Origin of the sequence: Pantoea sp. Ap-967, assembly GCF_011752565.1 — a bacterium.
Lineage (GTDB): Bacteria > Pseudomonadota > Gammaproteobacteria > Pseudomonadales > Pseudomonadaceae > Aquipseudomonas.
The window spans coordinates 171,612-285,134 of the sequence record NZ_VWXK01000002.1; the positions used below are offsets into that span (position 1 = coordinate 171,612).

The 113,523-nt window shown below is 61.0% G+C and carries 109 protein-coding genes and 4 pseudogenes (2 of these 113 running past the window's edge); 58 read left to right on the forward strand and 55 right to left on the reverse strand.

Features of this window, described 5'->3' with window-relative positions; translation table 11 throughout:
* Together F3J45_RS03215 and F3J45_RS03220 are read left to right on the forward strand one after the other, a co-directional pair.
* Positions 1-197 carry the 3' portion of a thiamine pyrophosphate-requiring protein gene (locus F3J45_RS03215; RefSeq protein WP_167057262.1) on the forward strand. It extends 1,591 nt beyond the left edge of the window, so only the last 197 of its 1,788 coding nucleotides appear in the window; the start codon falls outside the window, past its left edge; its stop codon occupies positions 195-197.
* Between the two features lie 125 nt (positions 198-322).
* Positions 323-679: a hypothetical protein gene (locus tag F3J45_RS03220; protein ID WP_205300372.1), complete on the forward strand. Its 357-nt coding sequence runs from the start codon at positions 323-325 to the stop codon at positions 677-679.
* 93 nt (positions 680-772) lie between these two features.
* On the opposite strand, the gene F3J45_RS03225 is transcribed toward F3J45_RS03220, so the two are convergent.
* Genes F3J45_RS03225 through F3J45_RS03240 form a run of 5 tightly spaced genes read right to left on the reverse strand, consistent with a single transcriptional unit; the run spans position 773 to position 4,368 of the window.
* Positions 773-1,879, reverse strand: coding sequence for a carboxylate-amine ligase (locus F3J45_RS03225; RefSeq protein WP_205300373.1), 1,107 nt, complete (start codon positions 1,877-1,879; stop codon positions 773-775).
* Between the two features lie 10 nt (positions 1,880-1,889).
* Positions 1,890-2,843: a class I SAM-dependent methyltransferase gene (locus F3J45_RS03230; protein WP_167057265.1), complete on the reverse strand. Its 954-nt coding sequence runs from the start codon at positions 2,841-2,843 to the stop codon at positions 1,890-1,892.
* Positions 2,843-3,001 (reverse strand): hypothetical protein, encoded by a 159-nt coding sequence (locus F3J45_RS29805; RefSeq protein ID WP_205300374.1) that lies wholly within the window; start codon positions 2,999-3,001, stop codon positions 2,843-2,845. Before F3J45_RS29805 ends, F3J45_RS03230 begins: the two co-directional genes overlap by 1 nt.
* A 12-nt stretch (positions 3,002-3,013) precedes the next feature.
* Positions 3,014-4,186 carry an iron-containing redox enzyme family protein gene (locus tag F3J45_RS03235; RefSeq protein WP_205300375.1) on the reverse strand — a complete coding sequence of 391 codons (1,173 nt, stop codon included), beginning with the start codon at positions 4,184-4,186 and terminating at the stop codon, positions 3,014-3,016.
* On the reverse strand, positions 4,183-4,368 hold the full coding sequence (locus tag F3J45_RS03240) for a hypothetical protein (protein ID WP_167057268.1): 186 nt from the start codon (positions 4,366-4,368) through the stop codon (positions 4,183-4,185). The genes F3J45_RS03235 and F3J45_RS03240 overlap by 4 nt, the downstream gene beginning before the upstream one ends.
* Before the next feature lie 208 nt (positions 4,369-4,576).
* On the opposite strand from F3J45_RS03240, the gene F3J45_RS03245 reads away from it, so the two are divergent.
* From F3J45_RS03245 to F3J45_RS03280, 8 genes are all read left to right on the forward strand, one after another.
* Positions 4,577-5,077, forward strand: coding sequence for a DUF4142 domain-containing protein (locus F3J45_RS03245; RefSeq protein ID WP_167057272.1), 501 nt, complete (start codon positions 4,577-4,579; stop codon positions 5,075-5,077).
* Between the two features lie 23 nt (positions 5,078-5,100).
* Complete coding sequence (locus F3J45_RS03250; protein ID WP_167057275.1) at positions 5,101-5,352, forward strand: hypothetical protein; 252 nt, start codon at positions 5,101-5,103, stop codon at positions 5,350-5,352.
* A gap of 96 nt (positions 5,353-5,448) precedes the next feature.
* Entirely contained in the window at positions 5,449-5,829 is a 381-nt protein-coding gene (locus tag F3J45_RS03255) for a termination factor Rho (RefSeq protein WP_167057279.1), read from the forward strand.
* A gap of 115 nt (positions 5,830-5,944) precedes the next feature.
* Positions 5,945-6,862: a DUF72 domain-containing protein gene (locus tag F3J45_RS03260; protein WP_167057282.1), complete on the forward strand. Its 918-nt coding sequence runs from the start codon at positions 5,945-5,947 to the stop codon at positions 6,860-6,862.
* Positions 6,863-6,891: 29 nt separating this feature from the next.
* Positions 6,892-7,632 (forward strand): endonuclease/exonuclease/phosphatase family protein, encoded by a 741-nt coding sequence (locus F3J45_RS03265; protein WP_370526236.1) that lies wholly within the window; start codon positions 6,892-6,894, stop codon positions 7,630-7,632.
* Positions 7,629-8,831: a cardiolipin synthase ClsB gene (gene clsB, locus F3J45_RS03270; RefSeq protein ID WP_167057287.1), complete on the forward strand. Its 1,203-nt coding sequence runs from the start codon at positions 7,629-7,631 to the stop codon at positions 8,829-8,831. The genes F3J45_RS03265 and clsB overlap by 4 nt, the downstream gene beginning before the upstream one ends.
* The gene (locus F3J45_RS03275) at positions 8,831-9,763 is read left to right on the forward strand and encodes a lysylphosphatidylglycerol synthase domain-containing protein (protein WP_167057290.1); all 933 of its coding nucleotides are present in this window, start codon (positions 8,831-8,833) and stop codon (positions 9,761-9,763) included. The genes clsB and F3J45_RS03275 overlap by 1 nt, the downstream gene beginning before the upstream one ends.
* 439 nt (positions 9,764-10,202) lie before the next feature.
* Positions 10,203-10,619: a low affinity iron permease family protein gene (locus F3J45_RS03280; protein WP_167057292.1), complete on the forward strand. Its 417-nt coding sequence runs from the start codon at positions 10,203-10,205 to the stop codon at positions 10,617-10,619.
* A gap of 148 nt (positions 10,620-10,767) precedes the next feature.
* Here F3J45_RS03280 and F3J45_RS03285 read toward each other — a convergent pair whose 3' ends face one another.
* Together F3J45_RS03285 and F3J45_RS03290 are read right to left on the reverse strand one after the other, a co-directional pair.
* Complete coding sequence (locus F3J45_RS03285; protein ID WP_167057295.1) at positions 10,768-10,926, reverse strand: hypothetical protein; 159 nt, start codon at positions 10,924-10,926, stop codon at positions 10,768-10,770.
* Positions 10,927-10,963: 37 nt separating this feature from the next.
* Positions 10,964-11,257: a DUF6555 family protein gene (locus F3J45_RS03290; protein WP_167057296.1), complete on the reverse strand. Its 294-nt coding sequence runs from the start codon at positions 11,255-11,257 to the stop codon at positions 10,964-10,966.
* A 199-nt stretch (positions 11,258-11,456) separates the two neighbouring features.
* Between F3J45_RS03290 and F3J45_RS03295 the strand changes: the two genes are divergently transcribed.
* Positions 11,457-11,903, forward strand: a complete 447-nt coding sequence (locus F3J45_RS03295; RefSeq protein WP_167057299.1) for a hypothetical protein — start codon at positions 11,457-11,459, stop codon at positions 11,901-11,903.
* A gap of 87 nt (positions 11,904-11,990) precedes the next feature.
* Positions 11,991-12,530: a type 1 glutamine amidotransferase domain-containing protein gene (locus F3J45_RS03300; protein WP_167057301.1), complete on the forward strand. Its 540-nt coding sequence runs from the start codon at positions 11,991-11,993 to the stop codon at positions 12,528-12,530.
* A 62-nt stretch (positions 12,531-12,592) separates the two neighbouring features.
* On the opposite strand, the gene F3J45_RS03305 is transcribed toward F3J45_RS03300, so the two are convergent.
* Positions 12,593-13,180: a hypothetical protein gene (locus tag F3J45_RS03305; RefSeq protein WP_205300376.1), complete on the reverse strand. Its 588-nt coding sequence runs from the start codon at positions 13,178-13,180 to the stop codon at positions 12,593-12,595.
* 133 nt (positions 13,181-13,313) lie between these two features.
* On the opposite strand from F3J45_RS03305, the gene F3J45_RS03310 reads away from it, so the two are divergent.
* On the forward strand, positions 13,314-14,171 hold the full coding sequence (locus tag F3J45_RS03310; RefSeq protein WP_167057304.1) for an SDR family oxidoreductase: 858 nt from the start codon (positions 13,314-13,316) through the stop codon (positions 14,169-14,171).
* A gap of 55 nt (positions 14,172-14,226) precedes the next feature.
* On the opposite strand, the gene F3J45_RS03315 is transcribed toward F3J45_RS03310, so the two are convergent.
* Entirely contained in the window at positions 14,227-14,391 is a 165-nt protein-coding gene (locus F3J45_RS03315; RefSeq protein WP_167057307.1) for a hypothetical protein, read from the reverse strand.
* A gap of 102 nt (positions 14,392-14,493) precedes the next feature.
* Positions 14,494-14,769 carry a hypothetical protein gene (locus F3J45_RS03320; protein WP_167057311.1) on the reverse strand — a complete coding sequence of 92 codons (276 nt, stop codon included), beginning with the start codon at positions 14,767-14,769 and terminating at the stop codon, positions 14,494-14,496.
* Positions 14,770-14,993: 224 nt separating this feature from the next.
* Between F3J45_RS03320 and F3J45_RS03325 the strand changes: the two genes are divergently transcribed.
* A complete protein-coding gene (locus F3J45_RS03325; protein ID WP_167057314.1) occupies positions 14,994-15,458 on the forward strand; it encodes a hemerythrin domain-containing protein in 465 nt (154 codons plus the stop codon).
* 40 nt (positions 15,459-15,498) lie between these two features.
* On the opposite strand, the gene F3J45_RS03330 is transcribed toward F3J45_RS03325, so the two are convergent.
* Positions 15,499-16,608 carry a Gfo/Idh/MocA family protein gene (locus F3J45_RS03330; protein WP_167057317.1) on the reverse strand — a complete coding sequence of 370 codons (1,110 nt, stop codon included), beginning with the start codon at positions 16,606-16,608 and terminating at the stop codon, positions 15,499-15,501.
* Between the two features lie 172 nt (positions 16,609-16,780).
* On the opposite strand from F3J45_RS03330, the gene F3J45_RS29985 reads away from it, so the two are divergent.
* The 3 genes from F3J45_RS29985 to F3J45_RS03345 all read left to right on the forward strand — a co-directional run bounded on the left by F3J45_RS29985 (position 16,781) and on the right by F3J45_RS03345 (position 18,706).
* Complete coding sequence (locus tag F3J45_RS29985) at positions 16,781-17,131, forward strand: hypothetical protein (protein WP_240164517.1); 351 nt, start codon at positions 16,781-16,783, stop codon at positions 17,129-17,131.
* A gap of 21 nt (positions 17,132-17,152) precedes the next feature.
* Positions 17,153-17,509, forward strand: coding sequence for a hypothetical protein (locus tag F3J45_RS03340; RefSeq protein ID WP_167057320.1), 357 nt, complete (start codon positions 17,153-17,155; stop codon positions 17,507-17,509).
* 591 nt (positions 17,510-18,100) lie between these two features.
* Positions 18,101-18,706, forward strand: coding sequence for a transcriptional regulator (locus F3J45_RS03345; RefSeq protein WP_167057325.1), 606 nt, complete (start codon positions 18,101-18,103; stop codon positions 18,704-18,706).
* 73 nt (positions 18,707-18,779) lie between these two features.
* On the opposite strand, the gene F3J45_RS03350 is transcribed toward F3J45_RS03345, so the two are convergent.
* On the reverse strand, positions 18,780-19,664 hold the full coding sequence (locus F3J45_RS03350) for a DMT family transporter (RefSeq protein ID WP_167057328.1): 885 nt from the start codon (positions 19,662-19,664) through the stop codon (positions 18,780-18,782).
* Between the two features lie 254 nt (positions 19,665-19,918).
* On the opposite strand from F3J45_RS03350, the gene F3J45_RS03355 reads away from it, so the two are divergent.
* The 12 genes from F3J45_RS03355 to F3J45_RS03410 all read left to right on the forward strand — a co-directional run bounded on the left by F3J45_RS03355 (position 19,919) and on the right by F3J45_RS03410 (position 32,071).
* On the forward strand, positions 19,919-21,040 hold the full coding sequence (locus tag F3J45_RS03355; RefSeq protein ID WP_205300377.1) for a succinylglutamate desuccinylase/aspartoacylase family protein: 1,122 nt from the start codon (positions 19,919-19,921) through the stop codon (positions 21,038-21,040).
* A gap of 19 nt (positions 21,041-21,059) precedes the next feature.
* Positions 21,060-22,037, forward strand: a complete 978-nt coding sequence (locus tag F3J45_RS03360; protein WP_167057331.1) for a threonine/serine dehydratase — start codon at positions 21,060-21,062, stop codon at positions 22,035-22,037.
* Positions 22,034-22,981, forward strand: coding sequence for an ornithine cyclodeaminase family protein (locus F3J45_RS03365; protein WP_167057334.1), 948 nt, complete (start codon positions 22,034-22,036; stop codon positions 22,979-22,981). Before F3J45_RS03360 ends, F3J45_RS03365 begins: the two co-directional genes overlap by 4 nt.
* A gap of 70 nt (positions 22,982-23,051) precedes the next feature.
* Positions 23,052-23,837, forward strand: a complete 786-nt coding sequence (locus F3J45_RS03370; protein ID WP_167057337.1) for an ABC transporter substrate-binding protein — start codon at positions 23,052-23,054, stop codon at positions 23,835-23,837.
* 60 nt (positions 23,838-23,897) lie between these two features.
* A complete protein-coding gene (locus tag F3J45_RS03375; protein WP_167057340.1) occupies positions 23,898-24,215 on the forward strand; it encodes a hypothetical protein in 318 nt (105 codons plus the stop codon).
* Positions 24,216-24,447: 232 nt separating this feature from the next.
* Positions 24,448-25,860, forward strand: a complete 1,413-nt coding sequence (locus F3J45_RS03380) for a cytosine permease (RefSeq protein WP_167057343.1) — start codon at positions 24,448-24,450, stop codon at positions 25,858-25,860.
* Between the two features lie 308 nt (positions 25,861-26,168).
* Positions 26,169-27,125, forward strand: a complete 957-nt coding sequence (gene speB / locus F3J45_RS03385) for an agmatinase (protein ID WP_167057346.1) — start codon at positions 26,169-26,171, stop codon at positions 27,123-27,125.
* A 17-nt stretch (positions 27,126-27,142) separates the two neighbouring features.
* Complete coding sequence (locus F3J45_RS03390) at positions 27,143-28,579, forward strand: APC family permease (protein ID WP_167057349.1); 1,437 nt, start codon at positions 27,143-27,145, stop codon at positions 28,577-28,579.
* Positions 28,563-29,393 carry a polysaccharide deacetylase gene (locus F3J45_RS03395; protein WP_167057352.1) on the forward strand — a complete coding sequence of 277 codons (831 nt, stop codon included), beginning with the start codon at positions 28,563-28,565 and terminating at the stop codon, positions 29,391-29,393. The genes F3J45_RS03390 and F3J45_RS03395 overlap by 17 nt, the downstream gene beginning before the upstream one ends.
* Positions 29,394-29,404: 11 nt before the next feature.
* A complete protein-coding gene (locus F3J45_RS03400; protein ID WP_167057355.1) occupies positions 29,405-30,328 on the forward strand; it encodes an NAD(P)-dependent oxidoreductase in 924 nt (307 codons plus the stop codon).
* Between the two features lie 14 nt (positions 30,329-30,342).
* Positions 30,343-31,068 (forward strand): SDR family NAD(P)-dependent oxidoreductase, encoded by a 726-nt coding sequence (locus F3J45_RS03405; protein WP_167057358.1) that lies wholly within the window; start codon positions 30,343-30,345, stop codon positions 31,066-31,068.
* 67 nt (positions 31,069-31,135) lie between these two features.
* The gene (locus F3J45_RS03410) at positions 31,136-32,071 is read left to right on the forward strand and encodes a LysR family transcriptional regulator (protein ID WP_167057361.1); all 936 of its coding nucleotides are present in this window, start codon (positions 31,136-31,138) and stop codon (positions 32,069-32,071) included.
* 60 nt (positions 32,072-32,131) lie between these two features.
* On the opposite strand, the gene F3J45_RS03415 is transcribed toward F3J45_RS03410, so the two are convergent.
* Positions 32,132-32,887 carry a class II aldolase/adducin family protein gene (locus F3J45_RS03415; RefSeq protein ID WP_167057364.1) on the reverse strand — a complete coding sequence of 252 codons (756 nt, stop codon included), beginning with the start codon at positions 32,885-32,887 and terminating at the stop codon, positions 32,132-32,134.
* 155 nt (positions 32,888-33,042) lie between these two features.
* On the opposite strand from F3J45_RS03415, the gene F3J45_RS03420 reads away from it, so the two are divergent.
* Positions 33,043-34,014: a LysR substrate-binding domain-containing protein gene (locus F3J45_RS03420; protein WP_205300378.1), complete on the forward strand. Its 972-nt coding sequence runs from the start codon at positions 33,043-33,045 to the stop codon at positions 34,012-34,014.
* 417 nt (positions 34,015-34,431) lie between these two features.
* Here F3J45_RS03420 and F3J45_RS03425 read toward each other — a convergent pair whose 3' ends face one another.
* A complete protein-coding gene (locus F3J45_RS03425) occupies positions 34,432-34,896 on the reverse strand; it encodes an Lrp/AsnC family transcriptional regulator (RefSeq protein WP_205299882.1) in 465 nt (154 codons plus the stop codon).
* A 118-nt stretch (positions 34,897-35,014) separates the two neighbouring features.
* On the opposite strand from F3J45_RS03425, the gene F3J45_RS03430 reads away from it, so the two are divergent.
* Positions 35,015-35,734 carry an AzlC family ABC transporter permease gene (locus F3J45_RS03430; protein ID WP_167057367.1) on the forward strand — a complete coding sequence of 240 codons (720 nt, stop codon included), beginning with the start codon at positions 35,015-35,017 and terminating at the stop codon, positions 35,732-35,734.
* Positions 35,731-36,033, forward strand: a complete 303-nt coding sequence (locus F3J45_RS03435; RefSeq protein ID WP_167057370.1) for an AzlD family protein — start codon at positions 35,731-35,733, stop codon at positions 36,031-36,033. Before F3J45_RS03430 ends, F3J45_RS03435 begins: the two co-directional genes overlap by 4 nt.
* Positions 36,034-36,461: 428 nt before the next feature.
* Here F3J45_RS03435 and F3J45_RS03445 read toward each other — a convergent pair whose 3' ends face one another.
* Positions 36,462-38,381, reverse strand: a complete 1,920-nt coding sequence (locus tag F3J45_RS03445; RefSeq protein WP_167057373.1) for a TonB-dependent receptor — start codon at positions 38,379-38,381, stop codon at positions 36,462-36,464.
* A 405-nt stretch (positions 38,382-38,786) separates the two neighbouring features.
* Here F3J45_RS03445 and F3J45_RS03450 point away from each other — a divergent pair.
* Positions 38,787-39,041, forward strand: a pseudogene (locus tag F3J45_RS03450) (hypothetical protein); the annotation flags it as partial.
* Between the two features lie 122 nt (positions 39,042-39,163).
* Here the strand turns inward: F3J45_RS03450 and ykgO are convergent.
* The 4 genes from ykgO to hisI form a co-directional block, all read right to left on the reverse strand.
* Positions 39,164-39,304: a type B 50S ribosomal protein L36 gene (ykgO, locus tag F3J45_RS03455; protein WP_167057379.1), complete on the reverse strand. Its 141-nt coding sequence runs from the start codon at positions 39,302-39,304 to the stop codon at positions 39,164-39,166.
* Between the two features lie 114 nt (positions 39,305-39,418).
* Entirely contained in the window at positions 39,419-39,904 is a 486-nt protein-coding gene (gene dksA, locus F3J45_RS03460) for an RNA polymerase-binding protein DksA (protein ID WP_240164519.1), read from the reverse strand.
* On the reverse strand, positions 39,855-41,201 hold the full coding sequence (locus F3J45_RS03465; protein ID WP_167057385.1) for a dihydroorotase: 1,347 nt from the start codon (positions 41,199-41,201) through the stop codon (positions 39,855-39,857). The genes dksA and F3J45_RS03465 overlap by 50 nt, the downstream gene beginning before the upstream one ends.
* The gene (hisI, locus tag F3J45_RS03470; RefSeq protein ID WP_167057388.1) at positions 41,198-41,611 is read right to left on the reverse strand and encodes a phosphoribosyl-AMP cyclohydrolase; all 414 of its coding nucleotides are present in this window, start codon (positions 41,609-41,611) and stop codon (positions 41,198-41,200) included. The genes F3J45_RS03465 and hisI overlap by 4 nt, the downstream gene beginning before the upstream one ends.
* Before the next feature lie 66 nt (positions 41,612-41,677).
* On the opposite strand from hisI, the gene F3J45_RS03475 reads away from it, so the two are divergent.
* The 11 genes and pseudogenes from F3J45_RS03475 to F3J45_RS03525 all read left to right on the forward strand — a co-directional run bounded on the left by F3J45_RS03475 (position 41,678) and on the right by F3J45_RS03525 (position 55,535).
* Positions 41,678-42,115, forward strand: coding sequence for a nuclear transport factor 2 family protein (locus F3J45_RS03475; protein WP_167057391.1), 438 nt, complete (start codon positions 41,678-41,680; stop codon positions 42,113-42,115).
* 13 nt (positions 42,116-42,128) lie between these two features.
* Positions 42,129-43,136, forward strand: a complete 1,008-nt coding sequence (gene hemB, locus F3J45_RS03480) for a porphobilinogen synthase (RefSeq protein WP_167057394.1) — start codon at positions 42,129-42,131, stop codon at positions 43,134-43,136.
* Between the two features lie 220 nt (positions 43,137-43,356).
* Positions 43,357-43,794: a Fur family transcriptional regulator gene (locus F3J45_RS03485; protein ID WP_167057397.1), complete on the forward strand. Its 438-nt coding sequence runs from the start codon at positions 43,357-43,359 to the stop codon at positions 43,792-43,794.
* The gene (gene zigA / locus F3J45_RS03490) at positions 43,791-45,008 is read left to right on the forward strand and encodes a zinc metallochaperone GTPase ZigA (RefSeq protein ID WP_167057400.1); all 1,218 of its coding nucleotides are present in this window, start codon (positions 43,791-43,793) and stop codon (positions 45,006-45,008) included. The genes F3J45_RS03485 and zigA overlap by 4 nt, the downstream gene beginning before the upstream one ends.
* Positions 45,009-45,061: 53 nt before the next feature.
* On the forward strand, positions 45,062-45,268 hold the full coding sequence (locus F3J45_RS03495) for a hypothetical protein (RefSeq protein ID WP_167057403.1): 207 nt from the start codon (positions 45,062-45,064) through the stop codon (positions 45,266-45,268).
* Positions 45,269-45,322: 54 nt separating this feature from the next.
* Positions 45,323-46,771, forward strand: coding sequence for a cysteine--tRNA ligase (gene cysS / locus F3J45_RS03500; RefSeq protein WP_167057407.1), 1,449 nt, complete (start codon positions 45,323-45,325; stop codon positions 46,769-46,771).
* Positions 46,765-47,355: a 6-carboxytetrahydropterin synthase gene (locus F3J45_RS03505; protein ID WP_167057410.1), complete on the forward strand. Its 591-nt coding sequence runs from the start codon at positions 46,765-46,767 to the stop codon at positions 47,353-47,355. Before cysS ends, F3J45_RS03505 begins: the two co-directional genes overlap by 7 nt.
* Positions 47,356-47,435: 80 nt before the next feature.
* Positions 47,436-49,352, forward strand: a pseudogene (thrS, locus tag F3J45_RS03510) (threonine--tRNA ligase); the annotation flags it as partial.
* A gap of 407 nt (positions 49,353-49,759) precedes the next feature.
* Positions 49,760-53,284 carry a hypothetical protein gene (locus F3J45_RS03515; RefSeq protein WP_167057416.1) on the forward strand — a complete coding sequence of 1,175 codons (3,525 nt, stop codon included), beginning with the start codon at positions 49,760-49,762 and terminating at the stop codon, positions 53,282-53,284.
* Between the two features lie 18 nt (positions 53,285-53,302).
* The gene (locus F3J45_RS03520) at positions 53,303-54,466 is read left to right on the forward strand and encodes a hypothetical protein (RefSeq protein WP_167057419.1); all 1,164 of its coding nucleotides are present in this window, start codon (positions 53,303-53,305) and stop codon (positions 54,464-54,466) included.
* Positions 54,467-54,488: 22 nt separating this feature from the next.
* The gene (locus F3J45_RS03525; RefSeq protein WP_167057422.1) at positions 54,489-55,535 is read left to right on the forward strand and encodes a hypothetical protein; all 1,047 of its coding nucleotides are present in this window, start codon (positions 54,489-54,491) and stop codon (positions 55,533-55,535) included.
* Positions 55,536-55,626: 91 nt separating this feature from the next.
* Here the strand turns inward: F3J45_RS03525 and F3J45_RS03530 are convergent, their stop codons facing one another.
* The 12 genes from F3J45_RS03530 to F3J45_RS03585 all read right to left on the reverse strand — a co-directional run bounded on the left by F3J45_RS03530 (position 55,627) and on the right by F3J45_RS03585 (position 69,402).
* Positions 55,627-56,952 carry a carbohydrate porin gene (locus F3J45_RS03530; RefSeq protein ID WP_167057425.1) on the reverse strand — a complete coding sequence of 442 codons (1,326 nt, stop codon included), beginning with the start codon at positions 56,950-56,952 and terminating at the stop codon, positions 55,627-55,629.
* 124 nt (positions 56,953-57,076) lie between these two features.
* Positions 57,077-58,396: a cytochrome c gene (locus tag F3J45_RS03535; RefSeq protein ID WP_167057428.1), complete on the reverse strand. Its 1,320-nt coding sequence runs from the start codon at positions 58,394-58,396 to the stop codon at positions 57,077-57,079.
* A gap of 8 nt (positions 58,397-58,404) precedes the next feature.
* A complete protein-coding gene (locus F3J45_RS03540) occupies positions 58,405-60,171 on the reverse strand; it encodes a GMC family oxidoreductase (protein WP_167057431.1) in 1,767 nt (588 codons plus the stop codon).
* Between the two features lie 17 nt (positions 60,172-60,188).
* The gene (locus F3J45_RS03545; protein ID WP_167057434.1) at positions 60,189-60,911 is read right to left on the reverse strand and encodes a gluconate 2-dehydrogenase subunit 3 family protein; all 723 of its coding nucleotides are present in this window, start codon (positions 60,909-60,911) and stop codon (positions 60,189-60,191) included.
* A 243-nt stretch (positions 60,912-61,154) separates the two neighbouring features.
* Positions 61,155-62,183: a LacI family DNA-binding transcriptional regulator gene (locus tag F3J45_RS03550; protein WP_167057437.1), complete on the reverse strand. Its 1,029-nt coding sequence runs from the start codon at positions 62,181-62,183 to the stop codon at positions 61,155-61,157.
* Positions 62,184-62,239: 56 nt separating this feature from the next.
* Positions 62,240-63,160, reverse strand: coding sequence for a DoxX family protein (locus F3J45_RS03555; RefSeq protein WP_167057439.1), 921 nt, complete (start codon positions 63,158-63,160; stop codon positions 62,240-62,242).
* Between the two features lie 12 nt (positions 63,161-63,172).
* Complete coding sequence (locus F3J45_RS03560; RefSeq protein ID WP_167057442.1) at positions 63,173-63,685, reverse strand: heme-binding protein; 513 nt, start codon at positions 63,683-63,685, stop codon at positions 63,173-63,175.
* Between the two features lie 64 nt (positions 63,686-63,749).
* Entirely contained in the window at positions 63,750-64,235 is a 486-nt protein-coding gene (locus F3J45_RS03565) for a heme-binding protein (RefSeq protein ID WP_205300379.1), read from the reverse strand.
* Positions 64,236-64,364: 129 nt separating this feature from the next.
* Complete coding sequence (locus tag F3J45_RS03570) at positions 64,365-65,552, reverse strand: L-dopachrome tautomerase-related protein (RefSeq protein ID WP_167057445.1); 1,188 nt, start codon at positions 65,550-65,552, stop codon at positions 64,365-64,367.
* 26 nt (positions 65,553-65,578) lie between these two features.
* Positions 65,579-66,967: an MFS transporter gene (locus F3J45_RS03575; protein WP_167057448.1), complete on the reverse strand. Its 1,389-nt coding sequence runs from the start codon at positions 66,965-66,967 to the stop codon at positions 65,579-65,581.
* 61 nt (positions 66,968-67,028) lie between these two features.
* Positions 67,029-68,231 carry a mandelate racemase/muconate lactonizing enzyme family protein gene (locus tag F3J45_RS03580; protein WP_167057451.1) on the reverse strand — a complete coding sequence of 401 codons (1,203 nt, stop codon included), beginning with the start codon at positions 68,229-68,231 and terminating at the stop codon, positions 67,029-67,031.
* 127 nt (positions 68,232-68,358) lie between these two features.
* Positions 68,359-69,402, reverse strand: coding sequence for a LacI family DNA-binding transcriptional regulator (locus tag F3J45_RS03585; protein ID WP_167057454.1), 1,044 nt, complete (start codon positions 69,400-69,402; stop codon positions 68,359-68,361).
* 206 nt (positions 69,403-69,608) lie between these two features.
* Here F3J45_RS03585 and F3J45_RS03590 point away from each other — a divergent pair, with 206 nt between their 5' ends.
* The 3 genes from F3J45_RS03590 to F3J45_RS03600 all read left to right on the forward strand — a co-directional run bounded on the left by F3J45_RS03590 (position 69,609) and on the right by F3J45_RS03600 (position 73,494).
* The gene (locus F3J45_RS03590) at positions 69,609-70,313 is read left to right on the forward strand and encodes a gluconate 2-dehydrogenase subunit 3 family protein (protein ID WP_167057457.1); all 705 of its coding nucleotides are present in this window, start codon (positions 69,609-69,611) and stop codon (positions 70,311-70,313) included.
* A gap of 86 nt (positions 70,314-70,399) precedes the next feature.
* The gene (locus tag F3J45_RS03595; RefSeq protein WP_167057460.1) at positions 70,400-72,175 is read left to right on the forward strand and encodes a GMC family oxidoreductase; all 1,776 of its coding nucleotides are present in this window, start codon (positions 70,400-70,402) and stop codon (positions 72,173-72,175) included.
* A gap of 11 nt (positions 72,176-72,186) precedes the next feature.
* Positions 72,187-73,494 (forward strand): cytochrome c, encoded by a 1,308-nt coding sequence (locus F3J45_RS03600; protein WP_167057463.1) that lies wholly within the window; start codon positions 72,187-72,189, stop codon positions 73,492-73,494.
* Positions 73,495-73,578: 84 nt separating this feature from the next.
* Here the strand turns inward: F3J45_RS03600 and F3J45_RS03605 are convergent, their stop codons facing one another.
* The 4 genes and pseudogenes from F3J45_RS03605 to F3J45_RS03620 all read right to left on the reverse strand — a co-directional run bounded on the left by F3J45_RS03605 (position 73,579) and on the right by F3J45_RS03620 (position 79,151).
* Entirely contained in the window at positions 73,579-74,823 is a 1,245-nt protein-coding gene (locus tag F3J45_RS03605; RefSeq protein ID WP_167057467.1) for an OprD family porin, read from the reverse strand.
* A 143-nt stretch (positions 74,824-74,966) separates the two neighbouring features.
* The gene (locus F3J45_RS03610; RefSeq protein WP_167057470.1) at positions 74,967-76,499 is read right to left on the reverse strand and encodes a UxaA family hydrolase; all 1,533 of its coding nucleotides are present in this window, start codon (positions 76,497-76,499) and stop codon (positions 74,967-74,969) included.
* 64 nt (positions 76,500-76,563) lie between these two features.
* Positions 76,564-77,691: pseudogene (locus F3J45_RS03615) on the reverse strand (mandelate racemase/muconate lactonizing enzyme family protein); the annotation flags it as partial.
* A gap of 86 nt (positions 77,692-77,777) precedes the next feature.
* The gene (locus F3J45_RS03620; protein WP_167057476.1) at positions 77,778-79,151 is read right to left on the reverse strand and encodes an MFS transporter; all 1,374 of its coding nucleotides are present in this window, start codon (positions 79,149-79,151) and stop codon (positions 77,778-77,780) included.
* A gap of 283 nt (positions 79,152-79,434) precedes the next feature.
* Between F3J45_RS03620 and F3J45_RS03625 the strand changes: the two genes are divergently transcribed.
* The gene (locus F3J45_RS03625; protein WP_167057479.1) at positions 79,435-80,463 is read left to right on the forward strand and encodes a LacI family DNA-binding transcriptional regulator; all 1,029 of its coding nucleotides are present in this window, start codon (positions 79,435-79,437) and stop codon (positions 80,461-80,463) included.
* A gap of 12 nt (positions 80,464-80,475) precedes the next feature.
* Here F3J45_RS03625 and F3J45_RS03630 read toward each other — a convergent pair whose 3' ends face one another.
* The 10 genes from F3J45_RS03630 to F3J45_RS03675 all read right to left on the reverse strand — a co-directional run bounded on the left by F3J45_RS03630 (position 80,476) and on the right by F3J45_RS03675 (position 89,405).
* Positions 80,476-80,730: a hypothetical protein gene (locus F3J45_RS03630; RefSeq protein WP_167057482.1), complete on the reverse strand. Its 255-nt coding sequence runs from the start codon at positions 80,728-80,730 to the stop codon at positions 80,476-80,478.
* Between the two features lie 15 nt (positions 80,731-80,745).
* Entirely contained in the window at positions 80,746-82,026 is a 1,281-nt protein-coding gene (locus tag F3J45_RS03635; protein WP_167057485.1) for an OprD family porin, read from the reverse strand.
* Between the two features lie 39 nt (positions 82,027-82,065).
* Positions 82,066-82,935, reverse strand: a complete 870-nt coding sequence (locus F3J45_RS03640) for an aldose 1-epimerase (RefSeq protein ID WP_167057488.1) — start codon at positions 82,933-82,935, stop codon at positions 82,066-82,068.
* 81 nt (positions 82,936-83,016) lie between these two features.
* Positions 83,017-84,105: a mandelate racemase/muconate lactonizing enzyme family protein gene (locus tag F3J45_RS03645; protein ID WP_167057491.1), complete on the reverse strand. Its 1,089-nt coding sequence runs from the start codon at positions 84,103-84,105 to the stop codon at positions 83,017-83,019.
* Complete coding sequence (locus F3J45_RS03650) at positions 84,102-84,911, reverse strand: NAD(P)-dependent oxidoreductase (protein WP_167057494.1); 810 nt, start codon at positions 84,909-84,911, stop codon at positions 84,102-84,104. Before F3J45_RS03650 ends, F3J45_RS03645 begins: the two co-directional genes overlap by 4 nt.
* Before the next feature lie 34 nt (positions 84,912-84,945).
* Positions 84,946-86,196 carry an MFS transporter gene (locus F3J45_RS03655; RefSeq protein WP_205300380.1) on the reverse strand — a complete coding sequence of 417 codons (1,251 nt, stop codon included), beginning with the start codon at positions 86,194-86,196 and terminating at the stop codon, positions 84,946-84,948.
* 125 nt (positions 86,197-86,321) lie between these two features.
* Positions 86,322-86,615: a Dabb family protein gene (locus F3J45_RS03660; protein ID WP_167057497.1), complete on the reverse strand. Its 294-nt coding sequence runs from the start codon at positions 86,613-86,615 to the stop codon at positions 86,322-86,324.
* A 13-nt stretch (positions 86,616-86,628) separates the two neighbouring features.
* Positions 86,629-88,035, reverse strand: a complete 1,407-nt coding sequence (locus tag F3J45_RS03665) for an aldehyde dehydrogenase (NADP(+)) (RefSeq protein ID WP_167057500.1) — start codon at positions 88,033-88,035, stop codon at positions 86,629-86,631.
* Between the two features lie 110 nt (positions 88,036-88,145).
* On the reverse strand, positions 88,146-88,592 hold the full coding sequence (locus F3J45_RS03670; RefSeq protein ID WP_027608974.1) for a nuclear transport factor 2 family protein: 447 nt from the start codon (positions 88,590-88,592) through the stop codon (positions 88,146-88,148).
* Positions 88,593-88,595: 3 nt separating this feature from the next.
* Positions 88,596-89,405: a ribonuclease activity regulator RraA gene (locus tag F3J45_RS03675; protein ID WP_167057502.1), complete on the reverse strand. Its 810-nt coding sequence runs from the start codon at positions 89,403-89,405 to the stop codon at positions 88,596-88,598.
* A gap of 174 nt (positions 89,406-89,579) precedes the next feature.
* Between F3J45_RS03675 and F3J45_RS03680 the strand changes: the two genes are divergently transcribed.
* Positions 89,580-91,145, forward strand: a complete 1,566-nt coding sequence (locus tag F3J45_RS03680; protein ID WP_167057505.1) for an IclR family transcriptional regulator C-terminal domain-containing protein — start codon at positions 89,580-89,582, stop codon at positions 91,143-91,145.
* A gap of 195 nt (positions 91,146-91,340) precedes the next feature.
* Here F3J45_RS03680 and F3J45_RS03685 read toward each other — a convergent pair whose 3' ends face one another.
* The 3 genes and pseudogenes from F3J45_RS03685 to F3J45_RS03695 all read right to left on the reverse strand — a co-directional run bounded on the left by F3J45_RS03685 (position 91,341) and on the right by F3J45_RS03695 (position 94,645).
* Positions 91,341-92,024, reverse strand: a complete 684-nt coding sequence (locus F3J45_RS03685) for a helix-turn-helix domain-containing protein (protein ID WP_205300381.1) — start codon at positions 92,022-92,024, stop codon at positions 91,341-91,343.
* A 295-nt stretch (positions 92,025-92,319) separates the two neighbouring features.
* Positions 92,320-93,006 (reverse strand): annotated as a pseudogene (locus tag F3J45_RS03690) (aldehyde dehydrogenase family protein); the annotation flags it as partial.
* Positions 93,002-94,645 carry an acetolactate synthase large subunit gene (locus tag F3J45_RS03695; RefSeq protein ID WP_167057511.1) on the reverse strand — a complete coding sequence of 548 codons (1,644 nt, stop codon included), beginning with the start codon at positions 94,643-94,645 and terminating at the stop codon, positions 93,002-93,004. The gene F3J45_RS03695 and the pseudogene F3J45_RS03690, both read right to left, overlap by 5 nt.
* A gap of 202 nt (positions 94,646-94,847) precedes the next feature.
* Here F3J45_RS03695 and F3J45_RS03700 point away from each other — a divergent pair, with 202 nt between their 5' ends.
* The 4 genes from F3J45_RS03700 to F3J45_RS03715 all read left to right on the forward strand — a co-directional run bounded on the left by F3J45_RS03700 (position 94,848) and on the right by F3J45_RS03715 (position 100,408).
* Complete coding sequence (locus tag F3J45_RS03700) at positions 94,848-96,467, forward strand: methyl-accepting chemotaxis protein (RefSeq protein WP_370526220.1); 1,620 nt, start codon at positions 94,848-94,850, stop codon at positions 96,465-96,467.
* A 145-nt stretch (positions 96,468-96,612) separates the two neighbouring features.
* Positions 96,613-97,350 carry a gluconate 2-dehydrogenase subunit 3 family protein gene (locus F3J45_RS03705; RefSeq protein WP_167057517.1) on the forward strand — a complete coding sequence of 246 codons (738 nt, stop codon included), beginning with the start codon at positions 96,613-96,615 and terminating at the stop codon, positions 97,348-97,350.
* A gap of 67 nt (positions 97,351-97,417) precedes the next feature.
* On the forward strand, positions 97,418-99,133 hold the full coding sequence (locus F3J45_RS03710; protein WP_205300395.1) for a GMC family oxidoreductase: 1,716 nt from the start codon (positions 97,418-97,420) through the stop codon (positions 99,131-99,133).
* Between the two features lie 3 nt (positions 99,134-99,136).
* Positions 99,137-100,408: a cytochrome c gene (locus F3J45_RS03715; protein ID WP_167057852.1), complete on the forward strand. Its 1,272-nt coding sequence runs from the start codon at positions 99,137-99,139 to the stop codon at positions 100,406-100,408.
* Positions 100,409-100,555: 147 nt separating this feature from the next.
* Here F3J45_RS03715 and F3J45_RS03720 read toward each other — a convergent pair whose 3' ends face one another.
* From F3J45_RS03720 to F3J45_RS03740, 5 genes are all read right to left on the reverse strand, one after another.
* A complete protein-coding gene (locus F3J45_RS03720) occupies positions 100,556-101,599 on the reverse strand; it encodes an amidohydrolase (protein WP_167057523.1) in 1,044 nt (347 codons plus the stop codon).
* Between the two features lie 20 nt (positions 101,600-101,619).
* On the reverse strand, positions 101,620-102,882 hold the full coding sequence (locus tag F3J45_RS03725; protein WP_167057526.1) for an OprD family porin: 1,263 nt from the start codon (positions 102,880-102,882) through the stop codon (positions 101,620-101,622).
* Between the two features lie 119 nt (positions 102,883-103,001).
* On the reverse strand, positions 103,002-103,874 hold the full coding sequence (locus F3J45_RS03730; protein WP_167057529.1) for an ABC transporter permease: 873 nt from the start codon (positions 103,872-103,874) through the stop codon (positions 103,002-103,004).
* Positions 103,867-104,682 carry an ABC transporter ATP-binding protein gene (locus tag F3J45_RS03735; protein ID WP_167057532.1) on the reverse strand — a complete coding sequence of 272 codons (816 nt, stop codon included), beginning with the start codon at positions 104,680-104,682 and terminating at the stop codon, positions 103,867-103,869. The genes F3J45_RS03730 and F3J45_RS03735 overlap by 8 nt, the downstream gene beginning before the upstream one ends.
* Positions 104,682-105,713 (reverse strand): ABC transporter substrate-binding protein, encoded by a 1,032-nt coding sequence (locus tag F3J45_RS03740; protein ID WP_167057535.1) that lies wholly within the window; start codon positions 105,711-105,713, stop codon positions 104,682-104,684. Before F3J45_RS03740 ends, F3J45_RS03735 begins: the two co-directional genes overlap by 1 nt.
* Before the next feature lie 204 nt (positions 105,714-105,917).
* Between F3J45_RS03740 and F3J45_RS03745 the strand changes: the two genes are divergently transcribed.
* Entirely contained in the window at positions 105,918-106,838 is a 921-nt protein-coding gene (locus F3J45_RS03745) for an SMP-30/gluconolactonase/LRE family protein (protein WP_167057538.1), read from the forward strand.
* A 45-nt stretch (positions 106,839-106,883) separates the two neighbouring features.
* Positions 106,884-108,218: an MFS transporter gene (locus F3J45_RS03750; protein ID WP_167057541.1), complete on the forward strand. Its 1,335-nt coding sequence runs from the start codon at positions 106,884-106,886 to the stop codon at positions 108,216-108,218.
* A 4-nt stretch (positions 108,219-108,222) separates the two neighbouring features.
* Here F3J45_RS03750 and F3J45_RS03755 read toward each other — a convergent pair whose 3' ends face one another.
* Both F3J45_RS03755 and F3J45_RS03760 read right to left on the reverse strand, forming a co-directional pair.
* The gene (locus F3J45_RS03755; protein WP_205300382.1) at positions 108,223-109,449 is read right to left on the reverse strand and encodes an MFS transporter; all 1,227 of its coding nucleotides are present in this window, start codon (positions 109,447-109,449) and stop codon (positions 108,223-108,225) included.
* Positions 109,450-109,536: 87 nt separating this feature from the next.
* Positions 109,537-110,214 (reverse strand): RraA family protein, encoded by a 678-nt coding sequence (locus F3J45_RS03760; protein ID WP_167057544.1) that lies wholly within the window; start codon positions 110,212-110,214, stop codon positions 109,537-109,539.
* 226 nt (positions 110,215-110,440) lie between these two features.
* On the opposite strand from F3J45_RS03760, the gene F3J45_RS03765 reads away from it, so the two are divergent.
* From F3J45_RS03765 to F3J45_RS03775, 3 genes are all read left to right on the forward strand, one after another.
* On the forward strand, positions 110,441-111,418 hold the full coding sequence (locus tag F3J45_RS03765) for a hydroxyacid dehydrogenase (RefSeq protein ID WP_167057547.1): 978 nt from the start codon (positions 110,441-110,443) through the stop codon (positions 111,416-111,418).
* Positions 111,419-111,498: 80 nt separating this feature from the next.
* Positions 111,499-112,827 carry an MFS transporter gene (locus F3J45_RS03770; RefSeq protein ID WP_167057550.1) on the forward strand — a complete coding sequence of 443 codons (1,329 nt, stop codon included), beginning with the start codon at positions 111,499-111,501 and terminating at the stop codon, positions 112,825-112,827.
* Between the two features lie 83 nt (positions 112,828-112,910).
* Positions 112,911-113,523: the 5' portion of an amidohydrolase family protein gene (locus tag F3J45_RS03775; protein ID WP_167057553.1), read on the forward strand. It continues 305 nt past the right edge of the window; 613 of the gene's 918 nt are visible here — the first part of the coding sequence; it begins with the start codon at positions 112,911-112,913; its stop codon lies off the right edge, out of view.

The following is a 113,523-nucleotide window of genomic DNA, read 5'->3' on the forward strand; positions in this document are numbered from 1 at the left end:
AGGCCTTGGCCGCCGATCGGCCGGTGCTGATCGAGTTCAAGACCGATCCCGATGTGCCGCCGCTACCGCCGCATATCAAGCTGGAACAGGCGAAAAAGTTCGCCAGCACCTTGCTTAAAGGTGACCCCGACCAGGCTGGGATGATCGTGCAGACGGCCAAGCAGGTACTCAGTGCAGTATTGCCTGGCAAGAAGTGATACGCCATGTAGATGAGCCAGGCCTATGTGAGAGTTGCACACACCGCTGGTCCGGGTCATCGCGTAATGATTGATCGCGCATGAGACTCGGCGTGTCCAATCATAAGAGACACGTTGAGGTGGCTATGCGTATTCGAGGCAAGAAATATCGTGAATGGGCGGGCGTCCCGATCAGCAGCAATACCCATGAAGAAGTGTTTTCAGATGGGATCTTGCTGGAGGTGCAAGCTCGATTGTCAAGAACCGGCGCAACGCAGTTGTTCATCGGGATCTATGCGTCTTCCGGTAAAGCGATTCGCGAAGAAACCTATGGGAGTCGTCCGGGCGAAACCATCATGCGCGCCTTAGCCTGGGGCGTGGAGCGCGCACGGCGAATTGCATCTGATCGATCCAAATACCCCACGCCGGGGGCCAACTCATCGACGCAAAGCGTGCCTGAAATGAAGACCGCGGATCCGCCCTCCTTGCCTGACACAGCCTGACTAAATCTTGCCATTGGTCCTGGACGTTGAGTAGCCCCTGGAACTGTCGGAATAGAGCCGCAGAATCATTGTGGGTATGAACGAGGACCGGTGTTACTGCATTTGGTCGTCCATTCCGTGCTTCACAACGGTGCGAAGGGCCTCGCGGTCATTCAAGCCTTGTTCGCGAGCCAATGCATAGGCCGCGCGCTGGCGATCGGCACTGGTGCCCTCGCACAGAATACGCCGGGCCTGAGCGAAGGAGCGCTCGGCATCGACAGTCTCGGCGGGGCATTTCGTCTCCAACTGCGCCAGCCAGCCCTCAGCGCTTACTGGCTGTTGTCCCTCAACGCCGATGAAGGTGGCCAGGCGGCCCTGGCGCAGGGCGCGCCAATAGTTCTCCTGAGTCACCCAGCGCATTTCGCGGCATGCGGGGCAAGCATAGCCTCCCAGCGCGCGCTCGACGAGATGGCGAAACAGACCCGCGATAGCCAAGGCATCCTCGAGTCGAGGACAGCCATCGCAGATGCGCAATTCGATCGTTGGAAACCGTCGTGATGGCCTGATGGCCCACCAAAAGTCACCGTCTTCAGCCAGACTTTCGGTGCGCTGCAGCAGCGCCCGATAACGCTCGTAGGCGCTCCAGTCCGGCAACGGTTCAGGCAGCCCCATGTGCGGCCACTCACCGCAGAGCGCCCGCCGATAACTCATGTAGCCCGTGTCCTGACCACCCCAGTAGGGAGACGAGGTGCTGAGCGACAACAGCAAGGGCAGCCAATACAGCACACGGTTGATCAACTGCATGCGGTCCAAGCCGGCAGGTATACCGACATGCACGTGCAGGCCATTGACCAGGCTGCGCCGGGCCACAAGCTGATAGTCGTCGAACAACTGCCGATAGTGCGGGGCACTGCGCGGACGCTGACGCAGCCATTGAGCGCTGGGGTGGCTCGCCGCGCCATACAACCCGACGCCCTCGCCGGCCAGCGCCTGGCTCAAACGCTGCCGCTGCTGGGTGAAGAACGCGCGAGCCTGATGCAAGGTCTCGAATACCGGCGAGGCGACCTCGACTTGGCTGCAAAACATCTCCTCGCTGAACCAAGAACCCAACGCAGTGCGGCAACAGCGGTCTACCGCCCGTGACGGCGCGGCCAACACGCGGCCCGTGGCCAGGTCGACCAGAAGGTATTCTTCTTCGATCCCGAACGTGCAAGGGCTCATAATGCAGGCATCAGCTACAGCGGGTGACGGTAAGCGCCACCGCGGCGATGCGCTCGACCTGCTCATAGCCCGGTTCGAGCAACTGCTCGCCAAAAACGTCCGGGTCCAGCTCCCGGTAGAACCAACTGAACGAAGGCCCGGCCAGACGCTGGCGAGCGGCCTCGAGCAGCGCATCCCGTCCATCGACTATCGCCACGCCGGTATACAACAGCAACGTACCTCCCTGCGTCAGGCGCTCACAGGCCTGCTCGACAATGCGCAGCGACAGTTCACCACCCAGCGATCCCCCGCCGTGGCGGTAGGTGCGCTGGCCAGCGTCGAGCATATAGGGAGGGTTGGCGACGATCAGGTCGAATGTTCCGGTGACGCCATCGAGCAGATCGCTGGGCTCAACCGTGACGTTGGCCACACCAGCCAGGGCGGCGTTGACAGCGGTATGGCGCAGCGCCATGGGGTTGATGTCCACCGCGCTGACCTGCGCGTGCTGGACGGCGCAGGCAATCAAAAGCGCACCGACGCCGCTGCCGCAGCCAATATCGATGGCATGCTGCACCGTTTGCGGATTGTGCTGCAGGTGGTCCTGGATCACCTGGGCAAAACGGTAGCTATCCGGGCCGAAAAACACCGCGTCGCGGCTATCGGTGGGCCAGGCAGAATGCACTAGCAACAGATCGTCCAAGCTGGACCAACGTACGTTACTGCGCCACAGCGCGCCCTGCGCCTCCAGCACGCCGGCACTGCGCAGTTGTTCCAGTTCGTCGGCGCTGAGCAGCGACGCGGCGAACGGCCGGTTCCAGCCGAACACATCGCGCAGCGTGTGTGCCTGCCGCGGTTCAGCGCGGGCAGTGACTCGAGCGTGCGTTGCCGGGGTCACGCAGGTGAACCGGTAGCCGTCGGCACGCAGGCGCCGGCCCAGCTGCAGCAAGGCCTCGTCGGCACGAACCTGGTCTTGATCGAGCAGCATCAGTGAAGCCCTCCCTGCAGCAACCCGGTAGCCTGAATGTAGGCGCGCGTGGCGCGCAGGCCCTGAGGCGTCGCGTGCCGATTGCCGGCCATCGCCCCGATCAGCGCGGAAATGTCCGGGGTTTGCGGCGCCACCAATGACTCATCTTGCAGGTGCACGGCGTTTTCCCACTACCCAGGTACCAGTCGGCGCGGGGCCAAGCCTTGCCAGGTTCCGGCGATCCAGTCATGCCAGAGCTGCTTTTCATAGGCATCGAATACGCCGAACATCTCCGCTACCGGGCCATCGATCAGCGACCAGAAACGGCTTCGTCGGGGGTCGGTGTCACGCTTGACCCAACCCTGGGCCTGTAGCGCGTCCAGGAAACCAGGCATCGCACCGGGTTTGGCGAGCCACTGGTTGATGGTGCGTCCCTGCAGCCGACAGCGATCGGCGTGCATGTACTGCCCGTAGACGCGCTTGCGCTCCAACGCGGCAACCAATTCGGCCTGCACATCGAACGAGGCAATCAATGAGGGCGTGTCGATGCCCAGGTCATTGAGCCGGTAGCCTTGCCTTACCCGTTCGTAGAACTCCGGCCCTTGATCCCGGGCTAGACCGGTAAAGCTTTCCAGAGAGCGACGTGCATGGCCGCTGGCGGCATTGTCGATGGTCACATGCAGCTGGAAGTAATGTGCGTCGATGCCGAGTTCGGCCAGCTCTTGCGTTGTGATCAGCAGGTGCAGCGGTGGTTGCTCGTAACCCAGGTTGTAACCGATCACCTCAGGCAGGAAGCGCTCGCAGTGTTGTCCCAGGGCCAGTTGCAGTGCGCCTTGTAAATAACGCGCGGGCGCCAGTGGCGCCAATTGCAGGCAGCCCAGGTGACTCAGCAGGCGCTGGTAGATCAACACATGATTGCAGCGCGGATCGCCGTCACCCAGTTCTTCGAGGAAAGTGCGGATCAGACCATGAAAACGCGGGTCGCGCCAATGCCACAGCGTGCCGTGCAACCACGCGCCGTCGACCGCCTTGGTCGGTGCCACCTGCTGCAGAAACCACAAGGCATGGGCACGGTTGCAAAAGTAGCGACGTGGCGCACCCAGGCTCCGCTGCTGGAGATAAGCCGCATACTCGTTGGCGACCCGATGTGCGTGGGCAGCCATCCAGTGCGGCAACCCGCCAGGGTCGTCCGGCAGACCATCCGCGAGGCTCCGGGCTCGAAGCAGTTGGCCTTCCAGCCAAGCCTCGGCCGTTGGGTCATGGCCTTCGAGCAGCCTCTGATACCGAAGTTTGGGGCCTTCAACTTCATTACCGATCACCGTACTGCTGCCTGTCCTGATCACCATGCCCGATACCTCGCTCATGGATTCTGCGGTCTGGTTTCAGGCGCAGGGCGAATGGCAGGTGGATCAGGTTGCTGCATCTGCAACGAAGGTTTGCTTGGGTCGGCATCCTTCGCCGGATGACCGTTATCTCGATCGAAACAGCCACCGAGCAGCGTCAGGCTTGCCGCCAGCAGCGATATGGCGAACAGATTGTTTTTCATGCGCGGCTCCCATCGATTGCATACGGTCCTGTAGCAAGCGAGTCCCAGAACGCCCCGAGGATTCGTTTTGATTAGCGCCCAGCAGATGAGCGGCGCCTTCGAGCACCGCGCTCCAACCTTGCTCGAAGAAAAACTAAACCTTCTCCTGCTCCTGCGGCTCAACCGACTGCGACATTGAGGTCGCGCCCACTGAAGGAAGGAGTCAGACATGCACCAGCCATTCTTGAAACTCGCAGGCATCACACTATTGATGAGCCTGGCTTCGCTACAGGTACAGGCCGCCTCTTCGGATGACTTTGTCGATGCAGCCACCGAGGCCGGCATCGCCGAGGTGGTCGCAGGCAATCTGGCACAGGAAAAGAGCCAGAGTGCCGACATCAAGAAATTCGCCCAGCAAATGGTGACCGACCATACCAAAGCCAATCAGGAGCTAGGCGACATCGCCCGCAAACTGGACATCAGCGTGCCAGACGAGGCGACACTCACGGACAAGATCAAGAAAATGATCCTCGAATGGCGGGAAGAGTCGTTCGACAAGTCATATGTGAACAACCAGGTGGATGCTCACGAAAAAGCAGTGGAACTGTTCAAGAAGGAAGCAGCGTCATCCGACAAACCTGAATTGAAGGCGTTCGCCAGCGATAAATTGCCGACCCTCGAGCACCATCTGGAGCAGGCCAAAGCGCTGCAGACTAGCCACGGTAAATAACCTGCAGCCGAGTGAGGTGAACGATGAGCAATGACGAATTACGTACTGAAGTCCTGACGCGGTTGCTCCACGCCCATCCCAACGGGCTGGGCAAGGAAGTGCTGGACAATTACCGGGGCGAGAAAGCCGTGGCCGGCATGCTCAAGACACTTCAGGAGCACGGCCTGATTCAAGATGGCAGCGTAGCGGTCGGCTCTGATCATCAGGTGACCATGAGTTACCCGATCAAGCTTTCAGCAGCAGGGGTCGAAGCGGCTCGCCAATTGGAGAGCTGACGCCAGCGGGACCGCATCGCGGTCCCTTTTTCTGCTGCCTGCTGTTGATCATCACGTCTGCCGGGGTTTCAAGCAATTGACTCAGGAGTGAATACCATGCCACGCGGTGACAAAGACAAATATACCGACAAGCAGAAGCGCAAGGCCCTGCACATCGAGCAATCTTACGAGGACAGGGGCGTCGGCAAGGAGGAAGCCGAAGCACGCGCCTGGGCCACCGTTAACAAACAATCCGGAGGCGGTGAAAAGCCGGGAGGTGCAGGCAGCAAGACCGCACCGCAGGCGAAAGAGTCTGCACGTTCGGATTCCGCCAAACGTGCTGCAAAATCTCGCCAGGGGCATTCGCGCACTTCACAGCTGTCGCTGGAATCGCAAACCAAGCAAAGCCTTGTGAAGGAGGCGCGCAGCCAAGGCATCAAGGGGCGTTCAACCATGAACAAAGCCCAATTGGTGGAAGCCCTGCGCAAACAGGATTGACCGAGGCAAAGCTGAGCAGTGCATGCCCCAACCCTGAGCCACTCGTCAATCATGCTGAACCCCTCTTTACAGCTGCCGGTCGCTACTGATGAGTGCATGAACGCAGGGGACAACGGTGAGCGAGATCCGCATTGGAATTTCCGGTTGGCGCTATGGCCCATGGCGCAAGGACTTCTACCCCGAAGGTCTGCGCCAGGACGACGAGCTGGCGTTCGCCTCGCGGGCAGTCAACAGCATCGAAATCAACGGCTCCTTCTACGCGCTGCAAACCCCGGAGCGCTATGGCAAGTGGCGTGATCAGACACCGCGAGGCTTCGTGTTCGCGGTCAAGGCGCCGCGCTATATCACCCATGTGCGCAGGCTCCGCGACGTCGACGAGGCGCTTGCCAACTTCTTCGCATCGGGCCCGTTGCTGCTGGGTGACAAACTGGGCCCCTTCCTGTGGCAGTTCCCTCCAAACCTGAAATTCGACGCGCCGCGCTTCAGCGACTTTCTGGCCAAGCTACCGCGCGACCGCAAAGCCGCCCGCTGCCTTGCGCGCCAAGCCGCCGAACGCCCGCAAGGCAACGGTGGCACTGCCGTGCCGGGTAATGCGCGCCTGCGCCACGCCGTGGAGATCCGCCACCCCAGCTTCCTCTGCGACACCTTCATCAACCTGTTGCGCAAGCACAAGGTTGCCCTGGTGGTCGCCGACAGCGCCGGCAAATGGCCCTGTGTTGAAGAGGTCACGGCCGATTTCGTGTACCTGCGCCTGCATGGCGATGTCGAGCTGTACAGCAGCGGCTACACGGCCAGCGCGCTGCGCCGCTGGCGCTTGCGCATCCAGGCCTGGGCTGCGGGCGGCCAGCCTGAAGATGCTCAACGTGTGGGACACCGCACCCCGGTAAGACGCGCCTCCCGTGACGTGTACTGTTACTTCGACAACGACCAGAAAGTCCATGCCCCTTACGATGCCCGCCGCCTGCTGGACAAGCTAGGTCTTGGCGGCGAGCTGGCTACCGAACCAGGCGTAGAACCGCAGGAGCCGCTATGAACCGGACACTGCCCGCCCCCCACTGCATCATCGACAAGGTCACCGCCGTACATCGCCTGACGGTACTGACCCTGAATGTGCACAAAGGCTTCACCCTGTTCAACCGCCGCTTCATTTTGCCCGAACTGCGCGAGGCGGTACGCTCGACGGGGGCCGACCTGGTATTTCTCCAGGAGGTACACGGCAGTCATCGGCAACATGCCGAGCGCCATCCGACGTGGCCACAGACACCCCAGTACGAGTTTCTCGCCGACAGCATGTGGCCACAGTTCGCCTATGGACGCAATGCAGTCTACCCCCATGGCGACCATGGCAACGCGCTGCTGTCAAAATTCCCCATCCGTGCCCATGACAACCTGGACGTTTCGGTCCATGGCAACGAAGAGCGGGGCCTGCTGCATTGCCAGCTGGAAGTACCTGGCCATGAACAGGTGCACACAGTCTGCGTACACCTGGGCCTGCGCGAAGTGCATCGTCAGCGTCAGGTTGGCCTGCTGCTCGCATTGCTTGACAGCCTGCCGCCGGATGAGCCGGTCATCGTCGCCGGCGACTTCAACGACTGGCGTCTGAAAGCGGATGCGCGGCTGTCGGGCCACTTGGTGGAAGCCTTCGGCAAGCCGTCACGCAGCTTTCCCGCACGCCTGCCGATGCTGCGCCTGGACCGCATCTACCTGCGCAATGCCCATGCTGCCCAGGCACGGGTGTTATCCAGATACCCATGGTCACATCTCTCCGACCATGCCCCGCTGGTGGCGCAGGTGACGCTATGAAGCAGCCTTGGTGCAACGGCAACCGCGTCCAGTTGCTGATAAACGGCGAGCAGTACTATCCCCGCGTCTTCGAGGCCATGGCCCAGGCACGCGAAGAGATCCTTCTGGAAACCTTCATCATCTACGACGACAAGGTCGGCCACTCCTTGCGCCACGCCCTGATCGATGCCGCGCGGCGCGGTGTACGGGTCGAGGTGGCGGTGGACGGCTACGGTACCGCCGACCTGCCTGACGAATTCATCACCTCGATGACCGAGGCTGGCGTACGTTTCCATGCGTTCGATCCGCAACCACGGCTGGTGGGCATGCGCACCAACCTGTTTCGCCGCCTGCACCGCAAGATCGTGGTAATCGACGGGCAACGCGCCTTCATTGGCGGCATCAATTACAGTGCCGACCACCTGGGTGATTTCGGCCCGCAGGCCAAACAAGACTACGCCGTGGAGGTTGTCGGCCCGGTGGTGGCCCAGGTGCATGCTTCTTCGTGCCGCATGCTCGCACCGGTGCTGGGTGCTGCCAGCAACGTCAAGCCGGGCGGCATCGCTTCGGGCCCGGCCAGCGCCGTGCTGGTGGAACGCGACAACCAGCGCCATCGCAACGATATAGAAGCCTGCTACCTGCAGGTTTTTCGCGAAGCAAGGCAACGTATCGTGGTGGCCAACGCCTACTTCTTCCCCGGCTACCGCTTGCTGCGCGAGCTGCGCAACGCCGCCCGGCGCGGGGTCGAGGTGACGCTGGTCCTACAGGGGCAACCGGACATGCGCTGGGTCCGCGCGCTCTCGCGGCTGCTCTACAACTACCTGTTGCGCGACGACGTGCGCATCCATGAGTACTGCCAGCGGCCGCTTCACGGCAAGGTTGCGTTGGTGGATAAAGACTGGTCCACCGTAGGCTCAAGCAACCTCGACCCGCTGAGCCTGTCGTTCAACCTTGAGGCCAACCTGCTGATCCGCGACCCTGCGTTCAACGAACACCTGTACCAGCACTTGAGCGAGCTGAGCCGCGACCACTGCAAGACCGTGACGCTGGAGCGCATGGTGCGTGGTTACTGGTGGCGTGCCCCGCTGATCTTCCTGGGTTTCCACATCACGCGCTATTTCCCGGGGATCGCCGGCTGGTTTCCGGCGCACCGGCAGCGCCTGCAGTCGCTGCAAGCCGACGGCGAGGCTCCGGCCGACTACCACGAGGGCAAGACCTGATGGCCACCTCACACTGGATGACCTGGGGCAAGCCCTTGCTGACCGTGCTGTTCCTGGTGTTGATACCGGTACTGCTGGTCACCCTGGCGCGTAACCTGGACTGGAATGAAGTGCGCCAGTCACTGCTGGCCTACCGGCCCTCAACCCTGGCCTTGGGGCTGCTGCTGGCCCTGTGCAGCTATCTGGTATTCGCCAGTTACGACCTGCTCGCCCGCGCCTATACCGGTCACCGCTTGCCGGCCCGCCAGGTACTGCCGGTAGCGTTCGTCTGCTATGCGTTCAACCTCAACTTCACCACCTGGGTCGGCGGTGTGGCCCTGCGTTATCGCCTGTACAGCCGGCTGGGCCTGGATACCCCGACCATCACCCGCATCCTCACCTTGGGGCTGTTGACCAACTGGATGGGCTACCTGCTGCTGGCCGGCACGGTATTCGCCCTGGGCCTGGTCAAGCTGCCGCAAAGCTGGGCGGTGGGTGCCAGCGGCCTGCGCCTGATCGGCGTATTGATGGTGGCAGTGGCATTGGCTTACCTGTGCGCGTGTGCCTTCGCCAAGCGGCGCACGTGGGTGCTGCGCGGCCACGAAGTCACCCTGCCGAGCCTGCGTATGGCGCTGTGCCAAGTGGCCTTGGGCGCAAGCAACTGGGCGCTGATGGCAGCGCTGATCCACTTGTTGCTTCCGCTCGAGCTGTTCTATCCCTCGGTGCTAGGTGTGTTGCTGATAAGTTGCGTCGCCGGGGTGGTCGCCCACATTCCCGCCGGGCTCGGCGTGCTGGAAGCCGTATTCCTGGCGCTGCTCCACGGCCAGCTCGGCCAAGGCACCCTGATCGCCGCGCTGCTGGGCTATCGAACGTTGTACTACCTGATCCCGCTGCTGTTGGCGGTGGTTACCTACCTGATCCTCGAGAAGCGCGCCAAGGCCTTGCGCCAATAGGCCGGGCCAGCCCTCGACAAGCGCTGACGGGCCTGCGTGCCCGGGAGGTACAGTGTTGGCAGCTGCATCGCGCTATTGACCCGGAAACCAAACCCATTGAGTACGTAAATCAAACCACAGGCGTGCCGGGTGGGTTTCCATATAATTCAACGGCCTCCTGCCTCTCCCGTCGCATGTATACAACTATCTGGCCTTATGGCGAAATCGGATCACTCGCCGGGTACGTTTCGTCCAGCGCATTAGCGCTGCTCGTTCATCTCGTCTTCCTCAGTTCGTCATTGTGGCCGCAAAATAGGTATCAACTGAAATTCTACGTTTCGTCACTTCACGTCGTTCCGCTGCGCTTATCTCGTTCGCCGGTCACACTGACGAAATGTAAAAAAAGATTTCAGCGCTTCGCTGTGGTCAGAGTTTCTAGACAGCGGTGGAGATGCAAAAAATGAAATTCGCACAATTTTGCCAATGGCTATCCAATCACGCGGGCAAGCCAAGTACTTTCGTGATCGCCATGGTGTTGATCGCCATGTGGGCAGCCTCCGGGCCCTGGTTCCACTACAACGATACCTGGCAGCTCATCGTCAACACATCCACCACCATCATCACGTTCCTCATGGTGTTCCTCATCCAGAACACCCAAAATCGTGATAACGACATCATCCATGTGAAGCTGGACGAGCTGATCAGGGCAACCAAATCGGCACACCAGTCGGTGCTCGATCTCGAAGTGCTCGACAGTCAGCAAATTCATAAGCTACGCAAGCACTACCAAACCATGGGCAGCCAGTGCGAAACCCATACTGAAACGCCCGCCGAGCAGCTGGCGGAGGATGCGGCCCGTTTCAATCAGCAGCGGTAAATCAGTCACGTGCACCAAGCTGACTCAACCCTTTGCACGGCGCGGATCCGCAGGGCATGGATAGATACGCTCGTCCTCAAGGGTACTGTCGGCCTTGTAAATCATTACCGAAGCGGTTTTGCCGTCAACCATCACATGCTCCTTCTACTCAGAGAGATTGGCCATCGTCGTCGATGTCTTCCTCAACGTCTGCGGCATCCGTGGCATCAGCGTCATTCAAAGGCGGTGAGGTAGGTTTTTCCGGATCGTTGATGAAAGGCACATCACTCGGCCCGTGCTCCTCGTGACCTTCAGTCTTTGGTTGCATAGCGAAGCCTCCAGTGAACTGGGTCAGCTGTAGGCCGCTAACCGCCCACACCCTTCCCCGAAAATTGTTCAACAGCAATAGGCGGTGCAATGAACTCCGGGCCATCGCCTGCCAATCGCCACTTCACATTCGCGATCCCGTAGCGCTCGGCCACGGGCCGGCTGACCATCTTGATGTTCTGCTGACAGAATCTTGGAATGATGCCAACCCCTGCGTCGCAGCTTGCCCAATGCCAGGCAACGGCGTTGTCCATTTTTTCCAAACGGATGATGAACGATCGGCTTTCGCCATGGAGCGTGTAGTCGATTACGTAGAGTTGCTGTCCAGCCACGTGAGTCTCTCCCTTTTACTCATGCGTCTGTGAGAAGAGCTGGACGAGAAAATTCAATTGAAAAGCCAGGCGGCAAAATACGACGTGAAAAAAGCAAGCGCGCCTGCGAGTGAGATATTGCTACCCATTGGTCAGTCTTTCGGAACAGGCCTGTTCTATTCAACCTCCATCGCTACACCAGCAGATGGAGGTCGTGCTCATGATTGATCCCAAAACAGGTATGGAAGCCGGTGAGCGTTACGCGGTAGAGAACGTCGAACGCGCTCACCAGTTTCCAGGTTTCTTCCTTGATGGAAAATACTTTCTCGGTCCCGAGCGACTCACTGCCGTTGGCTGGCTGGAGGGCAAGCGTTTCATATACGACAACCTTGATGCTACAGGCGAACCGATTTTCCCGGGTCGCGCGGCAGGAAACATCGAAGACCTGACGCTGACCTTGGTGGATGGCACGGCATTGAAGCTGTCCAGACTGGAAGTGAGTGCCATAGCCGAGGACATCAATGCAGAGGATCAACCGGCTACGGGATTCAACCGTAATCCCGAGACGGTGGGCGGCCTCGCGCTAACCCGTAAAGACAGGATACCGCTTTTGCTGAGCGCGGCTGTGATCGGTTTCCTCGCCGGGTTTGTAATCACCCATGCATAACACAGGCGCCACTGAAGCGTCGTCTTTTGAACTTTGCGCCTGCCACTGGCCTCCCCTTTCATGTCTATCGAAAACGGAGATTCAACGATGAGTGCACAATTGAGCGGCAAACGTGTGGCCTTCCTGGTCACCGATGGTTTTGAACAGATCGAACTGACCGGCCCGCGTGAAGCCTTGGAAAAAAATGGCGCCGTGGTCGACATCTTGAGTGATAAGGAAGGGACTGTACGCGGCTGGAACCATGACAAGCCCGCCGACGAATTTGCCGTGGATGCGACATTCGACAGTGCCCACCTGGATCTCTATGACGCCATTGTGCTGCCGGGCGGTGTGCAGAATTCCGACACCATTCGGCTGATACCCGGCGCTCAGAAGCTGGTGAAAAGCCACAACTCGGCAAGCAAGCCATTGGCGGTCATCTGCCACGGTGGCTGGCTGCTGGTGTCCACCGGCCTGGCCCAGGGCAAGCGGATGACCAGCTACAAGACGCTGCAGGACGATATTCGCAATGCAGGCGGTAACTGGGTTGATGAAGAAGTCGTGGTGGATGGCAACCTGATCACCAGCCGCAAACCTGACGATATCCCCGCCTTCAACGAACAGTTGATCAAAGCGCTGGCTGGCTGACCCTTTTCTCTGCACATCGGCCCCCTTTCGTGGGGGCCGTACTTTCGCCGGGTGAGGCGTTATCACGCCAATTGGATGTACACCGAGTAGCTCCCCAACAGCAACCAGAACACCAGGAAGATCCACGGTGTCCGTAGCGAAAACAGCAGCGACTTTCGATGCCCTGCCCGGGAAGTCTCAGCTTCGCAGAAAAGAGGCGACTCGTCGTAAGCCAGTCCCATCATGGGCTCACTCTGTAGCAAGTGACTTTGCTTCAGTTGCCAGTGATCGATGATGTTGTAGGCAGCTCGGATGCCAGGCCATGCGTTGAGCGAGCTCAGCACACCCAGCAGGGCGAGGAACGCTGGCACGATCAGCGTGAACATTTCTCCCCATCCTTGGTTGAGGTTGCCCATGGAGGACACGAAGGCGATGACCAGAAAGGACTGGGCAGCCAGGTAGGCGTCGGTACGGTTGGCCAGAATGCTGGTTTCGTACTGGATCTCACGCCGGTAGAAGTCCAGACGTTCTTTGGGAGAGCCGAACATCCTGGCGTTGTGTTCGCTGATTTCATGCTCCGGGGTCGCGGGGGTAATGATTCGAGGCACCTGTTCCTCCTGTAATACGGCTCCCGGCGAGAAGAGCGCGAGGAGGTCAGTTCGGTAGAACAAACGATGCCACCTGAAATTCAATTCGCATTCGAGTAGAGCACCGCTCGTCGTGCCGGGTGCACATTCAATCCAACGCACAGGCATCCGATGCTTCGAAACGGTAAGAGCGTTCTCAACTGCAGGAGCTTCTACCATGCGCGATTTCCCTACTCCGCCCTTTCCGTCCCAGTCACAAAGCGTCCCCGGTTCACAACGCAAGATGGAGCCTTACCCAGACTGTGGTGAGCAGTCGTATACCGGCCACAATCGCCTTGAGGGCAAGATTGCGCTGATCACCGGTGCTGACAGTGGCATCGGGCGAGCCGTCGCCATCGTCTATGCCCGCGAGGGTGCTGACGTTGCCATCGCCTATCTCAATGAGCATGAAGACGCGCAGGAAACTGCACGCTGGGTAGAAGCAGCGGGCCGACAATGTCTACTGCTGCCCGGCGACCTGGCGCAGAAACAACACTGCCACGACATCGTCGAAGAGACCGTAAAACAGTTCGGGCGCATCGACATCCTGGTCAACAACGCAGCCTTCCAGATGGCGCATGAGACCTTGGAAGAAATTGACGATGATGAATGGGTAAAAACCTTCGACACCAACATCACGGCTATCTTCAGGATCTGCAAGGCAGCCCTGCCTTCCATGCCAAAGGGCAGCTCAATCATCAACACGAGCTCGGTCAACTCCGATGATCCATCGCCAAGCTTGCTGGCCTATGCCGCGACCAAGGGTGCAATCGCCAACTTCACGGCGGGCCTGGCTCAGTTGCTAGGGAAGAAGGGAATCAGGGTCAACAGCGTTGCGCCTGGCCCCATCTGGACGCCTTTGATCCCGGCTACCATGCCCGATGAGGCCGTCAAGAACTTTGGCTCCAGCTACCCCATGGGACGTCCAGGACAGCCAGTGGAGGTCGCCCCGATCTATGTGCTGCTTGGCTCTGATGAGGCCAGTTACATCAGTGGTTCACGCTACGCTGTCACCGGTGGAAAACCGATCCTTTGACGAAAAAGAGGTTCGCCCAAAAGGCGAGCCTCAGTCCAGATCCTAGAAACGGAAATCAGGTTTTTTTTCGTTGCCCGTGCTCACGTGCTGTTTTCTGCGCCGTAGAGTCATGAGATGTACCGGTCGAACCATCCGGACGATGAGCATCGTTATCTCGCTCCTCTTCGCCATCAGACTTCGATTGTGAACCTGGCTTCTTCTGTTGGACTTCTTTCGTCATGCTGCTCTCCTACCCTTTACTGTGTTCCGGTGAGGTCGGCCCGGTGCGGCGCTTGATGCCACGAGGCCCGGCCACGCGCCTGAGGGCCAGTGATACCGCCGATTAGAGCATCAATATCCCCTGACCTCGAACATGATGGTAGTCCGCGCCGGCTATGGCCTTGAGAAAGCCGCAGTCGGCGAGCCGTCGCAGGTCTCGCCATTCGCGCCAGTCAATGAGCCCCAAGCGGTCCATCTCGTCGACCTGGCGAAGCAACTCTTCGTGGTGGCTACTTGGGCAATCACGCCTGCGCTCGACATCGTCATACAGCGCAAACCAACGGTTCACAGCAGTCAGACGACGCTGCTCCTGGGTGATCTGCTGAGTAATCGCATTCATGTCGCCAGCCCTCTCACGCTTTGACTGTCGAGCCCGCAGGCGTGGCTAGGTTCACTTGCAAGAGATTAGTGGTAGGACGTCTTCGCAGCCTAAGTGCCAATCTCATCTTCAGAGCATCCACCTTGTCGCGGCAGAACACACATCAGCGGCATTGAACCCTTGCGCTTGTAGCCGACTCCACCCAGAGCAACCGTGATTTTTCCCAGCCCCTGAAGAGGTGTCACATGAACGCAATCGAACTGCTGATCCAGGACCACCAACTGGTGAAGAAACTGCTCGAGGAACTGTCTTCTACCACCGAGCGCGCGGTGAAGAAACGCGCCGAACTGCTCGAACGTATCAAGCAGGAGGTGAGCATCCATACGGCTCTGGAGGAAGAGATCCTGTACCCCGCGATCAAGCAGGCCGGCGGCAAGGAAGAAGCGAAAATGTATTACGAGGCCAAGGAGGAACATCGCACGGTTGACTCGTTGGTTATTCCCGACCTGCTACACACCGAGACCGGTACCGTGGAGTTCGCCGGTAGAGTCAAAGTGATGAAAGAGTTGCTGGAGCATCATATCGAGGAAGAAGAAAGCGAGCTGTTCCCTACCGCGCGCAAGCTGCTGGGCAAGCAGGAACTTGAAGACATGGGCAAGGCCATGGAAGCTCAGAAGAAACTGCTCAAGGGCGAACAGCGCGCCGCCTGAAGAGCGCCAGCGCGCCCACCCGGGCGCGCTGGACCAGGCGTTACTGGGTGGGCGACTCTGTGTTGATCATCGGTGGCACCGGCGCAAGCGGGAACGCCCGCAGCTGTTCGCGGCGCCGCGCGAAAGGCCTTGCGGCCAGCGGCTCCAGGCGCTGCGGTTGGCCGGTTTCCAACGCGCGCTCTATCGCCACTATCACCCTCACATCGCGCCAACCCTCCTCGCCATCAGGCTCTGGCACCTCGTTGCGAAGTATGCAATCGGAAAAGTAAGCCGTTTCTCCGGCGAACTGATCGACGACAGGGTTCACGTGCACGCGGGTTTCGCCGTCAATGGTCGCCCGGTAACTGATCGCTACCCCTTCCCCGTAGCCAAAGCATGGCGAGGCTTCGATCTCGCCCTTGCTCCCCAGCATCTGGAAGCGTTCGGTATCAGGCATGGTGTAGCTGACAGTGAACTGTGCCAGGCGCTCATCGGGGAAGCGTAGGCTGACGGTGACCGTGTCCCAAGTGTCGATGCTGCTGCCCGGCGAGTGCACACCCACTGCCGCCACCTCGATGGGCTCGGCATTGAACAGTTGGCGAACCAAGTTCAGTGGGTACGGCCCCATGTCTGCCACAGGGCCAGCGCCGAAGCCATTCTGCGCCCGGTGGTTGCCGGGCTTGACCCGCTGGGTGAAGGTCGAGGTGAACAGCCGCGGCTCACCGAAATTGCCGGCATGCACCCGCCCGATCATGTCCAAGGTGCCGGGTTCGGAGTGCAGGCGGTAGGCGATCATCAGCCTGGCGCCTGTGCGCCGGGAAGCCTCGATCATGGCAAGGCAGTCGGTTTCGTTGGTGGCCATGGGTTTTTCCAACAGCACATGAATGCCCGCCTCCAGCGCCGGGATCACGAACTCGCGGTGGCGAAAATTCGGCGTGGCAACGTACACCGCATCCACCTCGCCCGAGCCGAGCAGCGCCGCGTAATCTTCGTAAGCGTAGGTCTTGAGCCCGTACCGGTCGGCCAGTGCCATTGCCTTCTGCGGGTCGCCCGTGACCAGCGCGGTCATCACCGAATTGTCGGTCTGGCCGATACCGGGCATGAACGCGCCCTGGGAAATCGACCCGCCAGCCACTACGCCATAGCGGATCTTGCCTGCTGCATTGGGCATGAAACCCCTCCTTGAGGTGACGATGATTGATCATGTCAGTTACCAGAGTGGGCTGGTCGTACGGCCATGAGGTTCCATAAATCTGGCACCGTGAGTGTTGGCAAAGCGTTGTGAACCCGTGTGGGCGCTCGCCAGTCCCACATCGAAACGCAATCAGTTTGGGTATCGCTGGATGAATGACTGGATCGACTTTCTCGAATGGCCCGCCATGGTTCTGACCGTATTGGCCGCCTGGTGCATCGGTTCAAGGCGCCCGGGCAGACGCAAGCTGGGCTTCTGCTGCTTCATCGCCAGCAATGTGCTGTGGGGGGTGTGGGGATGGCAGGCACAGGCCTGGGCGCTGATCATCCTGCAGGTCTGCCTGTGCGTCATGAACCTGCGAGGCTGGAAAAAAACACTGCGATGGAACTGGGCTGAAGGGGTCGTGCTTATGTGCGCCGCAATATGTGGCGCCGAGGCCGTTCGTTCCGCCCGTCAGCGCCATCGCACAGGTCGCCGCGCGGGCAGGACAAAGAAAGGGTGAACATCCCAAAGGACCTGCTCCATGAAGATCATCAAACCCCACTCGTTGTTGTTGGCACTGTGTCTTGGGGCTAGTGCGCCGCTTGTGCTGGCGGCCACCGACATGAACGACCAACGCGCTCCAGGCACGCAAACGCAAGACAACGGCCACATGAACGGCAATGGCGGACCCACAGGCTCAGGCACGCCTGGAGATGGCATGGGGACCGGCTCTGGCGGTACCGGGGGCAATGGCACTGACAATACCGGCGGTGATGGCACCACCAACGGCTCAGGGACCGGAAGCGGCAACGGAACCGGGACGAACTCTGGGGGTGGCACCGGCGGTTCGAGCGGATCCGGCGCGGGTGGCTCCGGTGGAGGCGGTTCCGGTGGTTGAAGGCTGAGCGCTTCATCCATCAGGAGGGAGTGCCATGGGCGCCGCACGGCCATGGCGCTACACTGAAGTCCAGGATGCACCACCTCGTCAGCAGTCAGAAATCGCCATTCTAGATCGCGCATCCTGCTGGGGGTATCGCGGGTACTTTTGGGGGTACATTTATTATTTTTAGAACCTTGAATGCCGCCCTAGAGGCCTGTCCAAATGTTCTTCGGCAGCGATGAAAACATGTGAGCCAAAAGCTTGGGAGTGCTTGAGTGTAGCCCCGTGCTTTGGGTTACCAAATTCCTAACCACTGTACGAGAGGATTTGGGGATCCTGATAGCCTTTAAGCTGCGCACGGCACATTGATGCCGCAGCAAAGCTGCTCGGAACCAGCGCCCCACTCGGTCGTCACAGTCGGGTCCATAAACCCGCCTCGCTATGGCTACCAAACAGTTGCCGAGGATGACTTGATCAGTGATTCACCGCCAATTCCTTGAATAGGCCGACGATAGAGTCCACCATGGACAACAATAGCACGCACCCGTGGTTGTAGAGCCCTATGTCCCAGGGAGCGATCACGCCCCCAATTCCAACTTTTGGCGGAAGATGAATATCGAGAATTACAAGGCAATCGCTGACAGCATTGCGCTGCTGCTTTTCCCACACGCGGAAGTCATCGTGCACGAGGTGAAAAGCCAAACAGTCGTTCACATAGCCAACAATTTTTCGAAGCGCAAGCTGGGCGACGACTCAGCGCTGGACCAGGAGCTCGGGGAGTTTCGTAGCTCCGCAAGCATTGGCCCGTACGAGAAGATCAACTGGAATGGGCAGAAAATCCGCTCAATCACCAGCGTCCTGTACGATCAGGACGGACAGGCCGAGTACTTGCTCTGCATCAATTTGAATTTTTCGGTGTTGGAGCAAGCGCGAGAAGCGCTGGACGCTTTCTTCCAGGTCAGCCGCTTGATCCCTCAGCCAGACGCGCTGTTCAAGGATGACTGGCAAGAGCGGATCAACACCTTCCTGCACACTTGGCTCAAGGAACGCAATCTCTCACTGCGCACGTTGAAGATGAAAGACAAGCGCACCCTCGTTGAGGCGCTCCACGCAGAAGGCGCATTCGAGGGTAGAAGTGGCGCGGATTATGTGGCCAATGTTCTCAGCATGGGCAGGGCGACTGTCTACAAGTACCTCAAGGAGCTGAGAGCCTAGCGCCCTCAAATACGAAGGGACCACCAGTCGTTGGCCGGTCCCTCGCCATCACTGCTCGAAAGCGTAAGACGCTTCAGTCTGCTGCAACCACTCCCACCTTGCGCCTCAGGCCAGGCAAGCGCAGCTCGCTCACGATCATGCCCAATACAATCAGACATGCCCCCAGGATGTTCATCGAGGTGAAGCGGTCACCGGCGAGCAGATAGCCAAAATAGCCACTAAAGATCGGCTCGCATACAAGCAGCAACGCTACCTTCTGTGCCGGCAGCACCATCTGAGCCCGGGTCTGCACCAGGTAAGCAACAGCGGTTCCTACCACAGCGATAATCAGGACTGTCAGAAGTGACGAACGGTCCTGCGGCAGCGAAAACTCCCCTGCAGCCAGGCTCCAACCCAGTGACAGCACACCCACGGTGAGCAGTTGGATGAATGCCAGAACCAGAGAAGTCGAGCCAAACTTGATCTTGGATAGCACGATGATGTGGATTGCGAAAAACACAGCACATCCGAGGATTAGCAGGTCACCGTAATGGATCGCGTAGTCCTGGAGGCTGAGAAAGCCCAATCCACACAATGCAGTACTAGCCCCCACCACCTGCTTGGCTTTAGGCCGCTCAGCACCGATCAAAAATAGGAAGCAGGGAGTCAAAACCACCGAAAGTCCAGCAATGAATCCCGCGTTGGAGGGTGTCGTGTGGGCCAAGCCCGACGTTTGGAACGCAAAAGCGATAAACAGCATAAGACCTGCGAACACCCCTGCACGCCAGTCCCGTCTACTAAGCGATTTGAGATGCTTGATCGCCCATGGGAGTAGCGCAACTGCGGCGATGATAAAGATGAACGCATTGAGCGCCGAAGCACTATTCGAGTGCAAGCTCTGTTGTTTGGCGACAAAGCTCCATCCCCATACCGCGGTAATGGCTATCAGGGCAAAGGTCCAAACCTGGTTGGGCTTCACGGCAGCATCCTCCACTGTGCTGTTTACGGGAGGCGGATGCTACTGGGCTAGACATTAAAATATCCACTAGAGATTTTTCGTCCACACAGAGTTTTTGTTGCCTGAAGTCGCTGAAAGCCTTGATTTAGAGGGTTCTATCTACCCAACGACTGTGTCGAGGCGCGCCTAAATTTCGACATCCGGACGTCTGAAGGCTCTTGTTTTACAGAGAAAATGGGTCTACTGTAGACATATATTCCACGACAGAGGCATGCATGATGTCGATTCAGACTCGCTTCACGGACCTGCCTCCCCTCGGCCCCGGTAATACGGTCCGCCTGCTTACCCATGAATTCACCGGACATGAATCTGCCCGTAGCGCCTATATCCAAGCCGGCCTTCATGCGGATGAGCATCCAGGGCTGCTGACTTTGTGGCACCTGCAGGAAATGCTGGTTGACCTGCACCAGGAAGGTCGAGTCTTGGGCAAGATCGTCATCTGTCCATTCGCGAATCCAGTGGGAATGACGCAGAACGTGCTCGGGTTCTGGACCGGCCGTTTCAACCTGGCTAACGGTGAAAACTTCAACCGCAATTTTCCAGACCTCATCCCGATGCTGGAGGCTCAGCATATCGACAACAGTGCGGTGCTGTCGGAGCAGAAACTGCAGGCCGCGATTAACGCCCTGCCGACCACGGATACCGTCAGCGCGCTGCGCAAAGCGCTCCTAAGCGAAGCGCTTCAACATGACGTCGTGCTGGATCTGCATTGCGATACTGCAGGTGTGCTCCACCTGTACGCAAATCAGGCCCAGCGTGACCGGGCAACCAGACTCGCTGCCTGCATGAACATCGATGTTGTCTTTCTTGAGCACTCCGCAGGAGGCCAACCTTTCGATGAGTCGTGTAACCGTCCATGGAACTGGCTCATCGACCAAGGTTTGAGTTCTCAAACAGAGCGTCCTTTCGCTGCGAGTATCGAGCTGCGTGGACAAGCAGATGTGAATGACGAACTGGCAAAACAGGACGCGAAAGGGATCCTCAACTTCTTGGCAAGCGAGGGACTGTTGCGTCTTGACGATCAGCCTCCAGCGAAAGGCTCGCCTCAAGTCTACCCACTTGAGGGCGCGAGCCACTTGCCCTCTCCAGGACATGGTCTGCTGGCCTGGAAAAAACGACCTGGGGACCGCGTATCAAAAGGCGAATTGATCGCCGAGCTCGTGCCGATCGACGCCTCGATCGGCACCCCAAGAATTCCCATTCACAGCGATGTTGATGGCGTCCTCGTGGTTCAACCGCTCTTCAAGCTGGTGCGAGCCGGCCAACGCGTAGCACTGCTTGCCGGTATCGAACCCTTTTCCAATCGACGAGCCGGCCAATTGCTCAATCACTTCTGAATTTACGAAGGGTTAAAAAATGACTGTCGACGCTAAATACCTCTTTTCGCTATACGAGGCGATTGCCGAAGCGCACCAAGCACTGCGCCCAGAAGTGAGTGTTACACCGCTCACCCATAGCGCTCGTCTGTCCGCAATGACGGGTTGCCATGTGTACCTTAAATGTGAGCACCTCCAGCACACGGGCTCGTTCAAGTTCCGCGGAGCCAGCAACAAAGTCCGTCTGTTGCCCGAAGCGCAGCGCAAGCTGGGAGTAATCACTGCTTCATCGGGTAACCACAGACAGGGCCTGGCGCTTGCAGGCAAAGTCCTGGGGGTACCGGTCACGGTCTACACCACCACATCTGCATCCGCTTACAAGCTGGATGCCATCCGGGCCCTCGGCGCAGAAGTCGTGAGCCTCGACATGGATCCGCTGAGCGTGGAGCTTGAGGCTGCTCGCCAGGCTGAGCTCCAAGGTAAGCCATTTGTTTCGCCTTACAACGACCCAGAAATCATCGCGGGCCAGGGCACGATCGGCATTGAGCTCTTCGAACAGGCTCCGGATCTGGATGCTGTATTCGTCGCCGTTGGCGGTGGGGGCATGATTTCCGGAATCGGCGCTGCCTTGCGCGCGCTAAACCCGAAGATCGACATCATTGGTTGCTGGCCAGCTAACGCCCCAACCATGCAGAAATCGCTCGAAGCTGGCGAGATCATCGAAATGGAAGAAGACGACACCATTTCCGATGGCACCGCGGGCGGCATCGAACCGGGCAGCATCACCTTCCCGCTCTGCCAGAGCCTGCTAACGAGGACGGTGCTGGTCAGTGAGGCAGAAATCAAAGCGGCGATGCGCGATATCGCTAGCTGCGAACGCTGGATCATCGAAGGCGCTGCCGGCGTCGCGGTGGCCAGCATGCAAAAACTGGCAAGGGAATACCGGGGCAAGCGCGTCGCGGTGGTCATTTGCGGCCGCAACATCCTTCTCGAGAAATTCCTTGGGGCAGTTCAATGAAAGTCTTTAGCAAAGAGCAAATCATCTCTCAACTCAATCTGGAACTGGCAGTACAGCGCCTGGAAGAGGGCTTCATTGCCTTCTCTGCAGGTAAGGCCCAGGTTCCACCAGTTCAGGCGTTTGCATTCACTGCCGCGAATGGTGACTGCTGCGTGAAGTCGGCATATGTGGAAGGAAGCGACACCTTCACCGTGAAAATCTCGACCGGCTTCTACGACAACCCGTCCAAAGGCCTGGAAAGCAACGACGGTCTGATGATGGTGTTGTCTGCCACGACTGGGCAGCCACTCGCGCTGATGCAGGATGAAGGCTGGCTGACATGCATCCGCACTGCTTTGGCTGGCCGTATCGCAGCCCGCCTGCTGGCTCCTAAAAACGTCAAAGCAATCGGCATCCTCGGTGCCGGCATGCAGGCGCGGATGCAGCTGGAGCAACTGGCTGCTGTTACTACGTGCCGCAAGGTCATCGTGTGGGGCCGCAGTGACGCTGAGCTCGAAGCTTACAAGGCCTTCGCCACCGGGCTGGGGTATCAGGTGCAGACCACCAAGAATGCCGCCGATGTTGCCCACGGCGCAAACCTGATCGTTAGCGCAACCCCCTCCCGCGAACCTCTGTTGAAGAGCGAGTGGGTACAGCCTGGCACGCACATCACTGCTGTCGGTGCCGACGCTGCAGGTAAACAGGAGCTCGACGCTGCGCTTGTCGCTCGGGCAGACCGCATCATCGTCGACTCGATTTATCAGTGCAGCCAGTACGGCGAGATCTCCCACGCACTCAAGGCCGGCTTGATCGATGAAAGCCAACTGGCTGAATTGGGCGCACTGCTTGCAGGCAATGTGCGTGGCCGTGAAAACGACAATCAGATCACCCTGGTTGACCTGACCGGTGTGGCCGTCCAGGACGCTCAGATTTCGAGCTGTGCATTGGCCTCCATGCAAGGCTGATCATCCCGCCCCTTCGCATTCTCGCGCCCTGCTTCCAAGGCGCGGGGTGCATTACTGCTGGAGTGACATCATGAAAATAAAAAAACTCTCCACCCTCTTCTCAAGCTCAGTACTTGCACTTCTCTTGGCATCCCAAGCTCGCGCGGCCGATAGTTTGCGCATTGGCATCGAGGCCGCCTATCCACCCTTCGCATCCAAAACCGGTAACGGCGAAATCGTTGGCTTCGACTACGACATCGGCAATGCTTTGTGTGCGCAAATGCAGGTCAAGTGTCAGTGGGTCGAACAAGAGTTTGATGGCCTGATCCCCTCGCTGAAGGTAAGGAAGATTGATGCCATCATTTCGTCGATGACAATCAGCGAGGAACGAAAAAAGTCTGTTGACTTTACTAATCGCTATTACCTCTCTAATGGACGAATCGTAATGAAGGAAGGGACAGACCTGGGCACCGCTTTCTCAGGGCTGGCCGGTAAGCGAGTAGGCGTGCAACGAGCAGGGATTCACGACCGATTCGCAACAGAAATACTGGCTCCGATCGGGGCGCAAATTATTCGCTACGCCTCTCTGAATGAAGCGTATCTGGACCTGATTGCCGGGCGACTGGATGCGGTCCAAGGTGACGATGTGGCAGTTCGGATAGGTTTTCTTGATACTCCAAATGGAAAAGGCTACGCCTTCGCTGGTAAACCGTTGCAAGAACCAAAGTACTTTGGCGACGGTGTAGGTATCGCAGTGCGCAAGGGAGACAAAGTACTAGCGGAGCGCTTTAACCAAGCGCTGACGGCTATTCGCGCTAACGGCGAGTACAAAGCCATTCAAGATCATTATTTCAAATTCGATATTTACGGAGAGTAAGAGCCCAGTCTCTCAGCTCGAATAAATTAAGGCGCTAATAACGATAAATAGGCGACCCTGATGAATTTTGACTTCCTGGAAACAACCGCTCTCAACGGGATGCTTGACGCCTTTGAGCAATGTACGAGCCAAGTGGTAGAGCGGCAGGCAACTTCTGCAGGCTTCTTTACAGTCATAAAATGTGAAAAATCCATATTACCTTTTTCTCAGGAAAGCGAAAGGACATGGCAGTTCTCACATCCCGACTTGATTGATGGTGGATTCTTTGTATGCTGGCCACTCAGCGAGGTAGAGATTTGCCTTGAAGCTGTTTCTAATTCTGGGCATTGGCCTTTAGAGGTCAAGGTGATCCCACCACCAGAATCCCGTTTACGATAACTCGCGAAGCCACTTGACAACGACGCAGCCGTCCGCCCCTCTGCTCCTTCAGTTAACCGAACCCTAAAGCTGGCTTAACCAAATAAGCCTATACCTCTGCCTTTTACGAGGATAGTCTTGACTGGTAGCAACACAAAATAAGTACAACGTCCACCTCGCTGAATTCGCTACTGCCCATCTCTTACGCCAACAAAAATTACGAGGACAAAACAATGTCCCGTGGAGATAGCAAATGCCCACCTCTTCGGTTGAACCGCGTCAACCCGCTTTACTCGAAAAACGCTCTATTGACCACATTCCAGAATCTGAACGACATGGCAGTCTCTATAGCCAATTCACGCTATGGCTCGGCAGCAACCTGCAAATTACCGCGCTGTTGACTGGCTCTCTTGCAGTCGTTCTGGGCGGGGACGTGTTCTGGTCGCTGATTGGTTTGTTGATTGGACAGATTTTTGGGGGCGCCGTCATGGCCCTTCATGCCGCACAAGGACCAAAGCTTGGTCTCCCCCAGATGATCTCAAGCCGAGTCCAGTTTGGCGTGTACGGGGCAACGATCCCTATTGTGCTGGTTGCCCTAATGTATCTGGGGTTCAACGCAACGGGTGCCATTCTCTCTGGCCAAGCCGTGGCGCAACTGGTCGGGGTGAGCAACAGCGGCGGTATTCTTATCTTTGCCAGCTTGACCATGCTCATGACGATCATGGGCTACCGCTTCATTCACATCGCAGGTCGCGCAGCGAGCGTGGTGGGTATCATCGCGTTCTGCTATCTGTTTGTCCGCCTCATGATGACCAATGATGTTGGCCAACTCATGGCGATCCGTCACTTCGCCTGGGGTAGCTTCCTCTTGGCCGTGTCGCTTTCGGCCTCATGGCAAATCGCATTTGGCCCATACGTTGCGGACTATTCCCGATACCTTCCTAGCAAAACTTCTCCCTTTAAAACCATTTTGGCTGTCGGACTTGGCTCTGCCATCGGCGCGCAAATTTCAATGGTTCTTGGAGTGTTCGCAGCCGCCCTGGCCGGGGCTAGTTTCGCCGGCCATGAGGTGTCCGTAATCGTAGGCCTCGGCAGCAAGGGGCTGGCAGCTGCGCTGATCTACTTCAGCATTGCTTTTGGCAAGCTCACGATCTCGACACTCAACGCATACGGCAGCTTCATGTGCGCCGCCACGGTCATCAGTGGTTTCCGCGGGGATGTGGCAATCAGCGCTGCGAAAAAGGTGTGTTTCGTGCTCTGTATTGTCGGCGCATCCACCACCGTTGCATTGCTCGGTGAGGATTCGTTTATCGGAACCTTCAAATCGTTCATATTGTTCTTGCTGGCATTCTTCACGCCGTGGAGCGCGATTAACCTTGTTGACTTCTACTTCATCAACAAGGAGCAATATAACCTCGATGCCTTGTTCGACCCCAACGGGCAATATGGCCGCTGGAACATGGTGGGGATTGGCACTTACATTTTCGGCATTTTCATCCAGATGCCCTTTATTTCTACCAGTCTGTACACCGGCCCCTGGGTCGAGAAAATGGGTGGAGTAGATATTTCCTGGATTATCGGGCTCATCATACCTGGGGCTATCTACTACATACTTGCGAAGCGAAACATGTCGAGCGCACCTGCCCATGCACACCCTAATACTTAAAAGCATGTGCATAAGCAAGCCGCTCGCTCATGCGTTGGCACCACCCCCATCTTCAATGAAATGGACACCCACAAGTTACTTTCATTTTTTGACAACCTAGCTTTCGCAACTGGCGATTTATTTGAGCGCAGGCTGTTCATACCCTGATCTTGGCAATGAGGCATAACAGAAGCAGAGCCAACATCATTGCCCTTTCCGCTCGGGCTACTGCCTCGTAAGTTGGTAATTCTCAAATATTTTCACCTGCAATACGCTCCTTAATGACAAACATAAAAAGTCGGCCAATAAAGGTCGACGTGGAGACCTTCATGACTAACAAAAATCCACAGCCTATTGATGCGGCCCTGGTGCCACGCTTTGCAGGCATCCCCACATTCATGCGGCTACCTGCTTTCGAAGACCCATATCAGGTTCGCATCGGTTTGGTAGGCGTTCCTTGGGATGGCGGTACAACTAACCGCGCTGGCGCACGTCACGGACCACGTGAGGTACGGAACATGTCCAGCCTCATGCGCAAGGTTCATCACGTGAGCCGTATCGCGCCCTATGACTTAGTCCGCGTCGGAGACCTCGGCGATGCTCCCGTCAACCCGATCGACCTTCTCGATTCGCTGAAGCAGATCGAAGGGTTCTTCAGCAAACTGCACCAGGCTGGCGTCATCCCCTTGTCCGTAGGCGGTGATCACCTGGTCACCCTGCCGATCTTCCGCGCTCTCGCCCGTCATCGCCCAATCGGTATGGTGCATTTCGATGCTCACTCCGACACTAATGATCGCTACTTCGGCAACAACCCCTACACCCATGGAACGCCCTTCCGCCGTGCGATTGAAGAAGGTCTGCTGGACCCGCGGCGCACCGTGCAGATCGGCATTCGCGGCTCGATCTACTCGGCCGAAGATGAAGCGTTTGCTGAGGAATGTGGGATCCGGGTGATCCACATGGAGGAGTTCTGCGATCTCGGCGTAGAAGGCACCCTGGCAGAGGCCCGCCGTGTCGTTGGCGACGACCCTACCTACATCAGCTTCGACGTTGACGTCTTGGATCCGGCATTTGCTCCAGGAACCGGCACACCAGAAATCGGCGGGATGACAACGCTGCAAGCCCAACAAATAATCCGCGGTCTGCGCGGTTTGAACCTGGTAGGTGCTGACGTCGTAGAGGTTTCGCCACCGTTCGACATGGGAGGCGCCACAGCACTCGTCGGCGCAACGATGATGTTCGAACTGCTCTGCATCCTCGCGGATGCTCTGGCTGACCACGCCTAAGTCGAGGAGAAGCCATCATGAGCTTCAGCGACTTCATAGGTTACGACCGAAAGGGTGAAGTTCGAGAGATCGACACCACCCTCTCCAAGGGACGGCTGAGCACGCTCAACGTCTGTGCCAATACACTGGCCTTCAATGGCCCAGCGTGGGTCGGGGTATCGTCGATGCCCCTGCTCTACACGCTGTCTGGAGAACTCGCACCGCTATCGATTCTCGCTGCGTACTTCTTCCCCATGATGGTGATTGCCTTCAGCCTTGTGTACCTGGTCCGCCGGGCACCTGCGGCCGGAGGCGTCTTTGTGTTCAGCAAGCGCTATCTGACACCAGGAGCGGCCACCATTCTTGGCTGGGCGTACGTGATCATGTGCTTCAGCGTGACCGCGATGTGCGCACTGGTCGGGGCGCAATATGCACAAAGCCTGCTTGGCCTTGATGGTTCAGTTCATACCGGGCAGGTCGTGGCCAGCACGATGCTCATCGTATTCATGATGCTGAACTTGAGGGGTGTCGAGGCTACTGCCAAAGTCGCCATCTGCCTGCTGGCCCTCGAACTCGCAGTGCTCCTGGGCCTGGGCTTGGCAGGCATCATCCATCCACAAGTACCCAGCGCAGGTGTCCTGAGCTCCTACCTGCCCTCGTCACTGGACAGCTTCTGGACGGCCATTGGACCAGGCATGTTGTTTGGGATGTGGATGCTCGCGCAGTTCGACTCTTCGATCAATTTCATTGAAGAGGCCAAAACCCCCGTAAGAACCATACAGCGGTCATTCCTGCTGACCTTGACTGCAATGTTGGTGATCTACTCGATCGCGGCGATCGGCTGGAAAATGGCAGTCCCTGCCAGCACGCTCGCCGGCATGTTCGCAGACAGCGCGCAAGCAATCGGCAGCATTGCAAAGCTGTACCTTCCCTCCTGGCTTCTCTGGTTGCCGACCCTGGTCATCATCACGTCAGCATGCAACTGCTTGAACATCTCGCTGAATGCCGGGGTTCGCGCAGGCTATCGCATGAGTCGCGATGGCGAGTTGCCGGCGGCGCTGGAAAAACTGAACACGAGGCGCGTTCCCGTTCGCCTGACCGTGATTGGAACTGTTTGTGGGTTGGCAATGATCTGGGCAAAGCCAGTGAGCGACTTGCAGTGGTACTACGATGTGGTGTCGATCACGATGATGATCTCCTACGGCACGATGATCCTCTGCTTCATTTTCGCGGTCTTCCGCGAACAGCCACTTCATAAAGCCTTCGCAATGTCCGGCTTGCCAGCCTTGGCACTACTGACCCTCGCCTACATCACCTACACCGCAGGTGCCCAACCTGCGGACCCTGCCTATCTCTATCACGTCTGGTACTGCGGCATCGTCATCATCGCCAGCGGTGCGGTGGTACTCACTTACAACCGGCTGCGCCGTAAGGCGCCATCGCAAAGGACTGTTCCCCATGACCATGTGGCCTGATCGAAAACGTTACGCAGTAACTCTGAGCTTTGATCTAGATGGTGAAACCGCCTGGGAATCGTCCAGCCTGGACGGGCGCCGACTGACTTTACTCTCAATGGGCGCCTACGGCCGTAGAGTGGGTGTGCCCCGCATTCTCGAACTGCTTGCAAAGTACGACGTCCGTGCCCAGTTCTACATCCCGGCCTTGATCGCCGAGATGGACCCAAACATCGTCCGCGGAATCGCAGAAGCTGGTCATGGCATTGGCTGTCATGGCTATTTCCACGAACGCGTCGACGAACAAACACCTGAACAGAACCTGCGCATCCTCCGCGACAGTAAAGCAGTGCTAGAGCGGACCATTGGGCGCGAGGTTAACCACTATCGTGCTCCGGTTTGGGAAATCACGCCGGATGTCATCAGCTCACTGGTCGAGCTCGGGTTCAAAACCGACAGCAGCCTGATGGGGGACGACCGCCCCTACCTGGTAGGGGGCGAGCCTGGGCAGCTTCTAGAGTTGCCGGTCAGTTGGGCGCTGGATGACTGGGAGCAGTTCGCTTACTCCGCCGAACCCGCCGTAGGAGGTGTGATCGAGGCACCTGACAAGGTCCTGAGCCTGTGGACCTCCGAGTTGGACGGCATGCGCGCGTATGGTGGCCACTTCATTCTCACCATGCATCCGCAACTGATTGGCAGGCCCTCACGACTCCTGATGTTGGAGCGTTTGATTCAACGCATTCAACAGAACGACGACGCCTGGTGGTGCACGCCTGACGACGTGTACGAACAGGTGCGCAAGGGCGCGCTGGATCTGCCCGTTCATCCCTACTGAGAGGTTTCACCATGAATGTTCTCGTGACAGGGTCCAATGGCTTCCTTGGACAAGAAGTCGTGTGTCAGCTTCTAAAGCAAGGTCACCGCGTGACTGGCTATGATCGCAGTCTGACTTGTGCAATCGAAGCTGCTGACTACCAATATCGCCAAGGCGATCTGATCGATCTGGCCAGCCTGCTGGAAACCTTTCAGTCCCAGAAGTTTGATGCTGTCATCCATACGGCAGCAATCTCCCACCCTGTTGATTCGCGGCGCATCCCACTGCAGACCGTGTTGACCAACGCGGTGGGCACTACTCACGTGCTGGAAGCGGCACGCCTGAGCGGAACACCTCGAGTGGTGAACCTCAGCTCCGAGTGTGCCTACGGCAATAACCAAGCACTCGGCGTGATCGACGAGTCGGTGCCGCTGCAACCGACCACCCCCTACGGCTGCACCAAGGTGTTCACCGAAAAGCTTGGCCAGGTCTACACCGACCTCTACCAGGTCAGCGTTGTTTCACTGCGCCCGGGTTGGATTTACGGGCCTGGCCAATTCATGCAGTGCTATCTCAAGGACTTGCTGCGAGCAGCCATCGACGGAAAGCCACTCTATGAAGCCGCTGGTGGCGATTACCACCTGCAATACGTGCACGTTTCGGACGTCGCAGCGGCCTGCCTACTGGCAGCAACCGTCGAGGATGGGCAATTAACTCAGCGAGTGTTCAACGTCACCGCCGGCGAACAAGAGAGCTACTCCTCGGTTGCCGAGCGGGTTCGCTCTCTGTATCCGGCCGCAGACATTGCCATCGGCCCAGGCTCGATTGACGTCCTCGATGAAAACGCACGGTTCGACATCACCGCAGCACGTGAGCAGCTCGGTTACCACCCTGAGTATCTGTTAAGCGACGGCTTGGTGACCTACGCACGCTGGCTCGAAAACCATCCCTACTGATCTGGACCCGCCCCATGAAAACTTATCTTGTGACAGGCGCCGCCAATGGCATCGGCCGCGCTATCGCCCTCGCCTTGGCTGAAACTGGCGACACGGCAGTGTTAAATGACATGAGCTTCAGCCACGAGCTTGAATCGTTGGTCCAGGAACTGGAATCTAAAGGCGTCATAGTTCGTATTGCGCTGGGTGACGTTTCATCGCCGGAGACGGTGAAGCATGCTTTCAGCGGTTTGGAGCGGCTGGACGTGCTGGTAAACAATGCCGGCATCCTCAACGAAGCGCCAATCACCCGGATGGCGTTCGAGCAATGGGATCTGATGATACGCGTGCACCTTTACGGCACCTTCTTTTTCGCGCAGGAAGCAGCTCGGCTCATGACCCGACAAGGCAGTGGCTCCATCATCAACATTGCCTCTGACCTCGGTCAGCTGGGTTGCGCCAATCTGTGTCACTACTCCGCAGCAAAAGGTGGGATTATCGCATTCACCAAATCGCTAGCCAGAGAACTCGCGTCTCATGCCGTGAGGGTAAATGCGGTGGCACCTGGTGGCACACTTACGCCAATGGTCGAGCGACTTGGGCCGGCTTACGTGAAAGAAGAAGCTGCACGGTATCCACTCCAGCGCCTCGGGACTGCAGACGAGATCGCTCATACTGTGGTGTTCCTTTCCTCCGAGAAAGCCAGTTTCACGACAGGTCAGGTACTGGGCGTGAACGGTGGCGGAGTGATGAACGGGTAAAGTCAGCCCTTCAGCCCTGCTATTTCGGTAGCAGGGTGTCAGAAAGCCCACACGACTAGAGGTGGTCATGCTTGGAAACTTAAATGACGTGGATCTGCGGATGCTCCGCACGTTCTGCACGATTGTTGAGGCTGGGGGGTTCACCGCAGCCCAGACGCGTTTGAACATGAGTCTACCGCGGCTGAGTGTCGTGATCCGCGACCTAGAAATTCGTGTGGGCTATTCGTTGTGCAAGCGAGGCAAGTCCGGCTTTCAGCTCACAGAAGAAGGTTTGGCCACCTACAGCGCTGCCCAGGAACTCTTTGCCGACATCGAACGCTTTCGACAAAGAACAGTGGAAGTGAACGGCCGAAGCCAGGAACACCTTCAGCTGGGTACTGTAGACAGCTTGGCTACGATGCCGGAGAGCCCCCTGCCGAATGCAATTGCTCGCTTTCGCAAAAACCTTCCAAGGATTCGACTGCAGCTGCATGTGATGCGTCCCGATGAACTGGAGCAAGCAGTCCTGGAAGAACGCCTGCATCTGGCGATCGGAGCCTTTCACCATCGGCTCTCGGGCCTGGATTACAGACCACTGTTCAACGAGGAGCAGAACCTCTACTGCAGCAGTGATCATCCGTTCTTTGATCGAGCAGATGAAACACTAACCATCGAAGAAATCAGTGCTTCCGACTACGTGGATCGCGGCTACGTTGCAGAAAATCGCCGGCCTTACGAACTGCGCTTCAACAACATGATCAGCGCCTTCTCGATGGAGGCCATCGCCCTGCTGGTTTTCTCGGGGACTTACATCGGCTACCTCCCCTCCCACTATGCGAAAACCTGGGTAGAACAAGGACGACTGCGAGCCATTCTTCCAGATCGACTTGCCTACACATCAGCTTTTCACTGCATTACTCGGCAAGGAATGGAATTGCAGGCAGGCTTGGCCAGCTTCATCAGTATACTCACCAGCGGCAATCAGCCGCCTGCAGGTGAACATCAGATGCTGTTGAGCACCTGACTGATCATTGGAGGGTGCGATAAGCGCTGCCCCCCGATGAACCTGCGAAGTGCTCTCAGATCAGTAGCGGTAATCGGACGCTACTCGGTCCAGCATGCGCAGCAACGCCTTCCAGGCCAGGGTAGCCGCATCAGGATCTGACAACTCCCCCTCTTTCAGTTCGCGCTGCGGCTCATTGAACTGTCGCTCTGTATGAGCACAAATTTCATGGCTCGGCAGCAGCAACTGACCGGCCTGCTGGGCCGTGAGCTGTATCTCACAGGCTTTTTCCAGGTAGTACATCCTGATGAACGCTTCACCCACTGTGCGTCCTCCCGTCAGCAGCCCGTGGTTGCGCAAGATCATCACGTTCTTGTCTTCCAAATCCGCAACCAGGCGTTGTTGTTCATCGAGATCCAGGGCAACCCCTTCATAGTGGTGGTAGGCAATCTTGCCGTAGAACTCCATGGAGATCTGATTCACGGGCAGTAAACCGCACTCCAATGCTGCAACTGCACAGCCGGCGCGCGTATGGGTATGCAGTACGCATTGAAGATCGTCACGCGCACGGTGAATAGCACTGTGGATCACAAAACCGGCCGGGTTGACGGCGTAAGGCGTATCGCCAACGGGCGCCCCATCCAGGTCGATTTTGACCAAATTGGAGGCGGTGATTTCATCGAACATCAGCCCGTATGGATTGATCAGGAAATGATGCTCCGGCCCCGGGATACGTACCGAAATATGGGTGAAGATCAAATCGGTCATGCGGAAATGCGCGATTAGCCGGTAGCAGGCAGCTAGTTCCTCGCGCAGCACTTGTTCGGTTGAGGTCATGCATTTCACTCCAATACTGATGTGAGGCTCTGGCTTAGTAGCTCAGCACCTTCTCCAGCCATCAGCGACGCTGGTGAATTACGCCGTCTGAAAGCAAGTCCACCTCTTCTTGAAGTGGCCGAGCAGGCACTGATCGTTAGGTTCAGTATGGGTGAATGAAAACTAGCAACAATCGAATTATTTTCGCCGGTGATGTAGTGTTAGTTTCACCAATTGACCATTTGCATCAGGTGCGGAGCTTTATGCTATTCCCATCAATGACGGCGCTTCGTGCACTGGATGCGGTGGCACGTCTCGGAAGCATCTCAGGTGCAGCTGACGAGCTCAGCCTCACGCGAAGTGCGGTCAGCCACCGCATCAGCACGCTTGAGGAACAGCTGGGGTTCGCGCTGACTGAACGAATTGGCCGAGGCATCCGGCTTACGTTTCGAGGGGAGCAGTTTGCCCGGGAAGTGCAACACATCCTTGAGCGCGTTCAGCTGGCTGCAGCTGGTCAGCATGAACAACAGATCGCGGGGCGCCTGTGCGTCAGCTGTAATACAGGTTTTGCCAGCGCCTGGTTGTGCCAGCACATCAATGAATTCATGACGCTATACCCCCAGGTTAAATTCCATCTGATATCCCCACGAACCCCGGCCGATACCACCTCGAACGAAGCGGATGTCTTCATTTCCTATGGCACGGGTGATTGGCCGAATCTGCAGGTGATGCCCTTGGTGGACCTGCACTATTTTCCGGTGTTGAGCCCCCAACTGCTCTACGCCAATGGCGGTCTCCGGCACACCGATGACCTACTGAAGTACACGCTGCTGCACATGAACGACTACACGGATTGGCGGGTATGGCTAGGGGCAGCAGGCCGTAACCAAGTTGATTTCTCCTCGGGTATTTTGTTCTCTGACGCCCCATGTGCTCTGGCCGCCTGCTTAGCAGGACAAGGCGTCGCGATGGGCGATAACCTGCTCAGCAGCGACGCACTGAGGCGTGGGCTCTTGGTGAGCCCGTTCGAAATCAGTACGCGCTCAAACCGGGCGTACTTTTTGGTCTGCCATCCAGCTAAGGCGGAGCGCCCTATCGTCAAGGCGTTCAGCGACTGGCTCATTGAAACACTCGCTCACACGACCTAGATTCGCGCAGGTCACATAAATCCGAGATAGTCGCTCGCGCTGATCACTCAAACCGATACTCGGCCGCCCCATCTTCAGACCATCTCGCCATGGAGGTACACTGAAGTCCGGTGTGCTCCATCCCGATAGCTCTCAGAAATCGCCATTCTCGATTGCGTATCCTACTGAGGGTATCAGAGGGCATTTTTAGGGGTACATTTTTGCTTCAGAAAACCAGAAATACCGCCCTAGAGCCATGTCCAAATGTTTTTTGGCAGCGATGAAAACATGTGAGTCAATGGCGCGCTTCTAGGTCCACGTGCCACTGGATGCGACTTACGTTCGGTTTCGGTGCGATGCGTCCAACACCAGTGGTGCTGGCTCGCGGACCTTGTCAGCATCGACTCAGGAAGCACGTAATTAAATCGAGGGCCCGCGTTACACCGGCAGTTCGGTAGTGAGCTTGATCTTTTCCATTGGAACCTCAGTCTTGACATTCTGAACCACGTCCAGGCTCGTCAAATGAGCAATCTGGAAGCGTCGATAAGCGTCCAGGTCCGCTGCCACTACTCTAAGCATGAGATCGCAATCGCCTGCCATCACGTGACACTCCACCACTTGCGGTAACTGGCGCACGGCGTTGACGAACTCATCGGTGGTAGCCTGGTCCTGGCGCTTGAGCCAAACCCTGACGAACAACGTCAGCCCCAGCGCCACTTTCGCCGGGTCCACCAGCGCCACGTAGCGCTCAATCACGCCAGATTCCTCCAGCAAACGGACCCTACGCAGGCATGGCGATGGGGAAAGCCCGACCTGCTTGGCAAGCTCCTGATTTTGTAGGCGACCATCTCTCTGCAGGGCGCTCAAGATGCGGCGATCGATAGCATCTAGCTTGATTGGCATTGGATTCTCGCTACAGGAAAATTATGAAACTGGATGCTAAATGCTCATGCCGATCATGCAATTACGCAAGCAAATTTCAGCGACAAATTGAAATAATTTGCCTCCAACCGAGGTGCGTATGAATGCCATTGAACCTGCTCTGAGTGATCCCCCAGCCACAACACCCAACGACGATTTGCGCCGCGGAGCAATAGCAGCCGTACCCGTTCTGCTGGGCTTCATTCCCTTTGCCTTGGTGCTCGGCGCCCAGGCATCGCAACGCAGTCTTGCTACAGGCGAGGTCGCGCTGATGACCGGTTTGAACTTTGGCGGCGGCTCGGAATTCGCCGCGATCGAGCTCTGGACATCACCTCCGGCAATCCTGGTGATCGTGGCCATGACCTTGCTGGTCAACAGCCGACACCTGCTGATGGGCGCGACTTTGGCCCCCTATCTACGCGACTTGCCGCTGAGGCAGGCGCTCGGTGCCTTGTTCTTCATGTGCGACGAGAGCTGGGCCATGGGCCTGGCCGATGCGCGCCGGCGCGCAGGTTTCAGCTTGCGCTATTACATGGGCGTTTCGTTGTGTCTATGGGGCACCTGGGTCTGCTTCACTACCCTGGGCGCATTGGTAGGGCCGCTGTTGGGTGACCTGCATACCTACGGCTTCGACATGGCCTTCGCGGCGGTCTTCCTGGTACTGCTCAAGGGTATGTGGAAAGGGGTGCAAGCCGCCCTGCCCTGGCTCTTCAGCCTGATTACTGCGGCGCTCTTCTATCTGTTGATCCCTGGTGGCTGGTACGTGTTGGCTGGCACTGTTGCAGGCCTGGTCAGCGCCTACCTGTGGGCCAAACCATGATGGATATCACCCCCCTGGTCACCATCCTCGGGATGGCCGTCGTCACCTACCTGACTCGCATCCTGGGTTTCCTGCTGTTGCGTAAACGGGCCATGGGCCCACAGCTCACCCAAGTGCTCGAGGCCGCGCCCGGCTGCGTGCTGATTGCAGTGATCGCACCAAAATTTGTAAGTGGGCATCCGGCTGACTTGATTGCCTTGGGCCTGACCGTATTTGCGGCCACCCGTTATTCCTTCTTTCCGGTGGTGGTATTCGCCATCGTTGTCACTGCAGCTCTGCGAGCGGCCTTGCCGAGCTGAACGTTCACCTTTCTGAAGAAAATCCCAATGGTTAATCTTTCCAAGCGAGAGATGAAGTCAGCAAAATCCCATGCGCGCGATACGTGGCCACATATGCTGCCAGCGGAATTGTTCGCCAGGTAATCCATGACCTCGACCACATCCTGTGCGAAATCGCGTTCCGGTGCCCCGCGGCGCAGTGCCTGCACTGTAGGCCCACTGCTACCCGGTGCACGGCCAAGCCCCAGGTCGATGCGACTCCCTATTGAGGTGATCGTAAATCCCGATATCTACTTAGAAGCAGTTACCATGGTCCTTATCCGCAAATTGGATGGGATGTATACAAGCCAGCCAAGCCCAGTGATCGTTACGCCCGCAAGGACACCGAACATTCATCGGCCTCCTCGACCTCCACTCGTACGCTTGTTCTCGAATGAATGGCCCTGGCCCTAGAAAAAGTACCTGACCGATGCACCCAGCGTGGTCGACGGCTGCGGAACGATCACCAAGCCACTGTTTGTGCCATAGGCCACCTCAGTGCCATAGCGGTGTGGCTGGAAGGTGCCAAACACGCTGAACTGGTAGTCCTGATAGTCGTAGCTGGCCCGCAGGTCATAGCGGGTGTACGGAGGCATCTCGTGTTTCTGGGTGCCGATGTAGTAAGGAATGCCATCCAAGTGGTAGACATCGGCGTTAAGCGTCAACTGGCCGCCCATAAACCCATCTCGATATTGCACACCCGCTTTGTAGGTATGTTCGGGTACCACCAGCAGCGCCCCGGTACCAGGCGGCGGGTTGTTGATGACTGCGTCGATGATGCGACCGTAGCTGATGTACGTGCTAATGGTAGAGGTGGCTTGGTAGTTGAAACTGGTTTCCGCCCCCCTGCGCGTAGTGTCGCCTACTTGCTCGTAAATACCCGGCGAGGTCTGCACGGTCTCGCTGTCGTTCTCGATGTAATAGAACTCGGTAGTGTTCGACAGCCGTTCGGTAGGGCGCACGGTGAAGCCGATATCGTAGGATTTGACCTTGCTAGGCCGAACGCTGCTGTTGATCTGGCCACCGGTGTCGCTGAGCGGTAACGCGCTGCCGCTGCCGGAACTGATGTACTCGGCCGCAGGCGAACGGAACCCTTCGGCGAAGTTGGTGAACAGCTCAAGTTGGTCGATAGGGGTCCAGACGAGCCCAAGCTTGGGCGTGGTCACCGAGCGGTGGTAGCCAGTGTCGGCATTGCGGAACTTGAGGTTGTCGATGTCATAATCGAATCGATCGTAACGGATACCCGCCAACAGTTTGAGCGAGTCGACCGGCTTGTACTGGCCCTGAGCGAACACCCCATAGGTGATCAGGTCCATGTCGAAATCGTAGTAGAAATTCTGCGTCGGTTCGAAGTTGCGGTACTGCTGGCGGTAAGCATCGCCGATGTCGCGGCGCACATCGGCGCCCACCATCAGTGCGGCTTTGTCTTCGTAGACGAAGTTGTAGGCCATGCGCCCACCGTAGATGTCACGGTCGTCCTTGCCATAGTTGTGGGTATTGCTGCCATTGGCGATCGCCCTGGTGCGCTTGAAGTTCTCGTAGTAAGCGGTGTAGTACAACCCGGCTTCTTCATAGGCGGGGGCGCGATTGAAGACATAAGTATTGCGGTTGGCGTCGCCATAGCCGTACAGGTTGTCCGTGTCGCGGCGGCTGATGGTGCCAGCACGCAATGCTGGGAGGTTCAGGTAGCCGTCGTTCTTGAAGTCCGATTGATAATGACTGAAGCGTGCCGAATACTTGGCATCGTCGATGACCTTGGACAGTTTCCAGAAGTAATTGTCACGGTTGGTTTCTGCAGCCTTGCGATAACCATTGGTCCGGTACAAGTCCGCAACGAACAGTGACTCGAAGCCCTCATGTTCGCCACCCAGCACTAGGTTGGCCCGGCGGCCATCGTAGCTTGCGACGTCCAGGCCAATGCTGGAGGCCACGTCCCCACCATCGAGCGTCTCGATGTTCACGGCACCAGCGCGGTTCTGATCACCATAGAGCGCAGAAACAGGCCCCTTGATCACATCGACCCGCTTGATCATCTGTGGCGTCAGCCACTCGAGAAATACCGGCCCGTGCCCTGCCCCACCCTGGCTTGACGGAATGTTCTGGGGAACGCCATCGACGTACACCGCGACGTCGGCGCCATGGGTACCGTTGGTAGCGAAGCCGCGCATGCGGAACCCGTTACCGGTGTCGCCTTGGTCAATGTTGTTGGCCACGACCCCCGGTACACGGCGGTAGATATTGGAGATGTCGCGATCGACATTGAGGGTTTTGATGTCCTCACTGGTGATCGTTGAAACGGCAGCCGGCAAGCTCTCGGAATCGTTACTCACTTTGCTTCGAGACAAGGTTGGTACATCACCTGCGTTGTGGCCCTCCCCCACAACCTGGATAGCACTCAACTCAGTAACGCTGTTTTCCTTCGTTTCTGCCGCCAGGGCCGCGTCCAGAGGGCCAAGGCTCATCGCCAACGCCGCCCCGGTAAACATCCAAGACCTACTGCCTTCCAAAGATCCACACATTTGTCAGCCTTAAATTTGATGTTATAACCTAACAGAAGCGAAACCTTACAGGATGATCAAGCTGTGTGCCATCACTCATGGTACGAGCGTTCTGGGCGATGGCCTATTCGATGAGCATGGCGCTAGCGCGCCGACCACAGTGAAGCGGCTGGCTGACCACTCACGCATCGAGCCACTCTCAGCACCGGCGATCGTGGCGTTCGACAATTAGGAGTAGGCAATTTGTTGTCGGTAGAGGTGCAGATAGACGGCAAACCTGCCGCCGGCATCGCACTTTTCGACGACTACCGAGGCATGCCGGATGTCAGCAGCATCAAGACAGAGGCCAATGGGCGCGCCGAGATCAAAATCCGCAACGCGGGCATGAACGTCATCGCGGCGCAGGCAAAAGTACCTGCGAGGAACTCGGACAGTTCAGAACGTAGTCCCTTCACGTCCCTGGGCTTTGTCGGCCAGGCTCATCAACACTAACGCGCTCGGCATTGGGCTTGACCGCGCCCAACACTCGTAAGTTGTGCCGCTGGCAGCCTTTGACGAACCGCGCTCGTTGAATATCCACCGAGCGCAGTTTGGTGTGCGATGGCGAAAATCCACTATTTCTTCTTCACCCCACCCTGCCGGGCTTTGAATCGAGGGTTCGATTTGCAAATGACATACAGCCTGCCGCGGCGTTTCACCACCTGACAGTCACGATGGCGATGTTTGGCTTGCTTGAGCGATGAAAGGACCTGCATAGCACTTCTCCTGTTATGTAATAACATTATCGTAATGAAAATCATTCTCGACCACAAGTCTTCATTGCCATGCCCTGCCGTCCACCTCCACAGCCAGTGCCACAGCGCCGGCCCTCAGCTTTCTCGCATATGCCGCTCTTTACGCTCCTGCCGCTCCTTCGCCTCAATGCTCAGCGTGGCCGTAGGCCGCAACAGCAGCCGCCTCAGGCCGATGGGCTCGCCGGTTTCCCTGCACCACCCATACTCCCCCCGGGAAATGCGCTCCAGGGCCTCATCGATTTTGTCGAGCAACTTCTTCTCCCGCTCCAGCAGCCGCAACTGCCACTGGCGCTGTTCCTCGACGGTGCCGAGATCAGAAGGGTCGCTGCTGGGTTCAAATTCACGCATCACTGCGAATTCACCAGCAATGCGGTCTTGAAGCTCGTTGCGCTGCGCGAGCAGCAACTCGCGAAAGAATGCCTGCTGGGCCGCATTCATGTATGCGTCATCAGGCTGAGAAAGCAGCTCTTGTTCTGTCATGGTCAAGGCTCTCCATCCATTGTCGAGGACATCATGTTCGTTGGGCGGCAAACGCCAGCGGCAACCCTTGGCAATTTTCATTGACCTGGTTTTCATGCCACGCAAGCTGACCGGACACGATCGTGGTGGTTACACGATGACGCAAGCGATGATGCTGGAACGGCGTCCATTGGCAATGCGCAAGAATCGGGTCGAGGCTCACGGGCCGCGGCTCGTCGAGGCGCTCTATCAAAGCAAGGTCTGCCCAATACCCTTCACGCAAGTAGCCGCGCTCGGGGATGGCGAACAGATCGGCAACGGCATGGCTTGATTTGCGCACCAGTTGGGTAATGGGCAACACACCTTGTTCGACGAGCTCGAACAGGGCCGGCAGCGCATGCTGCACCAATGGCAGGCCAGAAGGCGCCGACGCATAGGGGCGCTGCTTGTCCTGAAGCGTGTGCGGCGCATGGTCCGTGCCGATCACATCGATACGGTCACATAACAGCGCTTGCCTCAATGCATCGCGATCCTCGCGCGTTTTGATCGCGGGGTTGCATTTGATGAGGTTGCCAAGGCTTGCATAATCGCTGTCGTCGAAGAGCAGGTGATGGGCACAGACTTCGGCGGTGATCCGCTTCCCTGCCAATGGCCCAGGCTCGAACAGCGCCAGCTCTTTTGCCGTGGTCAGATGTAGCACGTGCAAGCGTGTACCAAACTGCTTGGCCAGCGCCACGGCCAAGCTGGAGGAACGCCAGCAAGCTTGCGCATCCCTTATCAAGGGATGCATGGCCGGCGGGATGAAGTCGCCGAAGCGCTCACGATAAAGGGCTTCGTTCGCCAGGATCGAGGGTGTGTGCTCGCAGTGGGCGAGCAGGATGGTCGGCACGCAATCGAAGAGACGCTCGAGCACCCTGGGGTCGTCGACCAGCATGTCGCCGGTGGACGCCCCCATGAATACCTTGACGCCAGCCACCTGCCGAGGGTCGAGGGCCGCAACGACATCCAGGTTGTCCTTGCTGACCCCGAAATGGAACCCATAGTTAGCGACGGAGGACGCTGCTGCGCGCGCCTTCTTGTCGTCGAGGGCTGCCACTGACAACGTTGCCGGGTTGGTGTTTGGCATGTCCATGAAACTGGTGATGCCCCCTGCCACGGCGGCTCGGGACTCACTTGCGATGGTGCCTTTGTGCGGGGCGCCGGGCTCGCGAAAATGTACTTGGTCGTCGATCATGCCAGGCACCAGCCAGCGTCCTTGCGCATCGATTTCTACTGATGCGTTCACACCCTCAATGCTTCTTGCGATCTTCTCGATGCGACCATAGGCAACGAGCACATCGGCATCGAATACCCTGCCCTCGTTGACCAGGCGCGCGTTTCTGATGAGGATTCGGCTCATGCGCTCACCTTCCGCGGATCGCCATCGACCACCACTTCATCGCCGTCAATGACGTTGTAGAAGCAGCTGCGCCGGCCCGTGTGGCACGCACTGCCGACCTGGTCGACGAGCAACAGCAATGCATCGCCATCGCAGTCCAGTCGTACTTCCTTGACGTGTTGTACATTCCCGGAAGTCTCACCTTTACGCCACAGGCCATTACGCGAGCGGGACCAGTAACACGCACGCTGCGTCTGCAGTGTCTCGATGAGTGCCGCCTCATTCATCCACGCCAGCATCAGCACTTCGCCACTGTCATGCTGCAGGGCAATCGCAGCCACCAACCCCTGGGGGCTCCAGGGGATCTGGCTGAGCACATCGCTTAGGGCGAAGCGCGAGCCCGCGCTTGCCTTCTCTAATTTGAGGAACATCGTCTGGGCCTTGAATCACTTGATGTGTTATAACATAACATAAATCACGCTCAACTGGTCCTTTCCATGAACGAAACCCCTACCCTCCCAACCGGGGACAACTCCTATGCCGATACCGAGCTGGCCTGCCTGGCCGGGGCCAAAGCTGCCCTTTACCGGTGGGCTGAAACCATCGCCACCCGGGACACCGACAAGGTTCTGGCGCTTTATGCTCCCGACGCCATATTGGTACCTACCCTGTCCAACGAGGTGCGCGACTGCCACGACAGCCGGCGCAATTACTTCGAGAATTTCCTGGCCAATGACGGCTTGGTATGTGACGTTCAGGTGTTCAAGAAACGCGTAAGCCGCAAGCTCGGCACCGTCGTCGTCGGTGGGTTGTATACATTCGCTTACCGCGACAACGGCGAGCTGCGCATCGTCCCGGCACGCTTTCTGTTCACCTTCGAACGCATTGATGAGCAGTGGCTGATCACCGGTCATCACTCATCCATGGAGGCTTGAACGCGAGAACGCCATGACTCAATTTGCAAACCTGGGAACATACCCAGCGGTTCGGCTTCGCCGTAACCGCGCAGACGACTGGACCCGCCGCTTGGTAGCAGAGAACACGCTGACTACCGATGACCTGATCTGGCCGGTGTTTATCAAGGAAGGTTTTGGCACGCGCGAACCTGTGGATGCCATGCCAGGCCAGTGCCGGGTGAGCCTCGCTGAACTGGTCGACCATGTCGGCCGGGCCGTGGACGCAGGCATACCGGCCATTGCACTGTTCCCCGTTACCGCCGCAGAGCGAAAAGATCGCGAAGGCAGTGAGGCGACCAATCCGCACAACTTGGTTTGCCAAGCCGCGAGAATACTTAAGGCAAGCTTTCCGGCACTTGGCCTGATCGGTGATGTGGCCCTGGACCCTTACACTGACCACGGCCACGATGGCGTTCTGCGCAACGGCCTCGTGGCTAACGACGAGAGCCTGGAAATCCTGGCGCGGCAGGCCGTCATCCAGGCCCAGGCCGGGATCGACACACTTGCACCATCGGACATGATGGATGGACGTATCGGCGCGTTGAGGTCTGCCCTCGATGCAGCGGGCCTGACAAACGTGAGGCTCATGTCCTACGCCGCCAAGTATGCGTCCGGCTTCTACGGGCCGTTTCGCGATGCGCTGGGCTCTTCGGGGACCCTGAAAGGGGACAAGCGCACCTATCAAATGGACCCCGCTAACAGCGATGAGGCACTGCGCGAGGTCGCACTGGATCTTCAGGAAGGAGCCGACATGGTGATGGTCAAGCCCGGCATGCCGTACTTGGACATCATCCAGCGCGTTAAAGCGACGTTTGCCGTACCTACGTTCGCCTATCAGGTCAGCGGCGAATATTCGATGATCAGGGCCGCGATCGACAACGGCTGGCTGGACCCGGATAAAGTCATCCTGGAGTCACTGATGGCATTCAAACGCGCGGGTTGCAGTGGCATTTTCAGCTACTTCGCGATCGAAGCCGCTGAGCGACTCAAGCGCGGATGAGACCCGTTTGAGTCGCAGCGCAATTGAACACCGGGAAGTCAGCCTACTCGACCCGCGACGGGTGCGCCCCGACACCTGCTCCGGCAGGCTTCCCCCCTGATACCCCAAGTAAGACGAGTAAAAAACGGCTGTGCTGCTGGCGCATCCGTTAGTGTTACATTATAACGTATACATCACTAAGCACATGACTCTACCTTCACATTCCGACCATGGGGCCTGCATGCAACTGACCGCTAATCAGAAACGCGTACTGGCTACTCTCCAGCAGTCTGGCAAGCCATTGAGTGCCTACAAGATTCTGGAGTCCCTCAAAGGCGACGGCTTCACGGCGCCCATACAGATCTACCGCGCGCTTGGGCGCCTGACCAAAGAGGGCATGGTTCATCGCCTGGAGTCACTCAATGCCTATGTCAAATGTGATCCTCCCCTCGCCTGCGAAGGCGTGCGGGCCTTCGCAATCTGCGATAGGTGCGGTCACGTCGACGAATTCCACATCCCCTCTTTCAACCACTGTTTGGACACGTGGTTAAAGCAGAGCTTGTTCGCCCTCGACAACTCGATCGTTGAACTTCATGGCACATGCACCACCTGCTGCGACCGCGCGCTCAAGAAAAAAGCTACGCCATCTCGTTACCCACACCGTGAGCCTTGCAAATGAAAGCACCCATCGCCAATCAGAGCGAAGCGCGAAAGCTGCCCGTGACTGTTCTTTCCGGTTTTCTCGGCGCCGGCAAAACCACGCTCCTCAACCATATTCTGAACAACCGCGAAGGGCGACGTATCGCCGTCATCGTCAATGACATGAGTGAGGTGAACATCGACGCGGCGCTGGTCCGCGAAGGAGGCGCAGAACTATCACGCACAGACGAGAAGCTGGTTGAGATGAGCAATGGCTGCATTTGCTGCACGTTGCGCGAAGACCTTTTGCTCGAGGTAGACCGGCTTGCCAAAGAGGGCCGATTCGACCAACTGGTGATTGAATCCACCGGCATTTCCGAGCCGCTTCCTGTCGCCGAAACCTTCACCTTCGAAGGCGAGGACGGCAGAAGCTTGGGTGAAGTGGCCAAACTCGACACGATGGTCACCGTGGTCGACGCCTTCAACTTCCTTCGTGACTACAGCTCGCGTGACAGCCTGCACTCCCGTGGTGAATCGCTTGGCGAAGAGGATGCCCGCACGGTTGTAGACCTTCTGATCGAGCAGATCGAGTTCTGCGATGTCATCGTGCTCAACAAGACTGACTTGATCGACAACGATGAACGCCAGCAGCTAACAGCCATTCTCAACTCATTGAATCCTCGCGCAAAAATCGAATTCTCCGAGTTCGGTAAAGTCTCGCTTGATCGGGTGCTGAACACAGGTCTGTTCGATTTCGACGAAGCGTCCAAAGCACCGGGATGGCTGCAGGAAATGCGCGGTACACATACGCCTGAGACCGAAGAATACGGTATCCGCAGCTTCGTCTACCGTGCCCGTCGTCCCTTCCATCCCCAGCGTTTCCATGCACTGGTGGAGCGGGAATGGCCGGGCGTGGTCCGCTCCAAAGGCTATTTCTGGCTCGCCAGCGAGCCCGCTATGGCTGGCAATTGGTCCCAAGCCGGCGCCGTGGCACGCCATGGCCCTGCAGGTTACTGGTGGGCGGCGATTCCAGAAGATCGTTGGCCAACCGACACCGAGTCGATCGAGAACATCCGCGCCAAGTGGGACAAGGATGTTGGCGATGCGCGCCAAGAGCTTGTGCTCATCGGCATGGACATGGACGAGCCTTCTCTGCGCGCCAGCTTCGACGCCTGCTTGCTTACGGATGAAGAAATGGCACTTGGCCCCAAAGGCTGGATGAAGCTGCCCAATCCACTCCCAGGCTGGAACTGAACTATAAGCGCCCTTCCCTTACCGGGAAGGCTAGATCACCGCGGACAAACCCCATGAATGCAGCACTACCCGACGTTTCCGTTACCGACTTGGCGCCGACTCTACGCCTGCTTAAGCGGCAGGCGGCCATCAACCCCGCAGCACAGCGCTGGGAGAGCCAGCACGGACAGCTGGATGCCAGCAAGATCGTCGACCTGGGCCTGTTCACCCATCAGGGCAAAGCACCCGATCGCACAGGACGTGACCCGCGAAATGATTGAAATGACCTTCAGGGCTTTCAAGGGCAACGCAGGACACTTCGAAGGTAACAGCTTATGACCTCACCCCTTCATCTGCACAACACCCTGACGCGCCAGAAAGAGCCACTGCGTACCGAACAGCCTGATCGCGTGACCCTGTATGTCTGCGGGCCGACCGTCTACAACTTTGCGCACATCGGTAATGCCCGGCCAGCGGTGGTGTTCGACCTTCTGGCCAGGGTGCTTCGTCATGAATACCAAAATGTGGTCTACGCCCGTAACTTCACCGACGTCGACGACAAGATCAATGCCGCTGCAGTGGCTGCGGGCGTGCCCATTGTGGCGATTACCGAGCGCTTCATAGATGCCTACCATGCCGACATGTCAGCCCTCGGCGTCGCTTCTCCCGACCTTGAACCACGCGTGACCGATCACATCCCCGACATCATCGAACTCATCGAGCAGTTGATCGCTCGCGGTCACGCCTACACAGTGCAAGGCCATGTGCTGTTCCACGTCCCCTCTTACCCGGCATATGGCCAACTATCTGGTCGCCAGCCCAACGACATGATGGCCGGCGCCCGGGTGGAAGTCGCACCCTACAAACGCAGCCCGCTGGACTTCGTGCTGTGGAAGCCCTCGACAGCCGACTTGCCAGGCTGGGCTAGCCCTTGGGGACGTGGCCGGCCAGGCTGGCACGTCGAATGCTCGGCCATGATCGGACGGCACCTTGGGCACACCATCGACATTCACGGCGGCGGCCAAGACCTGATCTTCCCTCACCATGAGAACGAGATTGCACAAGGCACTTGCGCACATGGGGCGCCGTACTGCCACACCTGGGTCCACAACAGTTTCATCACCGTCGACGGGCAGAAGATGTCCAAATCCCTGGGTAACGTACTGCTTGTTCGCGACCTGCTGACCCAAGCACCGGGGGAAGCCATTCGGTTCGCCCTGCTGTCGACGCACTATCGTCGCCCGATGGACTGGAACGCCAAGCGCATGCACGATGCCGTTCAGACGCTGACGCGGTTTTACACCTCGCTGTCGAACGTCAGCTCGATCACACCCGCTGCCGATGTCGCCGTTGATCACCAAGTGCTCGAATCCTTGAAGAACGACCTGGGCGTGACCGAAGCGCTTGCCCGCCTGCACGTGCTTCGAGCCGACCTCGACCGTGCGCAGACCCAAGACGAGCGGGCACTCTGCAAAGCCAGGTTGATCAATTCCGCAGGCCTGCTCGGCCTGCTGCAGCAAGCCCCGGCGGCTGCCCTTGAGGCATTGGCACCGCCCGCGCGCGCTGAGCAATCGCCGGCCCACCGACAGCACCTCCACGCCCTGCTGCAAGCCCGCGACCAGGCACGTGCCGCGCGTGACTTCAACAAAGCCGACACCTTGCGTGATGAGTTGCTGGCGGCAGGCTACAGCATCGAAGACACCCGCGAGGGTTCCCGGTTGCGCCCCGGCGGCTTCGATCCCGTGCCGCCAAAATGCAATAACGACAAAGGTCACTCATGCTGATCCGCAAGCTGTTCAAATTCGAGAACGCCCATATCGTGCGGGGCTGCAGTACGCGCCGTTGTTCACATTCGATCCACGGACACTCCTACAAAGTCGAGCTGATCCTGCACGCCGACGCCCTGGATCATGGCCAGATGGTCTACGACTTCGGACTACTCAAGGGCGATATTCGCGAATTGATCGACGCGTTCGATCACTCCGTCGCCTTGTGGGCAGAGGATGATGCCGATTATCTCGCCTCGGTACGGCGGCACTCGGAGCGATGGGTCTCGATTCCCGTATCGCCTAGCGCAGAGCAGTTCTCTCGGCTGATCTTCGCGTTGGTGGACGCAGCGTTGGCGCGCACGGAAATGAACAATGGAGAGGTGGGCGTGGGCTTGCACTCGGTGATCGTGCACGAAACCGAGACGGGCTATGCCCAGTGCTTCCGGGAGGATGTCAACAACCCACGCATGGGGCTGATAGACCTGGAACACATCGAATTCTCCCCCGCGATCGTTGCGCAGTGGCCCACCCCCGACTTGTTCGAGCGGCTAAAAAACACCCAGACCATGCTGCAACCCCAGTTGCCTGGCTTCGCCTGACCACGCGCTGGTATCCCCCAGTTTCCCGGCCCACCCCAGCAGGATGGGCCTACGCATACCTAGATCAAGAGCCTGACACAATGCCTGATAACACGCCCAACCCAGCCTTCACGGTGACGCTGCCCGACGGTTCGCAGCGCGCCTTCGATCGCCCCGTCACCGTTCAGGAGATAGCCGCCTCCATCGGCGCCGGGCTGGCACGCAGTACCCTCGCCGGCAAGGTCGATGGCCGCCTGGTAGACGCATGCGAAATCATTGACCATGACGCCCACGTGCAAGTAATCACGCCGAGGGACGAAGAAGGCCTGGAGATCATCCGCCACTCCTGTGCACACCTGGTAGGCCATGCACTCAAGCAGCTCTACCCCAACGCCAAGATGGTCATCGGCCCCGTCATCAACGAAGGCTTTTATTACGATGTTGCCTACGAACGGCCGTTCACGCCGGCAGACCTGAATGCGATCGAAGCCCGCATGCGCGAGCTGATCGCCAAGGAATACGACGTAATCAAGCGCATGACGCCCCGGGCTGAAGCCATCGGCATCTTCGCGCAGCGCAGCGAAGACTACAAACTGCGTCTGATCGATGATCTCCCGGACGCACAGTACCTGGGCCTGTACTTCCATGAAGAATACGTCGACATGTGCCGCGGCCCCCATGTCCCTAACACCCGCTTCCTCAAAGCTTTCAAGCTGACCAAGCTGGCAGGCGCGTACTGGCGCGGCGACGCAAGCAACGAGCAACTGCAGCGCATCTACGGCACGGCATGGGCCGATGCCAAGCAACTCGCACAGTATCTGCTGCGCATCGACGAGGCCGAGAAGCGCGACCATCGCAAACTCGGGCGCGAGCTCGACTTGTTCCACTTCGAGGAGGATGCGCCAGGTTCGGTATTCTGGCACCCTCGGGGCTGGGCCGTGTTCCAGTCGTTGATCAGCTACATGCGCCGCCGGCAGAACAACGCCGGCTACGTCGAGGTCAACACCCCCGATGTCATGGATCGCAGCCTGTGGGAGATTTCCGGGCACTGGCACAATTACCGTGACCACATGTTCACCAGCGAAACCGAGGATGGCCGCGCCCTGGCCCTCAAGCCCATGAACTGCCCTGGCGGCACCTTGCTGTACCGGCATGGCCTCAAGAGCTACCGCGAACTGCCAATCCGCATGGGCGAATTCGGCAAGGTGCACCGTTACGAGCCATCCGGCTCGCTGCACGGGCTACTGCGAGTACGCCACTTCACCCAGGACGATGCCCACATCTTCTGCACCCCTGAGCAAATGAACGACGAGTGCCGAGCCGTCGTGGACCTGGTGCTGGATATCTACCGCCAGTTCGGCTTCGAAGATGTCCGCATCAAGCTCTCCACCCGCCCAGCTAATCGGATGGGCAGCGACACAACCTGGGACCTGCTCGAAGGCGCCCTGGTTCATGCCTTGGAAGCGATGAGCCTGGATTATCAGGTAAACCCCGGTGAAGGTGCATTCTACGGACCGAAGCTTGAGTTCGTGCTCAGGGACGCCATTGGCCGGGACTGGCAGTGCGGCACGCTGCAGGTCGACATGAACCTGCCAGAACGCTTCGGGCTGGACTATGTCGATGAAGAAGGGCTGCGCAAACGCCCCGTGATGTTGCACCGGGCGCTGTTTGGATCGCTCGAACGCTTCACCGGTATTTTACTGGAGCACCACGCGGGTAAATTGCCTGCCTGGCTGTCGCCCGTCCAAGCAGTGGTATGTTCGATTTCGCAGCAACACGCCGCGTATGCCGATGACATCACCACGGTGCTACGAGGCCACGGACTGCGCGTCGAAGTAGATACCCGAAGCGAGAAGATCGGCTACAAGATTCGCGCCCAGACGCTACAGCGTATTCCCTTCATACTCGTGGTGGGTGCCCAAGAGCAAGCCGAGGGCAGTGTCGCAGTCCGTGACCGAGACGGTAACAATCTAGGCGTGATGGATTTGAAGCAGGCCATTAATTGGATACGGCAGTCCACCGAATCGCCAGACATCAGCCAAAGCCGCCAAGCACTAAAAGCGGTTCTGGAGCGTATGGCGACTCCATGGGGGCTGGAGTATCTGGAAGCCAGCGCCCAACGTATGGGCTACGGTATGGGCTGAAACCATCAGATACAAAAAAGCCCTGAAATATCAGGGCTTTAATGAAAACTAGTGGCGAAAGCGTAGGGATTCGAACCCGGAAAATCATCACGCAGCCGTTGGAAGCTTCCGACCCGCCCGCGAAAATTGCTGGGCGCAGATACGACCACAGCGAAGCGCGAACTGGCTTACTGCCATCTGATAGCCAATCGCTAGCCTTGGTATTCCAAAATAAACATAACCTCGCGCTAAAACGCTCCTAATCTGTCCGTCGATGGATCAACTCTCCCTTGGAGCACATCATGGACAGATTAGCTTCGTCGCCCACCCTCGCCCGTAAATCCGTCACCATCGTCCCTGAATCGCGTTTTATGCAGAACTACCGGGTTGCCAGCGCCGTACATGGCGGCAGTTCGGCCTCTGCCATCAGCAACGGACGTGGCGATGTGGAATTGTTCACCAGCGGTAGCGATACCCAGGTATGGAACATTTACCCCGACTCACAGAGTGCCACGGCCAACAGCGCGACGCTCACAGGGCTCACCGGTGAAGTGATCGCCAGCGGCTTGACGCCCAGTGGCGATATTGCGTTGTTCGCAGCCCAAGGAACCAACCTGTTGTACTGCGTGGAGCAGCCAGCCTCGGCCAGCCGTTGGTCGGCGGTGAAGATGATCGATGTGCCTCTGCCATCCAATGCCATACGCATTGCTCGCATCACCACGGCACGTATCGCCGGCAAGCTGTACATCGGCGTGTTGGTCGAGGCCAAGGGCATGGTCGGCACGCTCTACAACTTCAGCTGGGGAGTGTGGGACAGCAGGCCGCCGACCTCGCTCAACGGCACGACCCTCCAATTGCAGACGTTGAATGCGGTGTGGACCGGCAACAGTGACAGCAACGTGGCGTTTTCAGTGTTCGATACTGTGATTCTCGAGTACACCCTCAGCACCCATGAGCTCAACCGCCCAGCCATCGCCGCCAACTTCCGCAGCCTCGATGTAGCGGCAGCCAGCGATCAGCTCGGCAACACCCAGGTGGTGGCCATTCTGGCCGATGGCAACGCCTATTGCCTGGTCGGGGGTGGCAACAAGCCGTACAGCTGGGCACAACTGACCACTGCGTCCTCTTTCAAGCAAGTTGCCATTCTGCCATCACGGCCGGCATTGGACATGCTCTTGCTGGGGGTCGACAACACCTTGTACCACGCCAGCCAGAATGCTCCGTCAGCCACCGGCTGGGGAGAACCGACGCCAGTCTATCGAGGCGTGCAGGCGTTCCAGGCGGCGGTGCAGGATGGTGGCCTGGCGGTGTTCGCCATCCAGGCGCAGCAGAACACGGTCACCCAGCTCAGCCGCGAAAGCCTCAGTGGCAACTGGACGATCGCCGCGTTGCAAGTGCAAGCGGCGGGCAGTATCGAAGACTTTGCTTCATACAGCACCGACGTCACACTGTACAGCGAGGCGGGCACTCCACTGGCTGCAACCCCAGTGGAGGTCTGGACCGAGGAACCGTCGCGGTTGGCCATCAACGGTGGCGTCTACTACGTCACACCGCGTCGTCCGGTGCGTCTGTTGACCAACAGTGCCGGGGTGCTGTCGATTGCGCAGCAGATCAATGCACTAGGAGCCCCAGCCATCCTGTTGGCGGTGCCCTCGCTGATGTCGCCCGGCGAGCGTATCGAGTTGCGCCAGGACGCCGAGGTGCAGGACCGGCTCAGCGTCACCAACGGTAATGAACTGTTGGGGGCCAAGCTGGCCAGCGGTGCGCCCTTGCTGCGCGATCAGTACCACACACAGGCGACCGCCGATGCAGTGGCAGAAGCAGTCAGCCGCAGCATGAGCCTGGCCAGCCCGGCCTACTTCAAAGGGACTACGACGACGCCCTATACCGACCCGCGCCGCCCTCGCGCCGGTGTTTCACTGCGCCGCAGCGCCGACGTCGGCGTACGCTCGCTCGAACTCGCGCAAGTGCCCGAACAGCACTGGCATCTGAGTGTGCGCAATGGCCAGGTGCAGTTCAACGACCTGTCCGCCGATGCAGCTTCCGGGCTGTTGATGGCCTTGAGCAGCAGTGCATTGTCGGCCGGTTGGTTCAGCTGGCTGACCGACATCGGCGACTTCATCTCTGGGGTCGCGCAAGGTCTCATCGAAGTCGTCGATTATGTGGTGACCACCGTCAGCGCGGGCATCCGGGCGGCATTTCATTTCATCGTGGATGGCGTCACTTATCTGTTTGAAACCCTGGTGGACACCGTGGAAAAGGCATTCGACCTGGTCGAGGCCGTGTTCTCGGCGGTGAAGGTGTTCTTCCAAGAGCTCTATGAGTGGCTGGCATTTCTCTTCAACTGGGGCGATATGCTGCGAACCCATGAGGCCATAGCGCATATCGTCAACAGCGGTTTCGACTTTCTGGTCGGCGCCACCGGCGGCATCCAGCGCATTATCGATGGAGGTATCGACACCTTGCAGCGCCAGTTGCAGCAATGGTTCGCCGAGGCGCGCACGACCATCGCCGGTGACTACAGCCTGGGCGGCTACGAGCGGGCCAACACCCCTGATGATCCGGAAACCTCCAGAGCGGTGGCCAACAACATCGTCTACAACGGGCTGCTCAACAATGCCTCGGCGGCGCATTCGAGCATGGCTGCCACTGCGTTGCTGAGCGTTGCTGACGGGCCGTTCAGCCAGTTCATGGACGAGCTGACGCGGCTGGCCGACTTCACCGAGTCGTCCCAGGCGTTCGCCCAGGCTCTGGCCTACCTGCAAGACCTGGGCTCAGCGCCGGACGAGATTTTCCGAAAGCTGCTGGCGGCCTTGATGAGCGTGGTCGAAGGGGTGCTACAGGCGGTGCTGTCCGGTGTGCAGGCGGTGATCGATGCGCTGCTGAAAACCGTCGCGACGCTGATCGCCGGCCTAAAGCAGCTGATGAATGCGAAGTGGAACATTCCCTTTGTCAGTGACTTATACCGCTTTATCACCAACGGCTCGGACCTGACCACGCTGGACTTGATGGCGCTGGTACTGGCGGTACCCGGCACAATCCTGTTCAAGGTGATGCAGAAAACCGCGCCATTCCCGGATCAGGCCAGCGTGTCGCGCTTCAAGGAGGCCTTCACTGCCGATGTACTGCTCACCGCAAGCGGGCTCAAGCCGGCTGGCCGGCAACAAGCGAAGCAAACCGTTCAGGCCGAGCAGGCATGGAGCGGTTGCCTGCCGCGAGACCTGGCACTGGTGACCGGAACCTTGGGTTCGGTTGCCTACTTCTTCTACGGCGGCCTCACGGCCCTGGGTGACGCGTTGCCGCCGGAATCCGGGCCGCCTGAGATCGTCGCCTATGCCGCGTTGGGCCTGGAGACGGCGGCGCAGTTGTGCAGTTGCCCCTGGATCTTCTCCAGCGGCGCACCTGGATGTGCCACCGCCGATGGTGCCGGCCGGATTCTGTGGCTCTACACCTGCCTGGGCGTACTGCTCGATGGAGTGTTCGTGTTCCAGGCCCACAAGATGCCGGAAAACCGCGAAGATATTGGCGTGATGACCACCTTCGTTTATGGCCTGGGCCACCTGGCCTTGGCTATTCGGCCTTCAGTTGGGCAAAGCGGCGAGACGGTGGCGTTGAACATCGTGCCGTGCCTGCCGGAAGTGTGTAAACCACTGCGTCTGAAACGCGTGGTGCTCAGTACCAAAGGGTTCTCGTTGCTGGGCCAAGCGGCCCTGGATGCAATCTGTTACACCTCGGCCACGGTCCTCAACATGGTCTCGGTGTCTGCTGCAACTCGACCTGCGCTCGCCGACGCCAGTGCCCTGGGCACCGGCACCCGTTCGTTGTAGTCAAAAAGGAGTTTGGCAATGTTGACAGTCACCAAGAATCCCCCCGTGGTCGGCCATGGCCAGGTACTGCGCGGTCCCGTCGCACAGGCGTCGAGCCGGGAGGCCCTGCTGGCCGGTACCTACGACAAGGGCATCTATCTGCGCCCCAACTTAAGCAACGGCGGCAAGATACCAGCCACTTCGCCGCTGTCGGCCTCGCCCGACATCTGGATCGCTGGTACCCAGCCGGTGAAGGACTTCCGCAATGCGTTGGCCACTAGCGGCAGCTACGCCTCCCAGTCCCCGGGCACCATCACCCAGGGCACGCCCAACTACATTTACGTGCGTGGGTGCAATGGCGCGGCGGTCAGCAGCACCACCAAGGTGCAGTTGTACGGTGTGCCGTGCGCGTCCATCCAGTGGCCCAGCGAGTGGGCCAAGTACGGTATTCCCACCGACCGCGACCATCCGGATGGCACGCAGCCTTACTACGACTCATCCATCGTCAACCTGGCGTCGTCAGGCATCGGTGTGGCGGCCGATACCTTTGTCTGGAGCAACCCGCAGCCGCCAACTGGAGGGAGTGACCACTACTGCTTCATTACCTGGATGAACAACGCAGGTAACCCGTTCCCGGATGTATTCTCGCAGTTGGATATGTCGGCACTGGTGACCAACAACCTGCAGTTCGGCTGGCGCAACGTGTCGATGCAGTCCGGCCGCTCGCCTACCCGCCAGATGAGTTCGCAGTTGATCATCCCCAGCGACGTGACAGCAGGCAGCCGTGAGTACTCGCTGCAAATCACCAACATGGGCTTCCCGGAAAGCGGCTGGACCCTGTCACTCAGTTGCAGCCAGTTGGATTCCAAGGGCAACCCGATCACCATCAACAACGTCGCCATGCCGGCCGTAGGTCACTTCGTGGGTGTGCGTTGCACCTTGTCGCCAGGATACAGCGCGCTGCTCACCCTCAACTTGTACCAGAACAACGGACCCGCTTCGCAGCCGGGTGCGGCGATCGACATCACTCCGTCCTACTTCTCCGACGGCACGGCGCTGGAGTTGCAGGAGGCACTGGACCGCGGGTTGGTGGACTTTGCCTTGTCCCATGCCCTGCACCGGGCATTTGCCGCCACCGAGGTCGCCGACATTCGCCCGCGCCCCGTGGTATCGCTGGGCGCCGACGGGCTGCAGATCATTTGATGCTCACAGGGAGTGAAAGGTCATGAGTCAAACAGTCGTCAACTTGTTCAGTAGCAGCCAGGCTGCCACTGAAACACTGTACCTTCGTAACAACCTGGCCTCCACCGGCAGTGTACCGTTCAAGGGAACGCTGGGGCTGTGCCCCGATATCATTCAAAGCCCGCAACCGGTGCCCGATGCGCAGAATGCGTTGAGCACGGTTAGCAGCTGGGAACAGGCCTATAACGTTCAACCGCAGGCCGCCGTGCCTAATTACTACTACCTGCGCGGCATGAACGGAGGCAGCGAAGCTGACAGCAACGGGTTTTCCTTGTATTACGCGCCCGCACAGGTGCTGCTGCTGCCCGCGACCTTCCGCGGCCATGCGCTGAGCACCGCCGCGGGCCTGGAAGTCACACCGGTCAACGCACCTGCCGGGCATATCGGGGTAGGCCAGGCCCCCTTCGTCTGGACACCGTCACCTCCGCCGGCCGACAGCTATTTCAACCTGATCGCCCAGGTCAACGCCGCTGCCCAGCCCGACCCGCTGCCGGTGGTGCGAGACTGGCTCGACCTGGCCAAGCTGATCGGTCAGACCCCGACCCTGGGCATCCGTACCCAGGCGCTGGTACGTGGCAACCAGTGGGTGCGCCGTCAGCAACTGACGGTACCGGCAAGCTTCACCAGTTCGCCGATCACTATCACCCTGGCGGCCCAGGGCCTGGCCGGCACCCGCGTGTGCCTACTATGCGATACGGTCACACCGTTGCAAGTACCGGTGATGCTGGGGCCGCTAACCCTGGGCGCCGATGGCAGCCAGACCGGGGCCACGTTCGTGTTGCCTGCGGGGTACTCGGCCAACCTCGCCGTGCAGTTCTGGAATCCGGACAACCAGCCGGTCGCGGCCGGTTCGAGCCTATCGGTGACCTTTGGCTATTCGATCAACCCAGGGGCCGAACTAGACCGTGCCATCGCCGAGAACCTGGTCAACCATCACTATCAGGAAATCGTGGGTGAAAGCGCCACGGCCGCCATCAAACCCAAGGCGATGGCTATCGTCAGCCAGATGACATTTACCTTCGACGCCTGATCCGGGCTGCCGCGCTCTGTGTTCAGGAGGACACAGAGCGCCTTCGGTTGGTTCAGTTACACCGTTTTCCGGGTTCTGCTCAGGATGGCGATCAGAATGTCGCCTGTACCTTCAACCCGCCGACCCAGGCATCGTCCACCTGCCTCACCCCACCTGGGTGTCGGACGAATTGCAGGTTCGGCCTCACCATCAGCCAGTCGGCCAGGTGAATACCGTAGTTGAGCTCGGCGTTGTACTCGGTTTGCTGCACCGGCAGGTAGCCCGGGTCATCGTAATCCTCGACACCATTGGTCAAATTGGTCAGCGCCGCATTCTTGCGGTATGCCGGATTCACATGCACCTCGGAAACCGCCAGGCCGATGTCATCCTGCGGGCGTGCAGCGAACAACCCCTTGTACACCGCGCCGACCGACACATAGTGGTCGACCTTGCTGGTCTTCTTGTCATGCACCGTGGCCATGGCGAACAGGCTCAATCCGCGTGACGCATCGCTTGCCTGGCGAGTGACCTGCTGCATCGCCCCCAGCCACACGCCGTGCTTGCTCGAGGCACTGCGATAAGCCGCGCCACTGATCACGGCCGGCTGACCGTTGCTGTCCTTGAGCACATCCTTGGCATCGGAGGTGCTGTAGTAATAGCCGGCGCGGTACTCACCCGGCAGGCCGCCGATACGCGGCTGCCATACCAGTTCGACCGGCAGGACCGCGCCTTCGGTGCCGCTGCCACTGAGCTTGAAGCCGTTGTCGTTCTGGGTGTTGGACGGGTTCTGTTCGTATGCACCGATTTGCGCGAACAGCTCGGGGGTGAGCGGGTACTTGACCCGCAGCGCCCATTGGGTGATCGGCCAGTTGTACCAGATGCCACCCCAGTTGCCGACCTGCGAGCCGCAGAAGGTCAGGTTCTGGAAGTTGCAATCAAAACTGTTGAAATCCTCGCCTTCGCCAAAGCGACCAGCCTTGATGTCCAGCCGTCGGTCGAAGAACGCCTGCTGGTAGTACAGCTGGGTCATGCGCCAGTGCGAGCCGCGCCCCCAAACTTCCTGGGACGAGCTAAGGGTGCCGACACGCGGATCACCGACGCGATCGTTGGAGATGTTGTCGCCGTTGCGATCAGCCACGGTCAGCTGAAAGCGAGCGTCGTGCCAGCCGAGCAGCTTCTGCAGGTCGACGCGGGCGCCGAGCGAGTACTGGTCGCTGTAGCTGGCGCTGCGGTCGTTGTTGTAGCCGCCGCTGAGGTTGGCGCCGATTTCGCCGACGTAGGCGAATTCGAAGTCGATACCTTGTTGGGCCAGGGTGCTGCGGGCGCCGTTCCAGTCGCCGAGAGCCCAGGGGGAATTGCTGGCGAACGGTTCAGCGGCGTGGGCCGATTGAGCACAGGCCATGGCGACCAATAGAGCGCTGTATGGGAAGGTATGCATGGTGTTCTCTTTGTTATTTGATAATGGCCTGTGCCGGCCCTTTCGCGGGGCAAGCCCGCTCCTACAGGTTGCAGGATTCCCTGTAGGAGCGGGCTTGCCCCGCGAAGAGGCCGGCACAGGTCGATTACTGAACGCTGGCGCGCATCTGTGCCGGCAAATCGAGCTGCTTGCGCATCTTCGCCACCTCCTCTGCCGTAACAGCCGGCGCACTGTTGCCCCAGCTGTTGCGCGCAAAGGTCAGAATGTCGGCAATCTCGGCATCGCTGAGCTTCCAGTCGAACGCCGGCATCCCCGCCCCGGTGACGTAGGTATGGGTATGCACCGCCCGCGCCCCACCCAGCACCACACTGGTCAGGGTGTCGGTGTTCGCCGCAAGGATCGCCTTGTTCCCGGCAAAGCCGGTGATCATATGGCTTACACCCTCGCCCGCCGTGCCGTGACAGGCCGAACAATGCACCTCGTAACCCTGGCCGCCACGCTGCATACCGGCATCGTTACCGGCCAGCGCGGCCGGTGCTGGCTGCGGGTTGCCGGGCAACGACTTGAGGTATACCGCAATGGCACGCAGGTCCTGGTCGGTCAGGTGCTGAGTGGAGTTCTCGATCGCCTCGGCCATCGGCCCGCTGGCCACGGCAATGCCATCGCTACCGGTCTTCAGGTAGTCGACGATCTGCTCGACACTGCTGTCGCCCAGGCCCTGGTGCGGGTCGTTGGTGATGTTCGGCACGAACCAGGTGCCGACGAGGCCACCTTGCAGTGCCTGGGCAGCGATGGGTCCACCCAGGGCATTGCGTGGGCTGTGGCAGGCGGCGCAGTGGCCGGCGCCATCGACCAGGTAACGGCCACGGTTCCACTCAGGGCTTTGCGCCGGGTCAGGGGCATACGACGTGTTGTCGAAGAACATCCAGTTCCAACCCGCCATCAGCAGGCGCTGGTTGAACGGAAAGTTCATGCCGGCCAGTTCGTCGACCTTGTGCGCCTTCGGCTCGAGCGTACTGAAGAACGCCCACAGCGCGCGCAGGTCGTCATCGCTCATGCGCGTGTAGTCGGTGTACGGCATGGCCGGGAACAACAGGCCATGGCGCCCCTGGCCCTGGCGCACGGCGTTGAAGAAGTCGCGCTGGGTGTAGTTGCCGATGCCAGTTTCACGGTCGGGGGTGATGTTCGACGACTGAATGTCACCAAACGGCGTGCCAATCACGTAACCACCGGCAAAGTCACCGCTTTTGGCCGTGTGACAGGCCGCGCAGTCGGCGCCGCGCATCACGTACTCGCCCTGCTTGATCAGTACCGCGTCGGTAGACTTGAAGTCGCTCAAGCGCACGCTGTCATCGGCCACCTGCGAGCGCGCGGTGGAGTTGGCCTGGATCACCAGGCCGAGCATCACAGCGCCGGCCAGGGCCACCACGCCACCGCCGATCAGGGCGGTTTTCTTGCTTATCATGGCAGGCCTCACACCAGGGAACCGGGGTTGTGCTGGTACTTCTCATGGATCGCCCGGGCCGTGCGGATGGCCAGGGCGCCCACGGTGCTGGTGGGGTTGTAGCCGGCGTTGGTAGGAAACGCCGAGGCGCCGACCACGAACACGTTGTGTGCATCCCAGCTCTGCAGGTAGGTGTTGACCGCGCTGGTGCGCGGGTCATCGCCCATGACCATGCCGCCCTGGGTGTGGTTGGAGTTCTCGTCGTACGGGCTCCACGCCTTGGCGGCCGAGTTGAAGGTGTGCACGTGCTTGGCACCCATTTTCTTGCCGATGTCAACGGCGCGCTGCTCGATGAAACGGGCCATGTTGCGGTCGTTCTGGTTCCAGTCGAAGGTCATGCGCAGCAGCGGCGTGCCCCAGCGGTCCTTATAGTTCGGGTCCAGCGACAGGTAGGCATCGCGGGCTGGCATCGAAGTGCCCTGGCCGAAGATGATCCCGTAGTTCTGGTAGTTGTCCTTGTAGGTCTGCTTGAAACCCTTGCCCCAACGCGGGCTGCCCGGCGGCAGCAGCCCTGCCCGGCCGATCGGCATGCCCTCGCGAGACACGGTGAGCAAGCCGGCGCCGCCGATGAAGTCGAGCTGGCTGTGGTCGAAGTTGTCGCCGTTGTAGTCGTCCACCTGGATGCCCAGGCCGCCGGCACCGATGAACGGGTTGAGGGTTTCGTCCTCGAACCACACGTGGGCGCCTGCGCAAGTCTGGTAGTTGTAGGCGCGGCCGATGGTGCCGGTCTGGCTGACCGGGTCGTACTGCTGGCCGATGCCGCTGAGCAGCATCAGGCGGGCGTTGTCGTAGGTGAACGAGCACAGCGCGACGATATCGGCCGGCTGGATCACCTCGCGGCCTTGCTCGTCGAAGTAGCTGACGCCGGTGGCGGTCTTGCCGTCTTCAGCCTTGTGAATCCTGGTCACGTAGCCCTGGGTGATCAGGGTGAAATTCTTGCGCCGCATCAGCGCCGGGATCACGCAGGCCTGGGGCGAGGACTTGGAGTAGTTGCCGCAGCCATGGAACATGCAGTAGCCGCAGTAGGTGCACGGCGCCATGCTCACGCCCAACGGGTTGACGTAGGCCGCGCCAACGTGGGCCACCGGGATGTAGAACGGGTGCAGGCCCATCTGCGCGGTGCTGTCACGGTAAATCTGCATCAGCCGCGAATCCTTCAACGCAGGCGTCGGGAACTCGCGGCTGCGCGGGCCTTCGAACGGGTTGCCGCCGGGGCGGATCTCACCATTGAGGTTGCCGGCAATGCCGGAGATGCCGGCGATGCGCTCGAAGCGGTCGTAGAACGGCTCCAGATCGGCATAGGTGATGCCCCAGTCCTGCACCTGCTCCAGGCCCTTGAGCTTGCTCGCGCCGTAGCGCTCCAGGGTGGCCGAACGCACGCGGAAGTCCCATTCGGAGAAACGCCAGGCCATGCCGGCCCAGTGGAAGCCCGCGCCGCCCACCGACTTGCCCATCTGGAAGGCTTTCAGCTCGCGGGTTGGCACCGCGATCTGGCCGGAGTGGTTGCGGAACGTCAGGGTGTAGTCGCCTGGCTGCAGCAGCAGCTCGCGGCGGATGGTCCAGCGCAGCTCGTCGGGGTCGACGGCCGGTGGCGTATCGGTGGAAGTGTCGAGCCACGGACCGCGGTCGATGGCGACCACTTCCAGCCCGGCGCGGGTCAGTTCTTCGGCCATCAGCGAGCCGGCCCAGCCCAGGCCGACGATGACCACGTCAGCTTTTTTACGTGTAATTGCCATGTTGGTTTCCTCTGGCCTCAGCTCACCGGGATCAGGCTGATGGGCGCCAGGCCCAGGTCCTGCCCGCGACGGTCGATGTATTGGCGGTAGTCGTAGCGAGCGCCGGGGAAGCCCACCAGCTTCCAGCCGACCATGCCGCGGTTGCCGCCATAGAGCGGGTCGGCGAAGTAGCCTTCGCGCACGCTGAGCAGCAGGAATTCGAACAGGCGGCTGCCGCTGCCGGCGCCTTCCCAGTCCAGGCGGCCTTCGTCCAGCTGGCGCAGGATCGCGTCCATCTGCTCGCCATCGAGTTCGGCGAAGGCACGGCCGTGCAGCTGGCGGGCGTGCTGATCGATGAACGCAAGGCCGGCCAGGGTGTAGTCGCGTCGGGTGCGCAGGCTGATGGTCAAGCCCATCAGCGCGGACTCGTCGGCCTGAAGCGGTCGCTCCAGGTACAGGTCCTTGGACTCGCCGTAGGGGCCGTTCATCTGCGCGTCGAGGTAGTCGACGCAGCCGGCCTCGCTGGCCGAGGCACCCAGCTCGTCACGGGGAATCAGGCGGTCGAACACGGCAGTCAGGGTGGCGCGGGCCTGGCCCTTGAACACATTGCCCTGGCCGCCACTCATCACCGGCGATGGCAGCATTTCACGGTTCAGGCCGGTTTCCGGCGGCACCGACTTGAGTTCCACTGCGCCGACCTTGGCCAGGCCAGCGGCGGCGAACAACGCACCCATTGAACGCAAGGCGTCCCTACGCTTCATGGAGTTCTCCTTATCGACAATCACGGGGGAGCCGTGCGGCAGGTCGCGGAATTTCGGGCACGCAAAGGCACACGGCGAGCACGGACGGGCTCGTCGGGGGCGATGGGGATCTGGGCGGATGAACGAAAAACGCGGTGTACTGGGGAGTGAACCTGGCAACCTGCCGATCACGGCGGGTGCCAGTCTATGGCGCGGCATAACGCCGCGCCATCAAGGCGTTGACGTGTTTACGTCAAAATCGCTTCAACACGAGGCAGGCGGGAGGGTTTCGTCGATCACCATACGCAGCTGCGGCCACACCTGTGGCGGTGCGTCCAGGTCACCGTTGGCGTACAGCAGTTGCTGGATGGCAGCTTCGGCCTGCCCTTCAGGGTCCTGGTCGAGCACCAAGGAAAGCAGCCCTTCGCGGAGCATGTCGGCATGCTGCGCTGTAGCCTCATGGCTGATCCAGACCAAACGCCTGGCATGCCTGGACAGCGCCTGGTGCACGCCCGTAGAGCCACTGCCGGTGGTGTACAGCCCGACCACCCCAGCGTCCTGAGCCAGGTACTCGCTGATCTTCGACGCATTGAGCTGGTTGTCGTCGAAGCACTCCACCGGGCCAAGTACCTCGACCTGCGGCGCCCGCTCGGCCATGACCTCGAGAAAGCCCTGCACACGCTGCTGATGGGCGCGATAGAGCAATGAGTTGGTTACCAGCAGCACACGGCCCTGGGCCGGCGCAACCCATTGGCTCATCAGTCGCCCGGCGGCGCGGCCGGCGACATGGTTGTCGATCCCGGCGTAGATCGCCCCTTCCAGCCCAGGCAGGCTGCTGGTCACCAGTATCACCGGCACACCAGCAGCGACCTGCGCACTGAGGGCTTCACGCACCTGCGGGGTGTCCTGGGCAACCACGATCAACCCCTGGCGCGGCACCCTGGGCTTATTGATGAGATCCAGCAGTTGCTGCGGATCGCGCTCCTGCCAGACATGGCGCTGCAGCACCAGCCGCGAGCGGTGCATCTGCGCTTGTTTGACGAAGGCTGCAGCCAGACGCCGGTAATGGTCGGTGGCGCTGTCTACCAGCAATAAATCGAAGCGCAGCAAGCCATGCAGCGCAGACGGGAGCAAGCGTTTGAGCCCCAGCGCCTGGGCTGCCTGCAGCACCTTGCGACGCTTGCTGTCGGAAACGCTGCCGCGCTCGTTCAACACTCGGTCGACGGTGCTCAGGCTGACGCCGGCCAATTGGGCGACATCAGCCATGCCTTGGCGACGGTCAGTCTTGTCCACCTAGAAACATCCAGTAACCAAAGACGCGGAGTCTGCCATGCCTGCGCCGCTTTCGCCTACTCCGCGTCATTCTCCTGCCCCGTGTGGCGAGCACCCTTTTCATTGAACGCCAACCACCTCAATCGGCGCGGCATCCAGCCCCGACGCAGCAGCCAGCCATCGAGCGAGAACTTGCCGGCCCCGGTCACCATCACCCCGGCAAACACCACCATCAACAGCATCACGTACTCCCAGCCACCCCCGCCCGCCGAGGCCCAGGCATACCCTCGGCTCCACTCCCCGCCGAAACCGACCGTGGCCACCAGGAAGTACACCAGGCTCACAAATGCCCCCAGCCTTGCGAACAACCCCAACCCGACGCTGACGGCACTGGCAAACTCGATCAGCCCACCGAGCACGACGAAGTACGCCGCGACCTCGCCGAGGCCAAAGCCCTGGAAGCCCGTCTCCAAGCGGTGAAACCAACCCAGCCCGGCGAAGATCTTCTCGGAACTGTGGCACAGCTCGTTCAGGCCGAAGTACATGCGCACGATCGTCGCCTGCCACAACAGCAATCCCAGCCAAGCCCCTGGCTTGTTGCGATCACGGCGCAGGTCGCTGAGCACGCAGTCGGCGAACTGCAACAGCAACGGCACGGCGGCAATGCTCGCGACCCAGACCATGACCAATGCATCGTTCATCGCCGCCACGCGCCAGGCGATCAGGAACGGTAGCAACGACAGCAGAAAGCCCGGGGCGAACGCCTTGGGGGTGATCAGCGCCGCGCTGAACAAGGCAACGCACATCCACAGCGTGCTCGACCAGGCGGCGAAGTCAGGCAGCGAGTGATTGCCCCAACCACAGTAAAGGGCGGCCACCAGAGTCGCCGCCAGCCCGGCCACGCTGAGCGTGTTGGGCATGCGCGACGGCGTGAGCAGGCCGTAGTCGTTGGCATAGGCGCCCTCGACCATATCAAGGGAACGTACTGGACTGTTCATCACGAACCTCGCTCAAGGGTGGCTGACAGGCAGGGTTTTCTCGAAGGCACGCGCAAGCTCCGTGGCCATGCGCTGCTCCTGGTCATCGCTGGCACCGCCGGCCACGCCCAAGGCGCCGACAGCCTGGCCCTGCTGACGGATCACCACCCCGGCGACGGCGGGCAGGATGCCAGGGATGCTGCCCAGTTGCAGGTTCTTCTGCCGCGCCAGGTCGTAGAACACCACGGTGTCGACGTCGTTGATCGCCGCCGAGTTGGCCTTCTTGATCGCCGCCTCGATGCAACCCGGGGCGGCGCCGTCCATGCGTTTGAAGGCCAGCAGGTAACCATTGGCGTCGGTTACCGCGATGCATGGGTGGGTGCCTTCGGCGCGGGCCTTGGCCACGGCGGTATCGAGCAGCGCTGCCGCGCCGCCCAGGGAGAGCTGGGTGGTGCCACGCAAGGCAGTGCCTTCACTGGCCTGGGCCCATGGCGCGGCGAGCAGGGTGAGGCCTGTCAGGAGCAGGCGCCGGAAATGAACGTTCATCTGCAATTCCTTTTCAATCGATCCAGGTTGGCCCTCCGCGCATTCGCGCAGAGGGCCACGGCCATCAGCGGAAGGTCGCTGCCACGTCTTCGGCGAGTTTCTGCTCGGTCAGGTCGGTGGCACCGCTGACGCCAACACTGCCGACCACATTGCCACCGTGCTTGACCACTACCCCGCCCACTGCCGGCAGGATGCCGGGGATGGTGCCGATGGCCAGGTTCTCCTTGCGCGCCAGGTCGTAGAAGGTGATGGTGTTGATGGCAAACCGCGCTGCCGAGGTGGCCTTGGCAATCGACGCCTCGACGCAACCGGCATAGGCACCCTGCATGCGGGTAAAGGCCAGCAGGTGGCCGTCGGCATCGGTGACCGCGATGCAGATCTTCATGGCGCGGCTGGCGGCCAGTTCGGTGGCTTGCTGCGCCAACTGCTGGGCAGCGGCGGTGGACAGGTTTTCCTGGGCCACCACCGTGGCTGCCGGGCTGGCCGCCTGGGCGGAGGTCGCCATGGCGAAGGCAAGGGACAAGGCGGCGATGGTCATTGTTGTTTTCATCGGTACATCTCCTGGGTAGGTGCCCTGTGCGTGCTTGCGCAGGGCTGACTGAATGCGGGCGCAGGGGCGCCCTGCTCGCGAGCCGCTGGGGCTCGCAAGTGCATCAAGTGGGTTACTGGGGTAAGTGGATCAGCGGGCAACGCTGGCCAGCGGCTTGCCGACCATGGCCGGGACTTTCTCGCGCCCGCCCAGGGCTGCCGGCAACTGCACCTTGTAGATCATGAACGGCCGCACGATCGCGTCCTGGCCGCCAGGGCCTCGGTTGGAGGCCATGCGCGCACTCTGCGGCACCGGGATGTAAAGCTCGCGTTGATCGGAAATGATCATTGCATCCGGGTTCCACAGCCGCGGGTCCTCGGCGACCACGCGCAGCGTGCCGTCCGGGGCGTACACCGAGACGCGCGGCCGGTCATACTCGCCCAGGTAGACATTGCCGGCGCTGTCCATCGCGGTGCCGGTCAGCGGGCTGGTGTCATGCACGAACTCGACCTGCTTGCCTAGCTCCGCCTCGCTGATCCGCGTGTCGCGCAACGCTGCGGTCGGCACCCGCCACAATGGCCCGCTCAGCGGCTGGTAGTACAGCCATTGGCCGTCGGGGCTGATCTCGATAGGGTCGGAATGCACTTGGTGATCGCTGCCGTCAGCCAGCAGTAGCGGCTGGCCGTTTTCTCCGATCGGCCGGCGTTCGGGCGCCATCTGCGTCGACGGATGCCCAGCCAGGCGGCGCACGGCTTCACCGGTTTTCAGGTTGACGACGATGATCGCGCCCAGGCCCGAGTCGGTCACATAGGCATGCTCGCTGTCCAGGCGCAGGTCGTTGAGGTTGGCGCCGGCCGGCAACACGCTGGCGGGCAGGCTGATGCTGCGCAGCAACTTGCCGTCGCGGGTGTCGAACTGCAGGATCTTCTGCCCGGGGTTGATGCCTTTGGGCCCGGCATCTTCGCCCTGGTCGATGGCCCACAGGGTGTCGTCGTCAAAGATATGGATGGTGTTGATCTTTACCAGCGCCTCAGCGCTCGGCTTGCCCGGTGCCCAGGCATTCCACTGCCCGCCCGGGAACGGCTTGAGGCTGCCGTCGGGCAGCACCTCGGCGATCGACGGGGTTTTCTCGAAGCCCGGCCAGCGCGGCAGGCCGACGAACAGGCGGCCACCGGAAGTCAGCGCCACGGCGTTGCACAGCCAGTCCAGGCGGGCGACCTCAGTCAGCGGCTGACCGCTGGGCGGCAGATCCTGCGCCTGTATCAGCGGCGTGCAGGCAAGGCCGAAGGCAAAACCGGCAATGCGCAAAGCGCGGGAAGTACGTCCTGATGCGTTCATTATTGTTGTCCTTGTCAGTAATGGAATCAGCGCGCAGTAGCGGGCTTGAGCGATGGCGCGGGCCGGTCGCGGTCTTGCGGGTTCGCGCTGTCGTCAGGGCGTTGCAGCGGGCCGACGATGAGCAGGTAGCTGACGAACGCACCGACGGCATTCAGCGCGACATACACCAGGGCACCGTTGAACGAGTGCATCGACTGCACCATGTAGCCGATCACCACCGGGGTGACGATGCCGGCCAGGCTGCCAAAGGTGTTGAAGATCGCGCCATTCATGCCGATGCTGTCCTTGGGCGAGACGTCGGCGATGATTGCCCAGCCCAGCGCGCCCACGCCCTTGCCAAAAAAAGCCAGGGCCATGAACAGCACGATCAGCAGGTTGGTTTCCACGTAGTTGCACAGGATCATGCTCATCGACAGCGCCATGCCGATGAAGATCGGTAGCTTGCGCGCCAACGTCAGCGACATCCCCTTGCGCAACATCCAGTCTGAAGCCATGCCCCCGGTGATCCCGCCCACAAACCCGCAAATCGCTGGCACCGCCGCCAACAGCCCGGCATCCAGCAACGACAGCCCGCGCTGCTGCACCAGGTACACCGGGAACCAGGTGAGGAAGAAGAACGTCAACGTGCTGATGCAGAACTGCGCCAGGTAGATGCCGAGGAACATGCGCTGACGCAGCAAGCCACGGGCGCGCGTCCAGGTGCCGCGCCAGCCCTGCCCTGGCGGCCGGCTGGCTGCGTGCTCGCGCAGGCTGGCCCCGCCTAGACACATGGCTTCGCGCTCCACCGCCGTCAGCGTCGGGTGCTCGACTGGCGCCTTGATGCGGCGGATGAACAGCACACCCATGGCGACGCCCGCCGCGCCCATCACATAGAACACCCACGGCCAGCCCCAGCGGGTCGAAATCCACGCCAGCAAAGGTGTGAACACCACCGCCGCGAAGTACTGGGACGAATTGAAGATCGCCGTCGCGGTGCCACGTTCAGCCGTGGGGAACCACATCGAGACGATCTTGCTGTTGGCCGGAAAGCACGGTGCCTCGGCAGCGCCGACCAGAAAACGCAAGGCGAATACGGCGACGAAGGCCAAGCCCACCGGCATCATCGCGACGGTGCCGATCAACCCGGTGAACAGCGACCAGGCGACGATCGCCAAGCCCAGCACACGGATGCTGCCGAAGCGGTCGATGGCAAGGCCTCCCGGCAGTTGCAGGAGCATGTAGGCCCAGGCGAAGGCCGAGAACAACCAGCCCATCTGGGCATGCCCCAGGCCCATTTCATCGGCCAGGCTGGCGCCGGCGATGGACAGCGTGGCGCGGTCGCCCTGGTTGATGATCATCATCACGAACAGCAGGGCAATGACTTCATGGCGCCGGTGTTCGGCGATGAAGCGGCGCAGAGAATGTATTTTTTTCATTGTATTCTCGATACCGGTTTGCAAGCGCGTGCAACCTGTGAGGCTGCCGCGCAGCAATCAGTCAGCAGTGGGTTTCACGCACGATGGCATCGGCACGTTGCCGAACCTCAGGCCGCAGCGCCGTGCCCAGGCCCGGCCCCTGCGGCGCCAAGGCGAAGCCTGAGTCGATCTGCGGCAGTGCAGTGACCAGTTCGCCGTACCAGGTCGACAGCGACGCCCTGACGACCTCCTGCAACACTGCAGTCGGTGCATGCAGGCCCAGGTGCAGCCCGGCGAACAACGCCACCGGGCCGGTGCAGTCGTGGGGCGCCAGTGGCTTGTTGTAGGCTTGGGCCAGCGCAGCAATCTTGCGCGCTTCGCTGAAGCCGCCGCACCACACCAGGTCCAGCATCAGGTAATCGAGGCTGTCGGCCTTGAGCAGGTCGCGGTAGGCCGTGCTGCCACCCAGGGTCTCGCTGGCGCAGATAGGCACCCGTGTGCGCCTGCGCAGGTCGGCCAGGGCCTGGGCGTCGTCCATCTTGCATAGCGGGTCTTCCACCCAGTACACGTCAAAGGCTTCAAGTGCCTGGCAGATGCGCAGGGCTGCCGTGGTGTCCCACAGGCTGTGCAGCTCGCACATGATCTCGATGCGGTTGCCCACCGCCGCGCGAATCTGACGGAACGCTTCGCAGCCCTTCTGCACCTCGTCCAGGCTGATGGTGTTGGCCCCGGGCTGGCGGGCGAACTGGTCGAACGGCCAGATCTTCATGGCCGTGTAGCCTTCCTCCACCAGGCTGATGGCCAGGGCGCCGGCGTCGCGGCTGAAGGCCAGCTGATCGTCATAAGGGCCTTGGGCGCGGTCGCTTGCGCTGATCTCGCGGCGGGCGCCCTGCTGGGTGTTGAATTCGTAACCGGCGCAGGTGTTGTACACCCGGATGCGCTCCCGGCAGGCACCGCCGAGCGCTTCATGGATGGGGATACCGTGGCGCTGGCCTTTGAGGTCCCAGAGGGCGATGTCCACAGCACTGGCGGCGCGGATTTCGGCGCTGGCGCTGTGGTAACCCACGTAGGGGGTGGTGAGTTCCAGGGAAATGGCTTCAATCTGCCGCGAGTCGCGGCCAATCAATCCTGGGGCGATGAGTTCGTGGATGGCCGCCTCGACGGTGGCAGCACCGCGAAAGGTTTCGCCCAGGCCAATCAGGCCTTCATCGGTTTCGATCTCCAGCCAGAGCAGCTTGGGGCGTTCGGGCAGGCGCAGGGTTCTAACACAAGTGATCTTCGACATTGTTCTTGTCCTGAGTCCATTCCAGCAAATGGTATCGTTACCATTTCTGCTAAAAAACCTAGCGCATCCAAAATCTCAGGACAAGAGGGATTAGAAAAAAGTTTGCCGGAGCGTGAAAATGTTAACGCTAACTTTCCAGCGTCTGGGTGCTTTCACGCAGCACCAGGCTGAAGCCGATATCAACCGTCGCGGGCGACTGCGCATCGCCGCCCAGGCGCTCCAGCAACAGCCTGGCGGCGGTGTCGCCCATCAGGGTGCCGTCGATTCGCACCGTCGACAAGGCCGGAAAAGTGTGCGCGGCGAAGGCCATGTCACCAAAGCCCATCACCGCCAGTTGCCCGGGCACCGCGATGCCGCGGGCGGCCGCTTCGGTCAGCACGCCCTGGGCAATGGTGTCGGAGGTGCACACCACGGCGCAAGGGCCTTCACTCTCGTGGGCGGACTGCTCCAGCAGCACGCTCAGGCCTTCACGGCCCTGGGCCAGGGACGGCAGCCCCTGCCAGGTCTGGCGCTGCACGTCGGTGATGCCCTGCTCGGCCAGGGCCTGGGTGAAGCTGTCGGCACGGCGCAGGCCACGCGGGTCGTCAACGGCCAGCAGGGCGAAGCGCCGATAGCCTTGGCCCAGCAGCTGCCGCGCCACCTCGCGCCCGGCCTGTTCGTGGGAAAACCCGACCAGCATGTCGATCGGCTCGGCAGACAGGTCCCAGGTTTCCACCACCGGCACACCGGCCGCACGCAGGCGGTTGCGGCTGAGGTTGGTGTGCAGGGTGCCGGTGAGGATGATGCCGTCGGGGCGGCGGCTGAGGATCACCTCCAGCAGTTCCTGCTCCTGCTCGGTCTGGTAGCCCGAGACGCCCAGCAGCACCTGGTAACCGGCCTTGATCAGGCGTTCGTTGATGGCCTGGAAGGTGTCGGAGAAGATCGGGTTGGTGACCATCGGCACCACCACCGCCACCAGCCGGGTGCGGCTGGACTTCAGCGCGCCGGCCAGGCGGTTGTGCACGTAGCCGGTCTGCTCGATGGCCCGGCGCACCTTGAGCCGGGTGGGTTCGCGCACGGTGTCCGGCTGGTTCAAGTAGCGCGACACCGTCATCGGTGCGACGCCAGCCAAGCGCGCCACATCGCTCAAGGTGACTGTCGCGCGCACCTGCCCTTTGCCGTCTGAAGCCATACCCGCCTTACCCCGTGGATGCACCGTTGCTGAAGTCGAGCAAGAGTAGCCTGCGACAATCTTGAAGGAAACCCGTCAAAACAGTCATGGCGCGGGCCGCCGCTGCGCCCATAGACTCGCCCCGCCTGCCACAAGGCCGGCCCCATAACAATAACGCACGCGTCGCCAGTGCCTCTTGGCCGACGCACGTCCTGAGGATGATGGACATGAATCGACGTGAAGCCCTGATCTCACTCGTTCAACTCAGCGCCCTAGGCGCCATCGGCAGCGCCAGTGCCGGCGTGCTCGCCAACGACCGCACGCTGGCCATCGGCACCCGCGCCGATGCCCTGCCCCAACCACCGCAACCCGGCGCCCTTGCCTACCTCAGCGCAGACGAAGCCCGGGAAGTGACGGCCATCTTCGACCGCCTGATCCCCGAGGACGAGCTGGGCATGAGCGCCAGCCAGGCCGGCTGCGTGGTGTTTCTCGACCGGCAACTGGCCGGCCCCTATGGCCAGGCCGCCAGCACCTATCGCCTCGGCCCCTACCTGCAGGGCACGCCCGAGCAAGGGCCACAGTTCAGGCTGACGCCCGCGCAGCGTTACCGCGAAGGCCTGGCACGGCTCGCTCAGTACTGCCAGCAGCAGCACGGCCGGCCGTTCAGCGGCCTGACCGGTGAACAGCAGGATGCCCTGCTGCGCGCGATGGAGGCCGGTGCTGCGCCGCTGGACGCCGACTTCTTCGCCCTGCTGCTGCAGAACGTGCGCGAAGGCTACCTGGCCGACCCCATGTATGGCGGCAACCGCGACATGGTTGGCTGGCGGCTGATCGGTTTCCCCGGCGCCCGCTACGACTACCGCCCATACCTGCACAGGAAAGGCCTGCCGCTCGACCTGGAGCCGGTGAGCCTGCTTGAGCGGGCGAGCTAAGCCCACCCGCCTCCTTCCCCCAGTTTTGCGCAAGGCAGCCCCGTGGCCCTGCCGACCCCCGCCTGCGCACGCCCCAAGGAATACAGATGAAAACGACAAGAGCCAAAGCGGACGTGGTGGTGATCGGCCTGGGCTGGTCCGGCTCGGTCATCGCCGAGGAGCTGGCCAGGGCCGGGCTCAAGGTGGTGGCCATCGAGCGTGGCGCCTGGCGCGACACCGCCAGTGACTTCCCGCCCTCGGTGGACACCGACGAATTGCGCTGGGCGACCCGCAAGGAAATCCTCCAGCCACCGCGCCTGGAAACCTACACCGTGCGCAACCACGCCGGCCAGCAGGCCCTGCCGGTGCGCGAGTGGAGCAACCTGACCCTCGGCAACAACGTCGGCGGCGCCGGTACCCACTGGGCCGCCGCGTCCTGGCGTTTCAACCCGTTCGACTTCGAGCCTTACAGCAGGACCGTGGAACGCTATGGCAAGCAGCAACTGGTGCCAGGCCTGCAGGTGCAGGACTGGGGCGTGACCTACGCCGAACTCGAACCCTTCTACGACCGCTTCGAGCGCATCGCCGGCACCAGCGGTAAAGCGGGCGTGATCGAAGGCCAGGTAGTACCCGGCGGCAACCCCTTCGAAGGTTCGCGCAGCCGTGAATTTCCGACCCCGCCGCTGGTGCCCAGCCACTGGAACGACATCTTCACCCGCAAGACCTCCGAGCTGGGCTACCACCCCTTCCCGGTCCCCGCCGGCACGATTTCCCAGGCCTACGTCAACCCACTGGGCGTGCGCATGGGCCCTTGCACCTATTGCGGCTACTGCCAGCTGTTCGGCTGCGGCAACTGGTCCAAGAGCAGCCCCAACGCCTGCGTGGTGCCGGCGCTGATGCGCCACCCGAGCTTCGAACTGCTGACCGAAACCGAAGTGCTGCACATCAACAAGTCCGCCGATGGCAAGACCGCCACCGGGGTCAGCTACATCGACAAACACGGCATACAGGGTGAACAGCCCGCCGACATCGTCATCGTCGCCGCCTACCAGCTCGACAACGTGCGCCTGATGCTGCTTTCGGGCATCGGCGAGCCCTATGACCCGCGCACCCGCCGTGGCGTGATCGGGCGCAACTACAGCTTCCAGACGCTCTCCTACGCCTACCTGTGGTTCGAGCAGGAACACCTTAATCCGTTCATCAACACCGGATGCCTGGCCATCCAGATCGACGACTTCAACGCCGATAACTTCGACCACAGCGGCCTGGGCTTCATCGGCGGCGCGGGCATCCAGTCGCTGTCCAACAGCGGCCTGCCGATCGGCATGGCTGGCGTGCTGCCCAAAGGCGCACCGACCTGGGGCAAAGGCTGGAAGCAGGCATTCCGGCACAGCTACCAGAACTGGGCGATGATCCAGGGCCAGGGCACCAGCTATGCCCACGAGGACATGTACTTCGACCTCGACCCGACCTACAAGGACAACTACGGTCGACCACTGATGCGCATGACCTTCGACTACAACCTCAACGACAAGCGCTCGGGCGAATTCATCCGCAAGCAATGCGAACAGATCGCCCAGGCCGTCGGCGGCCAGCATATCGAGTCGTACAACTTCGCTGCCGACCATTACACGCCGTTTCGCGCCAACGACTCCTCGCACACCAATGGCGGCGTGGTGATGGGCACCGACCCGCGCACCAGCGCCCTGAACCGCTACCAGCAGTGCTGGGCGGCGCACAACGTGTTCGTCCTCGGCGCCTCGTCATTCCCCAACAACGCCGGCTACAACCCCACCGTGACCATCGGCGCCCTGGCCTTGTGGACGGCCAAGGCGATCATCGAACAGTACATGAAGAACCCCGGCCCGCTGGTGCAGGCGTGAAAGGAGCTGCCATGAAGACCAAGACCTTGCTGGCCAGCTGCATCGCACTGGCGCTGGCCGGCCTCACCGCTGCCGTGCTGCACAACAGCGACAGTGCCGCTGACAACGTCGCCGATGACCAACTGACAGCCGCCGGCGCCCTTGCTGTCGACCCTGCTGCCGCCGCCCGCGGCGCATACGTCTCGGCCCAGGCCGACTGTGCGGCTTGCCATACCAAGCCAGGCGGCCCGGCGTTCGCGGGCGGTTACGGGTTGCAGACGCCCTTTGGCGTGATCTACTCGACCAACATCACCCCCGACCCGCAGACCGGCATCGGCCACTGGACCGAGCGCGACTTCTTCCGTGCGGTACGCCACGGCCAGCGCAAGGACGGGCAACGGCTGTACCCGGCCATGCCCTACAACGCCTACGTCAAGGTCAGCGACGCCGACCTGCATGACTTGTGGGCGTACCTGCGCACAGTGCAACCGGTGCAGCAGGCGCCCACGCCCAACACCCTGGGGTTCCCGTTCAACATTCGCCAGACCTTGCTGGGTTGGAATCTGCTGTTCTTCGACAATAGCCCGTTCGTGCAGCAACCCGAACAGTCCGCGCAATGGAACCGCGGGCGCTACCTGGTGGACGGCGCCGGCCATTGCGCAGCCTGCCACACGCCGAAGAACCTGCTCGGTGGCGACACCGGCCGCTACCTGCAGGGCGCCGAGCTGCTCGGCAGCTACGCGCCGGAAATCACCGGCGACCGTTATCGCGGGCTGGGCAGCTGGAGCGCAGAGCAGATAGCGGTCTACCTCAAGACCGGCGCCAACCATCAGGCAATTGCTTCGGGGCCAATGGGCGAGGCGATCGAGTTTTCCACTCAGCACCTGAGCGACCAGGATCTGACCGCGATCGCCGAATACCTCAAATCAGTCGAAGGATCGAAGACCACCCCGCCGCCCGCCATTGCCGCCAGCGAACCGGTCATGCAGCGCGGTGCGCAGGTGTATGAGCTCAACTGCATGGCCTGTCACAGCGTTAGGGGCGAAGGCCTGCCCGGCATGGTCACCGGCTTTGCCGACAACCCCGGAATTCGCACGCCAAGTGCTGCGAACCTGGTGGACACGGTGCTCAAGGGCGGCCAGGCGGTGATCACCGAGGGCAATGTAACCGGGGCCGGCATGCCTTCATTTGATTGGAAACTCAGCGACAGCGACATCGCCGCCGTGCTGACCTATGTGCGCAATAGCTGGGGCAACGCCGCACCTGAGGTCGAGGCTCAGGCGGTTACTCGCACACGGGAGCACCTTGGTCTGCAGCCAGCGATGAAGAACCATTTCTGAGCGGATCGAAAAAAAGCCGGTAAAAATCTTTACCGGCTATACCGCCAAGGCACGGCGGTCACTCCTCGTACATGACCTGATAAATCAGAACAGCGGCAGTGTGTAGCTCACGATCAGCCGGTTCTCATCAATATCGCGCTGGTAATTGGAGCGCAGCGCCGCGTTGCGCCACAGCACGTTGACGTTCTTCAGCGGCCCGGACTGGATGGTGTAACCCAGGTCGGTGTCGCGCTCCCACTCGCGCCCTTCCCCGGCGAAGGTGGCCGGGTTGGCATGATCGGCATGGTTGTAGCGGGTCGAGAACGTCAGCCCCGGAATGCCCAGGGCGACGAAGTCGTAGGCGTAGCGCAGCTGCCAGGTGCGCTCGCCGGTTTCCATGAAGTCGGCGGCCATCATGTAGTTGGTCAGGTAGGCATCAGTGCCGATCAGGTAAGGCATGGCCGTGGAGCCAGACAGCCCTTGATAGGCGACGCCGAGCGTATGCCCGGCCTGACTGTAACTGAGCAGCACGTTGAGCGTACGGTTGTCGACCGGGCCGGCCAGCGCCTCGCCCTTGTCGTCGCTGATGAAGTAGCGCGCATCCAGGGCCAGCTTGCCGGGGCCCAGCGCGGTGCTGCCGAGCAGGCCGAAATAGTGCTGGCCGTAGACCTCGTCGAGTTCGCCGTACTGGTAGCTGAGGCTCAGGTTGGGGTTGACCACGTAGTCCACCCCGCCCATGCGAAAGTCGTCAGCCTTGGGCGTGCCGCTGAAACGCCGGTTCTTGTTGACCAGGCTCATGGCCTCTGTATGGGAATAATCACGCTTGGTGGTCCGGTCGATCTGCGCGTAGGTGAAGGTCAGGCTATCCAGTTCTTTGGAGGTGAGCACACCACCCTGGAAGGTCTGCGGCAGGATGCGCCCGGTGCTGGAGGCGATGGTCGGGTACTTGAGCAACTGGGTGCCGATCTTCAGCTCGGTCTTCGACAGGCGTGCCTTGGCGGTCACGCCGAACTTGCTGTACTGGTCCGGGGCGCGACCGTCGTCGCCCACCGGCAGCAACCCGGTACCACTGCGGCCTGGGCCTGAGTCGAGCTTTAGGCCGAGCATGCCGAGGGCGTCGACGCCAAAGCCGAGGGTGCCAGGGGTGTAGCCGGAGCGGAAATCGAGGATGAAGCCCTGGGCCCATTCTTCGCGCTTGGAGATGCCGGCGTCTTCGCGGAAATCGCGGTTGAGGTAGAAGTTCTGGGCTTTCAGCGAGGCCTGGCTATCTTCAAGGAAACCTTCGGCGTGGGCCGGAAGGGTGAAGCACAGCAGTGAGGCAGCAGGCAGGATCTTGTTGTTTTTGTGCATGGCTGGTCCATTCGGCCAGGCTGGGGCGCTGGCCGTTATCGTTGTTGTTTGTGAGGGCCTCTTCGCAGGCAAGCCCGATCCCACAGGGAGCCTGAGCTCAAGGTGAACCTTGTAGGAGCGGCTTTAGCCGCGAAGAGGCCGGGTCAGGCGAGCACGCCTATCTGCCATGGGCAGAATTCATCCTCGCCCAGGCCGTTGAGCTCGCTCTTGGTCGCCTCCCCCGAAGCATGGGCGAGCAACCGCTCGAAGATTTCCTGGCCCATCTGGCCAATGGTCTTGTCGCCGTCGATGATCTGCCCGCAGTTGATGTCCATGTCGTCGCTCATGCGCTGGTACATGGGCGAGTTGCTGGCCAGTTTGAAGGTCGGCGCCGGCACCGAGCCGAAGCATGAACCTCGACCGGTGGTGAAGGCGATCAGGTTGGCGCCGCCGGCGATCTGGCCGGTGGCCGAAACCGGGTCGTAGCCGGGGGTGTCCATGAACACCAGCCCGTGGGTCTTTACCGGGTGGGCATATTCGTACACATCCATCAGCGGCGCATTGCCGCCCTTCTTCGCGCCGCCCAAGGACTTTTCCAATACGTTGGCCAAACCACCAGCGTTGTTGCCAGGGCTGACCCGGCCGTTGATCTGGGTGTCGCGCCCGCGGTTGTATTCCAGCCACCACTCGATGCGCTCGATCAGCTTTCGACCCACCGCCGCAGTGGCCGCACGGGCGGTCAGGGTGTGCTCGACGCCGAAAATTTCCGACGTTTCAGAAAGAATCGCAGTGCCGCCATGGCGCACCAGGATATCCACCGCCGCGCCCAGCGCCGGGTTCGCCGAGAGGCCGGAGAAACCATCAGAACCGCCGCACTGCATGCCGACCATCAAGTGCTCGGCGGACACCGGCTGGCGCCGCGCCTGATCGGCCTTGGGCAGCATGCCTTCGATCAGCGCGATGCCCTGGTCGGTGGCGCTTTTCACCCCGCCCACGTCCTGGATCACCAGTTTCTTCAGCATGTCGCTTTCCACCAGCCCTTCCTGCTCGAAGAAGCCATGGATGTTGTTGCGCTCGCAGCCCAGGGCGATGACCACCGCACCCACGGTGTTGGGGTGCTTGATGTAGCCACCGATGGTGCGACGCAGCAGGTCCATCGGTTCGCCAGTCATTTCCATGCCGCAGCCGATTTCATGTACGTAGGGCACCACGCCGTCGATATTGGGGAAGCCGGCCAGGCGGCGTTCGTCGAAGTGATTGGCGACCTTGCGCGCCACGGTGGCGCCGCAGTTGCCGACCACGAACACCCCCAGGTAGTTACGGGTGGCTACACGACCGTCTTCCCGGACGATGCCCTGGAAGGTCGCACGCTGCTCTGGCGGCAGCATGTCGGTGGGTACATAGTCCAGGCCGTAGCGGTAGTCGCGGTCAGTTTCACCAAAGGCAATGTTGTGGCTGTGCATCCAGGTACCCGGCAGCAGGTCTTCGGCGGCATAGCCGATCACCGTGTTGTACTTGAGTACCGGCTCGCCCTTGGCGATCAGCCGGGCAGCAACTTTGTGCCCCAGCGGTACGGGTTGCCGAGTGGTCACGCCTTCACCGGGAATGGCGGTGCCGGCGGGGATTTCGACGCGCGCGACAACGACATTGTCAGCGGCATCGAGGCGAATGACGGGGCTCACTTCACGGTGACTCATGGTGTTTTCCTATGGGTATGTCATACACGGCGATGGCGACAGAAGCGCCACCGCCGTGGCGTGCTCAGGGGCGTTTGCCGAATTCGGCGCTGTGCTGGGTCCAGGCCAGGGCTTGTTCACTGAGGGAGAAACCCAGCCCCGGACGGTTGGGCACCCACATGCGCCCGTCACGCAGCGCCAAGCGCTCGTTGAACATCGGTTCGAGCCATTCGAAGTGCTCCAGCCAGGGCTCTTCCGGATAGGCCGCCGCCAGGTGCAGGTGAATCTCCATGGCGAAGTGCGGCGCCAGCTTCAGGCCCTTGAAGCTGGCCAGGTTCATGATCTGCAGAAATGGCGTAATGCCACCGACTCGCGGCGCATCGGGTTGCACGAAGTCACAGGCGTTGGCGGTGATCAACTGCGCGTGCTCGTTGAAGCTGGTAAGCATCTCGCCGGTGGCGATGGCGGTGTCCAGCGACGCGGCCAAGGCAGCGTGGCCTTCGACGTCGGCGCTGTCCAAAGGCTCTTCGATCCAGGTCAGGTCGAATTGCTCGAGCTTGCGGCAGAAGCGCTGGGCGGTGACTCGATCCCATTGCTGGTTGGCGTCGACCATCAGCGGGAAGCCTTCACCCAATTGCTCGCGTACGGCCTGCACGCGCTTGAAATCGATGCCGGTGTCCGGCTGGCCCACCTTGATCTTGATGCCGCCGATGCCGTTGTCCCGGGAGGTCTGCACGTTCTCCAGGACCTTTTCCAGCGGTGTCGACAGGTAGCCGCCCGAGGTGTTGTAGCACTGCACAGAATCGCGGTGGGCACCGAGCAACTTGGCCAGCGGCAGGCCGGCGCGCTTGGCTTTCAAGTCCCACAAGGCGATGTCGAACGGCGCGATGGCCTGGGTGGTCAGGCCGCTGCGGCCCATCGAGGCGCCGGCCCAGAGCAGCTTGTTGTAGAGCTTGGCGATGTCGTTGGGATCTTCCCCCAGCAGGGTCGGGGCGATTTCCTGGGCGTGGGCATACATGCCCGGACCGCCAGCGCGCTTGGAGTAACCGAAGCCGATGCCTTCGTGGCCTTCGCGGGTACGGATTTCAGCGAAGATGAACGCGATTTCGGTCAGCGGCTTCTGCCGCCCGGTCAGCACCTTGGCATCGCTGATCGGCGCACCCAGTGGCAGCACGGTGTAGGACAGCTTGATCCAGGCAATGCTGTCGGTGGTGGCTGGCCCGGGTTGCAGGGCGGCGATTTTCGGGTCGATGTAGACGTTGCTTTCGATCATGGAGTCGTCCTCTGGATCACTGAGCGTTAAGGTTTGCCGGTCAAGTCGGACAGTTGCAGGCGCTGGATGCGGCCAACGATCACCAGGTAGGAGAACGCCGCCAGCAGGCCATGGGCGCCGACATAGATGAGTGCGCTGTTGAACGAGCCGCTGGAATGCAGCAGGTAGCCGATGACCACCGGTGTGACGATGCCGGCGGTATTGCCCAGTGCGTTGAACACGCCGCCGGTCATGCCGATCATTTCCCGTGGGGCGGTGTCGGCCACCACGCTGAAGCCGAGGTTGCCAAAGCCTTTGCCAAAGAACGCCAGGCTCATCACCGCGATCACCAGCCACTGGGCGTCGACGTAGTTGCACAGCATCATGGTCGAGCTCAACAGCACGCCGGTGATGATTGGCGTCTTGCGGGCAATGCTCAGGGACTTCGTGCGGCGCAACAGGTAATCGGAGAAGAAGCCCGACGACACTGCACCGATCAGCCCGCACAGGGCCGGGATGGAGGCCACCAGGCCCGCCTGGAGGATGTCGAAGCCGCGTTCCTTGACCAGGTAGATCGGGAACCAGGTCACGTAGAACCAGGTAACCGCACTGACGCAGTACTGGCTGATGAACATGCCCAGCAGCATGCGGCTCTTGAACAGCAGGCCCACTTCAGCCAATGAGCTACGGCGTTTTTCCTTGGGCAGCGAGGCCTGGGCTTCGAGATCGACCAGCGCTTCGCCCTTGCGCAGGTAGTCGAGTTCCTCGCCATTCATCTTCGGATGGCTGACCGGCAAGTAGTAGTTTTTCCACCAGATCGCGGCGATAGCAAACCCGACGATCCCCATGACGATGAACACGTACTGCCAACCGAAGGCGTAGCAAAGCCAGCCCATGAATGGCGTGAAGAACGCCAGCGAGATGTATTGGGCGCTGTTGAAAATGGCCCCGGCCATGCCCCGCTCCGCCGACGGGAACCAGGAGGCGATCACCCGGGTCGACGCCGGCCCCACCGGCGCTTCCGCCACGCCCAGCAGAAAGCGCAGGGCCAGCAGCAGCGGCACGATCATGCCGAGGTAATGCACCAGGCCCATGCACACCGTGAATGCCGACCAGATGCAGATGGCAAGGGCCATGGTCTTTTTCGAACCGAAGCGATCGGCCAGCCAGCCGGAGGGAATCAGGAAGATCACATAGGCCCAGCTGAAAATGGAGAACAGATAGCCCATTTCCACCGAGCTGATGCCGAGTTCCTTGCTCATGTCGGAACCGGCCACCGACAGGGCGGCGCGGTCACCGCTGCTCAGGGCCAGGACCATGGTGATCAAAGCCAGGATCAGGTACCGATAGCGGGTAGCCGTGGTGGACGCGGCCACGGCGCCGGGGGCAGGCCCGGCGGCGTAGGTGTCGTGGTTGTGCATCGCGGTTGCCTCATTGTTTTTATTGGCGTGTTGCAGGGCCTTGCACCGGCGCCTGCTTTGGATTCTGGCAGCTTGCAGCCCTGCTGGAGAGCTGTTTCCGACCAATGACAGCGTTATCAAATGACAGCGCTGTCATTTATCCTAGGCCTTATTCTGCGCGGGTTGCAAATTGGCATTCCGGTGAAATTCCCATGTACTGGGAATGCTTCAAAAGGGGCAGGAAAGCGTGCGCCGTTCCGGTAGAATCGACCCACCCGCCACCCCGCCTGCCTTGAGGCTTCGCATGCTGGAAACGTCCGTAATCACCGCCAGCCCGAAACCGGGCCCCGCCACCCTCGATGACGTGGCGAAGATGGCCAAGGTTTCGCCCATCACCGTTTCCCGGGTGATCAACCGGCCGGAACTGGTGTCGGAAAAAACCCAGAAAAAGGTACGCAATGCCATCCGCAAGACCGGCTATGTGCCGAATATGCTGGCGGGCGCATTGGTTTCACAGCGCAGCCGGCTGGTCATCGTGGTGGTGCCGAACATTGCCAACCGGGCCTTTGTCGACACCATCACCCAGCTCGGCCAGCGCCTGGCCAAGGCGCGCTACCAGCTGTTGCTCAGCCAGTCGGACCTGGTGCACAGCAGTGAAGCGGAATTGATCGACGCGATCCTCGCCCGCCGCCCCGACGGCATCGTACTGACCCGCCAACTGCAAAGCCCTGAAGCACGGGAAAAGCTGATCGCCCGTGGCATTCCGGTAGTGGAGACCTGGGAGCTGGCGGTGAACCCGATCGACACTGTGGTCGGCTTTTCCCACGAAGCCGTCGGCCAGGCAATGGCCGAGCACATCATCGAACGTGGCAACCGCCGCGTCGGCCTGATCTGGAGCGACGACGCCCGTGCCACCCGCCGGCGCCAGGCGTGTGTCGCCACTCTGCACGCAGCCGGCGCCGAAGTGGTCGCCTGCGAGCTTGAAGCCGTGCCGGTGAACATGGGCCATGGCCGTGAGGCCATGGCCCGGCTGCTGGCGGCGAAGGTGCCGATGGATGCGGTGATCTGCAGCATCGACCTGCTTGCCCAAGGGGTCATGGCCGAAGCGCAGGCCAACGGCCTGCGGGTGCCTCAAGACTTGGCGGTGATGGGCTTCGGCAACCTGGAATTCGCCGCGCATACCCACCCACGCCTGAGCACGGTGAATGTCGACGGCGGGCGCATTGGCCTGCGTACGGCGGAACTGCTGCTGCAACGGATCGAAGGCAGCCTGGGACGGGGGGAACAGGTGGAGGATGTGGGCTTCAACCTGGTGGTTCGCGAAAGCACCTGAGGGCTGCAAGCGTCAATTGTCCGCCCAACGCCGCAACTGCGCCGCCATGTGATCCCAAGCCTGCTCGACTTCGGCCACGCCGAACGCGCGTAGGCTCGAATGCACCCTGCCCTCGCCCACCCAGGCCCGGGCCACCAGCACCAAGGCCGGCGCCAGCCCGGCAAACGGCCGCGGTGCCGTGCGGGCACGGCAGGTGGCGAGAAAGGCTTCGCGCCGGCTGTTGTCGATGTAGGCCTGCATGGCAGGGTCGAGCGGACGGGATAACAAGGGCAATCCTCCAGGTCAGCGCAAGGGCAAGGTATAGGCGATGATTACCCGGTTTTCATCACGCCTGCCGGTCGCATCGCCCCGCAGCTCGACGTTGCGCCAGCGCAGCGCGAGGTTCTTCAGGGGCCCGCTCTGGATCACGTAGGTAATGTCCAGGTTGCGCTCCCATTCGCTGCCGTCCTCACCGGCCACCTTGAAATTGTCGCCCTTCACGTAGCGGGCGAACGCGGTCAGCCCTGGTACGCCAAGGGCAGCGAAGTCGAGGTCGTAGCGGGCCTGCCAGGAGCGCTCCTGGGCACGGTCGAAGCGCAGCACCTGTACCGCGTTGGGCACCCCGGGCAGGTCGGTGTCGTGGATGAACGGCAAGGCGCTGTCACCGGCGTTGTACTGGTAGCCGAGGCGAAACGTTTGCGCGCGCAGGTTGGCGCTGAGCATCGCCGAGGTCATGCGGCTGTCGAGCTGGCCGGCCTTTTCGCTGCCGGATTCGCCGGTGTCGAGGTAGTTGAGCGTGCCGGAAAGGTTCCAGTCGCCGGCCTTGAGGGTGTGGGTGCCGGTGTACAGGGTTTGCTGGTAGACATCCGCCAGGCGACCGGTCCACACCCCCAGCGAGGTCTGCGGCGTGGCGCGCCAGCTGCCACCGAGGTAATCGAAGCGGTCGCTGAACACGCTGTAGTAATTGCCCACCTGGATATCCCGGGCGCCGGCAAATTCGCGCTGGTTGACCTTGCGCATCTGGCCCAGGCCGATGTCGAGGTTGTCCAGTTCGCGGATATCCAGCATCGCACCCTCGAAGAACTGCGGCAGCAGGCGTGCGTCGCCGGAACTGACCAGCGGGATCTTCGGGAACAGCCCGCCCACCTTGAGTTCACTCTTCGAGTACTTGAACTTGACCGCTGCCGTGGCCTCGGAGAAGTCGTCCACCGAGCGCGGATCAGCATTGCGTGGCCCGCCGGCACGGTCATAGGCCCCCGGCAGCAGGCCGGTGCCGCTGCGCGAGGGCGACGAATCGAGCTTCACGCCAAGGCCTGCGTACACGTCCAGGCCCACGCCGATGGTCGTGTCGGTGTAACCCGACTCGCCCTTGAGGATGAAGCCCTGGGCCCACTCCTCCAGCTTCGACTGGGCAGGCTTGGTCGAGTCGCGCAGGTCGTGGTTGTAGTAGAAGTTGCGAAAGGTCAGGTTGGCCTTGCTGTCGTCCAGAAACGCACCCTGAGCATACAGCGGGCCGAGGCCGAGCAGCAGGGACAGGGGTTTTGCAGCGCGAGCGAAGCCCGCTCCAGTCGAGGAGTGTTTCATTGTTGTTGTGCTCTTCTTATAGGTATGTGGGGTGTTGCGTCAGCGGTGTTGCCAGGTGAATTCGAGGGTGGCCTCCAGGTGCTGGCCAGCAGCGAGCTCATGGGTGCCGGTTTCGGCCCAGCTATCGCGTGGCTGGTTGAAGGCATCGGCCAGGTGCGACACCGGCTCCAGGCACAGGTAGGGGCTGCCGGCCGGGGCGAATGCGACGAAGTGGTTCAGCACTTGGGAAGCCTGAAGGCGCAGGTGGCCATTGGGGTAGTCGACACGCAGCCGGCCGTCCCAACGTGACTGGTAATGGGCCAGCGCTTCGCCGCCATCCGCTTCGATCGACCAGTCCCTGGTACCCTCTTGGTACGCGCCGGTAGCCAGGTACTGCGCGTCGATCTGCCAGTCGCGCCCGGTGCGGTAATGCACGCGCATGCCAGGGTGGCGCTGGAAATAAGGGTGCAACCCGAGGCCGCCTGGCATGGGTGATTGCCCCAGGTTGATGAGTACCAAGGTGATGTGCAGGCGTGCGCCATCCAGCGCGAAGTGCTGTTCGGCGCGAAACGCCCAGGGCCAGTGCTCGCCTTGATAATCACAGGCAATGCTCAAGTGATCGCTACGGGTGCCCACCACCTGCCAAGGCTGGGTGTGGGTGACCCCATGCAAGGTATGGGGCAGTGCTGCCGGATGTGCGGGCAGCACATGCTCGGTGTCGGCGAACTTCAACCGCGCGTTGCGAATGCGGTTGGAGTACGGCATCAGCGGGTAGGCGCCGGCCCGTGGCCAGTCCAGCGGGTCGAACTGACTAGCGTTGATCGGCAGCAACACATCCAGCCCATCGGCATTGAGCTGGGCGATGCGCCCGCCCCAGGCCGGCAGCACGCCCAGCGCCCAGGTGGCATTGCTCAGAACCACGGTATGCATAGAACCTCCAATGCCCTTTTCAGGCATGCGCAGCCCCTGCCGCCGTGCCGAGGCACGGCGGTGAGGCATGAAAGGGTCGGACTAGCGGCGCAAGCGCTCGGCCACTTGCAGGTCGATGTCCAGGCCCAGGCCAGGGCCCTGAGGAATCTGCAGTTGATTGCCCTGGCGCAATTGCTCCACCGGGTACAACCAGCCAGCCGGCTCGACGAACAGGTACTCCACCTGCGGCACCCGCCGCTGTACGGCGGCCAGGTGCAGGGTGGCGATCAGGCCAGGGCCGAAGTAGGGGCAGTGCGGCAGAATAACTGCCTCATGCTGCTCGGCCAGGCGGTCGATGCGCAGGCATTCGGAAATGCCGCCGACCTTGGTCACACTGGGCTGAATGGAATCCACCGCTGCGGTCACCAGGGCCTGCTCGAACTGCACGGCAGTGCACCAGTTTTCCCCGGCAGAAATGTCCACACCCTGCCCGCGCAGGCTGCCCAGGGCAGCGAAGTCCTCGGGCGGGAAGATCGGCTCTTCCAGCCAGGCCAGCTTCAGCTCCGCCAGCGCCGGCAGCCAATCACGAGTCCCCTGAACGGTCCAGGAACAATTGACGTCGGTGGACAGCGGTACGGCATCGCCAACAGCTCGCCGGCAAGCGCCGATGTCATGCAGGGTGGCCTCGTGCAGCTTGATGTCGCTGAAGCCCTGCTCCAGTGCCTTTTCGCAAATGGCTGGGGCCACTTGGTCATCGCCGTAGCGCACCAGGCTGGCGTAGGCCGGCACCTGTTCGCGGTAGGCCTGGCCCAGCAGGCGGTGCAACGGCAGGCGCTGCCGGCGGGCGGCCAAGTCCCACAGGGCGATATCGAGACCGGAAATGGCGAACATCGTCACGCCGTAGCGGCCGAACAGGTGCAGGCGTTGCTGCAGTTCCAGGTTCAGCGCAGGAATGTCGGTGACCTCGCGGCCCAGCACCTGGGGCGCCACCAGCCGGTCGATCAGGGCCTTGGTGGCATCGGCGACGAAGTAGCCAAAGGCCTCGCCCCAGCCAACGTTGCCCAGCTCGTCCTCGACTCGCACCAGCACGTTCTCCAGCGTGCGCCAGGCCGAAGGTGTCCCCCCTACCCCACGACCGCCGTCGTGGAAGGGGATTTCGACGATCTGGGTATCGATGCGGACGATCTTCATGCTTGCTCCAGAACGCTGGCCAGGGCCACACCGGCATAGGCGCCGCCAACATGGTCACGACCGGAACCGACCGGGGCCATGGCGTCATAGGCGAGGAAGTTGTCGGCCAGGTGCTCGGCCGCATTGTCCTGCGGCCGGTAACCCAGGGCGCGGGCACGGTTGTTGTGGAACAGCGCCTGAGGACATTCCGACACGCCGTAGACGATCTCGTGGCGCACCTCGGGATGCTCCAGGCCGATCAGTACCAGTTGGGCCAGGTCGCGGGCGCTGGTCCACAAGCGCAAGCGACGGGCATCGGCAACCTTGGCGTCGGCGTTGCCGATACGCACGATGAACGTGGCCAGCTCGCTGCGCTGGGAGAAGGTCGCGCAGGCTGCTTCGCCGAACACCTTGCTCAGCGCATAGTAGCTGTCTGGCGCCACCGGGTGGTCGTCGAACTGCTCGGCTGCCTGCGTGGGATACTGGCCAAGCACATGGTGGCTGCTGGCGAACACGAAGCGCCGCGCCCCGGCGCGCTGGGCGGCTTCGAGCAAGTACAGGGTGGCGTGGTAGTTGGGCTCGACCGTGGCCTGGAACTGGATGTCGGTGCCGTGGGCACAGGCCAGGTGCAGCACCGCGTCGACACCCTCGCAGGCCTGGCGGACGAAGGCCGGGTCGGTCAGGTCGCCGACCAGGGCGGTTTCATTGGCGGCCAGCTCGCTGGCCGGCCGGCGGTCCAGCAGGCGCAGATTGAAGCGCTCGCGCAAGTATGGGCGCAGGGCGGTTCCGACGATACCGGCGGCGCCGGTGACTAGAAGCGTAGGCATGGTGTATTCCCGTCAAACGTGGGTAGCAGTCAGTTCAGGCGGTGGCAATGACGTTGGCTTGCCGGGCCGGTTTCTGGCCGACGAACAAGGCCACGATCAGCGCGCCGACGATGCCGAGCCCGGCGGCCAGGCCGAAGCCGCTGCCGTAGGTGCCGGTGGACTGGATGATGAAGCCGGTCACAGTCGGCGCAACGATGCCAGACAGGTTGGCCAGGCCATGCATGAAGCCGCCGGCAGTGCCGACCTGATGGTCCGGCACGGCGTCCTGGATCAATGACCAGTAGGCGGGCGCGGTCAGCATCAGGAAGCCGATGGCCACGGTCATCACCACCACGGTGCTGGTTACGCTGTCCACCTGGCCGGTCAGGCCGATGCACACCGCAGCCACCAGCAGGCAGCTGACCAGCACCACCTTGCGCGAGAACAGTTGCTTGCCGGTGCGCTTGTACACCCAGTCGATCAGCAGCCCGCCACAGATGAAGCCGACAGTACCCACCAGCCACGGCAGTGCGGTGACGATGCTCATGGCCTTGAGGTCGATACCCTTGGCCTCGATCAGGTAGCTGGGGAACCAGGTCATGAAGAAGTACAGAATGTAGTTGTAGCAGAACAGCGATACGCCAGTGACCAGTACCGAACGCTGCAGGATGATCTCCAGCACTGGCGTGCGCGGAGCGTCTGCGACGGCAGTGACCGGGGCCTCACGCCCCTCGTTGATCAGCGCCAGCTCTTCGGCCGACACCTGCGGGTGCTCCTTGGGCGTAGAGGCCGCCAGGCGGTACCAGGCAATGGCCCACAGCACGCCGATCACCGCGATCACCACGAAGGCCACGCGCCAGCCCAGCCACAGGGCGAGAAAACCCACGATTGGCCCGGCCAAGGCGCCACCCAGCGGGCCGCCAGCCTGGTTGATGCCGATGGCACGGGCGCGTTCCTTGATCGGGAACCAACTGTTTACAGTCTTGTTGGCAGTGGTCGACACCGGGCCTTCGCCGACGCCGAACAGTGCGCGCACGATCAGCAATGACCAGAAATTGAAGGCCAGTGCGGTGGAGCCGCACAGCAGCGACCAGAAGCTCATCGACCAGGTCAGCACACGCTTGGGCCCGAAACGGTCGGCCAGGTAGCCACCGACGAAGCAGAACAGCGCATAACCGAAGAAGAAGCTGCTGAAGATCATGCCCTTCTCGGCGGGCGTGAGGTGGTATTCCTGGGTAATGAACGGCATGGCGATCGACAGGGCAGCGCGATCGACATAGTTGATGATCATGGCCAGGAACAGCATGGTCAGGATCGTCTAGCGGTAGTTGTTTTTCTTGTTCATGTACGACTCCGCCCGGCACCTGTGATGCCGGATCTTTTTTGTTATAACGCCTGGCCCCACAAAGGGCCAGGTGCCTCTGGGGTCAATCAGACGCTGTAATCCACCGCCACCCACTCGAAGTACTGCTTGAGTTCGGCGACCAGGGCCTGGTGCGCCGGGTGTGGCAGGTAACGCTGTACCGCGTCGGCGTCGTCGAAGCTGGACTCGAGGATGTAATCCCAGCAGATCGGTCGATCCAGTTCATTGGCCGCGACCCTCCAGTCGCGGATGAAGTCGATTTCTTCGGTGAGGTCGCGCATCCGCGCCACCAGCACCGATTCCAGTTCAGGCTGCGCCTCGACGCCCGGCAGGCGGCGGAACAGCACGATATGTCGCATCATCGCCCTGCCCTCCTCAGCCCAGTGCCCAGGCGGGTGCGTCCTGCAACGCAACCGGGCGCAGGAAGCGCTCGATGGCGGCAAAGCCGACCGAAGTGGACTGTGGCGCGGTGGACGACGGCCATGGCCCGCCGTGCTGCTGGGCGTGGCACACGGCAACACCGGTCGGCACACCGCTGAACAACACGCGCCCGGATACTCGCTGGGCCGCGCGCAGCAACTGGCGGTTTTCGGCGTTGTCGGCGTCCAGGCCCCAGAGGGTAGTGGTCAGGGTACCGCCGATGGCTTCGAGCACTTCAGCCGCCTGAGCAACGGAATTGGCGGTGACGATCAACGCCGCCGGGCCGAACATTTCCTCACGCAGGTGAGCGTTGGCAATGAACGATGCGGCATCGGTGGCGAACAACCGTGGCGCCGGGCCAGCGCCATCGGCTTGCGGAGTGAACACCACGGTGGCATTGGCCGCTACCGTGGCAGCTGCCGCCTCGAAGCCTTGCTGCATGCCCGGGGTGAGCATACGGTGCGTGGCAATCGGTGCAATGGCCGCGGCCAGCTGGGCGACGAAACGCTGACTATGGGGTGAGTCGAGCAGCACGATCACGCCGGGGCTGGTGCAGAACTGACCGCAACCGAGGGTGATCGAAGCGGCCAAGGTCTTGGCCAAGGCTTCGCTGTCCTTTTCCAGCACGTGCGGCAGTGCTATCAGCGGGTTGATCGAACCCAGCTCGCCAAAGAATGGCACCGGCCGCTCACGCTCGTTGGCCGCCTGCCACAGGGCTTTGCCACCCTGGTAGGAGCCGGTAAAGGCCACGGCGGCGATCGATGGGTGCTGGACCAGGTAGGTGCCAGCGACACGATTGGGCGCTTCGGCCAGGGTCAGCAGGCCTGCCGGCAGACCCTGGGCACGGAGCACGCCAGCGGCCAGGGCGAACACCGCACGGGACAATTCCGGGTGGCCGGAGTGCGGCTTGATCACCACGGGGCAACCGGCGGCCAAGGCCGAGGCGGTATCGCCGCCCAGCACCGAGAAGGCGAACGGGAAGTTGCTGGCCGAAAACATCGCCACCGGGCCCAGCGGGCGTTGCACGCGCGTCAGGCGTGGGCGGCCGGCAGGTGGCGCACCGGCAATTGCCTGGTCATCGACCTGACGGTATGGCACACCAGCTTCAACTTCGTTGGCGAAGCCACGCAGCTGGAAGGCGGTGCGGGCCACTTCACCGTTCAGGCGGGCTTCACCGAGGCCGCTTTCGCGGTCGGCGATGGCGACCAGTTCAGCCTGCTGCTGTTCCAGGGCATCGGCCAGGCCGCGCAGCAGGGTGGCACGCTGGGTGGCACTGCAATCGGCCCAGAAGTCGGCAGCCGCCGCCGCTTGGGCGACGACTGCATCGATAGCGGCGAAATTCGGGTTTTGCGGGGTGGTCATGGGAACTCCTTCAACAATTGCGGTGCGGCCATTCGCGGGACAAGCCCGCGCCTACAGGTACAGCGCGGGCCTTGTAGGAGCGGGCTTGCCCCACGAAGAGGCCATTGGCGTTAACGCGCCTTCGGCTCCAGGTGATACCCACGGCCGACATAGTCGAAATCGACCAACTCGTTGATCACCACGTCCTTGTCGGCCGGCGAGGCGTAATAGGCGCGGATCTCTTTGATCAAACCGCTCTGCTCGTCGAACACGTACCACTCGTCACCACGCAGGGCCGTACCCAGCTTGCTTTTCCAGTGAGTCCACTCGATCACCGCTTCGTTGCTGTCGTGGCTGACCAGGATCTTCTCGATGGTCCACTGCGAGCCCAGGTTCTCCACACACCACACCCATTTGCGGGCGATGGTGTCGGCAGTGCGCCACGGGATTTCCGGCAACCCCGAGGGGAAGTAGTGCACCGCGTCCGGGGTGAAGCAGGACACCAGCTTGTCGTAGTCGCCTTCGTTGCAAGCGTCGAAGTAGCGACGAATCAGTTGCGCATGCTTGTGCTCAGCCATGGCTCAACCCTCTTCACGGTCGATGATCGACGGGATGGCCGGGCGGCCGGCGGCGACCCAGGCGTGGTAGTCGGACACCGACGCCGGGCTCGGCGGGTACACGCCCCACAGCGGCTCACCCGCCGCGATGCGCATGGCCAGGTAGCCCTCGATGTCGTCCTGCACGCTGCACACTTCGGCCAGTTCTTCGGCCAAGTGTGCTGGCACCACGGTCAGGCCATCGGCGTCGCCGACGATGATGTCGCCTGGGTAAACGGCTACACCGGCGCAACCAATCGGCACCTGCAGATCGGCCACATGGTGGTAGGAAATACGCGTGGTGGCGGTGATCTCACGGGCATAGGCCGGCAAGCGCATGGCGGCGATCTCGCTGCCGTCGCGCAGGGCGCCGTCGGTAACGATGGCCTTGGCGCCACGGGCCAGCAAGCGGGTCACCAAGATGTTGCCGGCCGACGCGGCCGCGGGGTCGTTGCGACTGTCGATTACCAGTACGTCGCCCGGCTGGATCTGCTCCACGCCCACCCATTGCAGGTTGTCGTCGTTGGGCTTGGTGGTCATGGTCGAATAGGTATCGATGTCTTCACGAGCGGGAATGAAGCGCATGGTGAAGGCACGCCCGGCGAACGGCTTGGCGTCGCGGCACATGGCGCGCAGGCCGACCAGCGCCGGCTGGCGGAAGCCACGCTTGAACAGCTGGGTGGTCAGCGAGCCGCTGCTGCAGGTAGCCAGCTTGGCCAGCACTTCGTCGCTGACAACGACCTGTTTGCCGGAAACGCTTTCATGGGCATCGGCATAGTTGTGGATGACGGACATTGTTGTAGGTTCTCCTCGCGGGTTCATCCGATGGGCGGCCAGGGCTAATTCCCAACATATGGAACAGACAATGGTTTGAAGCCCTGCTGAGGCCGATTCTATGGCGGAAAACCGGATGAAAAAGAGGCAGACTGAGCACTCAAGCCACCGCGTTCCAACAGATGGGAATCTTCGATGAAAACAGGTGAAGGCACCGCCGCACTGGAAAAAGCCCTGGATGTGCTCCAGGCCATTGGCGCAAGCGCGTCCGGCATCAGCCAGGCCGAGCTGGCCGAGCAGGTGCCACTGCCGCGCACCACGTTGTACCGAATCATCGCCACCTTGGTGGAGCGTGGCATGATCCGCCGCGATCCCACGCGGAAGGTCTACCGCTTGGGCTTCAATTACCTGGAGATGGTTCGCAACGCCTACCTGGAGCCGGACCTGGTGGCCGCCGCCAGTGCCGAGCTGCGCGCCCTGCGCGACCTCACCGGAGAAACCTCCTACCTGGCGGTACTCGACGGCAACCAGGTGCTGTCGCTGGAACGCTGCGAGGGCGCCCACACCCAGCGCTCAGCCGCCAGCCTTGGCCAGGGCAAGCCGGTGTACTGCACGGGTCAGGGCAAGGCGATCCTCTCTGCCCTCTCCCCTTCGGCTCGCGACGAAATCCTGAAGGGCCTGGTGCTGGCACCGCTGACGCCGCTTACCATCACCGACCGCCGCCGCCTGCTGGCCGAACTGCAGATCACTCAAGTGCGTGGCTACGCCCTGGACGACGAGGAAATCCGTCTGGGCATCCGCTGTGTCGCGGCGCCAATCATCGATAAGCAGGGGCAGGTTCGCGGCGCCCTCAGCGTGGCCGGGCCAGCCTACCGCCTGACCCTGGAGCGCTTGACGCTGCTGGGCCCAGAGCTGGCAGAAGCTGCACGCCGGGTGGGGGAACAACTGCGCCCGGACAGCACGCCGCGCACCGCCGCCGAGCTCAGCGTAGTGCCCGGCCCCTGGGCATTTCATGGCGCGTTCCCGCGCTGGCACGCGGAGCAGCGCGTGTTGTACTGGGCCGACACCTTGGCACCGGCAATCCATTGCTGGGACGGCCATTCCAGTCGCCTGTTGACCCGTCTCGACCTGCCGGTACGCGGGATGGAGTTGCACCCCGACGGCCTGCTGGTGGCCCAAGCCGGAGGCTGGTCACTGATCGACTGGCAGGGCAATGAACACCCGCGCCAGGATCTGCTCGGCAGCCGTCTGCTGGCATTGGCCACACACCCCTCCGGCGCCTTGTGGGCGTGCGCCAAAAGCACCAGTGGTTGCTTGATCGGCGAACTCAGCGCCGAGGGCGAACTGCGTCATGGCTGGTCGTTGCCGGAGCCGGTCAGCGCATTTCGCTGGGATGCCAAGGGCAGCGCGGTGTATGCCCTGGCGCCGGAAGCGGGAGATATCCTGCTGCTGCTGCCGGGCAGCAACAGCGTACGCCGTCTGGCCTCACTGCCACGGGGCGGCGGCAGCCTAGGCGGGTTGGCGCTGGATAGTGCAGGTGGCGTGTGGACCACGCAACTGGACGGCTGGAGCTTGGCGCGCTTCGATGCCGAAGGCAATCTGGACCGGATGATCGGGTTGCCGGTGCCGAGCCCGACCGACCTGTGCTTTGGTGGGGAGGATGGCACGACCCTGTTCATCACCAGCGCCCGCCATGCACTGCAGTTGGAAACGTTGGCCAGCGCGCCGGATTCAGGGTGCCTGATGCAAATGCAGACTTGAGATTCAAAGTTCAGCGAATGATGCAGCGAGAGGGCGTTCGGCGGCATCACTGGGAACTTCGTGCTGCCTGGGTGGTTCGCCACTAGATGCATCAACTTTCTCGACGAGCCGAAAGCTCCACGCTACGACCTGAATGCCGTGCCGCCCTGCTGTTGCATGCACCAGCAAGGCCGTATGCGCCTCATTAGCGTGCTATCAAGCCTTCTCGGGCAATTGCGAGCCATCAGCAGCCTTGCATCCGAGACTACGCATCAGGTCACGAGCAGCGGCGTGGAAGATATCATTGATGGCCTCCGCAGATTCCGGCGTGAGCCGGCTGGAAGGGCCGGAAAGCACCAATGCACCGACTATCTCGTCACCTGCACCGTATACGGGGAATGCTACCGATGCGGCGTGCGGGTCTGTGGCGCCCATGGAGAAAAACGGTCGTTGCATTGCGATCCCGCTCGCGAACGGTGTACGCAAAGCCTGAGCGCCCGCGGCGTCGTCCATAGGCCGCATGTCGCCGGGCTGAACGTGCATACGGAGTCGATGGGGCGAGTTCACCCGATACTGGCACATCCGGTAAGCACCGTGGCGCACATAAAACGAAGCAGTTTCACCCGTTCGCTCTGCCAACAGATGCAACCTGGGCATCACATGGCGCTCCAGATCGATACCTTCCTCGTAAACCGCGTTGAGCCGCATGACCTCGCTGGCCAGCTGATAACGCCCATCGGCCATGCGATTGACGAAGCCATGGTTTTCCAAGGAAACCATCAAGCGCATGATGGTACTTTTGATCAGCCCGGTACGGTCGACGAGTTCTACGAGGGTCAAAGACGTGTCACCCACTTTGAACGCAGAGAGCACTGTCAGCACGCGGTCAGCCGAAGCCACTCCATTCACCGCAGGTCGCGGCCGAACATTTACCATCAGTAGATCCTCACCTTTGAATTGCCCAAGTCTTTGTCAGGGCGTGAAAAACGCATTATCTGCCAATGCCCGGACAACCGCCATCATGCCAGCAAGACCCAGTGGTGCAACACCTTGGGCATAGATATAGAGACTGTTTGGGGGGATCGCCAGCAATCACTGGCAACAGGCATGAGCTTAAGGTGGAAAGCTTGAACTGAAAAAAGCCAGCAGGCCAATCTTCGCGCCCGCTGGCAGAGGTAATGCCGTTAGCGTTCGATCAGACGCTGATGCACAGGTATTTGATTTCGAGGTAGTCCTCGATACCGTACTTGGAGCCTTCGCGGCCTAGGCCCGAAGCCTTGATGCCGCCAAACGGCGCGACTTCGTTGGAGATCAGGCCGGTGTTGATACCCACCATGCCGTATTCCAGGGCCTCGGCAACACGAAACACACGACTCATGTCGCGGGCGTAGAAGTACGAGGCCAGGCCGAATTCGGTGTCGTTGGACATGGCGATGACTTCGGCTTCGTCTTTGAAGCGGAACAGCGGCGCCAGTGGGCCGAAGGTTTCTTCCTTGGCAACGGCGGCGGTTTTCGGCACGTCGACCAGGATGGTCGGCTCGAAGAAGTTGCCTTCGATCAGCTTGCCACCGGACAGCACCTTGGCGCCTTTGCCCACGGCGTCTTCGATGTGTTCCTGAACCTTGGCAACGGCCTTGCCGTCGATCAGCGGGCCAGTGGTGGTGCCTTCTTCCAGGCCGTTACCGATCTTCAGCTTGGCAACAGCGGCGGCCAGCTTCTGGGCGAACGCGTCGTACACGCCGTCCTGCACGTAGATACGGTTGGCGCAGACGCAGGTCTGGCCGTTGTTGCGGTACTTGGAGATGATCGCGCCCTCGACGGCCTTGTCCAGGTCGGCGTCGTCGAACACGATGAACGGGGCGTTGCGGTCTGTTTCCTCAGATCGCAGCGCTGCGCTCACGCAGGTCCATGTTCAGGATGCGGTCGTTCTCGCTGTAGTCGACCGGGCAGTCGATCACGTGCACGCCTGGGTTGGATACACAATGATCGAGCAGCGGCAGCAACGCATCGGCGCTTTCCACGCGGTAGCCGTTGCCACCGTAGGCTTCGGCGTACTTGACGAAGTCCGGGTTGCCGTAGTCCAGGCCGAAATCGGTGAAGCCCATGTTGGCCTGCTTCCAGCGGATCATGCCGTAGCCGTCGTCACGCAGGATCACCACGGTGATGTGCATGCCCAAACGAACTGCGGTTTCCAGCTCCTGGCTGTTCATCATGAAGCCGCCGTCGCCGCACACCGAAATCACTGGGCGGTCCGGGTGCACCAGGTGCGCGGCCATGGCCGATGGCAGGCCGGCGCCCATGGTCGCCAGGGCGTTGTCCAGCAGCACGGTGTTGGGCTTGTGCGCCTTGTAGTTACGAGCGAACCAGATCTTGTAGATGCCGTTGTCCAGGGCAACGATGCCTTCGGACGGCAGCACCCGGCGGATATCCGCCACTAGCCGCTGTGGATAGACCGGGAAGCGGTTGTCGTCGGCGCCTTCGGCGATTTGCGCTTCGTTCGCTTCACGGATGGCCATCAGACGGGTGAAGTCCCAGTGGCTGGTATCGGTCAGCGCTTCGCTGATCTGCCACACGGCGTTGGCGATGTCACCGATCACTTCCACCTGCGGGAAGTACACGGCGTCGACTTCGGCGGAGCGGAAGCTGATGTGGATGACTTCGGTGCCGCCACGGACCATGAAGAACGGTGGCTTCTCGATCACGTCGTGGCCGATGTTGATGATCAGGTCGGCGGCTTCAATCGCACGATGTACAAAATCGCCGGACGACAGCGCGGCGTTACCCAGGAAGCGTGGGTGACGCTCGTCGACCACGCCTTTACCCATCTGCGTAGTGATGAACGGGATACCGGTCTTGTCGATCAGTTGCTTGAGGACCTTGGCGGTCATCTTGCGGTTGGCGCCGGCGCCGATCACCAGGATCGGGCTGCGGGCCTTCTGCAGTTTTTCTACAGCAGCTTCGATGGCCACGTGCTCGGCCAGCGGGCGACGGTGCAGGCTGCGTGGGATCGGCAGGGCATCGGTTTGCTCGGCGGCGATGTCTTCCGGCAGCTCCAGGTGCACGGCGCCCGGCTTTTCTTCTTCAGCCAGGCGGAACGCTTCGCGCATGCGCGCCGGGATGTTGTCGGCCGAGGCGAACTGGTGGGTGTACTTGGTGATGGGGTCCATCGTGCCGCACACGTCGATGATCTGGAAGCGGCCCTGCTTGGACTTCTTGATCGGCTTCTGGCCGGTGATCATCATCATCGGCATGCCGCCCAGATACGCATAGGCGCTGGCAGTTACCAGGTTGGTCGCGCCAGGGCCCAGGGTCGACAGGCTGACGCCGGTCTTGCCGGTCAGGCGGCCATAGGTGGCGGCCATGAAGCCCGCGGACTGCTCGTGGCGGGTCAGAACCAGCTTGATCTTCGACTTGCGCAGGGATTCCAGCAGGTCGAGGTTTTCCTCACCAGGAATGCCGAACACATACTCGACACCTTCGTTTTCCAGGCATTGCACAACAACGTCAGCGGCTTTGGCCATCTTTCTTATCTCACCTTCGGTCATCGGGATGCAAACACGTTCCGGCGCTTGCGTTCGCGCACCGGAAAAGCGGGCACACAGTGCACTGCAATTCGTGTATTTGCAATGTCATTCTATTTTTCATTAAAGCTTTAGCGCCGAACGGCCGAAAATCCTTTCGCCCCATCCCTCACCTCCCAACCATTCACTTCAGAGGAAAGACATGCGAAAGGTTTCAATTGCAATGCGAACAACCCTGGCATTCGGCCTGATCGCTTCGATCATCGTCATCGTCGGATTATTCGCGCTGTCGCAAATGTCCCGCGTCGACACCATCAACCGCGCCATCGAACAGGTCAGCACCCCGACCGCCACAGCGCTCGGCAATATGCGCGAGGCCGTGCTGGGCATTCGCGTGAACTCGCTGAAGCTTGCGTTCTACCCTGACGCCGCCATGCGCGCCGACAGCAGCCGACGACTCGAAATTCAGCTCGACAAGCTCGCCCAAGCCCAGGCCGCCTACCTGGCTAGGCTGGTAGACCCACACGAACGCGCGCTATACAAGGAGATCGAGCCCTACTTGCAGGCCACTGCGCCAGGTATTCGCGATTTGATCGCACTGGCCAAGGCAGGCCGCGAAAGCGACATGGTGGCTTTGCTCAACGGGCCGCTGCGAGAAAACTCCGAACAGTCCTTCCCCCGCCTGTACGCCCTGAGCGACGTGAACCAGCGCAACATCAACCAAGCTTTCGCCAGCGCCGGCAGCACCTACTCGACCTCCAGAACCAGCGTGGCCTTGCTGATGGCCGTCGCCGCGCTGATCACCATCGGTGTCGCCTGGCTGGTCAGCCGCAGCATCATCCTGCCAATCAACCGGGCGGCGAAGAGCGCCGAAGTGATCGCCTCGGGCGACCTCACCCAACCGATGGAAAGCGAAGGTCGCGACGAGGTCAGCCGCCTGTTCGAAGCGCTTAAGCAGATGCAGTCGAACCTTCGCGCGACCATCGACCAAATTGTCCAGTCGGCATCGGTCATTGCTGCGTCTTCGACGCAATTGAGTGCAGTCACGGTCGAGTCGAACCAGAACCTGCAGCAACAGGCCAACGAGATCGAGCAAGCCGCATCGGCCGTCACCGAGCTGTCCGCCGCCGTGGACGAAGTGGCGCGCACCGCCGTCAGCACCTCGCAAGCCTCGGCTGAGTCCCAGGCCGCCAGCGAAGCCGGCAATACGCGAGTGGTCCAGACCGTCGAGGCTATCGAGCTGATGAGCCAGGACATACGCCACAGCACGCAGCAAGTCGACAGCCTTGCCAGCAGCGTGGCCGACATTGCCAAGGTACTGGACGTGATCCGCAGCATTGCCGAACAGACCAATCTGCTGGCGCTCAATGCCGCCATCGAAGCCGCGCGTGCTGGGGAGGCCGGGCGCGGGTTTGCCGTGGTCGCTGATGAAGTACGCGCCCTGGCTCACCGCACCCAGCAATCGACCCTGGAGATCGAAAGCATGGTCGGCACGATCAGCAGCGAATCCGGCCAAGCCGTGACCGCGATGAATGACAACCGTGCCCGCGCCAGCCACACCTTGCAGGCCGCTCGTGAAGCGGGCCAGGCCTTGGAACAGATCATGGCGTATATCACCCGCATCAACGAACAGAACCTGGTAATCGCCAGCGCCGCTGAAGAACAGGCGCAGGTCGCCCGTGAAGTGGATCGCAACCTGATCAATATCCGCGACCTGTCGGCCATCTCGACCACCCAGGCGCACCAGACCGCTTCGGCCAGTCAGGCACTGGAGAAGTTGGGCACGCAACTCAACGAGCTAGTCACGCGTTTTCGTACCTGAGGCTTAAGGTCATTCGTCGACGACTTCTTCTCTTTTCGCAACGACGTTCTATTTATTCATGTTGCGAGGCATAATGCCGCGCCTCGGTATTCGGCCACGCCTGCGCCGAATACCGAGACCTGATCCTGACCTGAGCGAGCATCTGATGTCCGACACCCCCAACTCACGGCGCGAGTTCCTTCGCCGCAGTGCCATTCTCATTCCGGCAGTCAGCCTGGTGGGTTACGCCACCCATCAAGCCATCGAGCCGAGCGCCGCACATACCTCCACCGGTAATGCCCCGGGCGAAGCGACACCTGCCGGGCACTATCACCCTACGTTCTTCACCGACAGCGAATGGGCATTCGTACAGGCCGCCTGTGCGGTACTGATCCCCGAAGACGAAGAAGGCCCCGGCGCACTGACCGCAGGCGTACCCGAGTTTCTCGACCGGCAGATGGAAACGCCCTACGCCCACGGGCGGCTGTGGTACATGCAGGCCCCCTTCATCACCGACCAGCCGGCCGAACTGGGCTACCAGATGAAGCTGGTGCCGCGCGAGCTTTACCGCCTGGGCATTGCCGACCTGGATGCTGCCTGCCTCAAAACGTTCGGCAAGGCTTTCGCGCAGCTTGGCAACAACGTGCAGGTTGAAGTGTTCAGCCAGTTGGAAGGCGACAAGTTGAAGCTGGCACGCGTACCGGCCAGCACCTTCTTCGCTTTACTGCTGAAGAACGTCAAAGAAGGCTATTTCGCCGACCCGATCTACGGCGGCAACAAAGACATGGCGGCCTGGAAGATGCTGGGTTTCCCCGGCGCTCGCGCCGATTTCATGGACTGGATCGACCGCCCGAACGAGCGCTATCCACTGGGTCCAGTTTCCATCAACGGCCAGCGGGGGTAACGGCGTGGCACTGCAGAAACCTGAAACCGATGTGGTTATCGTCGGCCTCGGCTGGGTCGGCTCGATCATGGCCGCCGAACTGACCGAGGCCGGCCTGCACGTGGTGGCGCTGGAGCGTGGCCCCGACCAGGACACCCCGACCGACGCCAACTACCCGAAGGTAATCGACGAACTGGCCTATACCATCCGCGGCAAGCTCTATCAGGACTTGTCCAAGGAAACCGTCACCATCCGCCACAACCCGGCCGGTGTTGCCCTACCCTACCGCCAGCAAGGTACCTTCTTGCTCGGCAACGGTGTGGGCGGCGCGGGCTTCCATTGGAACGGCCTGAGCTGGCGGCCGCTGGCCAGCGACCTGAAATTGCGCAGTCATTACACTGAGCGCTACGGCAGCAAGTTCATCCCGGAAGGCATGACCATCCAGGACCACGGCGTGAGCTTCGAGGAGCTCGAACCGTTCTTCACTCGCTTCGAGGAAGTGGCCGGTGTTTCCGGCAAGGCCGGCAACATCAAAGGCCGCCTGATAGAGGGCGGTAACAAGTTCGAGGGCGCACGCAGCAAGGAATACCCACTGCCGCCGCTGAAGAAGGTCTATGGTGAGCAGCTGTTCGACAAGGCGGCGCGCAGCCTGGGCTACTCGACCTTCTCGATCCCGGCCGGCAACGCCTCCGCGCCTTACACCAACCCCTACGGCGTGCGTCTGGGCCCGTGCAACTTCTGTGGTTTCTGTGAAAACTACGGCTGCTACATGTACTCCAAGGCCTCACCGCAGACCACCATCCTCCCCGTGCTGCGTCAGCGGCGTAACTTCGAGATGCGCACCCTGGCGCATGTCACCAAGGTAAATCTCGATAGCTCGGGCAAACAGGCCACCGGCGTTACCTACATCGACGCCCAGGGCAACGAGGTCGAGCAACCAGCGCGCCTGGTGATCCTCAGCGCCTTCCAGTTGCACAACGTGCGCCTGCTGCTGCTGTCGAAAATCGGCAAACCCTACGACCCGCGTACTGGCGAAGGTGTGGTTGGGCGCAACTACGCGTACCAGATGCTCGGCTCGGTCACCGTGCAAATGCCCAAGGGAACCTACCTGAACCCATTCATCGGTACCGGTGCCGGCGGCACTGCGATTGACAACTACAACGGCGACAACTTCGACCACAGTGGCCTGGGCTTCCTCGGCGGCGCCAACATCGGCCACCACCGCACCGGCGGTCGTCCGATCGGCCAGACTGGCGTGGCCAAGGGTGCGCCGAACTGGGGCAAGGGCTGGAAAAGCGCTGTCAGCGACAACTACCAGCGCAGCATGAGCCTGTACACCCAGGGCTCGGTGATGGCCTACCGCGATACCTACCTGGACCTGGACCCGACCTACAAGGATGCCTTCGGCCAGCCGCTGCTGCGGGTGACCTTCAACTGGCACGACAACGACATCCGCATGTCGCAGTACGTGACCAACAAAGCGGCCGAAATCGCTGCGGCGATGAACCCGTCGAGCTACACCGTAAACACCAAGAAGATCGGCACGCCCTATGACACGCGTTTCTACCAGAGCACCCACACCACCGGTGGCGCAATCATGGGTTCCGACCCGAAAACCAGCGTGGTCAATCGCTACTTGCAGTGCTGGGACGTGCCCAACGTGTTCGTTATCGGCGCCTCGGCGTTCCCGCAGAACATCGGCTACAACCCCACCGGCCTGGTCGGCGCGCTGGCCTACTGGTCGGCCAATGCCATCCGCGAACGCTACCTGAAAAACCCGGGCCGTCCGCTGGTGGAGGCATAAATGATGAACAAGCTCACCCTGCCCTTGCTGACCTCGCTGTGCCTTGCCATCAGCACCGCAACCCTGGCGGCGACAGACGACGCCGCTATTACCCGTGGCGAATACCTGGCACGCGCCGGCGACTGCATGGCCTGCCACACGGCCAAGGGCGGCAAGCCCTACGCCGGGGGCCTGGGCCTGGAGACCCCCATCGGCACGGTATACGCCACCAACATCAGCCCTGACCCTGTGCATGGCATCGGCGGCTACACCCTGGCGGAATTCGACCAGGCCGTTCGTCACGGCATTCGCAAGGATGGCAGCACGCTGTACCCGGCCATGCCCTACCCGTCCTATGCCAAGGTCACCGACCAGGACATCGCCGACCTGTATGCGTACTTCATGAAAGGCGTGCAACCGGTGGTTGAGGCTAACCGCGATAGCGACATTCCCTGGCCCATGAACATGCGTTGGCCTTTGGCGTTCTGGCGTTGGACGTTCGCCCAGCAGGTCACGACTGAATCGGGCAACACGCCTGATCCGCAATTGGAGCGTGGTCGCTATCTGGTCAACGGACTCGGCCACTGCGGCAGTTGCCACACCCCGCGCGGCATCGGCATGCAAGAAAAGTCGCTGAGCGACAGCGACGGCGATCACTTCCTGGCCGGCGGCGCGCCGCTGGAAGGCTGGGTTGCGAAGAATCTACGCGGCGACCTGCATGACGGCCTGGGCAGTTGGAGCACCGGGGAGCTGGCGCAGTTCTTGAAGACCGGCAGGACCGAGCGGACTGCCGTGTTCGGCAGCATGACCGATGTCATCCAGCACAGCATGCAGCACCTGACTGACAGTGATCGCCTGGCGATTGCACGCTACCTTAAGTCACTGCCTGCAAAAGTGGCGCAGGCACCTGCCTCGGCTACAACAAGCACGACGGCTGCACAACTGGCCAATATGGATACCAGCGTTGCCGGCGCACGTACCTACATCGACAACTGCATGGCCTGCCATCGCAGCGATGGCCGCGGCTACGCCGAGGTGTTCCCCGCCCTGGCAGGCAACTCGGTGGTCAACGGCCAAGATGCAACCTCGCTGATCCATATCGTGCTGGCCGGTGGGTATCTGCCGGGCAATCAGCACGCTCCGACAGGCTATGGCATGCCAGACTTCGCTTGGAGACTTTCCGATCAAGAAGTGGCTGACGTAGTGTCATTCATCCGCAAAGGGTGGTCCAACCAGGGCGGTGCCGTAACTGAAAATGACGTTGCAAAACAACGCAGAACGTTGACTAAAAACTAATAAGCCAGCGATAGCCCCGAGTAAATCCCGGGGCTTTTACTAGAAATACAAAATGCGATCAATATCAACAACCTGTTCGACCGCCATTACTATGCCGGCGGCACTGCACGGGCCGTTGCTCTGGGTAACGACCGCAGTGCGATGATGTCAGTCAGCTACAGCTATTGAGGTTGAGTCGATCCGATAGACATCAAGCGCGGTACCACTGAATAAGCGATTCTTTTCTCCATCGGTGAAATCAGCGACTACGCGCTTGAACGTATTCCACAGCACACCATAACCGAACATGCCCTTATCGACAGGGAAGTTGCTTTCGAACATGCAGCGCTCCACACCAAACGTGTCGATCGCATGCAGCAGATAGGGCCTCCACAAGTCCGCCAAGGCCATGGAACCAGGCGGCCTGGCTTCATGATGGAGATCGAAACCGACGACTTTCATCCCCAGCCCGCCCAGTTTCAGGTGTACGTTGGGACACTGCGCGAGCCGGTTCAGGTCTGATGACCAGTGTTCGAAAACCTCTGCACGCCGACCGGCATAAGGCCCGGCACCCAGCGGTCCGGCCAGGTGGTCGACCACGATGGTCAAGTCAGGAAACGCCCTCGCCAGTGCGAGCACCTCGCCAAGTTGTGTATGGTAAGCCCAAATATCCAGTACCAGACTACGCCGTACTAGCTGGGCCAGCCCGCGACGAAATGCCGGCTCCCGCAACAGCCCCGCCGGTGGCGGCCTGGGGTTTGAAACCAGGCGGGGGTCCGGGTGCCAGGCCGTGGTGTTACGAATGCCTCGCAGGCGCGGGCCGGCACGCTGCAACATTTCGTCGAGTACCGGAGCCACAGTGTCGCCGAGCATCAGGTTGGCGCCACCGACTATGGCCGCGCAGAGCCGCACTTCGCCCAACAACCCACTGGCACTGTAGGCTGCAACGCCGTTGGCATACTCAACCTCCCCGACTGCCTGGAATGGCTCCGCGCGGTCGATTGCCAACATCGAACGGCACTGGATGTACACCGATGCCACCAGACGATGCCCACAAGCCATGTCAGCAAGATACTCCTCAGCGAGGTAACGGTGACCGGGCCGATCCCACAGATGATGGTGGGCATCGATTATTGCTCGTTGTGGATCCAGGGGCGCTTCATTCACCTGAGCGAGCCATTCCGGCCGAACTGGAGCATGGGGAGATTGCATGGTTGCCTCCTATGATCGGGTCAGAACAACGCCACGGTATAGTTAACGATCACTCGGTTCTGGTCGCCATTGCGTGTTGCCTCGCTGTGAGATTTACCATTGCGCAAGGCCACACCCAGCCCTTTGAAGGTGCCGCTCTGGATGACATAGTCCAGAGAAAAGTCCCGCTCCCACTCCGACTGCTCGGCGCCACCTGCCGTCTGGATATGCTCGCCCTTGAGGTACATCACCGATGCCTTGAGCCCCGGCACGCCCAATGCCGCGAAGTCGTAACCATATTGGGCGAAGCCTGTGCGTTCCCCGGCGCGGGTGAAGCTGAGCAGCATCTTGTCGGTCCACAGGTACAGGCTGCTGCCTCCGGCCCCCTTGTCGATGGACCCCTGGTTGATCTGCACAAAGTTGCTGTTGTCGGAAACACTCTGGTAGCCCAGCATGAGCGAGTGACCACCCAGGCGATAGGTAAACGCCGCGCTCCACAGGTCATTGTCGATCTCGCCGTCGCCATCGCCGGTATAGCCGCCAACCGTATAGCCCTGCGCGCGCCCCGAAGCGCTGCCGTTGGCACCGTCCGAACGGGTGCGGAAGTAGCGCAGATCGGTCGTCAGCGAGCTGTCGTCAGTCAATGTCAGGGTGTGGTTGAGGCCAGCGAAATGCTGCTGGTAATAGTCCTGCAGTTCTCCGACGTAGTACTGCAGCATCAACGCATCGGTGGCACGGTAATCGGCGCCGGCGAAATAGAAGCGGTCGCTTTCCTGACTGCCGCCACTCACGGCCATGCCCGTCAGGTCAGTGGAGGCCCGGCCTCTGGCGCGGTTGAGTGCACCACCCAGGAGTGTCAGGTTGTCGAATTCCTTTGACTGCAACTGCGCGCCCTGGAAGGTCTGCGGCAGCAACCGGCCATCAGAGGCTACCAGCACGGGAATCTTCGGCATCAATTGACCGACCCGCAGCTCGCTCTTGCTCGCCTTGAGCTTCAGGGTCGCACCCGCACTGCCCCACTGGTCCGCCGCACGCTCGCCATCAGAGGGGATCATCGTGCTGCCCGCGTGCCGACCACGCCCGCTGTCCAGGGTGATGCCCAGCATGGCAGTCGCATCCACGCCTACACCAATCGTTCCCTCGGTAAATCCCGAACGCACGTCAAGCAAGAAGCCCTGCGCCCACTCTTCGGTCTTCGAAGGCTGGGCAGTGCCATCCCGGTTATCACTGTTGAAGTAGAAGTTGCGCATCGCCAGGTTGGCATGGCTGTCGGAGAGAAAATCCGCTTGCGCTGGCAGTGCCATGAGGCCGCCGCCGGCGGCAAGTGCGAAACCACAGAAGGAAGGTAAGGATTTCAAGACAAAGGCTCCCTGGGCACCCGAGAACGGGTGCCGATTCTCTTGTTATTGGAAATGACGATGAATCAGCCCTGCATGCCCCAACGGCGCACGGTAAGCAGTTCGATGCTACGGAAGACCAGGCCCTCGACGACCAGGCCAATGACGATGACCATCAGCAGGCCGGCAAAGACGTTCGGTGTTTCCAGCGCATTGCGATGCTGAAACACATACCAGCCCAGGCCGCCGGAGTTGCCCGAAACGCCGAACACCAGCTCAGCAGCAATCAAGGTGCGCCATGCGAACGCCCAACCGATCTTCAGCCCTGCCAGGATCGACGGCACTGCGGCGGGGATGAGAATGCGCGTCACCAGGCGCAAGCCACGTAACCCGTAGTTGCGCCCGGCCATGCGCTGGGTTTGGCTCACCGACTGGAAGCCCGAGTAAGTATTGAGCGACACCGCCCAAAGCACCGAATGCACGATTACCAGCATCAGGCTCTGGACACCCAGGCCGAACCAAAGCATGGCCAGCGGCAGAATGGCGATGGCTGGCAACGGATTGAACATTGCCGTCAACGTGGCCAGTACATCCGTGCCGAGCCGGGTGGACACAGCCAGCGAAGTGAGCACCGCCGCCAGCCCGATAGCCAGGGCATAGCTCATCAACAGCACCTTGAGCGAGCTGACCACTGCTTGCGGCAGCACACCGTTGAGCAAGTCCTGGGTCATGGCCAGCACGGTTTCGCTGAAGGTTGGAAACATCAACGGGTTGTCCAGATAGCGTGCATACACCTCCCAAAGCAGGGCCAACACTACAAGCACCAACGCCCGGCGCACCCCTGTATGGGCGAACAGTCGCTCGAACAGACCAAGTCGCCGGGCGACATCGCCTACCTGTCCGGGTGCCACCGGGGCATACTCGACATCGGCACGTGGCTGGATCAAAGGGTTATTCATGGGCGGTCTCACTGTGGCCGAAGAGCATGTGGCTGATGCGCTGGTGCAATTGGCCGAAGGCCTTGCTGCCCTGATCGGCGAAGCCGAAAGCACTGGCGTCGAGCTCGGCGCGTACCTGCCCGGGGTGCGGGGTCAGCACGAGAATGCGTGTGCCGAGCACGATTGCTTCGTCGATGGAATGGGTGACAAACATCAAGGTGAACGGGGCTTGCTCCCACAACTCCAGCAACTCCTCCTGCATACGTCGGCGGGTCAGTGCATCGAGCGCGGCGAACGGCTCGTCCATCAGCAACATGGCCGGCTCCATGGCCAAGGCGCGGGCGATGGCCACCCGCTGTTTCATGCCACCCGACAACTGGTGCGGATAGGCATCCTTGAACTTGTCCAGGCCGACCTTGACCGCCGCCCGGGCGGCACGATCGGCAATTTCTTCTCGCGGAAAACGCCTTGTGACCTGCAGTGGGAACATGATGTTGCCGAGGACCGTTTTCCACGGCATCAACTGATCGAACTCCTGGAACACCATCATGCGATCAGGGCCGGGTTCGCGCACAACCTGTCCATCAAGGCAGATCTTGCCAGCAACCGGCTCGACGAATCCGGCAACGCTCTTGAGCAGGCTCGACTTGCCACAGCCCGATGGCCCCAGCAGGACGAAGCGATCATTACGCTGCACGTCGAAAGAGACCTGATGGGTCGCGGTGATCAGTTGGTCACGTGTCTTGTATTGCAAGGTGACGTTATCCACACACAGCAGTGCACGGGTAGTGGCCTCTGCGGGGGGAGCAATCGGAGCGAGCTGGCTCATCAGCTACCCTCCCCGGCCGCCACTGGGGCGAAGAACACGGCACGCCAATCGTCAGGGGCTTTTTTCAATGCCCCGGAGCGCACCATGAAATCGGCCAACGCCATGACCCCGGTCGGCTGTACCGACCACTCGCCACTCACCTGGCGCAACATGTCTTCGACCTGGTCGAGCGAAAGGCTCGACGGCTCACTGGCCAAGAACAGCTCAGCTGCCTTGCGTGGCTCCTTGCGAATGTAGGTATTGGCCTCATCGATCGCCGCCACCACAGCGGCGCTCAATTGCGGGTTTTTGTCGACGAAACGCCCGGTGCTAGTCAGCACACCACTGGTCATGCGCATATTCAAGGCCGAAGAGAAGTCGAACAGCTTGCTGGCCCGGGGGTCATGCGCCAGTTGGTAGCTATACGGATTTGGACCGATGTAACCCTTGATCCCGGCCTTGTTCACCAGGCTGGAGGTTGCGTCGGGATGCGGCAGGCTCACCATCAAGTGGTCAAGCTTGTGGATCTGCTCCGGGCCGAACTGGTGCTCGGCGGCCATTTGCAGGAGCAATGCCTGCTGGCCGCTCGGTGAGCTAACCGCGATCTTGTCATCTGCTTTGAAGTCGGCCAGCGACTTGATAGTTGGGTCGTTCACAAACAGTGCATTGTCCCCCGCCACCAGGGCACACAAGGCCCTGACATCCAACGAACGGCGGGTCTTTTCCCACGCGATCAAGGTTCCGGACAGGCCATACCCGCCAATATCGACATTGCCACTGATCAGCGCGTCATTGATCGCCGGGGCACCGCTGATGCGCTTGATCTCGAAAGATGCATCTGGCTGCCCATGGGCCCTCGCTTGTTGCTGAAACAGTCCGAGCTTGTCCGCGACCGTGACCGGCAGATACGCATACCCATACTGGATCGCGAGTGTTACCCGGTTCTGTTCAGCGTGCGCTGTCGCGCTGAGGGCGGCAAAGCCAAGGGCAAGAGTGAGTTTTTTGAGGGGCAGATGGGGGTAACACAGCCTACGCCATGAGCGCTTTTGCATAGCAAACTCCGTTTTTGTTATTTTGGAACGCCATTTCCTTTATAGATGCACACAAACTCAACCTCTCGTCAATAGCCGCTTTCTGTCTCGAAAAATTAATCGCCTTTCGTCTGCAGATCATTTATTTTGCAACGGCATTGCATTAAACAGAATTCACAACAACAAACCGGACGCACAATGCGCCCCTCGCCGTCTGGAGGATCCATGAGCTTTTTCGCTGCCCCACCCATCGCCGAAACCACCGTCTTCACGCGACTGCCCGAACACTTCCGTGACCCGCGCCCGACAGCCTGGGCCAACGCCAATCGCCAAGGGCGTGCGATTGACTCGTTCCTCGAAGGCCCCTCATTCGACCGCCATGGGCACCTCTACGTGACCGACATTCCCAATGGACGGATCTTCCGCATCTCGCCGCAAGGTGAATGGGAGCTGGTGTGCCAGTACGATGGCTGGCCGAACGGCCTGAAGATTCACCAGGACGGGCGCATCTTCATCACCGACTACAAGCGCGGGATCATGCTGCTCGACCCGCAGACCGGCACCATCGAAGCCTTGCTCGACTCCGCCGGTTCAGAGGGATTCAAGGGCGTCAACGACCTGGTGTTCGCGCCCAACGGCGACCTGTACTTCACCGACCAAGGCCAGACAGGCCTGCAGGACGCCACCGGCCGGGTGTACAAGCTCGACGCCCAAGGCAACCTGACCTGCCTGCTGGGCACCATTCCCAGCCCCAACGGCATTGTCTACGACCCGCACCTCAACCACCTGCTGGTTGCCGTGACCCGTGCTCAACAGATCTGGCGCATCCCGCTAGGCAACGGCTCGATCGTCGGCAAGGTGGGCGTGTTCGCCCAACTGCACGGTGGCCTGGGCGGGCCTGACGGCTTGGCGCTGGATGCGCAGAGCAACCTGTACATCGCCCACACCGGCTTCGGCTCGGTGTGGAAGCTGTCGAAGGTCGCCGAACCGCTGCTGCGCATCGTCTCTTGCGCTGGCATCAGCAACACCAACCTCGCTTTCGGCGGCGATGACGGCCAGACCCTGTACATCACTGAGTCCGAGACCGGCAGCATCCTCCAGGTGCGCACCACCACGCCTGGGCTGGCGATGTATTCCCATAGCTGAACCCGCGCCAGTCAGCGCACACAACAACTACAAAAGAGTGACGACATGACCCACGATTCCCCCGCTGCCCAGGCGCCGCTGAGTGACGCCGAGGGTGAACACCTGATGCGCCGCGTGCTTTGGCGCCTGGTGCCGTTCATCTTCATCTGCTACGTGATCAGCTACCTGGATCGCACCAACGTCGGCTTCGCCGCCATCAGCATGAACCAGGACCTGGGCCTGACCGCGACCATATTCGGCTGGGCAGGCGGCCTGTTCTTCTTCGGCTACTTCATGTTCGAGATCCCCAGCAACCTGTTGATGCAGCGCTTCGGCGCGCGGGTGTGGATCGCGCGGATCATGATCACCTGGGGCCTGATTTCCATGGCCACGGCATTCGCTACCGGGCCGGTCAGCTTCAGCATCGCGCGCTTCTTGCTGGGCCTTGCTGAAGCGGGCTTCACTCCGGGGGTCTACCTGTATTTCACCTATTGGTTCCCCGGCAAATGGCGGGCAAAAGCCACAGCAGCCTTCCTGCTGGGCATCCCGGTGGCCAATATCGTCGGCTCGCCGCTGTCGGGCTGGTTGATGGAACAGCACGGCGTCTGGGGCCTGAAGAACTGGCAACTACTGCTGGTCACCGAGTCGATGCCTGCGGTGCTGCTGGGCATCGCCTGCCTGTTCGTGCTGGTCGATACCCCAGCCAAGGCCAAATGGCTCAAACCGCGGGAAAAGGCCTGGCTGACCCAGCGCCTGTCACAGGAGCAGCAGGCCATTGGCGCCTCCCACGGCAACACCCTGCGCGGCGCGTTGACCAACCCCAAGGTATTCACCCTGGCGGCGATCAATTTCTGCTGCATCGTCGGCTCGATTGGCATCGGCCTGTGGCTACCACAAATCATCAAAAGCCTGGGCATCGCCAGCGGCGTGGTCGGCCTGGTCGTGGCCTTGCCTTACCTGCTCGGCGCACTGGCCATGACAATGTGGGCCCGCCTGGCAAACCGCAGCCAGCATCGTCTGCCTTATGTGGTCAGCGCATTAGCATTGGCCGCGGCGGCCCTGGTAGCCGCCGCATTGATCGACCAGTCGATACTGAAGATCGCCAGCCTTTGCGTGGCCGTAGCGAGCATTCTGTCGTTCCAGGCTACGTTCTGGGCGATTCCTTCGACGTTCCTGACAGGGCGCGCCGCTGCCGGCGGCCTGGCAATGATCGTCTCAATCGGCAACCTGGGTGGTTTTACCGGGCCATTCCTGATCGGCCTGATCAAGGACGCGACCCACAGTTTCACCTTGCCCTTCTTCGCCGTCGCCTCGATCCTGCTGATCGGCACCTGCCTGATGCTGTGGCTGGGCGACCCGGCCAAGCAGCAACCCGTACAGGGTCAAGGCCAGGCGGCCTGATCGGTCATGCGCGGCGGCGCAGGCCGTATTGCCCCAGCAGCCCCAGCATCAAGACCACGCCGGCGATCCCGAGGGTCGCCGGCGCCCCCCAACGGGCGGCGATCAAGCCCGCAGCCATGCCGCCCAAGGCCTCGAAACCGAAGCGCATGGCAATATAGAACGCAATCACCCGACCGCGCAGGTGAGACGGCGCACCGCTTTGCAACTGCATGTTGGTGCTGACATTGCTCAGGGTGATACCAAAACCCAGAACGGCCAACGCCAGCAAGGCCAGAGGCAATGCCTGCGCAAACCACAGGCCGGCCAGGCCGATTGCGCACAGCAGCGCCCCGGCATCAGTGAATTGGCGCAGGCGCGGCAGCGCACCACCCACCGCCAACGCCAGGGTCGCGAGGAAAGCACCAGCCCCCGCCGCCCCCCACAGCCACCCCAGCACCTGCGCATCACCGTCAAACACCGCCTTGGCCAGAATCGGCAGCAATGCCGCATAACAGGAGGCCAGCAGGTTGACCATGATCACATTGATCAACAACTGTCGAACGCTGCGGGTTTGCCACATGTACGCCAAACCCTCACGGAACACTTGCGCAGTGGACCCACTGGCCTTTGGGCTGGCGGTACCACGCACTTTCAGCAGGCCACCAAGCAATGCAAGAAAGGCCACGGCAGTGAGGGCGAAACAGGCCGCCTCACCCGCCAGCGCGATCAGCGCGCCAGCCAGCGGCGGGCCGACGAAGCGAGCGGCATTGATCAGCATGGCGTTGAGTACCAATGCGTTCGGCAGGTCGGCAGGGTCGTCGACGAAACTGCCGATCAAGGCCTGACGCAGCGGCGTTTCCAGGGCATTCAGCAAGCCCAGCAACAACGCCATGCCAGCGATGAACGGGCCATCGACCCAGTGCAGCCAGGTTGCGGCGGCCAGCACTGCTGACTGCATCACCAGGACCATTTGCACGATGATCAGCAGACGGCGTTTGTCGTGCCGGTCGATCCACGCACCGGCCACAGGGCCAATGAGCAATTGCGGCGCCAGTGAGAGAAAGGTGATCAGCCCCAGCAGCACGGCCGAGCCCGTCAGGTGATAGGCCAGCCAGGCCAATGCCACCTGCTGCACCCACTTGCCCAACGTGGAGATACCTTGGCCGGCGAAGTAAATCTGGAAATTGCGATAGGCAAGCGCCCGAATGGCCGTAGGCCACTGGCGAAGGTGCGACGACGATGAATCGGACAAGTATGCGAATCCTCAATAGACCCGCGGTCAGCCTAGGCCCATCCCCTGCTGCACACCCCATCGCAAGGTGCGCAGCAGGTAGCAGGGTTAGCCTGGCAGCAGGCAGCCTTTCTTCTTCAAGGCATCCAGGACCCAGGAGCGGTCGTTGGTGCCCTGTGCAATGTGTTCCATCTGAGCGGTTTCGGCAGCGTGCTTGGCCGTGGCACGTGCATAGACATCGGCAACGTGGTCGTACGGAATGCAGAGCAGGCCGTCGTCATCACCGATCACCAGGTCGCCCGGCTCGATCACCATACCATCAATGGCGATCGGTACGTTGATCTCGCCCGGGCCATCCTTGTAAGGGCCACGATGCGACACGCCAGCGGCGAACAGCGGGAAGTCGCCTGCGCCAATGTTGGCCGCATCACGGATCGCCCCGTTGATGACAATACCTGCTACGCCACGCTTGACGGCATAGGCCACCATCATTTCGCCGATCAGTGCGTTGCTCAGGTCACCGCCGGCGTCAACCACGATCACATCGCCAGGCTGAGCGATGTCGATTGCGTAATGCAGCATGAGGTTGTCACCAGGACGAGCCTTGACGGTCAGTGCCGGACCGCACAGGACGCCTTCACGGTGCATGGGGCGAAGACGGGCGCCACCGGCGGTCATGCGGTTCATGGAATCGCTGACGTTGGCGACCGGAACCTCGCGATACCGCGCTACCCACTCATCGCCGACTTTACGTGCGCGTTCAAGCACTTGGAAGCCAATGCTCATGTGACATACCTCTATTGGTGTTATTCGATGTCATCGGCCAATGCCGAATCTTTTTTAGAATGGCATTGCATTTCATGTTTATCAATCGCTTTTTTAAGCCGGATTAATCGCATCGACGAGCAGCGAATTTATTTTGTTGCAACGCCGTTTCATTATGATAGGGTTTGTCTCATCGCCGCTGCTCAATAGCAGCAGCGACTGCCCTGACAATAAAAAGGTGTTCAAGATGTCCCGTACCATTCTGATTACCGGCCCCGAACTGGCCGCCGAGGCCATGCAACTTGCCGCCGACCAGGGCGTCAGGGTCGTCCCCACCACGCCCTATCTGGCGGAGCAAGATCTGGTCGAAATCATCCGCGCAGAGCAGCCCGATGCCATCGTGGTACGCCAAGGCACCCTGACCCGTGCCATGATTGAGGCCGGCGCGAAGCTGAAGCTGATTGCCAAGCACGGCGTCGGTTTCAACACGATTGATATACAGGCCGCTGCCGAGCGCGGGATACCGGTGTCGATCGCGGTGGGTGCCAACGCACAGTCGGTGGCCGAGCATGCATTCGCCCTGATGTTCAGCGTGGCCCGCCAGACCGCCCTGCTCGATGCGCGCATGCGTGACGGCCACTGGGACAAGGCCTCGGCCAATGGCATCGAGTTGTCCGGCAAGACCCTGGGCCTGGTCGGCCTGGGCTCGATCGGCAGCGTGCTGATGGACCTGGTGGCGCCGCTGCGCATGAAGGTCAAGGTGTTTGACCCCTACCTGAAGCAGCTGCCAGAGCGCGCCCATGTCGAGCGCGAAGAGGATTTCGATCGCCTGCTGGCTGAAAGCGATATCATTAGCCTGCACTGCCCGCTGACCGAGACCAATCACAACCTGATCGGTGCCGAGCAGCTCGCACGCATGCGATCAGGCGCCATCCTGATCAATACTGCCCGCGGCGAACTGATCGATACCGCCGCCTTGGTGCAAGCGCTCAGCGAACGCCGTATCGCCGGTGCCGGCCTGGACACCTTCAACCCAGAGCCGCCACCGTCCGACAGCCCGCTGTGGGGCCTGCCAACACTGGTCGCCACACCGCACGTCGGCGCCAACACCACCGAGGCCCGCGACCGCGTCGGCCTGGTTTGTGTCGGGCAGATTCTCGAAATCCTGGCAGGCAATGCTCTGGATCCGCGTTGTGTGGTCAACCGCCACCTGATCGATAGCTGATTGCGCTCCCTCGCGCCGCTTTGCGAGAAGGGGCGCTTTCACCTTGCACCACTCCAGAAGAAAAACAATTGGAGAGCACCATGACTTCAACTACATCTACGCCAGATGACCTCGAACGCAGCACCATGCGGCGCGTTGCCTGGCGCCTACTGCCTTTTCTGATCGTCTGCTACCTGATCGCGATCATCGATCGCGGCAACATTGGCATGGCTTCGCTGCAAATGAACCAGGACCTGGAACTGTCCGCCAAAGTCTTCGGTTTTGCCAGCAGCCTGTTCTTCTTTGCCTACTTCCTGATCGAAGTGCCCAGCAACCTGGCCATGCAGCGCTATGGCGCACGAATCTGGATCGCCCGGATCATGATCACCTGGGGCCTGGTTTCCGCCGGCACGGCGTTCGTCCAGGGCGCTAACTCGCTGTACGTTATGCGCTTCCTGCTGGGTGCCGCCGAAGCGGGCTTCTTCCCGGGCGTGCTGCTCTACCTTACCTACTGGTTGCCCTCGGCCTACCGTGCCCGCATGGTGGCGCTGTTCATGGTGGCGATCCCAGCTGCCAACTTCATCGGCTCGCCGCTGTCCGGCCTGCTGCTGAGTCTGGACGGCTGGATGGGCATGCGCGGCTGGCACTGGCTGTTCATCCTCGAAGGCATCCCCGCCGTGCTGCTGGGCATCGCCTGCCTGTTCGTACTCACCGACCGCCCTGAGCAAGCCAAGTGGCTTAGCGACGAGCAGCGCCGCTGGTTGACCCAACGTCTGGCCAGCGAAGCCGCGAAGAAGACCGCCATCGGCCATATCTCACTGTGGAAACTGCTGCGCCACAAGGATATCTGGGTACTGGCGCTGATCTACTCCGGGGCTTCCGCCGCTGGCAGCACCATGAGCGTCTGGGCGCCACAACTGCTGAAAACCTTCGGTCTCAGTGCCATGGAGATCGGCCTGGTCAATGCCATCCCGTATGGCATCGCCTCGGTCGTGATGATCATCTGGGGGCGTAGCTCCGACCGCACTGGGGAGCGCCGCTGGCACACTGCGATGACCATGCTGCTGATCGCCGCTGGCCTGCTGATGACCTTGTTCACCTCCTCGCTGCCGGCCACGGTGGTGATGCTGACCATGGTGCTGGTGGGTGCCTACTCGATGAAAGGGCCGTTCTGGGCGCTGGTATCGGGCTGGCTGTCATCGTCCACCGCAGCTGCAGGGTTGGCTGCCGTGGGGGCGATGGCCAACCTGATTGGGGGCGGTCTGATGGTCAATGCCTACGGCGCCATTCACGACGCTACCGGCAGCTACGCGCTGGCACTGATGCCACTCGCGGCACTGTGCACCCTGGCCGGCATCGCGGTTCTGGTGATCGGCCGCAAACGCCAGCGTGAGCAGGCTGAAGCGGCCACCACTGTCAGCGCCAAGTAAGCCATAGCCGCAGCTTCGATGCCCACCTTCCGCAGGGAATGTGGGCATCGTCTTTCCAGAACAACAAAAATCGAGGAATACCGATGAATTTCTCCCGCCGCCAATTCTTGCAGGCAGGGGGCGCACTGGGCGCTGCCGCTTCCATGGGTGCCCTGGCCAATGTGCCCTTCAGTCATGGTGATGCACAGCCACGCCTGACGCCTCCAGCGGGCAGTGTCGACTGCCATATGCATCTGTACGACAGCCGCGTTCCAGCAGCCCCAGGCGCGGCCTTGCTGCCACCGGATGCTTCGCTGGAAGACTACCGCCAGTTGCAGCAACGCCTGGGTATCCGCCGCTTGGTCATCGTTACACCGTCGACCTATGGCACTGACAACCGAGTAATGCTCGACGGTCTGCTGCGCAGCCGTGGCGATGCCCGTGGCGTTGCAGTGGTGGCCAGCTCGGTCACCGACAGCGAGCTCGCCGACCTGCACAAGGCAGGTGTACGTGGCATCCGCTTCAACCTCAGCGTCGGCAGCCAGGCACTCGACGGCATCGAACAGCTGGCGGCGCGGGTCGATGAACTGGGCTGGAATGTGCAGGTCGCGCCAGGCCCACTGCTGCCCGACGTGGCGCCACGGCTGCTGGCCCTGCCTGCCAAGGTGGTCATTGATCATATGGGCCATGTACCACAACCGGAGGGGCTTAAGTCCG

Coding starts and splice junctions, on each gene's coding strand:
- F3J45_RS03220 (WP_205300372.1), top strand. CDS start 323: ATGCGTATTCGAGGCAAGAAATATCGTGAATGGGCGGGCGTCCCGATC.
- F3J45_RS03225 (WP_205300373.1), bottom strand. CDS start 1,879: ATGAGCCCTTGCACGTTCGGGATCGAAGAAGAATACCTTCTGGTCGAC.
- F3J45_RS03230 (WP_167057265.1), bottom strand. CDS start 2,843: ATGCTGCTCGATCAAGACCAGGTTCGTGCCGACGAGGCCTTGCTGCAG.
- F3J45_RS03235 (WP_205300375.1), bottom strand. CDS start 4,186: ATGAGCGAGGTATCGGGCATGGTGATCAGGACAGGCAGCAGTACGGTG.
- F3J45_RS03240 (WP_167057268.1), bottom strand. CDS start 4,368: ATGAAAAACAATCTGTTCGCCATATCGCTGCTGGCGGCAAGCCTGACG.
- F3J45_RS03245 (WP_167057272.1), top strand. CDS start 4,577: ATGCACCAGCCATTCTTGAAACTCGCAGGCATCACACTATTGATGAGC.
- F3J45_RS03250 (WP_167057275.1), top strand. CDS start 5,101: ATGAGCAATGACGAATTACGTACTGAAGTCCTGACGCGGTTGCTCCAC.
- F3J45_RS03255 (WP_167057279.1), top strand. CDS start 5,449: ATGCCACGCGGTGACAAAGACAAATATACCGACAAGCAGAAGCGCAAG.
- clsB (WP_167057287.1), top strand. CDS start 7,629: ATGAAGCAGCCTTGGTGCAACGGCAACCGCGTCCAGTTGCTGATAAAC.
- F3J45_RS03275 (WP_167057290.1), top strand. CDS start 8,831: ATGGCCACCTCACACTGGATGACCTGGGGCAAGCCCTTGCTGACCGTG.
- F3J45_RS03280 (WP_167057292.1), top strand. CDS start 10,203: ATGAAATTCGCACAATTTTGCCAATGGCTATCCAATCACGCGGGCAAG.
- F3J45_RS03285 (WP_167057295.1), bottom strand. CDS start 10,926: ATGCAACCAAAGACTGAAGGTCACGAGGAGCACGGGCCGAGTGATGTG.
- F3J45_RS03295 (WP_167057299.1), top strand. CDS start 11,457: ATGATTGATCCCAAAACAGGTATGGAAGCCGGTGAGCGTTACGCGGTA.
- F3J45_RS03300 (WP_167057301.1), top strand. CDS start 11,991: ATGAGTGCACAATTGAGCGGCAAACGTGTGGCCTTCCTGGTCACCGAT.
- F3J45_RS03310 (WP_167057304.1), top strand. CDS start 13,314: ATGCGCGATTTCCCTACTCCGCCCTTTCCGTCCCAGTCACAAAGCGTC.
- F3J45_RS03315 (WP_167057307.1), bottom strand. CDS start 14,391: ATGACGAAAGAAGTCCAACAGAAGAAGCCAGGTTCACAATCGAAGTCT.
- F3J45_RS03320 (WP_167057311.1), bottom strand. CDS start 14,769: ATGAATGCGATTACTCAGCAGATCACCCAGGAGCAGCGTCGTCTGACT.
- F3J45_RS03325 (WP_167057314.1), top strand. CDS start 14,994: ATGAACGCAATCGAACTGCTGATCCAGGACCACCAACTGGTGAAGAAA.
- F3J45_RS03330 (WP_167057317.1), bottom strand. CDS start 16,608: ATGCCCAATGCAGCAGGCAAGATCCGCTATGGCGTAGTGGCTGGCGGG.
- F3J45_RS29985 (WP_240164517.1), top strand. CDS start 16,781: ATGAATGACTGGATCGACTTTCTCGAATGGCCCGCCATGGTTCTGACC.
- F3J45_RS03340 (WP_167057320.1), top strand. CDS start 17,153: ATGAAGATCATCAAACCCCACTCGTTGTTGTTGGCACTGTGTCTTGGG.
- F3J45_RS03345 (WP_167057325.1), top strand. CDS start 18,101: ATGAATATCGAGAATTACAAGGCAATCGCTGACAGCATTGCGCTGCTG.
- F3J45_RS03355 (WP_205300377.1), top strand. CDS start 19,919: ATGATGTCGATTCAGACTCGCTTCACGGACCTGCCTCCCCTCGGCCCC.
- F3J45_RS03360 (WP_167057331.1), top strand. CDS start 21,060: ATGACTGTCGACGCTAAATACCTCTTTTCGCTATACGAGGCGATTGCC.
- F3J45_RS03365 (WP_167057334.1), top strand. CDS start 22,034: ATGAAAGTCTTTAGCAAAGAGCAAATCATCTCTCAACTCAATCTGGAA.
- F3J45_RS03370 (WP_167057337.1), top strand. CDS start 23,052: ATGAAAATAAAAAAACTCTCCACCCTCTTCTCAAGCTCAGTACTTGCA.
- F3J45_RS03375 (WP_167057340.1), top strand. CDS start 23,898: ATGAATTTTGACTTCCTGGAAACAACCGCTCTCAACGGGATGCTTGAC.
- F3J45_RS03380 (WP_167057343.1), top strand. CDS start 24,448: ATGCCCACCTCTTCGGTTGAACCGCGTCAACCCGCTTTACTCGAAAAA.
- speB (WP_167057346.1), top strand. CDS start 26,169: ATGACTAACAAAAATCCACAGCCTATTGATGCGGCCCTGGTGCCACGC.
- F3J45_RS03390 (WP_167057349.1), top strand. CDS start 27,143: ATGAGCTTCAGCGACTTCATAGGTTACGACCGAAAGGGTGAAGTTCGA.
- F3J45_RS03395 (WP_167057352.1), top strand. CDS start 28,563: ATGACCATGTGGCCTGATCGAAAACGTTACGCAGTAACTCTGAGCTTT.
- F3J45_RS03400 (WP_167057355.1), top strand. CDS start 29,405: ATGAATGTTCTCGTGACAGGGTCCAATGGCTTCCTTGGACAAGAAGTC.
- F3J45_RS03405 (WP_167057358.1), top strand. CDS start 30,343: ATGAAAACTTATCTTGTGACAGGCGCCGCCAATGGCATCGGCCGCGCT.
- F3J45_RS03410 (WP_167057361.1), top strand. CDS start 31,136: ATGCTTGGAAACTTAAATGACGTGGATCTGCGGATGCTCCGCACGTTC.
- F3J45_RS03415 (WP_167057364.1), bottom strand. CDS start 32,887: ATGACCTCAACCGAACAAGTGCTGCGCGAGGAACTAGCTGCCTGCTAC.
- F3J45_RS03420 (WP_205300378.1), top strand. CDS start 33,043: ATGAAAACTAGCAACAATCGAATTATTTTCGCCGGTGATGTAGTGTTA.
- F3J45_RS03425 (WP_205299882.1), bottom strand. CDS start 34,896: ATGCCAATCAAGCTAGATGCTATCGATCGCCGCATCTTGAGCGCCCTG.
- F3J45_RS03430 (WP_167057367.1), top strand. CDS start 35,015: ATGAATGCCATTGAACCTGCTCTGAGTGATCCCCCAGCCACAACACCC.
- F3J45_RS03435 (WP_167057370.1), top strand. CDS start 35,731: ATGATGGATATCACCCCCCTGGTCACCATCCTCGGGATGGCCGTCGTC.
- ykgO (WP_167057379.1), bottom strand. CDS start 39,304: ATGCAGGTCCTTTCATCGCTCAAGCAAGCCAAACATCGCCATCGTGAC.
- dksA (WP_240164519.1), bottom strand. CDS start 39,904: ATGAAAATTGCCAAGGGTTGCCGCTGGCGTTTGCCGCCCAACGAACAT.
- F3J45_RS03465 (WP_167057385.1), bottom strand. CDS start 41,201: ATGAGCCGAATCCTCATCAGAAACGCGCGCCTGGTCAACGAGGGCAGG.
- hisI (WP_167057388.1), bottom strand. CDS start 41,611: ATGTTCCTCAAATTAGAGAAGGCAAGCGCGGGCTCGCGCTTCGCCCTA.
- F3J45_RS03475 (WP_167057391.1), top strand. CDS start 41,678: ATGAACGAAACCCCTACCCTCCCAACCGGGGACAACTCCTATGCCGAT.
- hemB (WP_167057394.1), top strand. CDS start 42,129: ATGACTCAATTTGCAAACCTGGGAACATACCCAGCGGTTCGGCTTCGC.
- F3J45_RS03485 (WP_167057397.1), top strand. CDS start 43,357: ATGCAACTGACCGCTAATCAGAAACGCGTACTGGCTACTCTCCAGCAG.
- zigA (WP_167057400.1), top strand. CDS start 43,791: ATGAAAGCACCCATCGCCAATCAGAGCGAAGCGCGAAAGCTGCCCGTG.
- F3J45_RS03495 (WP_167057403.1), top strand. CDS start 45,062: ATGAATGCAGCACTACCCGACGTTTCCGTTACCGACTTGGCGCCGACT.
- cysS (WP_167057407.1), top strand. CDS start 45,323: ATGACCTCACCCCTTCATCTGCACAACACCCTGACGCGCCAGAAAGAG.
- F3J45_RS03505 (WP_167057410.1), top strand. CDS start 46,765: ATGCTGATCCGCAAGCTGTTCAAATTCGAGAACGCCCATATCGTGCGG.
- F3J45_RS03515 (WP_167057416.1), top strand. CDS start 49,760: ATGGACAGATTAGCTTCGTCGCCCACCCTCGCCCGTAAATCCGTCACC.
- F3J45_RS03520 (WP_167057419.1), top strand. CDS start 53,303: ATGTTGACAGTCACCAAGAATCCCCCCGTGGTCGGCCATGGCCAGGTA.
- F3J45_RS03525 (WP_167057422.1), top strand. CDS start 54,489: ATGAGTCAAACAGTCGTCAACTTGTTCAGTAGCAGCCAGGCTGCCACT.
- F3J45_RS03530 (WP_167057425.1), bottom strand. CDS start 56,952: ATGCATACCTTCCCATACAGCGCTCTATTGGTCGCCATGGCCTGTGCT.
- F3J45_RS03535 (WP_167057428.1), bottom strand. CDS start 58,396: ATGATAAGCAAGAAAACCGCCCTGATCGGCGGTGGCGTGGTGGCCCTG.
- F3J45_RS03540 (WP_167057431.1), bottom strand. CDS start 60,171: ATGGCAATTACACGTAAAAAAGCTGACGTGGTCATCGTCGGCCTGGGC.
- F3J45_RS03545 (WP_167057434.1), bottom strand. CDS start 60,911: ATGAAGCGTAGGGACGCCTTGCGTTCAATGGGTGCGTTGTTCGCCGCC.
- F3J45_RS03555 (WP_167057439.1), bottom strand. CDS start 63,160: ATGAACAGTCCAGTACGTTCCCTTGATATGGTCGAGGGCGCCTATGCC.
- F3J45_RS03560 (WP_167057442.1), bottom strand. CDS start 63,685: ATGAACGTTCATTTCCGGCGCCTGCTCCTGACAGGCCTCACCCTGCTC.
- F3J45_RS03565 (WP_205300379.1), bottom strand. CDS start 64,235: ATGAAAACAACAATGACCATCGCCGCCTTGTCCCTTGCCTTCGCCATG.
- F3J45_RS03570 (WP_167057445.1), bottom strand. CDS start 65,552: ATGAACGCATCAGGACGTACTTCCCGCGCTTTGCGCATTGCCGGTTTT.
- F3J45_RS03575 (WP_167057448.1), bottom strand. CDS start 66,967: ATGAAAAAAATACATTCTCTGCGCCGCTTCATCGCCGAACACCGGCGC.
- F3J45_RS03580 (WP_167057451.1), bottom strand. CDS start 68,231: ATGTCGAAGATCACTTGTGTTAGAACCCTGCGCCTGCCCGAACGCCCC.
- F3J45_RS03585 (WP_167057454.1), bottom strand. CDS start 69,402: ATGGCTTCAGACGGCAAAGGGCAGGTGCGCGCGACAGTCACCTTGAGC.
- F3J45_RS03590 (WP_167057457.1), top strand. CDS start 69,609: ATGAATCGACGTGAAGCCCTGATCTCACTCGTTCAACTCAGCGCCCTA.
- F3J45_RS03595 (WP_167057460.1), top strand. CDS start 70,400: ATGAAAACGACAAGAGCCAAAGCGGACGTGGTGGTGATCGGCCTGGGC.
- F3J45_RS03600 (WP_167057463.1), top strand. CDS start 72,187: ATGAAGACCAAGACCTTGCTGGCCAGCTGCATCGCACTGGCGCTGGCC.
- F3J45_RS03605 (WP_167057467.1), bottom strand. CDS start 74,823: ATGCACAAAAACAACAAGATCCTGCCTGCTGCCTCACTGCTGTGCTTC.
- F3J45_RS03610 (WP_167057470.1), bottom strand. CDS start 76,499: ATGAGTCACCGTGAAGTGAGCCCCGTCATTCGCCTCGATGCCGCTGAC.
- F3J45_RS03620 (WP_167057476.1), bottom strand. CDS start 79,151: ATGCACAACCACGACACCTACGCCGCCGGGCCTGCCCCCGGCGCCGTG.
- F3J45_RS03625 (WP_167057479.1), top strand. CDS start 79,435: ATGCTGGAAACGTCCGTAATCACCGCCAGCCCGAAACCGGGCCCCGCC.
- F3J45_RS03635 (WP_167057485.1), bottom strand. CDS start 82,026: ATGAAACACTCCTCGACTGGAGCGGGCTTCGCTCGCGCTGCAAAACCC.
- F3J45_RS03640 (WP_167057488.1), bottom strand. CDS start 82,935: ATGCATACCGTGGTTCTGAGCAATGCCACCTGGGCGCTGGGCGTGCTG.
- F3J45_RS03645 (WP_167057491.1), bottom strand. CDS start 84,105: ATGAAGATCGTCCGCATCGATACCCAGATCGTCGAAATCCCCTTCCAC.
- F3J45_RS03650 (WP_167057494.1), bottom strand. CDS start 84,911: ATGCCTACGCTTCTAGTCACCGGCGCCGCCGGTATCGTCGGAACCGCC.
- F3J45_RS03655 (WP_205300380.1), bottom strand. CDS start 86,196: ATGCTGTTCCTGGCCATGATCATCAACTATGTCGATCGCGCTGCCCTG.
- F3J45_RS03660 (WP_167057497.1), bottom strand. CDS start 86,615: ATGATGCGACATATCGTGCTGTTCCGCCGCCTGCCGGGCGTCGAGGCG.
- F3J45_RS03665 (WP_167057500.1), bottom strand. CDS start 88,035: ATGACCACCCCGCAAAACCCGAATTTCGCCGCTATCGATGCAGTCGTC.
- F3J45_RS03670 (WP_027608974.1), bottom strand. CDS start 88,592: ATGGCTGAGCACAAGCATGCGCAACTGATTCGTCGCTACTTCGACGCT.
- F3J45_RS03675 (WP_167057502.1), bottom strand. CDS start 89,405: ATGTCCGTCATCCACAACTATGCCGATGCCCATGAAAGCGTTTCCGGC.
- F3J45_RS03680 (WP_167057505.1), top strand. CDS start 89,580: ATGAAAACAGGTGAAGGCACCGCCGCACTGGAAAAAGCCCTGGATGTG.
- F3J45_RS03695 (WP_167057511.1), bottom strand. CDS start 94,645: ATGGCCAAAGCCGCTGACGTTGTTGTGCAATGCCTGGAAAACGAAGGT.
- F3J45_RS03700 (WP_370526220.1), top strand. CDS start 94,848: ATGCGAAAGGTTTCAATTGCAATGCGAACAACCCTGGCATTCGGCCTG.
- F3J45_RS03705 (WP_167057517.1), top strand. CDS start 96,613: ATGTCCGACACCCCCAACTCACGGCGCGAGTTCCTTCGCCGCAGTGCC.
- F3J45_RS03710 (WP_205300395.1), top strand. CDS start 97,418: ATGGCCGCCGAACTGACCGAGGCCGGCCTGCACGTGGTGGCGCTGGAG.
- F3J45_RS03715 (WP_167057852.1), top strand. CDS start 99,137: ATGAACAAGCTCACCCTGCCCTTGCTGACCTCGCTGTGCCTTGCCATC.
- F3J45_RS03720 (WP_167057523.1), bottom strand. CDS start 101,599: ATGCAATCTCCCCATGCTCCAGTTCGGCCGGAATGGCTCGCTCAGGTG.
- F3J45_RS03725 (WP_167057526.1), bottom strand. CDS start 102,882: ATGGCACTGCCAGCGCAAGCGGATTTTCTCTCCGACAGCCATGCCAAC.
- F3J45_RS03730 (WP_167057529.1), bottom strand. CDS start 103,874: ATGAATAACCCTTTGATCCAGCCACGTGCCGATGTCGAGTATGCCCCG.
- F3J45_RS03735 (WP_167057532.1), bottom strand. CDS start 104,682: ATGAGCCAGCTCGCTCCGATTGCTCCCCCCGCAGAGGCCACTACCCGT.
- F3J45_RS03740 (WP_167057535.1), bottom strand. CDS start 105,713: ATGCAAAAGCGCTCATGGCGTAGGCTGTGTTACCCCCATCTGCCCCTC.
- F3J45_RS03745 (WP_167057538.1), top strand. CDS start 105,918: ATGAGCTTTTTCGCTGCCCCACCCATCGCCGAAACCACCGTCTTCACG.
- F3J45_RS03750 (WP_167057541.1), top strand. CDS start 106,884: ATGACCCACGATTCCCCCGCTGCCCAGGCGCCGCTGAGTGACGCCGAG.
- F3J45_RS03760 (WP_167057544.1), bottom strand. CDS start 110,214: ATGAGCATTGGCTTCCAAGTGCTTGAACGCGCACGTAAAGTCGGCGAT.
- F3J45_RS03765 (WP_167057547.1), top strand. CDS start 110,441: ATGTCCCGTACCATTCTGATTACCGGCCCCGAACTGGCCGCCGAGGCC.
- F3J45_RS03770 (WP_167057550.1), top strand. CDS start 111,499: ATGACTTCAACTACATCTACGCCAGATGACCTCGAACGCAGCACCATG.